Raw genomic sequence first — 113785 nt, forward strand, 5'->3', positions numbered from 1 at the left:
CGAGCCGGATCGGTTGTCCGCAACGGCGGCCGCGGCCAAGGCGACAGGAAAACCGCATGCGGCGGATGTACTGGCCGATCTGGTCGAGGCGATTGCGAGCGGAAAGTCCGTACAGGAATTCAAGAAGAACATTGAAGGAGTTGAGGCATGAAGATGCCGAAAGCCATAGGCCTTGTCCATTTCATCGGCATAGGCGGGATCGGCATGAGCGGCATTGCCGAAGTGCTTCACAATCTCGGTCATCGCGTTCAGGGCTCCGACCAGGCCGACAGCGCCAATGTGCAGCGCCTGCGCGACAAGGGCATCGAGGTCTTCGTCGGCCACACGGCGGATAATCTAGGTGATGCCGAGGTCGTGGTCGTTTCCACCGCGATCAAGAAGAACAATCCGGAGCTGATCGCCGCGCGGGAAAAACACCTGCCGATCGTTCGCCGTGCCGAAATGCTGGCTGAACTCATGCGTTTCCGCAACGCCATTGCCATCGGTGGCACGCACGGCAAGACCACGACGACCTCGATGGTCGCGACCCTGCTGGAAGCCGGCAATCTCGACCCGACCGTGATCAACGGCGGTATCATCAACGCCTATGGCACCAACGCCCGCATGGGCGAGGGCGAGTGGATGGTGGTGGAGGCCGATGAATCCGATGGCACATTCCTGAAGCTTCCGGCCGATGTGGCCGTGATCACCAATATCGACCCGGAACATCTTGACCACTACGGCAATTTCGATGCCGTGCGCGCTGCTTTCCGGCAATTCGTGGAGAATGTTCCGTTCTACGGCTTTGGCGTCATGTGTCTCGACCATCCCGAGGTGCAGGCTCTGGTTGGGCGTATCGAAGACCGCAAGGTCATCACCTATGGAGAGAACCCACAGGCCGACGTGCGGTTTTCGAATGTGCGCATCGACGGCACGCGGTCTATCTTCGATGTGGAAATTCGCCGTCGCCGCACCGGCAAGATATTCTCCTTCACCGATCTCGTCCTGCCGATGCCCGGTCGCCACAATGTTTCGAACGCAACGGCTGCGATTGCCGTCGCCAATCGTCTCGGTATTTCGGAAGCGGACATCAAGAAGGGCCTCGCCTCCTTTGCCGGCGTCAAGCGTCGTTTCACGCTAACGGGCGAAGCCAATGGCGTGCAGGTCTTCGACGATTACGGCCACCATCCGGTTGAGATCAAGGCTGTGCTCGCGGCTGCGCGCGAAGCCTGCAAGGGCCGCATCATCGCCGTGCACCAGCCGCACCGCTACAGCCGCCTTTCCAGCCTGTTCGATGATTTCGCGCATTGTTTTAACGATGCCGATACGATTATTCTTGCTCCGGTCTATGCAGCGGGCGAAGATCCGATCGAGGGCGCAAGCTCGGAAGCGCTGGTCTCCGCAATCAAGGCTGCCGGCCATCGCGATGCCCGTTTTCTCGAAAAACGGGAAGATCTCGCGTCAGTGGTTGCAGGCATTGCGAATCCGGGCGATTTCGTGGTTCTCTTGGGGGCCGGAAATATCACGCAATGGGCGGCAGTGCTGCCTTCGGAATTGAAGAGCATATCAGGAAAGTCTGAATGAGACAGGTCGATGGGGTTAAATTGCTGGGGAGGCTCGGCGACGGGGTAAAGGAATTGCGGGGACGTCTGACACCGGATGCGCCCATGGACCGCGTGACGTGGTTCAGAGCCGGCGGTCTTGCGGAAGTCATGTTCCAGCCGCACGATACCGACGATCTGGTTACATTCCTGAAAATCCTTCCGGAGGACGTGCCGTTGACCGTGGTCGGTGTCGGCTCGAACCTTCTGGTGCGCGATGGCGGCATTCCAGGTGTCGTCGTCCGTCTTTCCGCCAAAGGTTTCGGCTCGGTGGAGCTTTCGGGTGAAAACCGCATCAAGGCAGGCGCGATCTGCCCGGACAAGCATATTGCCGCGATGGCCATGGATAATGGCATTGGCGGTTTCCATTTCTATTACGGTATTCCCGGCTCCATCGGCGGCGCTCTGCGCATGAATGCGGGCGCCAACGGCGGTGAAACGCGTGAGCGTGTCGTGGAGGTTTATGCGGTGGACCGTCAGGGCAACCAGCATGTGCTCTCCAATGCGGATATGGATTACAGCTATCGCCACTCCGGCGCCGATGCTGGTCTGATCTTCACCGGCGCCCTGTTTGAGGGTTATCCGGAAGACCGCGCGAAGATCCGCGCCGATATGGACGCCGTGCGTCACCACCGCGAAACCGTGCAGCCGATCCGTGAACAGACCGGTGGATCAACCTTCAAGAACCCCGAAGGTCATTCCGCCTGGGAGCTGATCGACGAAGCGGGCGGTCGCGGTCTGGTCATCGGCGGTGCGCAGATGTCATCGCTGCATTGCAATTTCATGATCAATACCGGCCATGCGACCGGTTACGATCTGGAATATCTGGGCGAGACCATTCGCAAGCGCGTGTTCGAGAAGTCGGGCATTCGGCTGGAGTGGGAAATCAAACGGCTTGGCCTATTCATGCCGGGTCGTGAAGTGGAGCCCTTCCTCGGCGCCTGAAAATTGCGATGCCTCGCGATTGCCATGAGCAACTGCGTTAGCCGTTTCATATCTCTCCTGGCAGCACCAAGCGGCCAGGAGTTTTTGTTTCATATCATCCTTGGCGAAGGGTAACGGTCGATCAATAGTTTTTATCTATAAGCAGTATTTAGATTACGGGAGAGGCAGCGTTGCGCCGCTCTACTGCTTGGGTGATATTTATGAGCATTTTCATTGCCGATCGCGTAAGCGGACAGCTGTCACGTTTTTTAAGCGAACTCGTCGCGATAACGACATTCACCGTGGCGACACCGGATGGATGGCGTCGGCTTGACCCGGTACAGTCATCATTTCGATTGGCTTGCCTGATCGCTTCCATAGCCGCCGTTATCTGTGTCGTTGCGATCCTGACGATGGCGCAGTTGGACCTAGTCTCGGACTTGAGCAATGGGCTCACAATCGGCCTGGTCCTTAGTACGACAATCTCTTTCACCGTCGGTTTTTTAATTTGCTGGCTCAATGCGAGGCAGATGCAGTTACTGATCCAGTCACACGAGCGTTTTGCGCAGCTCAGCCAGACTGATGCTCTGACAGGTCTTCACAACCGGCTAGGTCTTTATTCGAATTGCGTTCATCTGAGCACGCCGTATTGCGTCGCATTTATCGACATTGATCATTTTAAGTCCGTGAATGACAGGTACGGCCATTTGGCTGGTGACATGGTTATCTCCAGTGTTGCCAAGACAATTCGGGAAGGTTTCGATGAAGCCGCTCATGTGGCGCGGATGGGCGGTGAAGAGTTTGTCGTCGTCCACACCCTTGCCCCGGACCGGTTCCTGGAACAGTGCGAAGGCGTCCGTGAGAAGATCGCGACGACAACGGTTCATTTTCAGGATTTGCAGATCAGTACCACCATCTCGATAGGTGTGGCCTTGCGCGGGAACAGGGAGATTTTCGAGAAGGTCATGCACAGTGCGGATATGGCGCTCTACGAGGCGAAACGTGGCGGGCGTAATCGCATCTGTTCGTCGGGCGCGAAAGGTGGCCGTCAAATTATCGCTTGAGGATCATCACAGACGAAAAAAGGCCGCGAAAGGTGATTTCGCGGCCTCGATCTTTTAGTGGCCTGACGCTCAGACTTCATCCTTGCGGGACAGAAGAATGCAGGCGAGCGTGATGAGGGCGGATACGCAGAGGTAATATCCGACATATCCCATGCCGTAATTCACCTGCAGCCATGTGGCGATGTAGGGTGCCAGCGATGCGCCGAAGATGCCGGCCATGTTGAAGGTGATGGACGAGCCGGTGTAGCGCACCCTTGTCGGGAAGGGGGCGGCAAGCGCCGTTCCAATCAGGCCGTAGGTCATGCCCATCAGCGTCATCGCAAGGGCCGCGAAGATGAAGATCGAGCCTTCGCCGCCTGTCATCAGGGTAGGAAGCAGGAACGAGAACAGGCCGATCAGCACCGTCGTCAGGATCAGTATTTCGCGACGGCCGAAGCGCTCAGCGAGCTTGCCGGCAATCGGGATGAAGATGCCGAAAACGATGGAGCCCATGATTTGCACTTCGAGTGCGTCCAGGAACGGGATTTTCAGAACCTTGACGTTGTAGGACAGCAGATAGGCGGTACCGATATAGAACAGCACGAAGGTAGCCAGCGCCACGAAAGTGCCGAGCGCGAGGCTGCGCTTGTGGTTGCGGAACAGTTCCACGACCGGCACGGCAACACGTTCTTCCTTTTCGATTGCCTTCTGGAAGGCAGGCGTTTCGGTGATCGACAGACGAACCCACATGCCAACCGCGATCAGGATGATCGAAGCGACGAAGGGAATGCGCCAGCCCCAGCTCAGAAGCGCTTCCTGCGACATGAAGTGCAGCAAGATCCAGAAGACGCCGGAGGAGAGGAACAGACCGACGGGCGCGCCGAGCTGCGGAAACATCCCGTACCAGCTGCGCTTGCCGGGAGGAGCGTTTTCCGTGGCCAGCAGGACCGCGCCACCCCATTCTCCGCCAAGACCGAAGCCCTGACCGAAGCGGCAAAGCGCCAGCAACAGAGGTGCCAGAACACCGGCTGTCTCATAGGACGGCAGAAGGCCGATCACGACCGTCGATACGCCCATGGTCAGCAGAGCGGCGACAAGCGTAGCTTTACGGCCGACGCGGTCACCATAATGGCCGAAAACGACGGCGCCGAGCGGGCGGGCGAAAAAGGCGATGGAGAAGGTGGCGAAGGATGCCAGAAGTGCCGTCATCGGATCATTGTTCGGGAAGAACAATGTCGGAAACACGAGCACTGCGGCCGTGGCGTAAACGTAAAAATCGAAAAACTCGATGGTCGTGCCGACCAGGCTGGCAGTGAGAACTCGTGCAGGCGAATTTGTCTTTACAACGTTCGAATTGCCAGCTGTCGGCGATACCGGAGATATCGCGTCAGTCATGGTTTTGGTCCCATTTTTGGATGATTGCATGTCATGCCTTGGGAGGCATTGACTGCGTTAACGCAATTTTTGTTCTTTTGGAATGCTAAAAAAGAAATAATGCGGACAATGTGATCGGCTGGTGCGACAGGGACCGCAGCGTGTGCGAGGACGTAGTCTCAAGATTGAGAGACTGATTCAGGCGACGGATTTAAAACGCTGAAACGTCAGATAATTTTCGCTGGGGAAAAGCGTCATCTGTTAACGTTTTCGCCTTGTCTTTATCAGGGATAGAAGTGTGCGGCACCCTCGTTCTATTTCCGATCATTGAAAACCTGCATGTTGCAATCCGTCCAACTCTCTGATTCCAAGGAGGTAATTCGGATCGATGCTGATTCTTTAATGGAACTGGCATGTTGGGCGCGGCGGTTAACGAAAGTAAACGATTCATTAACCTTAATGGCGTTTAACTGATCTCAAGGATCATGTGCCAGAATCACCGTTCGTCAAATTCGGTTGGTTCCGGTGCGGATCGTAGCGGAGATTTGGTGTCAGAGGTATCGATGGGCGGCAAGCACGTAGCTGTTCTTTTGGGTGGGTTTTCGTCGGAGCGGCCGGTCAGCCTCTCGTCCGGGAACGCTTGCGCGCTCGCCCTTGAGGGCGAGGGGTACAAGGTCACCCGGGTCGATGTGGGGCGCGATATCGCCGCCGTACTCGGCGAGCTGCGCCCGGATGTCGCCTTCAATGCGCTGCATGGCCCCTTCGGTGAAGACGGCACCATTCAAGGCATTCTCGAATATCTCGCCATTCCCTATACCCATTCCGGCGTGCTCGCTTCTGCACTTGCCATGGACAAGGCGCAGGCCAAGAAAGTGGCTGCGGCTGCTGGCATTCCGGTGGCTGACGAACGCGTCATGAACCGGTTTGAATTCACCAGCGAACATCCGCTTGCGCCGCCCTACGTCGTGAAGCCGGTGCGCGAAGGCTCGAGCTTCGGTGTGGTGATCGTCAAGGAAGACCAGTCGCATCCGCCGCAAATCCTTACCTCGTCCGAATGGCGTTACGGCGATCACGTCATGGTCGAGCGTTACATCCATGGTCGCGAACTGACCTGCGGCGTGCTCGACGGCGAGGCGCTAGGAGTGACGGAAGTGGTGCCGCTGGGTCACAATTTCTATGATTATGACGCTAAATACGCAGCCGGTGGCTCAAAGCATGTCATTCCGGCAGAAATTTCACCAAAAATTTACCAAAAAATTCAAACACTGGCGGTTATGGCGCATCGGGCGATCGGGTGCCGTGGCGTAAGCCGTTCAGACTTTCGTTACGACGACCGCTTCTCAGAAGATGGCGAAGTTATCTGGCTTGAAGTGAATACGCAGCCGGGCATGACGCCGACCTCCCTGGTGCCGGAAATGGCGGCCCATGCTGGCCGCTCCTTTGGTAACCTTGTCAGCTGGATGGTGGAGGACGCTTCGTGTTTGCGGTGACCGGCAAAAAGTCGACGGCAAAAAAGCGCGAGCAATTCGTGGCGACGGCAAATGCCGACGATCGCAGGGTGCTGCCGCGTCCGCTGCGTCGTTTCGTGCGTTTCGGTGTCAGCCTTGCGACCGGACGCATCCACATTCCCGCCCATACCGGCACGATTTCGGCTGTTGCCTTTTACGCGGTGATCGGGCTTTACGGCATGTCGCTTGGCGGACATACGAATATCGTCACCCAGACCACGACCTCGGCCGCCGGTTTTGCGGTTGAGGACGTCAAGGTATCCGGCAATTTGCAGACATCGGAAATCGAAGTCTTCCAGCTTCTCGGCCTTGACGGCAGCACCTCCCTGATTGCGCTTGATATCGATGCGGCACGCCGCAAGCTCGTCCAGCTTCCCTGGGTCGAAGATGTTGATATCCGCAAGGTCTACCCGAAGACGGTTGAGGTTCGCCTGAAGGAGCGTGAAGCTTTCGGCATCTGGCAGCATGGCACGGAACTGTCGCTGATCGAAAAAAGCGGCAGCGTGATCGCGCCGCTGCGTGACAATAAATTTGCCGCCCTGCCGCTGTTCGTCGGACGCGACGCGGAAACGGGTGCTGCCGGTTTCGTAGCGCAACTGGCCGATTGGCCGGAAATTCGCAATCGCGTTCGCGCCTATGTTCGCATTGCCGGCCGCCGCTGGGATCTGCATCTCGACAACGGCATCGTCGTCAAGCTGCCGGAAGAGAACCTGCCGCAGGCACTGCAATTGCTGGCACGGCTCGATCTCGAGGAAAAGGTTCTGTCGCGTGATGTCGCTGCCGTCGATCTGCGTCTGACGGACCGCACCACGATCCAGTTGACCGAAGGTGCAGCAGAGCGCCGCCAGACGGCGGTAGATGCACGCACGAAGGCACTCAAGAAAGCGGAGAAGAACACATGAGCTTTTTTGGTTCTTCCCATTTCGGTCTGCCTCGCCTGAAGCCGCTGTCTTCCAAGCGCAGCCACATCGTCTCGGTGCTCGACATCGGCTCGACTAAGGTCGTTTGCATGATCGGACGGCTGACGCCGCGCCAGGAAAGCGAAATCCTGCCGGGTCGCACCCACAAAGTGGAAATCATCGGCATTGGTCACCAGCGCTCGCGCGGTGTGAAATCCGGCGTGATCGCCGATCTTGACGCGCTCGAAGGCGTGATCCGTCTTTCGGTGGATGCGGCCGAGCGCATGGCAGGCCTGACCGTCGACAGCCTGATCGTCAATGTCTCCGCCGGCCGGCTGGCAAGCGACATCTATACCGCGAGCATCGATCTCGGCGGACAGGAAGTGGAAGCAAGCGACCTGCGCAAGGTTCTGGTGGCGGCGAGCCAGCAGTCCATGCGTCAGGACCGGGCGATCCTGCATTCGCTGCCAACAGGCTATTCGCTGGATGGCGAGCGCGGCATTCGTGATCCGCTGTCGATGTATGGCGATCTTCTCGGTGTCGACATGCATGTGGTGACTGTCGAACGCACGGCGCTGAAGAACCTCGAGCTTTGCGTCAATCGTGCGCATCTTTCGGTCGAGGGCATGGTGGCGACGCCCTATGCCAGCGGTCTTGCGGCACTGGTCGATGACGAGGTCGAGCTTGGCTGTGCCGCCATCGACATGGGCGGCGGCACCACGACGATCTCGGTTTTCGCCGAAGGCCGTCTCATTCATACCGACGCGATCGGCCTTGGCGGTCATCACGTTACGACAGATCTTGCACGAGGCCTCTCGACACGAATCGAAGATGCGGAGAGACTGAAGGTGGTGCATGGTTCGGCTTTGCTGAATGGCGCGGATGAGCGCGACATGATTTCGATCCCGCCGATTGGCGAAGATGATCGCGATCAACCATCGCAAGTTTCAAGGGCACTTGTTACCCGCATCGTGCGGGCGCGTATCGAAGAGACGCTGGAATTGATCCGTGATCGTATCCAGAAGTCCGGCTTCAGCCCCATCGTCGGCAAACGTGTTGTCCTGACGGGCGGCGCGAGCCAGCTGACGGGGCTGCCGGAAACGGCACGGCGCATTCTTGCCCGCAACGTTCGTATCGGCCGCCCCATGGGGGTTGCGGGTCTTCCGGTTGCGGCAAAGGGACCGGCATTTTCAACCGCATGCGGACTGATGATCTATCCGCAGGTGGCGGACATCGAAATTCATGCGGCGCAAGGCGGAATGTTCTCGCCGTTTGGTACGGGTAGCGGCCGGATAGCCCGGGTAGGGCAATGGCTGAAAGAGAGTTTCTGAGTAGCCTCGTGGCGTGAGCCTGAGGTTTCCAAGTTGAGTTTTCAAGAATCGGCCAGCGGGGCGATGCGGCCAGAGAAAGAAGGAATGGTAAAATGACGATACAGCTGCAAAAGCCTGATATCACCGAGCTGAAGCCACGCATCACTGTTTTCGGTGTGGGCGGCGGTGGCGGTAACGCTGTCAACAACATGATCACGGCTGGCCTCCAGGGTGTCGATTTCGTCGTCGCCAACACGGATGCACAGGCTCTGACCATGACGAAGGCAGACCGGGTCATCCAGCTCGGCGTCAACGTCACCGAGGGTCTCGGTGCCGGTTCCCAGCCAGAAGTCGGACGCGCCGCCGCTGAAGAATGCATCGATGAGATCATCGATCACCTGAACGGCACCCACATGTGCTTCGTCACTGCCGGCATGGGTGGTGGTACCGGCACGGGTGCTGCACCTGTCGTTGCACAGGCTGCCCGCAACAAGGGTATCCTGACGGTCGGCGTCGTTACCAAGCCTTTCCATTTCGAAGGCGGTCGCCGCATGCGTCTTGCCGAACAGGGCATCGAGGAACTGCAGAAGTCCGTCGATACGCTGATCGTCATTCCGAACCAGAACCTCTTCCGCATTGCCAACGACAAGACGACCTTTGCCGATGCCTTCGCCATGGCTGACCAGGTTCTCTATTCCGGCGTTGCCTGCATTACCGATCTGATGGTGAAGGAAGGTCTCATCAACCTCGACTTCGCCGACGTTCGCTCGGTCATGCGTGAAATGGGCCGCGCAATGATGGGTACTGGCGAAGCTTCCGGTCCGGGCCGTGCGATGCAGGCTGCGGAAGCGGCAATCGCCAACCCGCTGCTCGACGAAACCTCGATGAAGGGCGCACAGGGCCTCCTGATCTCCATCACCGGCGGTCGCGATCTTACCCTGTTCGAAGTCGACGAAGCGGCTACCCGTATTCGCGAAGAAGTCGATCCGGATGCCAACATCATCCTCGGCGCAACCTTCGACGAGGCACTTGAAGGTCTCATCCGCGTCTCCGTCGTCGCGACCGGCATCGACCGCGTTGCAGGCGTTGGCGAACAGAACATTGCCGATATGCGCGCCGCAGCCGCCAAGCCGCTTATCCGTCCTTCCGCGGCCGTTGCTCCCGCTCCGGCCGCAGTTCAGCCTGCACAAGCAGTATCGCAGGCACCAAAGACCGTAGACCAGATCGCCCAGACCATCCGTTCGGCGGAAGCCGAAATGGAACGTGAACTTGGTTTCGCAGCACACCAGCAGCCCTCTCAGGATTTCCGTCCGCAGAGCAAGCTGTTTGCATCCGCTCCGGCTGAAGCACCGGCAGCTCTCCGTCCGGCACAGCCGGTTCAGCAGGCTGCTCCGGCACCTGTTGCCCCGGCACCGGTCTATCACGCGCCGGAACAGGTTGCCGCTCCGCGTCTGCAGCAGCCGCAGGCTCCGGTCTATCAGGAGCAGGCTCCTGTTGCCCGCCAGCCCGAGCCTGTCCGCATGCCGAAGGTCGAGGACTTTCCGCCGGTCGTGAAGGCCGAGATGGATCACCGTGCCCACGCAGCTCCTGCAGCCCAGGAAGAGCGTGGCCCGATGGGTCTTCTGAAGCGCATCACCAACTCGCTTGGCCGACGCGAAGAGGAAGAAGTTCCTTCCGAAATGATGGATGCGCCGAGCATGGCGCCGCAGCAGCGCCGCGCACTTTCGCCGGAAGCCAGCCTCTACGCTCCGCGTCGTGGCCAGCTTGACGATCACGGTCGTGCGACGCCTTCTTCGGCAAGCCACCATGACGACGACCAGCTGGAAATTCCGGCGTTCCTGCGTCGCCAGTCCAACTAACAGCGATTCCGTTCGCCTCTCCAAACGCCCGGGTCACACGACCCGGGCGTTTTGTTTTATTGTGCGTTATTAACAGTAAATTAATTCATCTTTTCAATGGCTTGTGCGTGTAACAATCCGAAACGAACAGTGATTTGTCCTGGCACTTTCATGTGCGTATGTATGAGGCTGGGTAAGGGAAAACATTGACCTCGCCGGTTGTTGAAACCGGCTTGAAAAACTTGAACGGCGCTGAATATACGGCGCGGTTTTCAAAACAAGGCATATACGCATGACTATCGGACTGCTCGGATTTCAGACGACTATCGCAAATGCTGTTCAGCTCAAGGGCATTGGCGTGCATTCCGGCAATCCGGCTTCGATGACGTTCCAGCCCGCAGAAGCAGGAACGGGCATCGTGTTTCAGCGCCTTCATGAAAATGGCAGCGTAACCGAGTTGAAGGCGGTGTCTTCCAATGTCGGCAATACCGATCTGTGCACCGTGCTCGGCCGCTCGCTATCCCAGTCAGTGGCAACGGTCGAGCACGTCATGGCCGCCATCTACGCCATGGGCCTCGATAACCTCGTCGTTGAGGTCGACGGTCCGGAAGTGCCGATCATGGACGGCAGCTCTGCGCCATTTATCGATGCGATCGAATCGGCTGGCATCAAGAACCTTGGTGTGAAGCGCCGCTATATCCGCGTCATCAAGCCGGTGCGCATCGATTCGGGTGCGTCCTGGGCGGAGTTCCGCCCTTACGACGGCACGCGGTTCGAGGTCGATATCGATTTCGACACGCCACTGATCGGCAAGCAGTCCTGGAAGGGCGACCTGACGGCGGATACGTTCAAGAACGAGCTTTCGCGCGCCCGCACCTTCGGCTTCATGCGTGACGTGGAGCGCCTGTGGGCTGCCGGTTACGCACTCGGCTCCTCGCTTGAAAACTCTGTTGTCATTTCCGACGACAACAGCGTCATCAACATGGAAGGCCTGCGTTATGCCAAGGACGAATTCGTTCGCCATAAGACGCTGGACGCCGTGGGCGACCTGGCACTTGCCGGTGCGCAGTTCATCGGTTGCTATCGCTCCTATCGCGGCGGCCACAAGGTCAATGCCAACGCGCTGAAGGCTTTGCTGAGCGACCGCTCGGCCTATGAGATCGTGGAGGCTCCTGCCGCCAGCAACCAGGTACGTGCCCGCGAATTCGTTCCGGTCAACATGCCGGAATTTGCACCCTGGTCCGCTTGAGTTTGTTTGCAGGCTATTGATTGACAGGAAAAGCCGCTCCGTTTCGGGGCGGCTTTTTCACGATGAGGGGCGGGATGTTTTGTCATGCCGCCTGATATTCATGCGATTGCATGGGCCGATGCCATAAAAATGCGTTAATGCATCATCATTGCGTTGCCCTGCAGATGCTTTTATGGCTAGAAACGCCAGTGCAAAGCCGATGCTTATGTATTTGCGCGGGAAGTGGGAACTGTCGAATGAAGCATGTAGGGTCTGGTGCAATGAAGGGTACGATGCGGGGGATCGCCGTTTCGTTGATGTTGGTCGGTGCGAGTGTTGCCGTCACGGCCTGCCAGTCTGATCCGGATATCGACATTACCAAGCTCGGCGTCGAGACCGATCCGCCAGACGTTCTGTACAAGCAGGGGCTTGCAAACATGAACGCCGGCAACATGACGGAGGCCTCGCGCAAGTTCGAGGCGATCGACAAGCAATATCCCTTCACCGAATGGGGCCAGAAGGCGCTTGTGATGCAGACCTTCATCGCAACGCGCACCAACAAGAACGACGTGGCCATCGCGTCCGGCAGCCGCTTCCTGCGCCAATATCCGCGCTCCAAGGATGCCGCCTACGTTCAGTACATGATCGGTCTTGCCTATTCGAAGCAGATTTCCGACGTGACGCAGGACCAGCGCGCCGCGCAGCGCACGGTCGAGGCGATGAGCAAGGTGGTCAACGACTACCCTGATTCGGAATATGTCGCTGACGCGCAGGCCAAGATCCGTTTCGCCCGCGACCAGCTCGCCGGCCGCGAAATGCAGGTCGGCCGTTATTACCTTGAGCGCAAGGAATATCTCGCCGCCGTTTCGCGTTTCCGTATCGTCGTCGAGCAATACCAGAACACCAACCAGATCGAGGAAGCGCTGGCCCGTTTGACGGAATCCTATTATGCCATGGGTCTTTCCGACGAGGCGCAGACTGCTGCCGCCGTTCTCGGCAACAACTATCCCGACAGCCAATGGTATGCGGATTCCTACAAGCTGCTGAAGGGCGGTGGGTTGGAGCCGCGTGAAAACAAGGGGTCCTGGATTTCGCGCGCCGGCAAGAAGCTTATCGGCGCCTGAGACAGGGCATAGGCCATGCTGGTCCAGCTCTCGATTCGTGACATCGTTCTGATTGAAAGGCTCGACCTCGGCTTTGAGGCGGGCCTTTCCGTGTTGACGGGTGAGACGGGCGCGGGCAAATCCATTCTGCTTGACAGCCTGTCGCTGGCCCTCGGGGGCCGCGGCGATGGCGGTCTGGTGCGCCACGGGGAAGAGAAGGGGCAGGTTACTGCCACTTTCGAAGTTCCGAACAGCCACCCCACACGGCATCTCCTGCGCGAAAACGGCCTGGATGACGATGGCGACCTGATTTTCCGCCGCGTGCAATCCGCAGACGGACGCACCAAGGCCTATATCAACGATCAGGCCATCAGCGTGCAGATGATGCGTCAGCTGGGGCAGCTATTGGTCGAAATTCACGGCCAGCACGACGACCGCGCTCTTGTCGATACCGATGCCCACCGCACGCTGCTGGATGCTTTTGCCGGGCTGAGCGACGATGCCCGTGCCGTTCAGGGTTTCTACCGCACATGGAAAGACGCCGAGCGGGCGTTGAAAACCCATCGTGCCAAGGTTGAGGCTGCTGCCCGAGAGGCGGACTATCTGCGTTCCTCCGTCGAGGAGCTTGAGGTGCTCTCGCCGCGCGACGGCGAGGAGGAGGAGCTTGCCGAACGTCGGGCGGTGATGCAGAAATCCGAACGTATTGCCGGTGATATCGCCGAAGCGAGCGAGTTCCTGAACGGCAACGCCTCGCCAGTGCCCATGATCGCATCCATGATGCGGCGCCTGGAACGCAAGAGCCACGAGGCGCCGGGATTGCTGGAAGACACCGTGCAATTGCTGGATGCCGCGCTCGACAGCCTTTCCAACGCGCAGATGGAAGTGGAGGCCGCACTTCGCCGCACCGAGTTCGATCCACGCGAGCTGGAGCGGGTGGAGGAACGGCTGTTTGCGCTACGCGCCGCCGGACGCAAATATAATGTCGCGGTGCCTGATCTACCGGCGCTCGCGGAAAAAATGGTCGCGGATCTCGCCGACCTCGATGCGGGCGAAGAAAAGCTCGGCAAACTTGAAGCCAACCTCGGCGTTGTGAAAGCCGATTTCGACCACGCGGCCAAATCGCTTTCCGAAAAACGCCACAATGCGGCGAATGCGCTTTCCGAAGCTGTCATGGCGGAGCTTCCGGCGCTCAAGCTGGAGCGGGCACGTTTTACCGTCGAAGTCAGCTCCGACCCGGAGCAAGCGACGGCTGACGGTATCGACATCGTGGAATTCCACGTTCAGACCAATCCTGGAACGCGGCCCGGCCCGATCATGAAAGTCGCTTCTGGCGGCGAATTGTCCCGTTTCCTGCTGGCGCTTAAAGTCGCGCTGGCTGATCGTGGTTCGGCACCGACACTGGTGTTCGACGAAATCGACACGGGCGTTGGCGGCGCTGTGGCAGATGCCATTGGCCAGAGGCTGCGTCGTCTGTCGAAAACCGTGCAGGTTCTGTCCGTCACCCACGCGCCCCAGGTGGCCGCGCGGGCGGCCACACATCTTCTCATTTCCAAAGGCCCCTCCGGCGACGGCACCGAGCGCATCGCCACGCGTGTCGCTACCATGGAGCCGAAACATCGCACCGAAGAAATCGCCCGCATGCTTGCCGGTGCCTCGGTGACAGATGAGGCGAGGGCTGCCGCCGCCCGCCTGCTTGCCGCCAAGGATTAACGGCTGACGGCCACCGCCACGCCGGAGCCGATCATGACGCCGCCCGCCGCCCGGTTCACCCTGCGGACAATTCTTGGCTCACGCAGCAGCTTTCTTGCCCGCACAGCCAGAACCACATGAGCGCCGATCACAACCGCCTCTACCACGACGATGACGGATGTCAGCGCCAGAAGGTGATCGACCGTCAGCGAGGCGCCGACAACGTTCGGTAACAACGCCACGTAAAAGAGCGGCATTTTCGGATTTCCGAGATTGAGCGCGGTTCCGGTGGCGAATATCGAAAGAAGGCTACGGTGGCCATTCACGGGTTGCAGATCGGGAACCACAGGTTCCGCTGTCCAGAGTTTGAAGCCCATCCAGATGAGATAGGCCGCGCCGCCATAGCGCAGCACCGCCATCACCGTTCCCATTTCGGCTGCGAGGATCGACAGGCCGAAGGCTGCAAGCGTGAGGAATATCAATATTCCTGCCACGGTTCCGGCCCCATAGGCGAGGCCGGAGGCGGCACCATGGGTGATGGTGCGGGCGACGATCGTCATATTGTCCGGGCCGGGGCTGGCCGCGAACACGAAGAAGGCTGCTGCAAAGGCGATGAGGGTGGTGAGTTCCATGGGGGCTCCGGCTTCCGTTTCATCCGGATGCTCAGAATAGCGGATTCCCGCCTGTTGAAAAGCGAGGATGGTTTTGCGTTTGCCAATAATTCGCTAAAAGCATTGCAGATTCATCCGTGAGGCTTCTTCCATGTCGAAAGACCAGATTCCCGTCGAAAACCTGACCGAGCTTGAGGCCTCTTCCGAGCTGGCATTTCTGGCAGCCGAGCTTTCCCGCCACGATGCGCTTTATCATGGCAAGGACGCGCCGGAAATTTCGGACGCGGACTACGATGCGCTGAAGCGGCGCAACGATGCCATAGAGGCGGCTTTCCCGGCGCTGGTGCGGGCAGACAGCCCTTCGAAGAAAGTCGGCTTCACGCCGCTTCCCACCTTCGCGCCCATCGTGCATGCGCGGCCGATGCTGTCACTCGACAATACGTTTTCTGAAGGTGATCTGCGCGATTTCGTCAGTTCGGTTTACCGCTTCCTCGGGCACCTGCCGGATGATTCGATTGCCTTTACCGCCGAGCCGAAGATCGACGGACTTTCCATGTCCATCCGCTACGAGAGCGGCAGGCTGAAGACGGCGGCAACACGTGGCGACGGCACGACGGGCGAGAACGTCACCGCCAATATCAAGACCATCAAGGAAATTCCGAACGAGCTGCCTGCCGATGTACCCGATGTGGTGGAGGTGCGCGGCGAGGTCTATATGGCCAAGAGCGACTTCATGGCGCTCAATGCCCAGATGGAGGCCGATGGCAAGCAGACCTATGTGAACCCGCGCAACACGGCCTCCGGTTCGCTGCGCCAGCTTGACGCCAATGTGACGGCGAAACGCAAGCTGCGGTTCTTTGCCTATGCGCTTGGCGAGGTCTCCAATGGCGGCCAGCCGACGCGGATTGCCGACACGCAATATGGTATCGTCGAGAAATTCCGGGAATGGGGTTTCCCGGTCAATCCGCTGATGAAGCGATTCACCTCTGCCGAACAATTGCTTGAACATTATAATGAAATCGGCGTCGCGCGACCCGATCTCGATTACGATATCGACGGCGTGGTCTACAAGGTCGACCGGCTTGACCTTCAGGAACGGCTGGGTTTCCGTTCGCGCAGTCCGCGCTGGGCCACCGCACACAAGTTCCCGGCCGAACAGGCCTTCACCACGGTCGAGAACATTGAAATCCAGGTAGGGCGCACCGGCGCGCTGACACCGGTTGCGCGTCTCACCCCGATTACCGTCGGCGGCGTCGTCGTCACCAATGCGACGCTACACAATGCCGATTACATCGAGGGTATCGGCAATAGCGGCGAGCGCATTCGGCCCGAGGATCATGATATCCGCATTGGCGATACTGTCATCGTGCAGCGTGCAGGCGATGTCATTCCGCAGGTGCTGGATGTTCTTCTGGAGAAGCGACCGGCTGAGGCGGTGAAATATGCGTTTCCGGAGAAATGTCCTGTGTGCGGCAGCCATGCGGTGCGGGAGCGCAATGAAAAGACCGGCAAGCTCGATTCGGTCACGCGCTGCACCGGCGGTTTCGTCTGCCGGGCGCAGGCGGTCGAGCATCTGAAACATTTCGTCTCACGCAATGCTTTCGATATCGAGGGGTTGGGTACCAAGCAGATCGATTTCTTCTTCGAAAGCGAGGATCCGGCCCTCTCCATCAAGACCGCGCCTGATATTTTCACGCTGAAGGCGCGTCAGGAGGCATCGCATCTTACCAAGCTCGAAAACATAGATGGCTTCGGCAAAATCAGCGTCAAGAAACTGTTCGATGCCATCGATGCCCGCCGCGAGATCGATCTGCATCGGCTTATCTTCGCTCTCGGCATTCGTCATGTCGGTGAAACCACGGCGAAGCTTCTGGCGCGTTCCTATGGCACCTATGAGCATTTCGAGGAAGCCATGAAGGCGGCAGCCGACCCGGCGAGCGATGCCTGGGCCGAACTCAACAGTATCGATGGCATCGGCGAGGTCGTGGCGCGCGCCATCATCGAATTCTACAAGGAACCGCGCAATCTCGATGTCATCGACCGGCTGATACGGGAGCTGCGGCCAAAGGAGGCCGAGAAGCCCTCGACCGAAGGCAGCCCGGTGGCGGGCAAGACGGTGGTCTTTACCGGGTCTCTGGAAAAATTCACGCGCGACGAGGCCAAGGCCCGTGCGGAAAGTCTGGGCGCCAAGGTGGCCGGTTCCGTATCGAAGAAGACGGATATTCTGGTGGCCGGGCCGGGGGCAGGTTCCAAGCTTGCCAAGGCGGCGGAGCTGGGCGTTCAGACCATGGACGAGGACGAGTGGCTGGCGCTGATCGGTGGCTGAAGCACCGTCATCGCCTCGCTGTTTTGCGCCGCTATGGGTCTTATCCTGAAACGGGGAACGGGACATGGATGACCGCATCGTCATCTCTAGGCAGCAGGTTCGAGCGCTGATCGCAAGCCAGTTTCCGCAATGGGCGGGGCTTGATGTCAGGCCGGTGGAACTGAGCGGCTGGGATAATCGCAGCTTCCGCCTTGGTGATGATATGCTCGTTCGCCTGCCGAGCGCTGGCCGCTATGTGGCACAGGTGGAGAAGGAGCATCGCTTGCTGCCGAAGCTTGCGCCTCTTTTGCCTCTTCAGATCCCAAAGCCATTGGCGATTGGTGAGCCGGGACAAGATTATCCGTTTCCATGGTCCGTTTATGGCTGGCTTGAAGGCGAGCCTCTCGCCCGGCATCTTGGGCATATAGATCTCGCAACAATAGCCGTCGACGTAGCAGCGTTTTTGAAATCCCTACAGGGCATCGATGCGACGGATGGTCCGCTTGCGGGCGAGCACAATTTCCACCGCGGTGGGTCGCTTGCGGTCTATGACGGCGAGGCGAGGGCGGCGACGTTGCGCCTTGCCGATGAGGTCGATCAGAGGCTGGCCATGGAAATATGGCAGCTTGCTCTTTCGAGCAGCTGGCAGGGCCAGGGCGTTTGGGTGCATGGCGATATTGCCGAAGGCAATCTGCTGGTGAGAGATGGCCGCCTCTCAGCCGTCATAGACTTCGGCAGTTCCGGCGTCGGAGACCCATCTTCCGATCTCATTCTGGCATGGAACGTGCTCGACGCCGAAAGCCGGAACGTCTTTCACCTGGCGATGAATCTCGACAATGCCACATGGCAGCGCGGGCGCGGCTGGGCGCTGTGGAAGGCGTTGATCACGCTTAAGGCTCAACGTGGACGTGATGAGAAACTGGCCGAATGGTCACGTCGGACCATTCGGGAAGTGATGGCCGATCATTTGTCCGCCTGAAACATCAGCGCAGACGCGCCATGACGTAGGCGTCGACATATTTGCCGTCGCGATAGGCGTCGTTGCGCAAGGTGCCCTCGCGTTCGAAACCGAGTTTCTCATAGAGCCGGAGGGCGGCGAGATTGTCGGTGAAGACATTCAGTTCGATGCGGCGGATATCATGCCAGTTATCGGCCGCGTCGATGAGCGCCGTCAGAAGCCTTGAACCGACGCCCTTTCCGGCAAAATCGTCGTGAACGGACATCGCAAGATCGGCGACATGGTACTGTCTGCCCGCTCTGCGGTATAATCCGGCGTTACCAACGAGTTTTCCGTGCCACTCCGCGACGATGACGATGTCGGTAGGGGCTCGGTTTTCTATCGATTTCCTCGTCTTTTCAATCGTCTGGAAAGGCTGCCGAAGGGTGCCGTGCCGGACGCCGGGAAGGTTGAGCATTTCCGTCAAGGCTTCGACGTCTTCAAGCCGGGTGGCGCGCAGGACAACGTCCTTCAGATCAAATGGCTTGTTTGTAATATCCGCTGGTTTCATGTTCATGCCTGTCTCCTTGTGGCGCGTTCGGAGCAGGCGTGACACCCCTGCTCTTATCGGCAGGGGTGGATGTTGATCGCTCAGTGCGCGGACATGCCTTTCCCTGCCGGTTGACCGGTCATCGTCATATGGCGGGTGGTCGTCGTTTTGATAGCGATCATGATGGCGAGAATGCTTTTACGAACTGTCACTGTCAAGCGGGTGCCTTGCGCAGGAAATCTCTTAGTTTTGCCGGCAGCCTGCCGTCAATCGCGGCAAGGCCGGCGGCAATCATCGCCATTCCAGCGAAGTGCTTGATTTCCAGCTGTTCTCCGAGAATGAGCGAACCGAGAAGGATGGCGCTGACGGGAATGAGGAAGGTGACGAGCGCGAGATTGGTGGCGCCGGCAGTTGCAAGGATGCGAAAGAAGATGAGGTAGGCCAGGGCCGTGGACAAGAGCGCGATACCGATGAGTGCGCCCCAGGTGCCGAGGCTCGGCATCGCAAGCGTCCAAGGCTTGTCAATGAGGAGCGCGGCGGGGATCAGCATCAGTGTCGACGACGATATCTGGCCAGTGGCGGTCATCAGTGGCGGCACGCCCATGGCCTTGAAGCGGCGGCCGAATATGCCCGCGAAAGAATAGGAGATAGCTGCGCCGAGAATGGCAATCTGACCCCAGAGGCCGGAGATCGCACCGCCAAAGGCTGCCGGGCCGATCATCGTCGCCACGCCGGCAAAACCGATGAGAACACCCGCCAGCTTGTTGCCGGTCATCTTCTCGTCGGCTGTGAGGAAATGGGCGACGATGACGGTAAAGAGCGGCGTCGTCGCATTGAGGATCGAGGCCAACCCGCTGGCAATATGGGTCTGGCCCCAGACGATCAGGCAGAAGGGAATGATGTTGTTGAGCAGGCCCATGCCGAAAAAGGCGCGCCATACGGCCCATTGCCGTGGCAGATGAAGGCCCATGATGCGGCAGACGATCAGCAGTGCCGTGGCAGCGAGGCTGACACGTAGCGTGACGATGGTGACCGGCGGCAGTTCCTTGACGGCAATACCGATGAAAAAGAACGATCCGCCCCACAGCAGCGAGAGCGCCACAAGCATCCCCCATTCGCTGGCATCCATCTGTTTTTGTATTGCCACCTTCGTCTCTCCCACCGCTGGAAAATTGAAATAGTCACAGAGAACGCCACGTTCAGCCACCCGATATCGGTTGAGTTTAGCTCAATCAGTCGTCTGGCAATCTTGGTTACGTCCGTGCCCGTTGCATCTATTTACTCCTCATATTATGCTGTTTTCAAACGATAGTTTCTCGTCGGATAATTGAGCTCAGCTAAACCATGGTTGCAGAACTCCCTTCCTTGAAAGGATTGCAGGCCTTTGAGGCTGCGGCGCGCTACCGCAGTGTCACGCTTGCCTCCAACGAGTTGAACGTCACCCCCGGCGCGGTCAGCCTGCAAATCCGGGAGCTGGAAGCCCGCCTTGGCGTGCAGCTGTTTGTCCGCAAGCCGCGCAGCATCCAGCTGACGAGGGAAGGGGAGCGTATTACGGTTCCCTTCGCACCGCATTCCGGATGATGCGCGAGGCGACGGCGGAACTGACGGCGCGATCAGAGATTACGGTCTTAACGTTAAGTTGCACGCCAACTTTTGCGGTGCAATGGCTGATGCCGAGATTGCCCGGCTTTCAGCAACAACATCCGCAAGTCGATGTTCGTATCAGCGTGACGAACCGGCTGGTGGATTTCTCAAGGGACGATGTCGATCTGGCCGTGCGTCACGGTTTTGGTCGCTATGAAGGGCTGGAAAGCATCCGATTCATAGACGACAGCACCTTGCCGGTCTGCTCGCCACAACTTTTTGAAAAATATGGCCCGCTTCGGGTGGCCGGTGATCTGAAATGCGTGCCGCTTCTACACGATGAAAACCGCAACGAGTGGCGGCGCTGGCTGGAAACGGCGGGCGCTACAGAGGTCGATGCTTCCGGGGGCACCGTATTCATCGACAGCAACGGCGCGCTGGATGCGGCCAAGGCCGGGCATGGTGTTGCGCTGACGCGACGCTCGCTTGTTTCCCGCGAACTTGCCGAGGGAGCGCTGATAGCTCCCTTCGGCACGGACATTGCCAGCACGCTTGCCTATTTCCTGGTTTATCCGCGGCGCATGCTTGATAATCCCGATCTTGTGAGGCTGCTTGACTGGATGCTTGCGGAAGCGGGGTCTACCGAAGCCGGTTCTCTTTGACGCCAATCCGGTCTATGCCGGAATGAAACAACGGGAATCACTCTTGAAAACCATCGCCATCGATTTCGAGACCGCCAATGAGGAACGGGGTAGCGCCTGCTCCATCGGGCTTGCGTGGATAGAAGACGGTGAGATCGTTCGCGTCGAGGAACGGCTCATCCGGCCGAAGGACATGCGGTTCTCGCCCTTCAATATTGCCGTGCACGGTATTCGCCCTGCCGATGTAGAGGATGCGCCGGAATTCCCTGATGTGATGGAGGAATTCATCGACGATTTCCACGGCGCCACGATGATTGCCCACAATGCCGCCTTCGATTTCAGCGTCATGCGGGCTTCCTTCGATAAATACCGGCAGTCCTATCCTGATCTTTCCTATCTGTGCAGCGTCAAGATTGCTCGTCATGTCTGGCCGCAGCTGGCGTCGCACAAGCTGAATGTGATTGCCCATCACCTTCAGTTGCGTTTCGTGCACCATAACGCCGCCGAAGATGCTGTCGTCTGCGCTGCGGCATCGATTGCGGCGGCCAGGGCGTTGCGCGTTGACCATATCCGCGACCTGCCGGAAAAGATCGGCATGGTTGCCGGCCGTCTCACTTCCACGGGCTATCAGCCGTGCAGCATGAAAAAACGTGTTGTCTCGCGGGTTGCGTAACCGTTCCCGGCACTTATGTTTGAAGTAGCATAACGGAGAACATGCGATGACGATGAAAACGCTCTCGGGTTTATTTGCAGGCTTTCTGGTGTTGTTTCCGGTGACGGTTGCGCATTCGGAGGTCGTCGGTAAGGTCGGTGTCGATTGGATCGGCAACGATATCGTCATCGAGGCTATTGCCGATCCCAAGATCAAGGGCGTGACCTGCCATGTCACTTATTTCGATCGTGGCGTTATCGACCGGCTGAAGAATGGCAATTGGTTTGAGGACCCTTCCAACAACGCCATTTCGTGCAGCCAGACGGGTCCGGTCGAAATCGGTGATATCGATCTGTCGAAGGGCGGCGAAGAGGTGTTCCGGCAGGGCATGTCGCTGGTGTGGAAGAAGCTGGTCGTCAGTCGCGTTTACGACAAGGCGAATGACACGCTGATCTATCTGGTCCATGCGCGCGAGCTGAAGGATGGCTCGGCCAAGATGGCGATTTCGACGGTGCCTCTCTATAACCAACAGGTGACGTGGGAAAAGGGCAAGCCTTGAGGCTTTGCCCTTGGTACTGCTGACACCATAATTCACCCGCGACGTCATCCTCGGGCCGTCCCGAGGATTCAATCACGTATCGTAAAATCGACAGGTTGTAGATGCTCGGGACAGGCCCGAGCATGACGGAGGAGAGGTTTCCGACCCTGCCGTGCCCCTCAGGGCAAGCTGTGGAACCTGCGCGTTATATTATCAAAACCCCACCGGCTCTATTAAGCCGCTTCGCGCGCCAGCTCGTCGGCAATCACGGTGTCGAGGTTGAGGAAGCACACCATGCTCTTTTCCAGCGCCACGATGCCGCGGCAGAAGTTGCGCTGTTCTTCGGGAATGATGTCGGGCGCGGGCTGCAGGTCTTCGGAGCGGATGGTCATCATGTCGGAGACCTGTTCCACCAGAAGTCCGACCAGCTTGCCGCCGATATCGGTGACGATGATGGCGGAGCGCTCGGAGGGTTCGGTCATTTTCATGCCGAGGCGGCCTGCCATGTCGATGACGGGGATGACGGCGCCGCGCAGGTTGATGAGGCCGAGAACATAAGGTGGCGTGTGCGGCATCGGGGTAACCGGCGCCCAGCCGCGGATTTCGCGGATCGCCATGATGTCAATGCAGAATTCCTGACCGCCGAGATGGAAGGAAACGATTTCGAGATATGCGCCGGATTGCTTGATGGCGTTGGACATGACGGCAGGTTTCCTCTGGCGGCTCTTAGGCAGGCCCATGCATGATTGAGCTTTATGCGGTGGCCGGAGTGGACCGGGAGACATCATGTCGGAACTTAAAAACCGCTATGGCCATATTGCACAGCAAGATTTTAAACTTTCCCTAACAATTGGCGGTGCCGCGCTCGCAAAACCCAGTATTTTGGCGGTTTTCCTGCTGGTGCAAACAGGTTATAACAGACGCATGAATACACTCGTTGCCAATCCGCTGAAGTTTATTCTTGCAAGCCTTGCGGTAGCGGCCTCGCTTGCCGTCGTGCTTCTTGCCTTCGATGGCTGGGTGCGACACGGCACGGATATTTTCCTCTCCGCCGTGCAAAGCGGCATCGCCTGGTGTCTGTAATCTGCCGTCCCGTCCCGGCTTTGTGACAAATCAGCGCGGTTTAGGCAAATACGCCCAGTTGATTTGCCGTCGCCACCGCTGTTCGTTATCAGACGATGGAGGCCCACGTCATGCGGCCGGCCTTCGGGGGTAGGATTAGGACAATGAGAAATATTCGCATCGTATTGTGGGCCGTGGTGGTCGTTCTTGTCGGTGTCGTCAGCTGGTTGACGCTCGAAATGACGAAGACCCGTGAGGAAATGGTGGAAACGGCCTATGGCGTGCCGTTCGAACTCACGGCGCAGAACGGTCAGCCGATCACCGAAAAGGCGTTTCAGGGCAAGCCCACGGCGCTCTTTTTCGGTTTCACCCATTGCCCGGAAGTCTGCCCAACGACGTTGTTCGAGCTGAACGGCTGGATGGAGAAGGTTGACCCAGCCGGCGACAAGCTGCAGGCCTATTTCGTATCCGTAGACCCCGAGCGCGATACGCCTGAACTCATGCAGCAATATGTCTCCAACGTCTCGAAGCGGATCACCGGCATCACCGGTCCGGCCGACAAGATTGCCGAAACGCTGAAAGGCTATCGCATCTATGCCAAGAAGGTGCCGGTCGATGACAAGGATCCGAATGGTGACTACACCATGGATCACACGGCTTCCGTCATCCTGCTTGACGCCAATGGTCGTTTTTCCGGCACCATCGCCTATGGCGAGAACCCGGATGTTGCCGAGCAGAAGCTCCAGAATCTGCTGAAGGGCTGAACGAGACGGCATAATTGTGCCTGGCTTATTGGACTGGCGGAGGTTTTGTGGCAAAGGCAAGCCTTAAGAACCTTAGCTAGAGAAAGCAGCCTGCCGTGAGCGAAATCCGACTTTACGTCACCACAACCGAAATCAAGGCCGGTGAAATCCTCGATCTCATGTCGGACTATTTCGGCGAGGAGGATGTCGCGATCGCCACCACCGAGGTGGATGAGAAACGCGACATCTGGGAAGCTTCGGTTTACCTGATGGCCGAGCAGGAAGACGAATTCCGCGAGCGCATCGACACCTTGCTGGCTCCCGCCTTTCCCGGCCTCGCCATCGAAAAGGAGATCGTTCCCGACATCGACTGGATCGCCAAATCGCTCGAGGGGCTAAAACCGGTACGGGCAGGGCGCTTCATCGTTCACGGCGCGCATGATCGCGATAAGATCAAGCCCAACGATCTGGCCATCGAGATCGAGGCCGGTCAGGCTTTCGGCACCGGCCATCATGGCACGACAGCGGGCTGCCTTGAGATGATCGAGGATGTTCTGCGGGCGCGGACCGTGCGCAATGCGCTCGATCTCGGCACCGGCAGCGGTGTATTGGCAATCGCCGTGCGCAAGATGCGCCATATTCCGGTACTCGCAACGGACATTGATCCTATCGCGGTGCGCGTGGCCAGAGAGAATGTGCGGCTGAACGGCATCGTCTCCGGGCTGGCGCTTGAAACCGCTCCGGGTTTCCACTCCGACGCTTTCCGCAAATACGGCCCGTTCGATCTCATCATCGCCAATATTCTGGCGCGGCCGCTCATCAAGATGGCGCCGCAGCTTGTCACGCATCTGGCGCCCGGCGGCACCGTCATCCTGTCGGGAATTCTCGCATCGCAGCGCTGGAAGGTGCTTGCGGCCTATAATGGCGCGCGGCTCTCCCAAGTCCGCACCATCTGGCGCAATGGCTGGGTCACGCTGCATCTGCGCAAGGACTGACGCTGTAGCAGCATCCGTTACCGGACAAAGAAAAGGCGGCGCTTTCGCGCCGCCTGAAAACCCGCGAGCATATTGGAGGAGAATCGCTCAAGCGGGTCGACGTATTCCTGTTCCTGCGCGGTGGAGGGAGGATCGCCGCGCCCGAAGTGATCAGAATACGTAGCTGGACTTTGCGGTGCGGCGAAGTTCGGCGCGGTTCATGCCGAGCGCTTCGAGCGACTTGTCGTCGAGGTTGAGCAGGGCTGCGTTGACATGACGGCTGACCTGACGCTCGCGTGCTTCAATGACGCGATCGAAAGCGGTGCGGAGGAAAGATTTTGCCATTGCTTCAAATCCTTGTTTGCCAGGAGAGTGTGTCTCTCGCTGTGTTGGCTTGAAGATAAGCGATGTGTTTTTGTTTGGTTAGGGGTCTTGCTTCAAGGTAGATATGCGTTTTTCGCATGTCTGCGGCTTTTCAATATTACTTATTTAAGGGAAATTGCTCAATTTAGCGGCGTCTTTTCTCGGCCTTTGGGGTAAATGGCAGCGCGCGCGCCTGTCGTAATGGTTGATGGCACATATGGCTTGAAACCGGGTTTGTCGGCATGGCATTGTCGTTGCGCGCCAATGATTTGACGGCGTTACCGACCGCTTTCCTCATGACAGTTCCCGAAAGATGCCCATGTTCCAGACCTTCGAAAACAAATCCGCGCCGCAATTCGGCAAGGCCCGCGTCGAGGCGCTGCGTGCCAGTTTCGACGCCCTTGGTATCGATGGTTTCCTGGTGCCGCGTGCCGATGAATATCAGGGCGAATATGTACCTGAATCATCTGAGCGTCTCTCATGGCTGACCGGATTTACCGGCTCTGCCGGCATTGCGCTGGTAACGCGCGCAGAGGCGGTGGTGTTTGTCGATGGTCGCTATACCACGCAGTTGAAGTCGCAGGTCGATCAATCGGTGTTCAGCGGTGGTGATTTGGTCGGTGCCCCGCCTTCCGTCTGGTTGTCGGAGCACGGGGCTACGGGCTTTCGGCTCGGGATCGATCCGTGGCTGCATACCGGCGCTGAATTGAAGCGGTTGGAAAAGGCGCTTGCGGGGAAGGGCGGTTCCGTCGTCCTGCTCGAAAACAACCCACTCGATGCGCTGTGGCACGACCGCCCGTCAGAACCGCTGGAGCCTGTCGTCATTCAGCCGGAAGCCTTCACCGGCAAGCTGGCGAAGGAAAAGATCGCCTCGCTGGCAGAGACGGTGTCGGCAAAGGGAGCCGATGCACTGCTGGTGACAGATCCGTCTTCCATTGCCTGGATTTTCAATATTCGCGGCAACGATGTGCCGCACACGCCGCATCCGCTTGCCCGCGCCATCATCTATGCGGATGGCAAGGCTGATATTTTTCTCGACAAACGCAAGACCGGTATCGAGGCCGAGGCCTATCTGGCACAGCTGGCGACGCAATTGCCGCCATCGAATATCGCCGATCGTCTGCACGCCATTGCCAGCGCCAAGGGCCGCGTCATGGTGGACGCCGATCTGACGCCTGTGGCGCTGACAGGGGCGATTACGGCGGCGGGTGGCACCTTGATCGAGGAGGCCGATCCCGTCCGCTTGCCGCGCGCGTGCAAGAACGCGGCGGAGCTTGCCGGCTCGGCAGCGGCACATGTGCAGGACGGCGCGGCTATGGTTGAATATCTGTGCTGGTTGGATCGTCAGCAACCGGGCAGCGTTACCGAAATTGCGGCCGTGAAGGCGCTGGAGGCTGCGCGCGCCAAGGTGGGGCAGTCTCTCCAGAATCCTCTGAAGGACGTGTCTTTCGATACGATTTCGGGCGCGGGCGAACATGCCGCCATCATCCATTATCGCGTCACCACCGATACGGACCGGACACTTGGCGATGGTGAGATGTTCCTCGTCGATTCCGGCGCGCAATATGTCAACGGCACCACTGACATCACCCGCACCGTGGCAATCGGCAATGTCCCGGAAGATCAGCGGCGTTTCTTCACGCTGGTGCTGAAGGGCGTGATCGCCATCAGCGACGCACGGTTTCCCAAGGGAACGCGCGGTTGCGATCTCGATCCCCTGGCACGTATCGCGCTGTGGAAGGCCGGTGCGGATTATGCTCATGGCACCGGCCACGGCATCGGCTCCTATCTTTCGGTGCATGAGGGGCCGCAGCGTATCTCTCGGCTTTCGACGCAGGAACTTCTGCCGGGCATGATTCTGTCGAATGAGCCCGGTTATTACCGCCCCGGCGCTTTTGGCATCCGCATCGAAAACCTGATCTATGTGCGCGAGGCGGCGGAAGTCGCGGGCGGCGATCAGCCGATGTTGTCCTTTGAGACCCTGACCTGGTGCCCTATCGATCGCAGGCTGGTCATCACGGCACTTTTGACCGACGACGAACTGGACTGGCTGAATGCCTATCACGTCGGCGTTCTGGAAAAGCTCTCGCCTTTGATCGCGGATGAAGAGGTGAAGGTGTGGCTTGTTGCGGCCACGCAGCCTCTGGCGCGGAACGCTTAAAGGATAGAAAAGTGCCTGATGGCGACGACGATGGCCCAGCCAATGGCCAGCATCGTCAGGCCGGGGAAACGCAGGCAGACCAGAAGAGCGGCCACCATGGCGATCTTCACCTCGTATCCGCCTTCAAAAAAGGCGGGTGCGACAAGGGTCGTCAAAACCGCCACGGGAACGGCGTTCAATCCCGCCTCCATGCGCGGCGGGATGGATTTCATCCGCGTCATCAGAACATAACCGCCGATGCGGGTAAGATAGGTGGCGACGGTGGCGAGCGCGATCAGGATCAGCGTGTCGGCGTGCAGCAGATCGCTCATGGCGTTTCCACCTTGCTTTCAGAATTGGCCTCGCCGGTTGGTTTCGGCGGATAGACGACTGCGACGAAAATGCCGGCAAGCGCGCCGAGGCTGACATGCCAGGGCGAGCCGACGATGTGATAGGCAACGGTTGCGCCAAGAGCGCTTGCCAGCATCACCGGGTAAAAATTCTCCCGCTGGCGGAAGCTCAAAACCATGCCCATGAAATAGATCGGCAACAGCACATCAAGGCCGATGGCTTTCGGGTCGCCGACGAGATTGCCGAGCGATGCGCCGACAATGGTCATCACCAGCCACAGAATATAGATCGGCGTGGCGAAGCCCATGTACCAGGCGAAACCGACCACGCCGGTGTTTTCGTATTTCCTGACCGACTCGGCGAATTGTGGATCCACCAGCACGAAGAACCCGATGGCCTTTTGCAGGAAAGTCCAGTTGGTTATCATTCTGGCAATGGCGGCCGAATAGAGAATATGGCGAAAATTGACGGCAAAGACCGATAGAACGATCAGCCAGGGGGCAACCTTCTGGCCGAATAATTCGATGCCGACCAGCTGGCTGGCACCGGCATAGACGGTGCCGCTCATGATCGTCGCTTCGGCGACGCTCAGCCCGTTATCGACCGCGACCGCGCCGAACAGCGCGCCAAAGGGAGCGGCGGAAAGGGCGATCGGAAAGCCGCTTTTGAGGCCTTCGCGGAAATCTGCATTGGACATTGTTCAGGAACTCCTTGCCCGCCGCTCTATCGCCGTCCCGGCCGGCTGGCAAACAAATTGCATGAATGGATCGATTGATTCCCTTGAAGCTTCCGTTACGGTAACGCCGATACGCGACGTCGGACGGAAGGCCTCACCCGGTTTTTGCTCCCCGCCCAAACGATTGAATAATGGAGGATCAATGCTGGAGAAGCAGGATAGGGCAGTGCTGGCCGCGCGTGTTCGGGAGTATCTGGCCCGGGAGACCGAAACCGAGATCGGCTTGCTGCAGGCGGAAATCTTCGTCGACTTTCTGGCCGAAGAAGTCGGATATGTCTTCTACAATCAGGGGCTCAAGGATGCGCATGCCGCGATCCTGCGGCGTCTGGAGGATGCGGCAGGCGATATCGACGTGCTGGAGAAGCCGAGGCTGCGATGACCGGCCCTCAGTCGCGCAAAATGTCGCGGCTTTTGAGGATGGTCGCGCCTTTTTCCCGCATGGCCGCAATCGACGCCTGTATACCTTGGGGATCGATGCCGCGGCTGGCGTCCTCGATGAAACGAACCTTGACGCCAGGCAGCATGTCGAGGGCATCGAGCACCGAGAAACTGACGCAATAATCGGTGGCGAGCCCGCATATGTCGATCTGGGTTACGCCTTGGCGCGTCAGATAATCGGCAAGACCTGTCGTTGCCCCCTGATCGTTGTCGCGAAAGGCGGAATAGCTGTCGACGGCGGGATTTTCGCCTTTCTGCTGGATATAGTCGAAAGCCTCCGTCTTGAGGTCGGGATGGAATTCCGCATCCGGCGTGCCCTGCACGCAATGGTCCGGCCACATCATCTGCGGTTTGCCGGAGAGTTCACCCATATCGAACGGCTTCTTGCCGACATGCTGCGAGGCAAAGCTGCCGTGATTTTCCGGGTGCCAATCCTGCGAGGCGACGATCAGATCGTAACCGCCATTGTCGATCAGGGCATTGGCGACGGGCACGATCCGGTCGCCATCGGCGACAGCCAGATTACCGCCCGGACAAAAGCCGTTCTGGATATCGATGAGCAGCAGCGCCTTCATGATTTGCCTCCCTTATTTCCGGCAGGATGCCAAGCCGGCAGCAACGGATCAAGTGCCCTTACCAGCTTTGTATGTGCTTGACGGCTGATGGCATAGATTTGCTCCGTCGCAGTCCTGCCGCATTTACAGCAAATTTCCGGCAAAGTCGGAATTTACCTGACGATGCGGCGACGTAAACTTTAAAGGCCGATGACGCCCTGCGGGGCATTTTCCGGGAAAAGGCGATGCAGATGCATGCCCAGCCCGCGCAAGTCATTGTTTTGCCTTCGCCCGATAATGCGCAGACCTTAACGAATTATTTTTGCAGGGACTCGTAAACACTTTGGTTACCATAATTCGTCATGCTTCGAACCAGTCAGTTCCGAAATCGGCCGGGTGTCCACCCGCTGTTCGGATGCCCCAAAATCCCTCCGGCTTTGCCCGGGTGTGCGTGAACGGTTCGAGTAACGAGTATCATGGCGTATTCTGCTGCGGCTTATAATGGCGCCGGTCTTGCCGGTTCGTCTTGCCTCAAGAGAGGCAAATCCTTTTCTCTTGGCCGAATGTCCGCTCTGCTTGGCGGTGGTGCCTTTGCCGGTCTGTTCGCCTTCGCTGCCTTCGCCTCGCTTCACACGATGGCGGCCGCATCGCATGGTGTCGGGCAATTTGAGAAGACGCTGGTAGCGAGGCTGGAGTCTGGCGAGGCTGCGATTTCCGGCGCAGCCGCACGCGATATCCACGTCCGCAAATTTTCCCGTCTGAGCGACCACAGCCATGGCCCGCAGAAGGCGGTTCGCCTTGCCGGCATCATGCCCGAAATCGGCGAGAAAGAGTTCCGCGAGCGTTTTGGCGCGGCTGCGAACGCGAAGGGGCAGGCGACAGTCAAGGAACTTGCAGCGCTGCGGCCCTCCGCCATCGTCGATTCGGCGCTTGGACGCACCACAGAAGTCGCCTATCAGAGCGCCGCATCGCAACATCCGGCATTTGAAGTGGCATTAGGGCGCCCGCAGATCGAGGAAGAGGCGAGCAGCCTTCTTCCGGACGACGTCCCTTTGCCAAGCTTCCGGCCCGAGGTTGCGGCTGCCGAAACGGTGGAGCCATCACCCCGCCCCGCCGTTCTAGCGAAGACCGATGAACACCCGGCAGCCGTTGCTTCCGCACCTGCTTTCGATGCGCCGGTGCCTGCGCGTGCACCCCAGCAGCCGCGGCAGGGCACGGCCGGCATGCTCGCCTTTGCAAAACCTGATAATCCGGTGCGCGAGCCGAGCAAGATGGATGCGGTTCCGTGGCCGGATCGCGGCAACGGCACGGCGATCTACGATATTTCCTCCGGCCTGGTTCATATGCCGAACGGCGAGAAGCTCGAGGCACATTCTGGCATCGGCAAGATGCGCGACAACCCGGACTATGTTCATGTGAGAATGCGCGGCTCGACGCCGCCCTCCAGCTATCGTCTGACGATGCGCGAGGCGCGGTTCCATGGCGTCGAAGCAATCCGTCTGACGCCGGAAAATGGCGTCAATCCGCATGGCCGCGACGGTCTTCTCGCCCACACCTACATGCTGGCGAAACGTGGTGAATCGAATGGCTGCGTTGTGTTCCGCGATTACTCCCGGTTCCTTGCGGCCTTCAAACGTGGCGAAGTCAAACGCATGGTCGTGGTGCCGAAGCTGAATGGTGGTCGCCCGACGCTCGCAAGCAGCGGTGGCAAGAGTGGCGGCAAGACCCTGCTCAGCATGTTCTCACGCGACAGCGATACCTGATTTACGCTTTCCCGGACGTAAAACCGCTGCACATTTTTACCGGAGAAATGCCCTAGCGGCCGCGTCGCTGGGTCAGCACCATGCCGGCGAGAATCAGCAGAATGCCGAGTGCGCTCGCCCAGAGTTTCGGCGGCTGATCGCTGAAAAAGTCGAGCACGACGCTTGAGACCATCTGGCCGCTGATGACGAGAAGTGCGGTATTGACCGCGCCGATGCGGGGGATGAGCCAGCTTCCCGAAGCGATGAAGACAACACCGATGGGGCCACCGATAAAGGCAAGCCACGGCGCGTCGGCCGCGCCCGGCGGAATGAGGCCGCCGACGATGAGGCCGATGACGGTCAATACCCCGAAACCGACGATATGGTTCCAGAACGAGGCGATCAGCGGTGAGTTCGACAGGCTGAGGCGACCGTTGACCTGACGGCTTAGTGCCACAAAGACGCCGCCGGTAAACGCCATGGCTATCCAGACGATCATGCCGTTCTCCCGACAAGGATAATAAGTGCGCTGCCACAGAGAATCAGTGCCACCGCCGCCATGTCACGCAAATCCGGCCGCCGTTTGGGCAGGCCAAACAGGCCGAAGAAATCGGCCAGAAGGCTGAAGATCACCTGTCCGCCCAACCCGAGCGCGATGGTGCCGGAGAGGGCAAGCGGCGAATTGACGGCGGTGGAGGTGAGGATGACGATGGCCGCACCAATCACCCCACCGCAATAGGCCCAGAGCGGCGCCTTCGGTTTGTTCAGCGAACCCGCCTCCGTCTTCGGGCGCATGATCGCGAGATAGATCAGCGCCGCCACCGTGCCGGTGCCGTGTGCAGTCCAGGAGGAGAAAAGTGCGTTACCGTAGTGCGCAAGCTGGCCGTTGAAATGCACCATCAATGTCAGAAGACAGCCGCTTGCGAAGGCGGCGGCAAGGTGCAAAGGGTTCAGGCGGGGATGGGTCGTTTCTGTCATGGCCAGCCAAAATATGATTATTCAGCGAAGCGTTACAACATCGGCACCTGAATCGAAATCGATTTGTCAGTTGTTTCCAGAAACATGTGCAACCAGCGCACTCCACTCCCTTACCTAGCGCAGTCGGTCATCACATCCGCGAAAAAATCGGCGATCAGCGTGGATACGCCCTTCGGGTTTTCCCAATGCGGATTGTGGCCATGCCCATCGAGCGTAACGGTTTGAGCCTCGGGAAAGGCGGCGGCCAATTTTCGACGATGCGACGCGCCGAAAAGGGGGTCTTCGAAACCGGCGAGGCACAGTACCGGTTTTTTTATTCTGGACGCGCTGTGATGCAGGTTTGTATCCGCAAAGCGCTCAACGACGCCATGCCAGATGGCAGCCGGCATGTTGGCGGCATCCTGTTTCATTTTCGACAAAAAATCATCGTCGACTGGCTGACTGCACGAATACCAGCCGCGCAGAAAGCCGCTATTGGGTCCGATCGGGTCCCGAAGTGCGAGAATATCTCTGGTCAACTGGCTTTCCGCGCCAAAATCCGGCTCAAGCGTTGCCGAGATGAGGGCAAGAGCCCGGATCGTGTCGCCTCGCCGGGCGGCAAGTTCGATAGTGGTCATCGCACCCATGGAGTGGCCGAGCAGAAACAGCCGTGAAATACCCAGGAGCGTTAGAAACCGATCGACCGTTTCGGCGAAATCAGCGACATGCAGGCTCTGTCCCGCCGAGGAAACACCGTGTCCGGGCAGGTCAGGGACGATGAGCCTGTATTCGCTGAAAAAAGGCTCAAGCATGGAGAAGCTGCGGCTGGTGTCCGAAAAACCATGCAGCATCAGCAGGACTGGGCCCGGACCGCCGGTGTCGATGAAAGCCAGCTGGCGACCGCGGGGCAATTCTACATATTGCTTCCGCTTCTCCCAATCATCCTGCAATATTGCCGTCACAGGCCGATCCCCGCCTTCACGGCAGTGAGACCATCCTGCCCGTCGAACGTCGATACGCCCTTCAGCCAGGCGTCCAGTCTTTGCGGCTCATCCTTGATCGCCTGCCTTGCCGCGTCTTCCGGGGACATTCCACCGTTCATGATATAGTCCATGCCCTTGTTTTCGTACTCCACGTCGAATGCTAGATTGTCGAGCAGCTTCGCCACATTCGGGCATTCCTGTAGGTAGCCTTTGCGTACCTGCGTATCGACTGTTGCAGCGCCGAAGTCGGGCCCGTAAAATTTATCGCCGCCCGTCAGGTACTTGATGTCGAATTTGCTGTTCATCGGGTGCGGCGCCCACCCCTGGAAAACAATGAAGGACTTGTTGCGGGCGAAACGGGTTACCTGCGAAAGCATGCCCTGTTCGCTGGACTCGACCACTTCCCAATTGTGCAGTCCCAGTGCCGGATCGTTGACGGCATCCAGCATCAACTGGTTGGAGCCCGGTTCGATGCCGTAGAGCTTGCTGTCGAACTTGTCCGCGAATTTTTGCAGGTCGGAGAAATCCCTGACGCCGGCATCCCAGACGTAAGTCGGAACCGCGAAAGTGTATTTGGCGCCCACCAGATTGGTTCGGACTTTTTCGACCGATCCGTCTTCCTTGTAGGGCTTGTAGTAGTTCACCATTGCCGGGTTCCAATAGCCCAGAAAGACGTCGAGATCCTTGCTCTTCAGGCTCGTGTAGATGACGTCGATCCCAAGAAGCTGGCTTTGCGGCTCATATCCCAGTGATTTCAACAGCGACATGGCGATGCCGGTGGTGAAAGCAAGATCGTTCCAGCCGGGCTCGGCCAGTCGCACAACCTTGCAAGTTTCAGCATCCGATGCGAGCGCGGAAGTGCCGACGGTCGTCAAAACCATCGCGGCCGAAAAAACACCTGCCCATTTTTTCATTGTTCCACCTTTTTTTGTCTATTGGGTCATTAAATTGACCGGTGGGACAATAATTGATCTTCACGGAAAATTTGTCAATATTGCTCATGCAAGGAGACAAAGATGCGACTGACCAAGATAAGCGATATTCGCCGGGCGGAGCTGAGGCGGGCTGCATTCGAAGTCCTTCAACGTGAGGGAATGGCGGGTGCCACGCTTGAAAGGGTGGCGGCGCAGGCAGGCGCCTCAAAAGGCATCGTGCTGCATTATTTCGCCAACAAGCAGGAACTGTTCGAGCACGCGATGCGCGAAGCCAATGTGAAGCTGAAGGAGGCCGTGGTGGCGCGCCTCAATCGGGCGGTCAGTCCGCGTGAACGACTCGATGCGATTATCGAGGCGAATTTCGACGAGAGCTTCTTTCAGCCCTCGATCTGCCACGCCTGGCTGTCGCTTTGCGCCGAGGTTCCGCGCGAGCCGCAGCTCGCCAGGATTCAGAAGGTGATCCATGCGCGGATGCGCTCCAATCTTTTGTCGGCTTTGGTGCATCTCGTGCCGAGGCAAGACTGCGCAACTGTCGCGCTCGGGATCACTTCGCTTATCGACGGCCTCTGGTTGCGCTCAGGATTGCAGTCCGGCGGTTTGACGCGCGAGGAGGCAATGGAGCAGATGCGGGATTACCTGTCTCACAGGTTACCGCGGGCAAAAGCTGACAATCCGTAGGGAACCAGTACGCGCGCTTCGCATTATTCCACCATGAAGAAAACGACGCGCAAACCCTTGAACCGGATGACGATTTTCGTCATTTCGATTTTCACTCTCGCAGCTGTGATCGCGGCGGTCTATCTGGTTGGGTTCACGCCCGGCGAAGTGTAGGCCAGCGCAGTCAATTGCCGGTGGGAACGGTCTTGCCCTTGCCGCGCTCCAGCGCAACGGTCAGCTTGGCAACGGCAAACCGGAGGCTGCGCATGAGGAAACGGCTGGTTTCCAGAAAAGTGCGGTAGGGCAGCACGCTGAAGTAGCGCCAACCGGGCAGACGGTATATCCGCAGATTGTTCTGGATCTGGCTTTCCCCGTCCGCATCCTGCGTGGCGCAGAGTGGGTAAATGAAGGCTGCCCTCAGGCCAGCGAGATATTCCAGGTCGAAGGCAATATCGTAGGCAAGCCGCATGGGGATCAGCTTCGAGATCCATTTCCCGGCGCGGCGGTTGACGAGATATGCGCCCGAACCCTTTTCCCGCGTCAACGCAATTGCGAGTGAGCGCCCGCCAACGAGCTTGCGGAACGGAAACTTGCGACCGTTGCTGACCGTGGTCAGCCGAAGCAGATCCCAGTCGCTTCCATTAACTATCGCCTCGTCGATTGCTTCCAGGAAATCCTTTTCGAAGATGACATCGTCTTCAAGAATGAGCGCGATATCGGCATCGCTGCCCATGAACCTGTTGGCACAGGCGACATGGCTGAGATAGCAGCCGATTTCCGGTGGCGAGGTGCGGCGGCCATGCATGAGCATGTAGGAAAGCTCGCTGAATTCCGGGATAGGATAATTCAGTTCACGGCCATTGACGCCTGGGACCCGCTCTGCCTTCAGCCCGATGGCGTCGAGGCGTGCGTTCATGTCCTCGAGGCGCTTGGTGGCGCTGTCCATATTGATCAGGAAAACGGCAAGCTTGCGCCCGCTTTTCGGTAAAATATGCAAAGCAGTCCTCGCCCGGTTTCTGCACCCTGTTGCAACTCCTTTATTGCAACGGCGTGACGGGGGCTATGGAAAAAACTGCATTCGCACACTCATAGTTGTCGAATCAAACCTTTTCCACAAATCCATCCAGCACACGCTTTTGTCCGGCGCGGTCAAAATCGATGGTCAGTTTGTTACCCTCGATGGCGGAGATGTTGCCATTGCCGAATTTGATATGGAAAACGCGGTCTCCGACCACGAATTTCGACGGTGTGTCGGCAACCGATTTGGCCACCAGTTCGCCGTCGATCGTGCGGGCGCGGGGCCCGCTTTCGCCATAACCAATCCGCTCGACCGCATGGCCGGAGCGTGTGCCCCAGTTATCGCGGGTCGCGTCGGACTTGTTGGCCTGGGCACGTTTCCAGCCGGGGGTGGAGTAGTTGTTAGCGAAGGGCTCCGCCTTGTCGAAACGGGACTGGCCATAACCGCCGCGTCCGCCGTAACCACCGTAATTGCTGTCGGATGCCGCGACATCCACGTGCGCTGGCGGCAGTTCATCGAGAAAACGCGAGGGCAGGGTGGATTGCCACAGACCATGGATACGCCGGTTCGATACGAACCAGATATGGCATAGCTTCTTGGCGCGGGTGATGCCGACGTAGGCTAGACGACGTTCTTCCTCCAGACCGGAGCGGCCGCCTTCGTCCAGCGCCCGCTGGTGCGGGAACAGACCTTCTTCCCAACCGGGAAGGAAGACGGTGTCGAATTCCAGCCCCTTGGCGGAATGCAGCGTCATGATGGAGACGGCATCGAGATTTTCGTTCTGCTCGGCATCCATGACGAGCGCGACATGCTCGAGGAAACCGCGCAGGCTTTCGAAGGCCTCCATCGAGCGAATGAGTTCCTTCAGGTTTTCCAGTCGGCCGGGCGCTTCCGCCGTCTTGTCGGCCTGCCACATGGCCGTATAGCCGCTTTCGTCAAGGATCTGCTCGGCAAGCGTGGTGTGTTCGGTGTTTTCCAGAAGCCCCTGCCAGCGGCGGAAATCCTGCACCACGTCGAACAGCGCCTTGCGCGCCTTCGGTTTCAGCTCGTCGGTCTCGATGATGTCGGTCGCTGCCGCCAGCATCGGAATGTCGCGGGCGCGGGCGTAATCATGCAGATTGCGGATGGTCGTGTCGCCCAGGCCGCGCTTGGGGGTGTTGACGATTCGCTCGAAGGCCAGATCGTCGGCCGGCTGGCAGACAAGGCGGAAATAGGCCATGGCATCGCGGATTTCGAGACGCTCGTAGAAGCGCGGACCGCCGATCACGCGGTAATTGAGGCCAAGCGTGACGAAACGGTCTTCGAACTCGCGCATCTGGAAGGAGGCGCGAACGAGAATGGCCATGTCGTTCAGCTTATGGTTCTTGCGCTGAAGCTGCTCGATTTCTTCACCGACGGCGCGGGCTTCCTCTTCGGAATCCCAGGCCGCATGCACCACGACCTTCTCATCGTCGGGGCTGCTGCGCTCGGTGAACAGGGTCTTGCCGAGACGCCCTTCATTATGGGCGATCAGATGGCCGGCGGCGCCCAGAATATGCTCGGTGGAGCGGTAGTTGCGCTCCAGCTTGATGACCTTGGCACCGGGAAAATCCTTGTCGAAGCGCAGGATGTTGTCCACTTCGGCGCCGCGCCAGCCATAGATCGACTGGTCATCGTCGCCGACGCAGCAGACGTTTTGCGGCTCGCCTTTGGGGCGCTGGGCAAGAAGCCTGAGCCACATATATTGCGCCGTATTGGTGTCCTGATACTCGTCCACCAGAATGTAGCGGAATTTCTGGTGGTACTCCTTCAGAATATCGGGATTGCGGCGGAAGATGCTGATGGGGTGCAGCAGAAGATCGCCGAAATCGCAGGCGTTCAGCGTTTTCAGCCGGTTCTGATAGGCCGTGTAAAGTTCGCGGCCCTTGCCATTGGCAAAGGCGCGGGAATCGCCTTCGGGAATATCCGGCGGCGTCAGCCCCTTGTTCTTCCAGCCGTCAATCATGCCGGCGAATTGTTTGGCCGGCCAGCGCTTGTCATCAAGACCTTCGGCCTGGATAAGCTGTTTGATCAGCCGCACCACATCGTCGGTGTCGAGAATGGTGAAATCAGACTTCAGGCCGATGAGTTCGGCATGGCGACGCAAGAGCTTTACACCGATGGAGTGGAAAGTGCCGAGCCAGGGCATGCCCTCAACCGCGCCGCCAACCAGAACGCCAATACGTTCCTTCATCTCGCGGGCGGCCTTGTTGGTGAAGGTCACGGCCAGAATCTGGCTGGGATAGGCGCGTCCGGTCGCCAGAATATGGGCGATGCGGGTGGTGAGAACGCGGGTCTTGCCGGTGCCGGCGCCCGCAAGCACCAGAACCGCGCCGTCCAGTGTCTCCACGGCTTCGCGCTGCTCCGGGTTGAGGCCGGAAAGATAGTCGGGCGTGGGCCGGGCCTGATCGCGTGCCGCCATGGCGCGCGCGGCAATGCCAAGCCCGCCGGCGTTGCCTGCATCGGCATTGTTCGTCGCCTTGCGCGGCACCTCAGGTTCTTCGTCGAAGAACGGCATATCGTCAAAACTGTTGCTCATGCGGCCCAATGTAGTGATTCGGGATATAAAGGCTAGAACCGTGTTCTGCTTTTATTCCGGTATCATCCGTCAAAACGCCTATTCCAAGACGTTTTTTCGTCTCAGGCCCGCCTGTCGGCATCAAAAGCCGTGTCCACCGGCAATTGCAGCGCCACGGCCAGTTGGTTGGTCTTGGCGGCAAGGGCGATGACGCGCATGAGATCGGCATGCTGTTCGCCCGTCATGCCCTTGGCTTTTGCAGCCGCGGTATGAGAGTGGGCGCAGTAGGAGCAGCCATTGGTGACGGAAACGGCGATATAAAGCATTTCCTTCACCAGCGGATCGAGCGCTGAAGGTGTGGCCATCACCGCCTTGACCTCGGCCCAGGTCTTTTCCAGAAGATCGGGGTCGAAGGCGAGGTAGAGCCACATATTGTTGATGAAATCCGATTTCCGCGTTGTGCGGATATCGTCGAACACAGCCTTGACGCGCGGGTTGGCTTCAGGATTTTCGGCTTTCGTTACGGTGCTCATGCATTCCTCCGGTCATGGCTATTTCAGCTGCAGATTACCGGATTGGCGAATGTTTGCGACAGAAATGGCCGTCAGTGCGCTTTCGACGATAATTCATCACAAATTACAATTATGTAAGGAACGGATTTGTGCGTTGCCTTCGTTAAGGCATGCGGGAATACTTCTACCGTTCCGAAAAGCTCTTTTCGGGGCGGGTTTATGCTGTGCGGATAATCGGAGAATTGTATGCGGGTGTGGAAACAGGTGGGTGTCTGTCTTGCTGTGGCGGGAGCAGGACTCTGTCTTTGGGGGTTTTATTCACCCGAAGCGCGGAATCTGCTCGCGGGTATCGGCATCGGCAAAACACCTGTTGGCGCGGTCGAGGTTGCCGCATCCGGTGCCAGAACACCTGGTTCGTCATCCGGCCAAAATGCCGGCGCCGCACGCCGCGATGGCAATGCGACCCTGGTGGCGATGGCCCCGGTCAAGCAGGGCACGGTCAATGACAGGCTGAACGCCATCGGCAGTGGCGAGGCCATCCAGTCGGTCGTCGTCATGCCGCAGACATCAGGCACGCTTTCGGAAATCCGCATTTCATCCGGCGCCCGCGTCGTAAAGGGGCAGGTGCTCGCGCGGCTCGATGACGAGGAGCAGGTGATCGAGCGGGACAAGGCGCAGGTTGCGCTACGCAGCGCCGTCGAAAAATCGAGTTCCTACAGTAACCTGAAATCCGTATCCCGCCTTGATGTGCTGGATGCGCAGATTGCCGAGGAAGCCGCCAAGCTTGCACTGAGCACCGCCGAGCTGAACCTCAGGCGCCGCGACATCGTCGCACCGATTGAGGGTGTTGTCGGGATCGTGGCCGCCAATATCGGCGACAATGTCACCACGCAATCTACGATCGTCGGCATTGATGACCGTTCTCAAATTCTGGTCAATTTCTGGGCGCCGGAACGGTTCGTAACTGCAATTACCGTCGGAATGCCTGTAGAGGCCACCTCGATTTCACGCCCCGGCGAGACGTTCAAGGGTGAGGTCGAGGCCGTCGACAACCGTGTCGACGCCGCAAGCCGTACCATCCGCATCCGGGCACGGTTTGCTAACGACAAGGATGAGCTTCGGGCCGGTATGTCCTTCGGTGTTACCATGCGTTTTGCCGGAGAGACCTATGCATCCGTCGATCCGCTGGCCGTGCAGTGGGATGCCGAAGGTTCCTATGTCTGGCGCGTGACCGACAATAAATCGGCCAAGGTGCGGGTGCAGATCGTGCAGCGTAACCCCGATGCCGTTCTCGTGAAAGCGGAACTGGCGGAAGGCGATCAGGTCGTGACCGAAGGATTGCAGCGGGTGCGGGAGGGTGGTGCCGTCCGTGTCGCAAGCCAGCCGAAGCCCGAGGAGGTTGCCAGCCAATGACGACTCAGTCGCCTTCGGGTCAGGATTCCAAGCTCGCCTTCACCGCACTGTTCGTTCGCCGGCCCATTCTGGCAGCGGTTCTCAATACGTTGCTTGTGGTTGCCGGCCTTGCCGCGCTGGTTGGCGTTGAGGTGCGCGAGTTGCCGGATGTGGACCGGCCGTCCATCAGCGTCAGGACGACCTATGAAGGTGCGGCGCCCGAAACCATCGATCAGGAAGTGACGCAGACCATCGAGGGAGCTGTTGCGCGCGTCAGCGGCGTCAAAACCATCTCCTCCAATTCGCAATTCGGCACCAGCCGCGTAACGATGGAATTCGGCGACAATGTCGATATGGCCGTTGCCGCAAACGATGTGCGCGATGCCATTGGCCGCGTAACCAACCAGTTGCCTGATGATGCTGACGAGCCGCAGATCATCAAGGCGGATTCCGACAGCCAGCCGATCATGCGTCTTGCCGTCACTTCGTCCACGCTCAGCATGGAAGATCTGACCAAGCTGGTGGATGACGAGGTCATCGACCGCCTTGCCGCCGTCGACGGCGTGGCGGATGTGGAGCTTTACGGCGATCAGGAAAAAGTCTTCCGCGTCGATCTCAATCAGGCCGCACTTGCCAGCCGTGGTCTGACGGTGACGGATATTTCGACCGCGCTGGCCAGTGCCGCGCTTGATGTGCCGGCGGGATCGCTGAAAAGTTCGACGCAGGACATCGTCGTGCGCGCGACCGCGAGCCTCACGAAGCCTGAGGATTTTTCCAACCTTCTGATCAAGGACAATATCCGCCTGCGCGATGTGGCAACCGTGATGCTGGGTGCGGATGACGAATCCACCTCGCTGCGGTCCAATGGTGTGCAGGGCGTGGGTCTCGGCGTCATCCGGCAGGCGCAGTCCAATACGCTGAATATCTCCACCGGCGTGAAGGCTGCCGTCGAGGCCATGTCGGTCAACCTGCCGCAGGGTACGCGCATCGTGGTGACCAGTGACGACGCCGTCTTCATCGAAGGCGCGTTGCACGAGGTGGAACTGGCGCTTGGTCTTTCCGCGCTGATCGTGGTTGTGGTGCTCTACCTGTTCCTGCGTGACTGGCGGGCAACCCTCATTCCGGCGATCACCATGCCGGTGGCTTTGATCGGCACGATCATCGCCATCTACATGGTCGGATTCTCGATTAACATCCTTACGCTGCTCGCCATCGTTCTGGCGACGGGTCTGGTGGTCGATGATGCGATCGTGGTGCTGGAAAATATCGTGCGCCGCCGTGCGGAGGGCATGGGGCCGCGCGCTGCCGCTGTTCTCGGCACGCAGGAAGTGTTCTTCGCGGTGATTGCGACGACGGCGACACTTGCCGCAGTGTTCATTCCGCTCTCCTTCCTGCCGGGCCAGCTGGGTGGCCTTTTCCGTGAATTCGGTTTCGTTCTCGCCTTCGCTGTCGGTCTTTCCTCCATCGTGGCCCTGACGCTTTGTCCGATGCTCGCTTCGCGGATGCTGAAAGACGGATTGAAGGAACCCACGGGACCGCTGGCGTGGTTCGGCAATGTCTTTGCCTCCACCTACGAGAAGACGCTTTCCGCCTGCCTCAACAACCCGCTCATCGTCATCATCGTTGCGCTCGTCTTTTCGGGCCTGTCTTGGATTGCCTTCGGCATGATCCAGAACGAACTGACGCCGCGCGAGGACCGCGCCTCGGTGATGATGCGTGTGACAGCGCCGCAGGGTGTCAGCCTCGACTATACGCGCGACCAGTTGCAGCGGATCGAGGAAAATCTCCAGCCGCTGCGCGACAGTGGCGAAATCCGCAATATTTACTCCATCACCGGTATGAACGGTTCCTCCAACACCGGTTTTCTGGTGCTGACGCTGGCGCCGTGGGCTGATCGCGACCGCACGCAGAACCAGATTGCCGCCGATGTTACCGCTGCCGCCAACAAGGTGCCGGCGCTGCGCGGCAACGCCATGCAGCCGAACAGCCTGCGCATTCGCGGTGCGGGCAACGGCCTGCAGATGGCAATGGTCGGCAGCAATTATCAGGCACTGACGGCTGCGACGCAGAAACTACTGCTTTCCATGGAGGAAAGCGGCCTGTTCGAAACGCCGCGTTTGGACAACGAGCCCAACCAGGCGCAGCTATCCGTCTCCATCGACCGTGAGCGCGCCTCCGATCTCGGCATTGATATCACCGGCCTGTCACGCGCCATGCAATCGCTGCTGGAAGGACGTTCGGTTGTCGACGTCTTCGTGGATGGGGATGCAATCCCGGTCCGGCTGCTGTCCTCCACCCGGCCGATCAACGACCCGACCGATCTCGAAAACGTCTTCCTGAAAACAGGTGACGGCAAGATCGTGCCGATGTCGGTCATTGCCACCCTGAAGGAAAATGCGGTGGCGCCGCAGCTGAACCGCGAGCAGCAGCTTCCCTCCGTCGGCTTTACCGCCAATCTCAAGGACGGCGTTTCGCTCGGTCAGGCTCTGGAAAAGGTGAACGAACTCTCACAATCCCTCCTGCCGCCCGGCGCCCGCCTTCTGCCGCTCGGCGAGGCGGCGACGCTTGAGGAGAATTCGAGCGGCATGCTGCTGACCTTCGGTTTCGCCATCGCCATCATCTTCCTGGTCCTGGCCGCGCAGTTCGAAAGTGTCCTGAGTTCGATCATCATCATGTCGACGGTGCCGCTCGGTCTTGCCTGCGCGGTTATCGCGTTGCTAGTCACCGGATCCAGCCTCAACGTTTATAGCCAGATCGGGCTTGTGCTTCTGGTGGGCGTGATGGCGAAGAACGGCATTCTCATCGTGGAATTCGCCAACCATCTGCGTGACCAGGGCGCCACCGTGCGCGAAGCCATCGAAAAAGCCACCAGCATCCGCCTGCGCCCGGTGATGATGACAATGATCGCGACCATTTTGGGCGGCGTGCCGCTGGTGCTGGCGCAGGGAGCAGGGGCTGAAGCACGCATCGCGCTCGGCTGGGTCATCGTCGGCGGTCTGGGTTTTGCGACGCTGGTGACGCTTTACATCACCCCGGTTTCCTACCTGCTGATTGCCCGTTTCGCCAAACCGCAAGCCGATGAGGAAATCCGCCTCCACCGCGAACTGGAACTTGCCGCGCGTCGGAAGGCGCTTGAGGAGGACAAGCAGCTGCTTGCGGCGGAATAAACGGTCCTCGCCAAATGTGTCCCGCGCAATCGCGATGCTGGACAAAGCCTTAACCTTATCCCATACCACCCAACGGAATTTCGTAACGGATCGAGTCCGTTACGGCGGTATCTTGCGGTGGAGATGGACGATGGCGCTGAAAGATGTGGTCGCGGGAAAACGCAATGAGGAAGGCATCGCGTCGGTGCTTGCAGCGCTGAAGCAGCAGCTGGGTGACAAGCTCCAGACTGGGCAGGCGTTTCGCGAGCAGCATGGCCATACCACCACCTATCTGACCTTGCAGGCGCCCGACGGTGTCGTTTTTGCCGAGAGCGCCGATGACGTGAAGGCCGTGGTGAAAGCCTGCGCGCTCTATAAGGTGCCGGTCATTCCCTTCGGAACTGGCTCTTCACTGGAAGGACAGGTCAATGCGCCTGATGGCGGAATATGCATCGATTTCAGCCGGATGAATCGCATCATTGAGGTAAACGCCGAAGATCTTGACGTGACGGTGGAGCCGGGTGTGACGCGCGAGGACCTTAACGTCTATCTGCGTGATACCGGCCTGTTCTTTCCGATCGATCCGGGTGCCAATGCCTCTATCGGCGGCATGGCCTCCACGCGAGCTTCCGGCACCAATGCCGTGCGTTACGGCACGATGAAGGACAATGTTCTGGCCGTTACCGCCGTCGTCGCCAATGGTGAAGAAATCCGCACTGCTCGCCGCGCCCGCAAGTCGTCGGCCGGTTACGATCTGACGCGGCTTTTCGTCGGCGCCGAGGGCACGCTTGGGGTTCTGACCTCGGTTACGCTGCGGTTGCAGGGCATCCCGGAAAAGATCGCCGGTGGCGTCTGCACCTTTGACAGTATTCAGGCGGCCTGTGACGCCGTTATCATGACGATCCAGATGGGTGTTCCGGTTGCGCGCATCGAACTGCTTGATGAAGTGCAGGTGCGGGCCTGCAATGCCTATTCCGGCCTGAACTACGCGGAAAAACCGACGCTGTTCGTGGAGTTCCACGGCACCGAAGAGACGGCGGCCCTGCAATCGCAGCAATTTGCAGAGATCGCGGCGGAATGCGGCAGCGTCGATTTCCGCTGGACCAGCGATGCGGCCGAGCGCAACAAGCTGTGGAAGGCCCGGCATGACGCTTATTGGGCCTCGCGGGCGCTTGCGCCGCATCTCGACGGTTTGTCCACCGATGTCTGCGTGCCGATTTCGCGGCTGGCGGACTGCGTGGTGGAAACGCAGCGGGATATCAAGGAAAACGGCTTTCTGGCGCCGATCGTCGGTCATGCCGGCGACGGCAATTTCCATGTACTCATCCTGTTCGATGGCAAGGATGCCGAAAGTGTCGCCAAAACCGAAGCTTTCGTTGCGCGTCTCAATCGCCGGGCCATCGCCATGGACGGCACCTGCACCGGAGAACACGGCATCGGCCAGGGCAAGATGAGTTTTCTGGCCGAAGAAGCGGGAAATGCGCTGGATGTGATGCGCGCCATCAAAACGTCGCTCGACCCCGATAACATCTTCAATCCAGGCAAACTGTTCCGTCTTGTCTGATCATTCTCACAATTGATTGGTACAAAAGGCTGCTTGCCGTTAAGGCAAATAAGAATAGGTTTGCAGCGTTCGCGAAGGGAGAAGCAGTTCAGTGCTCGGGCGTATTCTGGTTTTTCTGGGCGGACTGCTGGCCGTGGTGCTGTTTTCAGCGCTGCTCATTCCCTATTTCGTTGACTGGACGGATTTCCGCCGCGATTTCGAAGATCAGGCAAGCCGCATTCTGGGCAAGAAGGTGGTGGTGCACGGTCGCGTCGAAGCCCGGCTTCTCCCTTTCCCTTCGGTGACGCTGCATGACGTGCGCGCAGGAACGGATGCGGACGGATCGCCGCTCATTCAGGTGGCGCGTTTTTCCATGGATGCCGAGTTGGCGCCTTTCCTTTCCGGTGAAGCGCGTATCTTCGACATGCGCATCGAGGAACCCAAGGCCAAGATCCGGCTTTTGAAGGACGGCACTCTGGACTGGATGCGCGGCAGCCGGGCGGAAATTCCAGCCCGCACCGTGGTTCTGGAAAGTGTGCAGATCGAAGGCGGGCAGATCGAATTCATCGATGAGCAATCCGGCCGCAACCGTGTTGTGACGGGTCTTAACGCCGACATGTCCGCCAATTCGCTGGCCGGACCATGGAAGGCGGAAGGGCGCGCCGCCGTTGACGGGCATCCAGGCTCATTCTCGCTGTCCAGCAGTGAGCCGGATTATACCAATGGGCGCATGGGCCTGCGGATTCGCGTGGTGCCGGATGAACATCCGGTTGAGGTCGATCTGGACGGTGCGATTGCCGCGACTGCGGGAAAACCCGCCTATAGCGGTTCCTTCGCCTTCAGTTTCCGTGAAGGCCAAAAACAGAAGCAGCAGGGCGGGCAATCGCTGTTCTCGTCGCCGCGCACCCGCGGCAGCTTCGAACTGACGAATGAAAGCGTGCGCATACCGAGCTACCGCATGGAGCTCGGCGGCAACGAAAATCCTTACGTCGTGACCGGCGAGGCAACGCTGGATACCGGGGCCAAGCCGGAATTCCTGCTGACGGCGGATGGCCAGCAGATTGACGTCAATCGTTTCGCACCGCCCGTCGTGCAGACCGGCAAGACCTCGCGCCAGCCCACCGCCTCCGTGCGCCAGCGCATCGAGGCATTTGCCGCCATGGTCGCCCGCATTCCGGTTCCGCCGGTCCCGGGCAAGGCCAGCATCAGCCTACCGGCGCTGGTTTCCGACGACACGACCATTCGTGACATCCGGCTGGACGTGCGCCCTGATGGCAGCGGCTGGCAGGTGGTTAACGCCGTGGCAACGCTGCCCGGCAGGACGCAGCTGGAAGCCAAAGGTTCCCTGACGCTGCTGGATGGTCCCGCTTTCAACGGCAATCTGCTCGTTGCCTCCAACCAGCCATCCGGGCTGGCAAACTGGCTTTCCGGTTCTGTCGATCCGGCGATCCGCCAGCTCAATGCAGCCGGTTTTTCCGCCGACGTCTCGCTGACGACGCTGAACCAGCGTTTCGACAATCTCGAGCTTGCCATTGGCGACGCCTCTCTGAAGGGTAAGCTGGAACGGCGCTCTGACGGCAAGGCTTCCAATCTTTCGATCGATCTTGCCGGTAACGAGATTGATCTCGACGCCCTGAAGGCGCTTGGCAGCCTGGCGCTCGGCGATCAGGTCGGAAGTTCTGTTCTCGACCATCGCATTGACGCCAAGTTCAAGGCCGACCGGTTCAACATGGCCGGTGTAACTGCAAATCATGTGGAAACTGCCTTCACCATGGCGGGCGGCGTTCTCTCGCTTGAAAAGATGACGGCTGGCGATATCGCCGGTGCCGAAGTCAAGGCGAAAGGGCAGTTGCAGGGGTCGTTGCTGAAATATGCGGGCAAGGGCACGGTGAACCTGCATGCGACAGACATGCAGCCGTTCTTCGCCATGCTGCAGCAGAAATTGCCTGGTCATCCGTTCCTCAGCCGTCTGGCGGCGAGTTCGCCGTGGTACGCCAATTCCGACCTTGCCATGGATGTTTCGGTCAACAGCGAAAATGGCGGCGCCAATGTCGCCGTTTCCGGCACAGTCAACGGCAGCCGTCTGTCGGCCGTGGCCAAGATGCCGGATTTCCTGTCCATCACCGATGATACGGCGATGTCGCTGGAAGGGGTTTTGAAAAACCAGTCGACGGCGATCCTGTTCGGGCAGGCAGGGCTTGATCCCCTGCCGTTCGATGCCGACGGCGAAGGGCTGCTTTCCGTCAAGCTCAACGGCACGCTCGGTTCTCCCGTCCAGACCGATATCCGTTTCTCGACGGAGCGCACGCATTTCTCGATGATCGGGTCCTTTGCCGTTGCCGCCGCCAATTTCGGCGAGGGTAGTGCGGATCTGGCGCTCGAAAGCGCTGATATAGAGCCCTATCTCATCATGAACGCCGTTGGCCTGCCGCAGCTTGGTGGTGGCATGGCGCTGAAGGCGAACGGAAAAATGGCGGTGGATGCGCAGAAGATTGCGTTTTCCGCCCTCGGCGGGCAGGCGGGCGGCAACCCCTTCTCGGGCAGTCTGGCGTTCCAGCGCGCGGCCCCGCATTCCGTCACCGGTGATCTTGCCCTTCGGACCGTCGATCTTGCGTGGCTCGGAGATGCGATCTACGGACCGGTGATCGACCCGGAGACGGGCACGCTCAACGCCAAGCCGCTGGCCATGCCGGCTTTCCCGCAACTCAAGGCCACGCTGTCGCTGAAAGCGGAAAGTTTCGAGGCCGGTCCCTTCGGAACGGTCACGGGTCTGTCGACCAAGGTCACGCATGATGATGGCAATCTCGCGCTTGACGATATCGCCGGCACCTTCATGGGCGGAAAGCTGACCGGGCGGCTTGCCATGTCCACAGGCGAGGGAGCGGGCATTTTCCGCACCAAGATTGCGGTGAACGACGCCAATCCCGAGTCGATATTGTGGGCGAATGCCAACGGCCCGGTCGCGACGGGCCGGGTGGCGATCGATCTGACCGCCGAATCGACGGGCAAAAGCGTTGGTGAAATTTTGAAATCGGCAGGTGGCTCGGGGGAAGTGCGCGCCAGCGGGCTTGTGCTCAAAGGGCTTAATCCCGGCGCCTTTCCGCCGATCCTGCAGGCGGCGGAAGGCTTGCAGCAGCCGATCGACGCGCCAAAGGTTCGGCCGCTGGTGGATCAGAGCCTGTGGCAGGGCGAAATACCGCTCGGCAACGTAGCCCTGCCATTCACCCTGAATGGCGGCGCGCTGCACTTCCAGAATTTGCGCGCCGGGATCGATCCGGTGACGCTTACCGGAGATGCAACGGTCGATATTGCAGCATCGACCGTGAATGGCGATCTCGATCTTATCTTCAATCCCGGCACCGAAGTGGTTGCTGGCGCCGAACCGTCGCTGCGTCTCAACTATAACGGTCCGCTCGCCGCACCGGCTTTGACGACCGATGTTTCGGCGCTCGGCAATTATCTGTCACTCCGGGCTTTTGAAAAGGAACGCCGTCGCGTCGAGGCCATGCAGGCCAGCGTTCTCGAAAAGCAGCGCCTGCGTCGTGAAACGGCGCTTTATCGTTCTCAGGCGGCTGAACGTCAGGCTGAAAAGGAACGGGTGGAGGCGGAAGCCAAGGCCAAGGCCGAAGAGGAGGCGCGCCTCAAGGCGGCGGCAGAGGAGCGTCTGCGGCAGGAAAAGGAACAGCAGGAGCGGTTGCAACAGCAACAGCAACAGCAGCAACCTGTTCCCGAGCGGCAATCAACGCCGGCCCTGACGGTGCCTCCAACTGAAGATGCGATCAGGCAACTGGCGCCCGAAAACGCGCCGGCCAATCCGTAAGTTTGCCGCGACGACGGCGCGTTTTGGGGAGAGGTTAGAGCCCGTGTCTCAGGGCGAATTTTGACGCGGTCCGGACAGCTACCGCTTCGACCACTTTGCCAAAATTATCCGTTAGCCTGTTAAATCCAGGCTTCACGCTCGCCGAAGGGCGTGTCGGCATCAAAATTCTTGGTGCCGATCCTGCTGCTTTCCCCCGACAGGCTGGGCTTGTCCGCGCTGTTGCTTGAGGAAGCCGATTTGTCGGAGCTGTTTTCGAGTGCCTCGAGCTGCGCTTGCAGTGATGCAATAGTACTCTTCAGTTCTTCCTGTGCTTTCGCTTCGGAGGTCTGGGCGAGTTCTGACTGCTTTTCGGCAATCTGCGATTTCAGTTCGGCAACGCTTGAAGACGAGGTGGATGAAGAGGAGAGGACGGAAACAGCGATGCTCGTTCCCGAAGCGGCGGAAACCATGGGTCGCCTCGTGGCGTGCGGTCGGAAAGGAAAAGCTTGAAATACAAATCTGAAAGCAAGGCTACGCAGTACTGAAGCGCCTTGCAGTACAAATTAGCGCGCTAATGTTTAATGAATGCTTTCACGGCATTATGAGTTTTCGGCAAGAATGTTTGTAGTCGGAGAATGGCTGGATATGAGCCGGCGCATATGCGCGCCGCTGCAGTGTCATCTTTCGATGCCACCTTGCAGCAAGCTCACTTGCTCTTCAGCCAATTCAGTACATGGACCCGAAGGGATGAGGACAGATTGCTGTCGGCTGGCCGGTTGTCGTCTATTTCCGCAAGCAGGGCGGCGAAACTGATCTTGCGCTTTTCGGCGATGATTTTCAGCTCGTCCCAGAAGGCATCCTCGAGTGAAATGCTGGTGCGGTGGCCGTGCAATGTCGTGGAGTGCTTGCGGATCATCAGATCAATCTCTCCGGCTGGTCCGGTTGGGAATCTGAATCATGTCGTGCCTGCAAGCCTCTGTTTAGCGGTGTTTTTTCCGGTCTTCCGAAAGCTTGCCCGGGCAGGCCGGCTCTTCAATCCCTGTCGGTCCTGTCATCGTCCTTTTCAAGCCGCCCCTGATCGAGCGCCTTTGCGGCTTTTTCGTTAAGGGCCGATGTGAGGTTTTTTTCCGCTTTGGTGCGACCGAAGGACAGGCGGTTCTGATCCGCCTGTTTTTCTTTTTCGCTACGGGCTTTCTGCTTCCGGAACTGACGCAGATTGACGATATCGGCGGCCATGCGGATATGTCTCCTTGAGCTTCGCGCGGTCGGGCAAAAAGCCGTTATTGCTTCTTGCGGAAGGCGTCCAGAGAAACGACAGAGCCTTCCTTCTTTTCCTCACCGGACTTGGGCGTCTCGGACGTTGTAGCCGGCTTTGCCTCATGGGAAACGGGATAGGCGGTGATTTCGGCCTCTTCCAGCTCTTCCTCGTCTGCCAGGGGTACATCGAACTCAAGCTCGAAATTGACGGAAGGATCGTAGAAACCTCTGATGGCGTTATAGGGAACAACCAGCTTTTCCGGCGTATCCGAGAAGGACAGGCCGATTTCAAAGCCGATCTCCGTCACTTTCAGGTCCCAGAACTGATGCTGGATGACGATGGTCATCTGCTCGGCATATTTGGACTTGAGGTGCTGCGAAATCCGCACACCGGGCGCGCCGGTCAGAAATGTTATGAAGAAATGGTGGTCGCCGGGCAGGCGGCCGGTTGCGGCCACTTCACCCAAAACTTTGCGAATAACGCCGCGAAGGGCATCCTGTGCGAGAATGTCGTAACGGATATGATCCTGCCCCATGCGGTCCTGTCTTTCCCTTATTCGAACGTCTTTTAAAGCGCTGCGCACCAAGTGCGCCAAGGACGCTGTAACACTTTGAATCTTTGCGTAATCCGCAAGCCGGGATCAATTTCGATCCTGGCGGCTACGCATTACCCAAGTATACGCAATGTACTGAACGGCAGCAACGGAAAAGCCGATGCTGTGTGCAAGTCAGCTATCATATAACCAATTCAGGCAAAATGGAGAAGGTGGAGGTTTCTGTTGCCAGGTACCTCCGAACCCCGCCTCACGGGGCTAACCGTGAGGACTTTAGAGCGGAATTCCCGCACCGCCATTAGGCAGCGAGAGCGTATTCCTTAGCGTTGTTGTCATTTGCAACTACACTTGTGACCCGATAACGGCGGTATCATGCCGAGCAAAAGTTCGATCTTTACGCCCTTGTCGATCCTATTTCGCCCCCATCAAAAGCCGGCCTTCATCTTGAAAAGCCGCCGGTTTTTGGTGGAGGCGCCGGGTACCGCCCCCGGGTCCAATAGGTTTATTACACCGACCGTTTATCGCCATAGCCGGGTTGCCCCGGCAAGGTTCATATAGGCGTTTCCCTTGGCCGAGAAAAGGGGCCGATGACAATTCCATGAAAAGATTTCGTGTTTGCCGCCCACAATTTAGACAATTCTTGACGACGAGGGATTGCTGACACATTCTCCCTACAACCGGTCACCACAAGCAACACCGGGCCGGGGACACACGAAGGAGTGGACATGACTGACTATCTCGCAGATGTGAAGAAATACGACGCAGCAGCCGACGAAGCGATTGTCGGCAAGATCGTCAAACATCTCGGCATTGCCCTGCGCAACCGGGATTCATCGCTGGTGTCCGCTTCCGATCCGGAAGAGCTTGCACGTGTGAAGGCGAACTGGTGCGGCAAGAAGCTTGGCGTGACCGATGACAGCGCCGACAAGGCGATCGATGCAACCGCCAAGGCCATGGCCGCAGACCGCTCCAAGTCGCGTGTGACCTTTTATTATCTGGTGGCCAAGGAACTGGGCAAACTCCAGTCGCTCTGATTTTTTCGCGGGGATAAGCGACCTGCTGGTGATTGGTTCTGTCGCCCTGTGTTATTATATTCCCTTGATATCAGGGAATCGGCGGCAGAACACATGAAACAATATCTCGATCTTCTCCGGCATGTGATGGATACCGGCTCCGACCGCGGAGATCGCACCGGCACGGGTACGCGTTCGGTCTTCGGTTACCAGATGCGTTTCGATCTTGCGGAAGGTTTTCCGGTTCTCACCACCAAGAAGCTGCATCTGCGCTCGATCATCCATGAACTCCTGTGGTTCCTGAAGGGCGATACCAATATCGCCTATCTTAAGGAAAACGGCGTTTCCATATGGGATGAATGGGCCGATGAAAATGGTGATCTGGGTCCGGTTTACGGAGCACAGTGGCGTTCCTGGCCGGCGCCCGACGGCCGCCACATCGACCAGATCGCGCTTTTGATCGAGGCCCTCAAAACCAATCCCAATTCCCGCCGCCACATCGTTTCGGCCTGGAACCCGGCGCTGGTGGACGAGATGGCGCTGCCGCCCTGCCATTGCCTGTTCCAGTTCTATGTTTCGGATGGAAAGCTGTCCTGCCAGCTTTACCAGCGCTCGGCCGATATTTTCCTCGGCGTGCCTTTCAATATTGCTTCCTACGCACTTCTGACGCTGATGGTGGCGCAGGTCACGGGGCTGAAGCCCGGCGATTTCGTCCATACGCTTGGTGACGCGCATATCTACGCCAACCATTTCGAGCAGGCGAAATTGCAGATGACGCGGACCCCCAAGGCCCTGCCGACGATGCGCCTCAACCCGGATGTGCGAGATCTCTTCTCCTTTAAGTTCGAAGACTTTACGCTGGAAAACTACGAGGCGGATTCAACCATCAAGGCACCGATCGCGGTATAAAATGGGGTGACTGGCCTTGTTTTGTATGGTGGTAAGGTGAGAGTTGTCATGTGACGCCAATTCTGACAAACAGACGCCGTTGGTATGAATGAAGTACCAGACGTGAGAAGTCAGAAGGTAAATTCGTGTCGAATAAAAAAAGAGCGAAGATGCCATCCGCGGTTTCCGTGGTGGCTAGAAGCTATCCTGATCGAATTATCGGTATAGAAAATAGACTGCCTTGGCGGCTTGGTACTGACTTGAAGAACTTCAAGGCTTTGACCTTGGATCATGCTATTATAATGGGAAGAAAAACCTTTGAATCCCTAGGCCGTCCGTTGCCGCGCCGAATAAATATTGTTCTTTCTCGCGACCATGTTCCTGATACTGAGAATGTAAAATGGGCTCAAAATCCTGAAACTGCGCTTTTGCTTGCTGATTTTTACTCAATATGCATGTGTAAAAAGCAGTTTTTTGTGATTGGCGGCGAAAATATATATGGTATTTTTGATAAATACATCAATAAAATATTTTTGACTGACGTCAATACTGGATCAATAAATGGGGATGCCAAGTTTGACTATGATTTTGATCCAGCGGAGTGGATATTCAAATACGAAAAGGAATTCCCTGAATCTGAGGTCGATGACTACTCTTTTCGCATATCCTATTTGGTAAGGCGTAGGCATGAGCATCGCCAACGCTTCATTGAGGAATTCAAAAAAAGTAACTCGATGTTTAACCGCCATTGGGACGACTATGCATCTGACGATTTGGTAAAAGAGGAGCGCAATATCGAACAAGCGCAACTCGATCTTATTGATCGATTGAAGGCGTAGTTCTGGAATTTCGTGGCCGGTGGCGGGGAAATCTACCGTCAGGCCATGCCGTTTGCCGATCAACTTTCCGTCACCCATGTGGCCGTAAAGCTTGATGGCGACACTTTTTTTCCGGAAATCGATCCCGCCGTGTTTGAAAAAATCGAGGAAAATGCCGTTCCCGCCGGGGAAAAGGACAATTATCCGGTTCTGTTCACCACTTATTTGCGCAGAGCCGCGTCAAAGTGAACTATTTACCCTGATTGGGTATTTAGTTACCACCTCTGCGTTGAAACACACGCTTCTCCTTCTTATAACGGGTCCATATTCCCGCCGCACGCGAGCAATCGCTTTCGAACGGGATCGGGAGAGGCTTTTATAAAGAGGTATTGATGCCCTGGAGCAATCAGAATGGCGGCGGCGGCCCTTGGGGCGGCGGCGGTGGTGGCGGAAACAACCAGGGTGGCGGTGGCGGCCCATGGGGGCAGGGACCTAACCGGCCTCGCGGCGGTGGCGGCGGCAATGGCGGCCCGCCCGATCTGGAAGAGATCATCCGGCGCAGCCAGGACCGCTTCAAGAATGTCCTGCCGGGCGGGTTCAATGGCGGCGCGATTGCGATCGTCGCTCTCGTCGTTCTGGTTTTCCTCGGCATTCAGTCCATCTACACCGTCCAGCCGGACGAGCGCGGCGTGGAGCTGCGTTTTGGTCGTCCGAAGGATGAGATTTCGATGCCCGGCCTGCATTTCCATCTGTGGCCGATCGAGACGGTTGAAATCGTCAAGGTGACCGAACAGCAGCAGAATATCGGTTCGCGCGCTTCGTCTTCTTCCGCGAACGGCGTGATGCTGACCGGTGACCAGAACATCGTCAACGTGCAGTTCTCGGTGCTCTATACGGTTTCCGATCCGAAATCCTACTTGTTCAATGTCGACAGCCCGGCTGAGACCTTGCAGCAGGTTTCCGAAAGCGCGATGCGCGAAATCGTCGGCCGTCGTCCCGCACAGGACATTTTCCGTGATAACCGTCAGGCGATCGCGGCGGATGTGCGCACCATCATCCAGTCCACCATGGACGGATACGGGGCCGGCATCTCCATCAATGCTGTCGCCATCGAAGACGCGGCGCCGCCGCGCGAAGTGGCCGACGCCTTCGACGAAGTGCAGCGTGCCGAGCAGGACGAGGACCGCTTCGTGCAGGAAGCCAACCAGTACGCCAACCAGAAGCTGGGTGCCGCACGTGGTCAGGCAGCACAGATCATCGAAGAGGCGAACGCTTACAAATCTCGTGTCGTCAACGAGGCAGAGGGTGAGGCACAGCGCTTCATTTCCATCTACGATCAATATCGCACGGCACCTGACGTGACCCGCCAGCGCATGTTCCTGGAAACGATGGAACAGGTCCTGAAGGGTTCCAACAAGGTCATCATCGACGAAAAACAGGGTGTGGTGCCTTATCTGCCTCTGAACGAGATCATGCGCGGCAATCCGGGCGCGGCACAGCAGGGAGGCAACTGATATGAGCAACCGTCTTACTGCCGTTCTCGTCGGTCTCGCCGCCGTGCTTTTCCTGGCCTATTCGTCGATCTTCGTCGTCACCGAGCGCCAGCAGGCCATCGTTGTACGCTTCGGTCAGATCCAGGACGTAAAAACGGCGCCGGGCCTCTATTTCAAGCTGCCCTTCGCCTTCATGGATGCCGATCGGGTGCAATATATCGAGAACCGGGCGCTGCGCTTCGATCACGACAACATCCGTGTTCAGGTTTCCGGCGGCAAGTTCTACGAGGTTGATGCCTTTGTGGTCTATCGCATCACGGATGCCCGCCGCTTCCGGCAGACGGTCTCCGGTGACCAGATGTCGGCGGAATCGCGTCTACGCACTCGTCTCGACGCATCGTTGCGCCGGGTCTACGGTCTTCGCGGCTTCGAATCGGCGCTTTCGGATGCGCGTGCATCGATGATGCAGGAAGTACGTGACGATCTGCGTCCCGATGCGGAATCGCTTGGCGTCAGCATCGTTGATGTCCGTATCCGCCGCACCGATCTCACGCAGGAAGTCTCGCAGCAGACCTTCGAGCGTATGAAGTCGGAACGACTGGCCGAAGCCGAACTGATCCGCGCCCGCGGTAACGAGGCGGCACAGCGTCGTCGCGCTATTGCCGACCGTCAGGTCGTGGAATTCGAATCCGACGCCCAGCGTCAGTCCGAAGTCCTGCGCGGTGAAGGCGATGCGGAGCGTAACCGGGTCTTCGGTGAAGCTTTCCAGCGCGACCCGAGCTTCTTCGAGTTCTATCGTTCCATGGCGGCCTATTCCAGCGCGCTGTCTGGAACCGGCACGACGCTGGTCCTGTCTCCCGACTCGACCTTCTTCCGTTATTTCAACGACATCAACGGTGCTCCATCCACGGCTCCGGCCGCACCTGCCGCACCGCCGGCAAATTGATAACGGATCGAATGATTTTGGAGGGGCCGGTTTTAACCGGCCCTTTCTTTTTGAGTGAATGGCTGGGTGGCAGCAAAGCGGAAAGGGGCAAAATCCTGTTGTCTCGCGCCCGGAAAGGGATATCCGTTTTCGCGCCGATGCTGTAGGCAGTGAGCAAGGCAGCCGGTGCTGTTCACGAAAAGGTATTTTTACACTTCATCATTCCGCCTTATGCTTTGACGATATATGCAGGGAATGACGATTTGAAACGCGAGGACGCTTATGGCCGTGACCCTTCTTTCGCCTTTTCGCAGCAGCATTGCCGCAGTCGCGGGCTTCGCACTTGTGGCGGGTAGCCTTTCGGCACCGGTTGCGGCATGGGCGCAGAGCCATGGGCCGGCATCGGTCGCCGATCTTGCCGCACCGCTTCTTGATGCGGTGGTGAATATTTCGACGTCGCAGAACGTCAAGACCGAGGGCAAAGGGCCTGTGCCGCCGAAACTGCCGGAAGGTTCGCCTTTCCAGGAGTTCTTCAAGGATTATTTCGACAACCAGAAACCGGAAGGCGGCGACAAGGTCAGTTCGCTGGGATCCGGCTTCGTTATCGATCCGGCTGGCTACATCGTCACCAACAATCACGTCATTGAGGGCGCAGACGCCATCGAGGTGATTTTCCCGAATGGTTCGAAGCTGAAGGCAACGCTGGTCGGCACTGATACCAAGACCGATCTTTCCGTTTTGAAGGTAGAGCCGAAGGCTCCGCTGAAGGCAGTCAAGTTCGGCGATTCGCGCAGCATGCGCATCGGTGACTGGGTCATGGCCGTTGGCAATCCCTTCGGCCTCGGTGGATCGCTGACTGTCGGCGTCGTTTCCGCGCGCGGGCGCAATATCAATGCCGGCCCCTATGACAACTTCATCCAGACGGATGCGGCAATCAACAAGGGTAATTCCGGCGGTCCGCTCTTCAACATGAAGGGTGAGGTGATCGGCATCAATACGGCGATCATTTCGCCGAGCGGCGGTTCGATCGGTATCGGTTTCGCGGTTCCGACGGAACTCGCCCAGAATATCGTTGAGCAGCTCATCCAATTCGGCGAAACCCGCCGTGGCTGGCTCGGCGTGCGCGTCCAGCCGGTTACCGACGACGTGGCCGCAAGCCTTGGCATGGAAGCGGCAAAGGGTGCCTTGATTTCCGGCGTGGCCAAGGGTGGCCCGGTAGAAAACGGCCCGATCCAGGCCGGCGATATCGTGCTGAAATTCGACGGCAAGGATATTCACGAGATGCGTGACCTCTTGAGGATCGTGGCGGAAAGCCCGGTCGGCAAGGAAGTCGATGTCGTGGTCTTCCGTGACGGCAAGGAAGAGACCGTCAAGGTAAAGCTTGGCCAGTTGCAGGATGCGCCCGATGAAAAGGCCGCAACCGACGATCCGCAGGCCGAGGACGGTGACGGCGGCATGGTCGTGCCTGATGACAAGGGCGGTTCCGACGATCAGGCGCAGGACCAGACGCCGGAGGTGCGCGAAGCGCCGCAGCGCGTGCTCGGCATGAACCTCGTAGTGCTGAGCAACGAGTTGCGGACGGAGAAGGGCATTGCCGAAAGCGTCGAAGGCGTGCTTGTCGCCAGCGTCGATCAGGGTTCGCCGGCCGAACAGAAGGGCATGAAGGCGGGTGATGTCATCGTCGAGGTTGGACAGGACTTCATGGAGGTTCCGGGCGACGTGCTTGTGCGTGTCAACGGCCTGAAATCCGAGGGTCGCAAGAATGCGCATATGATGGTTGCCGATGCACAGGGCAATCTGCGCGTCGTGGCGCTGCCGCTGGAGTAAAGCTTCTTTCGCCCGGTTCGGCAGGAATCGGGTGGCCGTGGTTCGGCTTGCTCTCTATTCCTCGGTCTCCGCCAAAGGAGGCCAAGGATATGAAATTATTAGACAACAAGGTTGCGATCATCACTGGCGCGTCATCCGGCATCGGCCGGGCGACGGCAAGGCTGTTTGCCGAACAGGGCGCGGCCGTCATTATCAACGCGCGTGGTGCCGAGGCACTCGAGGACGTGGCTTCCGCCATTCGCCAGGCCGGCGGTCGTGTTCACCCCGTGGCGGGTGACGTCACAGTTGCGGAAACCCATGCCCGTCTGACGGATGCGGCCATGACCGTCTTTGGCGGTCTCGATATCGCCGTCAACAATGCCGGTGCCGTTGGGGCAACAAAACCGCTTGCGGAGATTTCGGTAGAGGAATGGGATCACGTGATCACCGCCAACCTCACTTCCGCATTTCTCGGCGTGCGCAGCCAGATCCCTGCGATGTTGAAGCGGGGAGGAGGTTCGGTCGTCTTCATCTCCAGCTTCGTCGGCACCAGCGCCGGCATACCCGGCATGGCAGCCTATGGCACCTCCAAGGCGGCGCTGATGGGGCTGGTGAAGGGCATTACTGCCGACTACGCCTTCAAGGGAATTCGCGCCAATGCGCTGCTTCCCGGCGGAGTCGATACGCCGATGGCGGGAGATGCGGCCCAGAAGGAGTGGGCTGCAGGGCTGCATGCGATGAAGCGCATTGCGGAACCGGAGGAACTGGCGCAGGCCGCCCTTTTCCTCTCCAGCCCGATGTCGAGCTTTGTTGCCGGATCGGCCCTGTTTGCCGGCGGCGGAAATGCGGCTGTGAAATAATTGCCGAACTGGCGGGCGAGGGCGCTACTGCGCCCGTCGTTCCCGCCACTCCGCGAGCGTCAGCGCATAGGTCACATGCGGGCGCAGATCCGGATGGGTGTCTTCCGGGACGCGCGGGTGGTCGAAGTCTCGTGACGGGTCACGCTTGAGGCCGATACGTTCCATCACCCGCGTCGAACGCTGGTTGTCATGGACGGCAAAGGAGACGATTTCCGGCGTTTCCTTTTCGTCAAAAGCCATGACGAGCAGCGATTGCGCGGCCTCGGTGACATAGCCGTGACCCCAGAAACGGGTGGCGAGCCGCCAGCCGATTTCCATGGTTCCGAGCGGGAAGGGCGGATCGAGGTTCATGACCGGCGATATGCCGCAAAATCCCATAACCTCGCCGGTTTCGCGCTGTTCCATGGCGTAGAAGCCGTAACCGCTGCCGCGGATCATGCCATTGATGGTTTCGAGAACCGCATCCGCTTCCGCATGGCTGCGGCGGAAGGGAAAAAATTCCATGACCTTTTCGTCGGCGTTGATTTCGCGGAACAGATTGCGGTCGCTCTCCTTCCACTCGCGCAGAATGAGCCTTGATGTTTCACGGATGATCATGGAACGACAAAATCCGTCTTGCGGTAACCCTGAATGTAAAGGAGTGCGGTCAGGTCGCCATGGTCGATGCGCATCTGCGCCTCGGCGGCGACGGCGGGCTTGGCGTGCAGGGCAACGCCCGCGCCGGCCAGATGCAGCATGCCGAGATCGTTGGCGCCATCGCCGACCGCCATTGCCTCGTCCGGCGAGATGCCGAGCTTTGCGGCGATATCGTTCAGCGCATCCACCTTGGCCTGTTTGCCGAGGATCGGTTCGGCAACGGTGCCATCCAACTGGCCATCGGCCTCGCCGAGAAGATTGGCGCGGTTCTCGTCAAACCCCAGCATCGCCGCCACCCGGCCGGTGAAGACCGTGAAACCGCCAGAAACGAGGGCGGTATAGTAGCCTTTCGCCTTCATGGTGGCGATCAGCTCCTTGCCGCCTGATGTCAGCGTGATGCGCTTTTCGATAACGTCATCGATGACGGAGACTGGCAGGCCCTTCAGCAGCGCCACGCGCTCGCGGAGCGCCGGCTCAAAAGCGATTTCGCCATTCATGGCGCGAGCGGTAATCGTGGAAACCTTGTCCTTCAATCCCACTTCGGCGGCCAGCTCGTCGATGCATTCCTGACCGATCATGGTCGAATCCATATCGGCGATCAGAAGCTTCTTGCGGCGCTTGTCCTGTTCCTGAACGACGATATCGATCGGCTGGCCCGAAAGCACGTCGGCAATCGCGTCACGTGCCTGTTCGGCATCGGTGCCAGAGGGCAGGGCAATATCGCAGGCGATGCCATCGGCCAGCCAGTAGAGACCGGATGCGTTTACGGCATTGGCGGCCGCTTCGCCGAGGGCCGGTGTCAGAACAGGATTTGACGGATTGGCGATAAGCGTGGCAACGAAAGCCATGATGAAAAACCTTGATGAGAATTTTGATGCGATCCTGATAACCGGCCCGACGGCAAGCGGCAAGTCCGCGCTTGCGCTTCGAATGGCGCGGGAGCGGAACGGTGTCGTGATCAATGCCGACAGCATGCAGGTTTATGACACGCTGCGGGTGCTGACCGCTCGGCCATCCGAGGAAGAAATGGCAGGCGTGCCACATCTGCTATACGGCCATGTGCCGGCAAGCAGTTCCTATTCAACGGGTGAATGGCTGCGGGACATTTCCGCCCTGCTTGGGGATTTGCGCAGGCAGCAGCGTTTTCCGGTCATCGTTGGCGGTACGGGGCTTTATTTCAAGGCACTGACGGGCGGCTTGTCCGATATGCCAGCCATTCCTGACGACATACGCGAGAGGCTGCGCGCCCGGCTGATCGAAGAGGGGTCAACGGTCCTGCACGCGGAACTGTCGCGGTGCGATCCCTTGATGGCACAGGGGCTTCAGCCGGGAGACGGCCAGCGGATCGTTCGGGCGCTGGAAGTCATGGAGGCGACCGGAAAGTCGATCATGGAGTTCCAAAAAGCCAGTGGTCCGATGATAGTTGATCCGGACCGAGCGGAGAAATTCGTGGTCCTGCCGGAACGGCCCGTGCTGCACGACCGCATCAATCGGCGGTTCGAAACCATGATGGAGAGTGGTGCTGTGGAAGAGGTGAGGGCTCTTCTCGCCCTGAACCTTGCGCCTGATGCCACAGCGATGAAGGCGATCGGCGTTTCCCAGATCGCCGATATGCTGGCTGGCGGTATGAGTGAGGCAGAGGTCATCGAAAAATCGGCGGCCGCGACCCGCCAATATGCCAAGCGGCAGATGACCTGGTTCCGCAACCAGATGGGGCCGGACTGGGCACGTATCCAGCCGTAGGGGCCGCGCTCAGTCCTTGCGGTAAAGGCTGCCTAGCGGCTTTTTCATCAGGCTCTCCCGCAGCGAAGGACGTGTCTCTGATGGAGGCGGGCCACTTTGTGCCTGCATCTGGAAGCCGACTTTGCGCAATTCGTTGACAGCGCTGGTATCCGTTGCCGTTGCGGGCGACAGTTGCGTTAGGGTTGTGCGTCCGGGCAGCATGTCGGGGCGGTAAGGTTCGTATCCCTCTATCGCCGCCGTCCCCAGTTCGCGTTTCCAGCGATCGACGTCGTCCGCTTCTCTAGGGGCTGACATCGGTTCCTGCATATCGGAGAAGGCCGCTTCGACGCTTTGCTGGAAGCCGGTGATGACCGGTTTGGCTACCGCGCGCATGCGGCTGACGATGGTGTTCAGATCGACTGTATCGGGCGTTTCGTGGGGCGTATGGCTGACTGCGCCGTTCGCCTTCGGCAATTTTGCCGTGGAGACGCGGTCGAAGCGCATGCGCATCGGTACGCCCACCGCCTCGCCAAAGGCGATTGCCTCGCCATTGCCGATGGACGAGAGGAAACTGGTGGTCGAGGTTGAGGCGTTCGGTACGGCGGACAGAATGATCTTCTGGTCGATCTCGTTCGTCAGCCGCATGGCAAAAACGGTCGAGCATTGTGACAGGATGGTCTGGTCCAGCTCACTCGGACGCTGGCTGATGACGCCAAGCGAAATACCGTATTTGCGGCCTTCCTTGGCGATCTGCGCGATCGCCTGCCGGGTCGGGAAAAATCCGCGCTCAGGGTCTGCCGGAACATAACGGTGCGCTTCTTCGCAGACGACAAGCATATGCAGCGAGCCGCGCGCCAGCACCGCGAGTTCGAAGGACATGCGGCAAAGGACGGAGACGACCGAGTTCACTACTTCCGAGGGGATACCGGACAGCTGGAAAACCGAAATCGGCTTGCCTTCTCCTGGAATACGGAAGATATGCGCCACCGTTTCCAGAATGGTGTCGCTGATCGTATTGCTGGAGAACATGAAGTTATAGCGCGTATCGTTGATGGCCGAGAGGATGCGGCCCTTGAGGGATCGCAGGGTCGGCTTTTCGCCGCGCCCTTCCAGCCGCCCGATGCGCTCGTCGATGAGGGCGAGAATATCGGCCATGCGGTAAGGCACCGGCGTATCGGGCGTGATCGCGCTCTTGTCGGACGTGCGGCGAACGGCGGAGCCATCTGTGCCGCGAAATGCCTTTTTCGCCTCCGGAATGATGTCGCGAAGGACATCCATCTCTTCCGGTACGGGCTTGCGTCCGCGGAAAATCACTTCCGCGAATTCTTCAAGGCGCATCAGCCAGAAGGGAAGGTCGAGCGTGTCGGTGTCGATGACGACAGAATGATCGGGAAAGGCGGCCGCAAATTCATTGTGCGGATCGAGAATGAGGACACGCAGCTTCGGGTCCGTCTCGATCGCCTTGTTCAGAAGAAGGGAGACGGCGGTGGTTTTGCCCACGCCCGTCGAGCCGACGACGGCGAAATGTTTCGCCAGCATCTGCTGGATGTTGATGGCCGCGCCAATCGTGTCGTCCTGCGTCAGCTTACCAATGACGCATGTGTCTCGCTTGCCGCTGTCATAGATCTTGGAAAGGTCTCCCGTGCGGATGCGATGCGCGACCGCGCCCAGGTAGGGGTAACGGGAAATGCCGGTGGAAAAACGTTCGCTGCCATCTTCGGTGCGGTAGACTTCGCCAACGAGTTCCACGTCGATCAGCAGCCGGTTCGGCTTGTCCGACGACCAGTGTTCTTCGCCCGTGCGCATGGCATATACCAGTGCGGCGACACGGCTCGTTCCCATTTCGATCGAGATCAGGCGTCCGACGGACCAGAGCTGCGCGACATCGGTTGAGCCGATTTCCGTTTCTGCGGCGATTGTCGCATGGGCGCCATCACAGGCGATGACGCGGCCGAGCATGCGGTTAGCCGGCTGCTGGCCGGATCGCCGTTCGTTTTCGTCCATGCGGGACGCTCTATGAAACTCGTCACTATTCACGTCTTATCCCGGTACATGCGGATGATCGCGGTGGTTCGGGCATTATCTGCATCTTTGATTGTAAAAGATTATATTTAACAACCTGTGTATCTGTTGCGTTCGAAAATTTCGTCCGTGGTGCCTTACGGGTAATAAAAGAAGCCGACGCCGATTTTTTCCGCAATATGCGTTGACGACTGGCGCTTTTCTGGCTAACACTCCGGCCCATGAAAAATCTTAACGTACTTATCGTGGTGGGACGGCGCATGGGCAGGATGGTGTAACCATCCGGCGAAAGCACCCATGCGCTGAACGAGGCTCCTCTAGGGGCCTTTTTTTATGTCTTCAAACAGGCCCTCGGGCTCCTCGATATCCAAAGCCAAAGCGGGATGGAAACAGGCAATGACGGATAAGGATAATACGGAAAACAGCAATAGCATGACAGGTGCGGAGATTGTTCTGAAGGCGCTGAAGGACAACGGCGTCGAGCACATCTTCGGTTATCCTGGTGGTGCCGTGCTTCCGATCTACGACGAGATTTTCCAGCAGGAAGACATTCAGCATATTCTCGTACGTCACGAGCAGGGTGCCGGCCATGCTGCCGAAGGTTATGCCCGCTCCACCGGCAAGGTCGGTGTCATGCTCGTTACCTCCGGTCCCGGCGCCACCAATGCGGTCACCCCGCTGCAGGATGCGCTGATGGATTCCATTCCGCTCGTCTGCCTCTCCGGCCAGGTTCCGACATCGCTGATCGGCTCCGACGCATTTCAGGAATGCGATACCGTCGGCATTACGCGCCCCTGCACCAAGCACAACTGGCTGGTAAAGGACGTCAACGAACTGGCGGGCATCATCCATGAGGCCTTCCGCATCGCACAGACTGGTCGTCCCGGCCCCGTCGTTGTCGATATTCCGAAGGACATCCAGTTCGCCACCGGCACCTATACGCCGCCTTCCGCCGCCATTCAGCAGAAGAGCTACAAGCCGAAGGTTCAGGGCGATCTCAACGCCATTCACGCGGCCATCGAATTGATGTCTAAGGCAAAGAAGCCGGTTTTCTACACCGGTGGTGGCGTCATCAACTCCGGCCCGGAAGCGACACGGCTGCTGCGCGAACTGGTAGAGCTGACCGGTTTCCCGATCACCTCGACGCTGATGGGTCTCGGCGCCTATCCGGCTTCCGGCAAGAACTGGCTCGGCATGCTGGGCATGCACGGTTCGTACGAAGCCAATATGACAATGCATGATTGCGACGTGCTGGTCTGCATCGGCGCACGTTTCGACGACCGTATTACCGGGCGCCTGAATGCGTTTTCGCCGAATTCCAAGAAGATTCACGTCGATATCGATCCGTCTTCGATCAACAAGACCGTGCGCGTCGACGTTCCGATCATTGGCGACGTCAGCCATGTTCTGGAAGATATGGTTCGCCTGTGGCGCGCTTTGCCGAAGAAGCCGGAAAAAGCGCAGACCGCGGACTGGTGGCTGCAGATCGAGCGCTGGCGCGCCCGCAACTCCTTCGCCTACAAGAATTCCAACGATGTCATCATGCCGCAATATGCATTGCAGCGTCTTTACGAGGCATCGAAGGGGCGCGAGACTTTCATCACCACCGAAGTTGGCCAGCACCAGATGTGGGCGGCGCAGTTCTTCGGCTTCGAGGAGCCGAACCACTGGATGACCTCGGGCGGTCTCGGTACCATGGGATACGGCCTGCCGGCAGCTATCGGCGTGCAGGTCGCGCATCCGGAAGCGCTGGTTATCGACATTGCCGGTGATGCCTCGATCCAGATGTGCATTCAGGAAATGTCCTGCGCCATCCAGTACGGTCTGCCGGTGAAGATTTTCATCCTCAACAACCAGTATATGGGCATGGTGCGGCAGTGGCAGCAGTTGCTGCACGGCAACCGCCTGTCCAACTCCTATACCGAAGCCATGCCTGACTTCGTCAAACTGGCGGAAGCCTATGGCGCGGTTGGCATGTATTGCGACGATCCGAAGGAACTGGACGACAAGATCGCCGAGATGATTGCGGTCAACAGGCCGGTCATCTTCGATTGCCGCGTTGCCAATCTCGCCAATTGCTTCCCGATGATCCCATCTGGTAAAGCCCATAACGAGATGCTGTTGCCGGATGAGGCGACGGATGAAGCTGTTGCCAACGCCATCGATGCCAAGGGCCGTCAGCTAGTCTGAGCCGGGAGAGGAAAAGGATATGAACGCACACCTACAACCCACCGGCTCCGCCTATTTCATCCAGAAGGAAACGGCTGCCGTCGAAAATCACACGCTGTCGGTTCTCGTCAGCAACGAGCCGGGCGTTCTCGCCCGGGTCATCGGCCTGTTTTCCGGCCGGGGTTACAACATCGAAAGCCTGACGGTTTCGGAAACCGAGCATGAGGCGCATCTGTCGCGCATCACGATCGTAACGCGCGGCACGCCGATCGTGCTGGAGCAGATCAAGGCGCAGCTGGAACGCATCGTTCCTGTGCACCGGGTGCTCGATCTCACCGTTCGCGCCCGCGAACTCGGGCAGGAACGGCCGATCGAGCGTGAAGTAGCGCTGATCAAGGTCGCCGGTTCGGGTGAAGCCCGCGCCGAGACGCTTCGTCTTGCGGATGCGTTTCAGGCCAAGGTGGTGGACGCGACAGTCGAGCATTTCATCTTCGAAATCACCGGCAAGTCGTCCAAGATCGACCAGTTCGTGGCCATCATCAAACCGCTCGGCCTGATCGAGATCTGCCGCACGGGTATCGCAGCCATGAACCGCGGTTCGCAGGGGATGTGATCCTCCGCCTTTCGAATATCCTTGTAATACCAAGCCCGCGGTTCGCCGCGGGTTTTTTTATGGGCTGCGCTCCGGCGAATTGATATTCAACCATATGGTTGACTTTTTAATCTGGTGGCCTATATTCAACAACATGGTTGAATTATCTGTTCCACATCTCGACACTGTCTTTCATGCCCTTGGCGATGCGACGCGGCGCACGATGCTGCGCGATCTATCCCGTGGCGAGCGAACGGTGAGCCAGCTGGCCGAGCCGTTCGACATATCGCTGGCTGCGGCATCCAAGCACATCAAGGCGCTGGAAAACGCCGGGCTTATCCGCCGTGAGGTAAGGGGGCGTACCCATGTCTGCCGCCTTGCGCCGGAACGGTTGGCAGAGGCGCATGAATGGCTGGATTTCTACCGGCAGTTCTGGAACAGCCGCCTCGATATTCTTGAGCAGATGCTCAGGGAGGATGATCAGGGAAAATCCCCTGCAGATGGAGGAAATGACAATGGCTGATATTGCAATGCCTGACGCCTATGGCCGGCTCGTCGAGCCGACAACACTGAAGATAGAACGGCTCCTGCCGGGACCAATCGAGCGGGTCTGGGCCTATCTGACACAGAGCGAACTTCGCCGCCGGTGGCTGGCGTCCGGCGAGATGCGGCTCGCGCCCGACGCACCATTTGAACTCGTCTGGCGCAACGACGAGCTTTCCGACCCGCCGGGCAGCCGCCCGGAAGGTTTTTCCGAAGAGAACAGGATGACCTCACGCATCATCACCGTCGTTGCGCCGCACCGCCTTGTCTTCACCTGGGGTGAGAGCGCAGAGGTGTCGATCGAGCTTCAGGCTCTGGGGAAGGATGTGCTTCTGACACTCGTTCACCGCCGGCTTGCGGATCGCACGACCAAGCTCAATGTCAGCGCCGGCTGGCATGCGCATCTCGACATTCTCGCCGCCCGTCTTCAGGAAAAGGAACCGGGGCCTTTCTGGGATAGCTGGCTGGGGCTGAAAGAGGAATATGAGCGCCGCATACCGTAACTGGGTGCAGCATGTCTGGGAGACTGACGGCGCGGTTCGCTGCGCCGTTATTGAATTGAAATGGTGCAGCCCAAAGCATCAGTTCGCAGGGCTCACACTTCGATTCAATTGCTTGAGTGCCTGATTCCGAAAAACATTTTAATGCTTTGTTAAATCACAGCATTTCCAGCGCCGTCTTGCGTGTCGGTGGTGGGAAGGCGGCATCCAGTGCGGCCCAGTCCTCATCGGTGATTTCGAGATCGGTGGCACCTCGGTTCTCCTCCACCCGTGCGGCGCTGGCGGATTTTGGAATGGCGATGACGCCTTCTCTTTCCAGAAGAAAGGCCAGTGCCAGTTGCGCAGGCGTAGCCTGATAGGCCTTGGCGATGCGGATGAGTTCGTGGTTGTTGAGGATGCGCCCCTGTTCGATTGGCGAATAGGCCATCAGCGGCACGCTGTGCCACTGACACCAGGGCAGAAGCGAAAATTCCGGTCCACGCCGGGAGAGATTGTAGAGCACCTGATTGACGGCGCAATTCTTACCGTCGGGAACAGCGAAAAGCTCCTCCATGTCGTCGGTGTCGAAATTCGAGACGCCCCAGTCGCCGATCTTGCCGGCTTTTTTCAGCTTTTCGAAAGCGGCCACCGTTTCTTCCAGCGGGTGATCACCACGCCAATGCAGCAGATAGAGATCGAGCCGGTCGGTGCCGAGCCTTGCGAGGCTGCGCTCGCAGGCCTCAATCGTGCCTCGGGCGCTGGCGTTCCAGGGATAGACCTTGCTGACCAGAAACACCTCGTCGCGCCGGCCGGCAATCGCCGTGCCCACCACCTCTTCGGATCGGCCGTCTGCATACATTTCGGCCGTGTCGATCAGCGTCATGCCGAGATCGATCGCCTTGCGAATGCTCTCGACTTCCTGCGGAGCCGATGATCTCATCTCGCCCATGTTCCAGGTGCCGAGGCCAAGGGCTGGTATCTCTTTTCCGGATGGCAGGGTGACGGAAGGAATGTCGTCATACATCGGTTCGCTCCAGCGGTTGTTGACGGAGAATAGCCCTTTGTTCCGACTTCTCAAACCCGGCATGGAAAGGATCGATCCATCAAAAAATTTGACTACGCCTATCGGTTGATCGGACTGGTTTGATGGTGGTTCGGCGGATAGTGTCTTTTCACAGGAGAGATCATGACTGTCGAAACCCTCGTTGCGCTGGTGCTGTTTGCCTTCACAACCTCCATTACGCCCGGCCCGAACAATATGATGCTTTTTGCCTCCGGCGTGAATTTCGGTTTCCGCCGCACGATCCCGCATATGCTGGGCATCGGGGCGGGGTTCCTGTCATTGCTGATCGGCGTCGGATTTGGGCTTGGCGCGCTGCTACACTCCGTGCCCTTGCTCTATACCGCGCTGAAATTCGCGGGCGGACTTTATCTCGTCTGGATCGCGTGGAAGATCGGCACGTCCCGCAGCCTGAACGAGGGTGCTGCCGCATCGGTGCCGATGAGCTTTCTTGCCGCCGCAGCCTTTCAGTGGGTCAATCCCAAGGCTTGGGTAATGGCCGTGACCGCGATGGCGACCTATACGGATGAGGGGCAATATCTCGTCACCGTTTTGATCGTCGGCGTGGTTTTCGCCGCCGTCAATCTTCCCAGCGTTTCGACCTGGGCGGGCTTCGGTTCGGCCCTGCGTGACTGGCTTTCCGTTCCTGTGCGGCTCAAATGGTTCAACATCACCATGGCCGTCCTTCTCGTCGTCAGCCTCTGGCCGATGTTGAAATAGGTGTTCTCCCTTCGTCATCCCTGTGCCTGTCGCATGGATGTGGGGTGGGGGTATGGGTTATTCTACGCAGGGAACTGGCGGTAACATTCCTCCGCGATCTTCTGCACCTCGGCGCGCGTCAGCTCGGCAGAAACCGCATAGCCCAGTTCGTTGTCGATCCAGTAAAAGGTCTCGACGCCATCGGCGCTCGCCATGCGGAAGCTGGTGGTGCGGTTTTCCTCGTTGTGGCCGACCAGCACCGTTACCCGGCGGCCGGTCTTGTCCTGATACATCAGCATCGCCCCTGGCTTGCCGCTGACGGGGATCAGGCGCCCGCCGACGAGATCATATCCGATCTTGGAAAGATCGGGGATGGCGAAGGGATAACCGAGCCTTTTGCCGAGCCATGTTGCAAGGTGCTGCTGCTGTTCGGCTCCAACTTCAACGGGGTGGCGCACCTCGCTTGCATAGATGAGATAGGCCGATTTCGCCTGCGCGGGAATGTCAGTCGTCAACGACGCCAGAACCACGTCCTGCGGCGTGGCGAGCGGCGGCGGCACAAGCCTTCCGGCTGCCGCACCCGCCGCGAAGATCAGCAACACAGCTGCCGTTCGCAGAAGAACCGGTTTCAGCCGCCACGCGGGCGCGTGTTTTCTTTCGGCAAGCATCGCGGTGTCGTGCGGATGTTCGGCGGCATAGGCGGCGAATGCGGCTCGCAGGGTTTCAGCCTGTTTTTTCCAGTCTTCCACACGCTCCCGCTCCTGCGGCCTTTCGGTCAGCCAGGCCTCGACAGCCGCGCGGTCGTCGTCGGACAAAAGCCCGTCGACATAAGCGTGCAGATCGTCTTCGGTAATGGCATCGGGCCTTTTCATCGTGGTCTCCGCAGGGGAATGATATTGTCCGCCGCCAGGTGCTGGCGCAGGGTTTCGCGGGCGCGGGAAAGTCTGGACATGACGGTACCCACCGGGATCGACAATGTCTCGGCTGCCTCCTGATAGCTATAGCCTTCCACCGTCACCAGCATCAGCACCGCCCGCATCTCTGGCGAAAGCAGCCCGAGCGCGACGTGCAGCCTATCGTTTTCCAGCGTGTCGCCGAGTGTGTCGGCAACGGCCAGGCTCTCATGGCCGTCGAGACTTTCGGACGGGTGACGTTTCGCGGCGCGGTGGCGGTTGCGATAAAGATTCGTCATTATCGCATAAGCCCATGATTTCAAAGCCGTTCCGTGCCATTGCCTCTTGTTGGTCAGCGCCTTTTCCACGCAGTCCTGCAAAAGGTCCTCGCCATCGGCGTCGGAGCGGGAAAGGCTGCGGGAATAACGCCGCAGCATGGGTATCAGCGCCAGCATCTCCGCCTCGAAGGAGCCGGCTGCGGGGGAGAGGCTCCCCCGCGTCTTGCCATTCATGCCATCATGGTTTTGCGGCATCCCATACACCGTTCATACCGTCGCCGGTTGCATCGCCTTTTTTCATGTCCTTGGCCCAGTAGTAGAGCGGCATGCCGTCCTTTGCCCACTGCATCTTGCCGTCCTTGCGCGTCACAAGAGAATAGGCGCCTTCGGCCTTGTCGCCAGTGGCCGCGAAGAACGGCGGCCAGTTGGTGGCGCACTTGTCATAACAATTGGATACGCCCTTCTTGTCGTTCTTGAAAGTGTAGAGCGTCATGCCTTTTTCGCCCGCGAGCACATTGCCTTTGGCGGTCTTGACCGTCTCGACCGCGGGTGCCGCATAGGCCGTTCCGGCAAAAGCCAGAACGAGGGCGGGAACGATAAAGCGGATTTTCATGGACATATCCTCCTTGGTTCGGGCGGCTTCTGCCGCCAGCACATCAAAAGACACCGCAGGTCACTGCTTTATTCCCTCCGCCGGTGCGATTTTTAAACTTATCCGTTGAGCTAAGTTTTTCGCTGTGATAGTTAGTCTTATGGATAACTATTCAGTGCCACTTGACGATATCTTCCAGTCCCTTGCCGATCCGACACGACGGGCCGTGCTTTTGCGGTTGGGCAGCGGGGATGCGAGCGTCGGCACGCTTGCCGAACCTTTCGCCATGGCCCTGCCGTCGTTCATGAAACATATCCGCCAGCTGGAAGGAGCGGGGTTGATCGTGACGCGCAAGCAGGGCCGGGTGCGGTTCTGCTCGCTGGAGAAACAACGGTTTTCAATGATCGAGGTCTGGCTTTCGCAACAGCATGCCATCTGGGAAGGCCGGACGGACCGGCTTGAACAGTTCGTCATGGCGCAACAGGACAGAACCTCCGATAAAGGGGAGAATGACAAATGACCGACACTTTCAATCCCGATCTCGATCTGAAGATTTCAAGGATCATCAGGGCGCCGCGCCATCTGGTCTGGAACGCCTGGGTCGACAAAAACAGCCTCGAACAGTGGTGGGTGCCGCATCCCGGCAAATGCCGTGTCGAGAAAATGGAGCTTTTCCCCGGCGGCGCTTTCGAGACCCGCTACAGCGAAGACGGGAAGGCATTTGGCGATCACATAAGCGGTTGTTTCCTGGCGGTGGATCATGAGGAGCGTCTGGTCTTCACCGACGCGTTGACGGCAGGCTTTCGCCCGTCCGCGCGCCCATTCCTCACCGCGGTGATGAGTTTTCGCGATCATCCTGAAGGCATGGAGTATGTGGCCTATGCCATGCATAGAAACCCTGGGGATCGCGACAAGCACGCGGAGATGGGATTTTTCGACGGCTGGAACACGGTTGCCGAGCAACTGGCGCAGCTTGTCGAAAGACAGGCGGTCAATTGAGGCGCATCAACCGAACAGGGCAATATCCGGCTTGGTCAACATCAGCCAGATGATGCCGAGCACTGCGAAGAAAGCCGGAAAACCGCAGGCAAACCAGATGCGGTAGAGACGGAACCATTGCTGCGGCAGGGCCTCTCCGGTTGCGGCGCAATCGCGGGCGATATCGCGTAGCTTGATCTGGATCCACACCACCGGCAGCCAGAAAATGCCGGTGAAGACATAAAGGCAGAGCGAAAGGGCGATCCAGCCTTCGCTCAGCGGCCAGCCGATGATGCGCGCCAGAAAATAACCGGTGACCGGCTGGATGATCGCCGCCGTGGCGGTAAAGATGGTGTCGGCGATGACGACCGTGCCCGAAACATGGGCGATCAGCGCCGGGTTTGCCGTCCGCCGCGCCATCACCATAAAAAACGCTATGCCAGCCCCGGTGCCGAACAACACGGTTGCGCCGATGACATGGGCGAGCCGCAGAAGGTCTTCAGGTGTCATCAGCGTTCATCCAGTGTGGCAAGGGTGACAAGTGTCAGGGCGATGGAGGGCAGGACCTTGACGAGGGGGCCGAGCGGATCGAGCCACAGACCCGGCTCCAGCAGACTGCCACCAGTCAGATAGGCGGCGGTGACCAGGAGCATGGCGATGAGCGCTTTTCTGGCAAGTGGTCTTATCACGACGGTGATGCCCAGGGCGATATCGATGAGGCAGGATGCGAGTGTGAGGGTGACGGCCGGCACTTGCGGCATGAAGGGCAGGAAATGCGCCGCCGAGCTGTTGATATCAAGCAGCGGGACGAGGCCGGACAATAGCCAGAACAGCGACAGGCAGAGAATGAGGACGGGTTTGAGCAGATATGATCTGGCAAACCACAGGTCCTGCACGCCGGAAGGGTAAGCTGCCAGCGTGTCCCTCAAGCTCTTGAGCGATGTCGTCGCTTTTGGCGCGCTGTTCTCCGTCACGATACCTTCCGACATCACTGTCATGGCGGTTGAGCGCAACGGCGACCGCCAGCCGAGCTTTCCCGCAATATCCGCCGTGAGGGCGACGGGGCGCATGAAGGCAGCCGGAAGATTTAGCGCGGGAGCAGGGGCGAGGCCGAGCCATTGCCGGTGCGCAGCGACCACGCCTTGCAATGTCAGCGTTTCGTTTGCTGCCAGCTCGATATCGCTACCTGACGGGATTTCGCCATCTATTGCTGCGCTGACTGCCAACGCGACATCTTCGACTGCGACGGTCTGTACTGGCATATTGCCGTTTACGAGCGGTACAGCGAAGGGGAAGCTTGCAAGCGCGCGCACGAGTGCTGTGCCGCCATGGGCGTTGCGCCCGACAACCAGTGCGGGGCGGAGAATGACAAAGCGCAGACCGCTTGCGGCAAGTGCTATATCGGCTCGGCGTTTGGTGGCGAGGAAGGGCAGTTGGGAAGCGGCTCCGGAAGTGCGGGCCGATATCTGGATCACAAGCTTGCCGCCCGCATTTACCGCTGCCCGGTAGAGCGCCAGCATCGCTTTTTCCTGCGTCGCGGCAAGATCATCCGACAGGCCGTCCTGAAGCGCACCTGCGCAATTGACGATGGCGTCATGGTCGCTAACGAGTGCCGCCCAGTCGGCAGCGCTGGTCATACGCGAGAGATCGGCGGGAACCCAGCTGGCGAAAGGCCATTTATCTTTAGCTCGCGCAATGATGCGAGCCAGCCCAGTAACGGTATGACCTTTGCCGTGAAGGCTGCGGATCACTTCGGAACCGATGAAACCCGTTGCGCCCAGAATCAATATCTTCATGCGCCGCATGATACCCGCCATGGTTTAAAAACCAGCCGTGTTTTATTGCCGCATTCTGATGGTGTGATTCATCTTTCGTTCTTTTTCTGTTGCGCACGGTGCTCGAATCCTGCGATGAGGGCGCATGTTATTTTCACCGCAACAGGACGAAGCGCTCAAGGCTGTTTCCCGCTGGCTGAAGGAAGGCCGGACGCCGGTTTTTCGGTTGTTCGGTTATGCCGGAACCGGAAAGACAACGCTTGCCAAACATTTCGCGGAAAATGTCGATGGCGAAGTGCTGTTTGCGGCCTTCACCGGCAAGGCGGCGCAGGTGCTGCGCTCGCGCGGGGCGACCAATGCCCGCACCATCCATTCGCTGATCTACCGCCCGCGCGGCGAAGAGACCGTGGAAGACGAGGAGACCGGCAAGACCTCGGTCGCGCCAATGTTTTCCATCAACCGCCAGAGCCCGCTCGCCAAGGCGGCACTCATCATCATCGATGAATGTTCGATGGTGGATGAGCAGCTCGGCAAGGATCTGATGAGCTTCGGCACGCCTATCCTGGTGCTCGGCGATCCCGGGCAGTTGCCGCCGGTTTCAGGCGGTGGCTTCTTCACGGAGCAGGAGCCGGATTACCTGCTCTCCGAAATTCATCGGCAGGCCAAGGACAATCCCATCATCCATCTTGCCATGGATGTGCGGGAAGGCCGCGAGATCATGCGTGGCGATTACGGTGCCGCGCAGGTGATTTCCAAGTCCGAGGTGACACAGTCGCTCGTGCTCGATGCCGATCAGGTGCTCGTCGGCACAAATCGCACGCGCCGCCGCTATAACCAGCGGCTTCGCGAGCTGAAGGGATTTACGGCCGATTATCCGCAATCCGGCGACAAGCTGGTTTGCTTGAGGAACGATCCCGCCAAGGGCCTGCTGAACGGCTCTCTCTGGCAGGTCATGAGTTCGTCGCGCGAGACGGTGAAACCCGGCATCAACCTGATGATCCGGCCTGAAGACGACGATATGGATCGCGGCGCGGCCAAGATCAAATTGCTGAAGGCGGCTTTCGAGGATGTGGAAACGGAAATTCCGTGGACCACTCGCAAGCGTTATGACGAGTTCGATTTCGGCTATGCGCTGACCGTGCACAAGGCGCAGGGTTCGCAGTGGAACAATGTGGTTCTCTTTGACGAGAGCTATGCCTTCCGCGATTCGCGCGAGCGGTGGCTTTACACCGCCATCACCCGCGCCGCAGAAACACTCACAATCGTTCGCTGAGATAGAGCATTTCCGGTGAATAGCGGGACACCTTCAATGCTCCAATTCTTTTGTCTGTGCATTGTCCGGACGGAAAACCGCTGTGCAGTTTTCGTGGAAATGCTTTGTCAGGCGCGGATGACGCCCAGCAGAACCGCTTTGGCAACCGCCTGAAAGCGGTTGCTGGCACTGAACTTGCCGATGATCTTCGCCTCCAGTTCGTTGAGGTCGTTACCTGAAAGGCCGAGAGCGCGCGCGAGCCTTACCGGTGCGTACCCCTCCGCCATCAGTTCCAGGCATTTTCGCTCGTTGTCTGTCAGCGCGATATCCTTGCCCGGTCCCCGCTCAGCGGCGTCGAGGCCATCAGTATCGTTATCGGTGGCGAGCAGTTCCTCGATCTGCTGGGCCTGGCGCTGAAGCGTGGAGCGTTCTGCGGTCAGTTCTCTTTTTCGCTGCCGCAGCGCGGAGTGGAATATCTCGTCCGCTTCTTCCTGCGAGAGAGAGCGGGCAAGTTTTTCCATGATGTCTGTAATGGCTGCGACGGAAATGCCGACTTCGCGACAGACATTTATCACCGCCATGCGTTGCACGTTGCGGTGGGAATAAACCCGCATCTGGCCGATGCGTTTTGAGGTCAGCAGCGCCTTTTCTTCGTAAAAATGCAGGGTCCGGTGCGTTACGCCGAAAATGTTGGCCATGTCGGCGATGGGAACCGGTTCGGCGGGCAGGGAGGAGGGCAGGCTTATATCCGGTAAAAAGCTGCTGATCCTTAGATTGGGTTTGTCCTCGTCGCCGTGTTCAAACGGCATCCTGCCATTCTGCATCGTTTCCCCCTTCGCGCGTTTTGACAGTGTGCCTGCTTTTTATGGCATTCGTTACTTGTTCCCCACCGCAGACCTGTCTTCTGATCAAGACATTTTGCCGATGCTGCATGAGAACCGTAACCTGTATTGCCTGCTTTCGTTCCCGTATCCTTAAAAAATTTTATCGGCCTCCTTGCGGTCGGCGTCAACCTGCGTGAAACAGGATGTCAATTCCGAACCGGAGCCTCGATGTCATGCCCGCAAAACTTTCCGTCAATCTGAACGCAATTGCCATGCTGCGCAACCGTCGCGATCTCCCATGGCCGGATGTCGCGCATTTCGGGCATATTGCACTCGCTGCGGGTGCTAGCGGGCTGACTGTACACCCTCGACCGGACCAGCGCCATATCCGCTTTTCGGACCTGCCGGTGCTGCGTGCGCTCATCGATGACAGTTTCCCAAGTGCGGAATTCAACATCGAAGGTTATCCGACGGAGGATTTTCTAGTTCTGTGCGAACAGACCCAGCCTGAGCAGGTGACGCTGGTGCCCGACGATCCGTCGCAGGCGACATCAGACCATGGCTGGGATTTCCGCAAGCACGCGGTTTTCCTGAGAGAAGCCGTTGGGCGCCTGAAGGCTGGCGGTATGCGGGTTTCGCTTTTTGCCGATGGTGACGGCGAGCGCGAAGCGGTGGAGCTGGCGGCTGAGACGGGTGCTACCCGCATCGAGCTCTATACCGGTCCCTATGGCGGCTGTTTTGACGATCCGCAAAAGGGTGACGCGCTTCTGGAAAAACTCGGACAGACGGCGGACTACGCCGCAGCGCTCGGGCTTGCCGTCAATGCCGGGCACGACCTGACTGTAGCAAACCTGCCCAAGCTTATGAAACGTATACCTTATCTTGCAGAGGTCTCCATCGGTCACGGGTTGACGGCGGATGCGCTGGAATATGGCATGGCTGAAACAGTCCGGCGTTTTTGTCGCGCCTGCGGTCAGGCTATTTCATAACCAAAGTCAATTTTTTTGCCTATAATCTGCTTGCGCATGCTCCGTGCGCGAGCTTTTAAAGGCAGAGACACATGCAAGAACATCACGTTGTCGTCGTGGGTGGAGGCTTCGGCGGCTTACAAATGGTACACGGGCTGGAGGGGGCCCCTGTCCGCATCACATTGATTGACCGCCGCAACCATCATCTATTTCAGCCATTGCTTTATCAGGTTGCGACGACGGCTCTTGCGACATCCGAAATCGCCTGGCCGATCCGCCATCTTTACCGCGACCGCAAGGAAGTGACGACGCTGCTTGCGGAAGTGAACGGCGTAGACCGTGACGCCCGCACCGTGCATCTGAGTTCCGGTCAGGTCATCGGCTTCGATACGCTGGTGCTGGCCACCGGCGCCCGTCATGCCTATTTCGGCCGTGACGAATGGGAGCGTGCCGCTCCCGGCCTCAAGACGCTCGAGGATGCAACGACGATCCGCCGCCGCCTGCTTCTGGCTTTCGAGCGTGCGGAACTTGCCAGCAGCGAAGACGAACGGCAGGCGCAACTGACCTTCGTCATCATCGGGGCAGGCCCGACGGGCGTGGAAATGGCGGGCATGATCGCCGAGCTTGCCCACAAGGCGCTGCCGCCGGAATTCCGCAATGTGGATACCAGAAAGAGCCGCGTGCTGCTTGTCGAGGCAGGTCCGCGCGTTCTGCCGGTTTTCACGGACGATCTTTCGGCCTATGCCAAGCAGGCGCTTGAAAAGCTCGGCGTCGAGGTTCTGCTCGGCACACCGGTGACGGCCTGCACCGATGAGGGCGTGACGGTGGGTGAGACCTTTTATCCGTGCCGCACGGTGGTCTGGGCTGCTGGCGTGCAGGCGTCTCCCGCTGCAAAGTGGCTGAATGCTGCTGCCGACAGGGCGGGACGCGCTATCGTCGGGCCGCATCTGAATCTGGAAGACGACCCCAATATCTTCGTCATCGGCGATACGGCCGCCGTCAATCAGGAAAACGGCAAACCGGTGCCGGGCATTGCGCCTGCAGCCAAGCAGCAGGGCGCCCATGTGGCAAAGGTCATCAATGCGCGGCTATCCGGAGAGCCGGAGCCCGCGCCGTTCCGCTACAGCCATCAGGGTAATCTGGCGACAATCGGCAAACGCGCGGCGGTGATCGATTTCGGCAGGTTCAAGCTCAAGGGCGTGCTTGCATGGTGGATCTGGGGGCTTGCCCATATCTATTTCCTGATCGGAACGCGCTCGCGGCTGGCCGTGGCGTGGAGCTGGCTGTGGATTTACCTCAGCGGCCAGCACAGCGCGCGGCTGATCACCCAGAAAGAGACGTTGAAGGACGAGGCCTGAGGGCAGGGCGGGTAAAGGAAAGCGCGGGAAGCATTGGCTTCCCGCGCTTGCTTATGGTCAGTGCGCCAAACCATTCCTCCGTCACGCCGTATTAAGTGCGGGGTTACGGAGTGCGGATGTGGCGAGCTTGTGCCAATCCAAGGCTCAAGCGTCGAGCGATGCCATGTCGATGACGAAGCGGTAGCGAACGTCGCTCTTCAGCACCCGCTCATAGGCTTCGTTGACATCCTGGATGTTGATCGTTTCGATCTCCGAGACGATGTCATGCTCACCGCAGAAATCCAGCATTTCCTGGGTTTCCTTGATCGAGCCGATCATCGAGCCGGAGAGGCTCTTCGCACCGATGATGAGCGAGAAGGCGTGGACCGGGATCGCATGTTCCGGTGCACCGACCACGACCATGCTGCCCTTGGGCTTCAGGAGGCCGAGATAGGCGTTCCAGTCGATTGCGACACCTGCCGTGCAGATGATCAGGTCGAAGGTGCCGGCCAGCTTTTCGAAGGTCGAGGCGTCGCTGGTGGCGTAATATTCCTTCGCGCCGAGCTTCAGTCCGTCTTCCTTCTTCGACAGGGTCTGGGAAAGAACTGTGACATCCGCGCCCATGGCAGCGCCGAGCTTGACGCCCATGTGGCCAAGACCACCCATGCCGACGATTGCGACCTTCTGACCGGGACCGGCGTTCCAGCGGCGCAGCGGCGAGTAGAGCGTGATGCCTGCGCATAGAAGCGGCGCGGAAGCGTCGAGCGGCAGGTTGTCCGGGATCGACAGGACATAACCTTCCTTGACGACGATCGAGTCGGAATAACCGCCATGGGTGGCTGTCTTCGTATTTGGATCGACATCGTTGTAGGTCTGGACGAGGCCGGGCATGTAGTGTTCGTTGTCGAGGTCGCGGGTGGCGCAGCCGACGCAGGAATCGACGAAACAGCCAACGCCGACATGATCGCCGACCTTGAATTTCGTGACCTTGGAGCCGACGGCCTTCACGACACCGGCAATCTCATGGCCGGGAACGATCGGGAAGACGGCATTCTTCCATTCGTTGCGGACGGTGTGGATGTCCGAGTGGCAGATGCCGGCATATTTGATATCGATGACAACGTCGTCATCGTTAGGCTCGCGGCGTTCGAAGGTGAACGGGGTAAGCGGCTTCGACGCATCGGTCGCAGCATAACCTCTTGCAATGGCCATCTGAATATCCTTTCGGGAGTTGGGGACGGCGGAATATGCAATGGAAGGGTGCCGGGGCGTTAGAGCGATCCTCCGAGCTTCTTGCACGATCCTGCAAAAAATTGCGGTGGGCTATTTGCGGAAACTGGCCCGGCTTTCTAGATAATGCAAACAGACACGCTGCTTCCTTCCCTAAAGGGTTTCCCAGATGACCATGCCGTTCAATCTCTATCAGGAGATCGCCTCCATCGCCGCACGGCATGCCACCCGGGATGGCGAGGTCCAGACGGCAATCGAAACCCTCGGCATCAGCCGCCGGTCCACACCCAGCGCGCCGTGCCACGGCAGCTATCGTCCCTGCTTGGCAATGGTGATCCAGGGGTCGAAAAGCGTTCAGCTGGGAACGGACACCATCAATTACGGGGCCGGCGACTATCTTCTGACCTCGCTCGACCTGCCGGTTGCCTGGCGTGTGGTGGAAGCGAGCGAGGAAGTACCGCATTTTTGCATCGGGCTTGCGATCGATAGCGAAAAGCTGCTCGACCTTATGAGCCGCATGCCGATCGAGCGGCCTCAGGAGCCGGTGAGCGGCCAGCGCGGCATCGTGGTGAACGCCGCCACACCGGAGCTGCTTGATGCGGCCATCCGGCTGATGCGCCTGCTTGACCGCCCGGCGGACATTGCGGCCATGGCGCCGCTGATCGAGCAGGAAATCCTCTATCGAATCCTGACCGGACCAGCGGGTGGGCAGCTGATGAACATCGTCGCTGCCGGAAGCCACGGCAATCGGATTGCCCGCGCCATCGCCTGGCTGCGCGAGAATTTCGCGCGCCAGCTGCGTATCGAGGAACTTGCGGAGCATATCGGCATGAGCGTGTCGTCTTTCCATCACCATTTCAAGACGATCACGGCCATGACCCCCATTCAGTACCAGAAGCAGTTGCGGCTGCATGAGGCGCGCCGGCTGATGCTGCTGGAGCGCCTGGATGCAGGCACGGCCGGCCATCGTGTCGGTTACCAGAGCCCTTCGCAGTTCAGCCGGGAATACAGCCGCTTTTACGGGATGTCGCCCTCACGCGACGTCGACGCCTCGCGTGAGATAAGCGCGGCCGGATAAAGCGGCATTATGGTGCGGCGCATTCTGCTTCCGCATCGCGTCAATTCGTACATCACTGCGAAGAAAGCGCTTGACGGGCAAGCTGCCTCCGCTTAAATGGCGCTCGAACCGTACCGTACGGTACATTAATCGAGCCTCTGGAGTGGAAATAAGTGGCCTCCGACCCGATCACAGCGCAGGAATTTTCGCCGCGCCAGAACGCCGTTCTGGATCAGGCATTGCGTCTTCTGGTCGAGGGTGGCGAGAAAGCGCTGACGACCTCTGGTCTTGCGCGTGCGGCCAACTGTTCCAAGGAAAGCCTCTACAAATGGTTTGGCGACCGGGACGGCCTGCTGGCTGCGATGATCACCTTCCAGCAAAGCAAGGTTCGCACCTTCGAGAAGGCGGGCGACCGCGTGTCTGCGCCGCAGCTTGCCGATCATCTCGAGGTTTTCGCACATGATCTGCTTGATGTGCTGGCGGGCGATGTGTCGCTGGCGCTCAACCGTCTGGCGATAGGGCAGGCGAGCCGTGATGGTTCCAAGCTTGGCGATCTTCTTCTGGAACGTGGCCGTCGCCAGATCGACCGCCGCGCCCGCGGGTTGATCGAGGCGGGTCGCCGTTCGGGTTACCTGCGTTTCGATGACGCCGAAGAGGCGTATCGCAGTTTTTACGGCCTCATCGTTTCGGATCTGCATGTGCGCATGCTGCTGGGCGAGGCGCCTGACAAGGATTTTTCCGCCCGGGCAAAGAAGGCGGTGGTCGCCTTTCTAACACTCTACGGCACGGAAAAGGTACATTCGGAACTGGGCGGCAAGGTCGCCTGAGGTTCCGGTTCACACAGAGACAAGCATTAGGGAAGGACCATAAAATGCGCGTTTATTATGATCGTGATGCGGATCTCAATCTCATCAAGTCCAAGAATGTCGTCATCGTCGGCTACGGTTCCCAGGGCCGCGCCCATGCGCTGAACCTCAAGGATTCCGGCGCCAAGAACGTCGTCATTGCTCTGAAGGCCGGTTCGCCGACCGTCAAGAAGGCGGAAGCCGACGGCTTCAAGGTCATGACCGTTGCCGAAGCCGCCAAGTGGGGCGACCTTTTGATGATGGCGACGCCTGACGAATTGCAGGCCGACATCTACAAGGCTGACATTGCCGGCAACATCCGTGACGGTGCGGCGATTGCTTTCGCACACGGCCTCAACGTTCACTTCGGCCTCATCGAGCCGAAGGCTTCGCTCGACGTCGTCATGATCGCACCGAAGGGCCCCGGCCACACGGTTCGCGGCGAATACCAGAAGGGCGGCGGCGTTCCCTGCCTCGTTGCCGTTCACCAGAACGCTTCCGGCAACGCACTTGAACTCGCTCTCTCCTACGCCTGCGGCGTTGGCGGCGGCCGTTCTGGCATCATCGAAACCAACTTCAAGGAAGAGTGCGAAACCGACCTCTTCGGCGAACAGGTCGTTCTGTGCGGCGGTCTCGTAGAACTCATCCGCGCCGGTTTCGAAACCCTGGTCGAAGCCGGTTACGCACCGGAAATGGCCTATTTCGAATGCCTGCACGAAGTGAAGCTGATCGTTGACCTGATCTATGAAGGCGGCATCGCCAACATGAACTACTCGATCTCCAACACGGCCGAGTGGGGCGAATACGTCACCGGTCCTCGCATCATCACCGCTGACACCAAGGCTGAAATGAAGCGCGTTCTTCACGACATCCAGACCGGCAAGTTCACGACCGAGTGGATGCAGGAATGGAAGGCTGGCGGCGCACGCTTCAAGGGCATCCGTCGCAACAACGACGCCCACCAGATCGAAGAAGTCGGCGCAAAGCTGCGCGGCATGATGCCCTGGATCGGCAAGAACAAGCTGGTCGACAAGGCTGTCAACTAAGCTTCATTGCTTTACAGAATATTGGAAGGCCGGGGCGAGAGCTCCGGCCTTTCTGCATTGGGCTTGGCTAGGATCACACGATGGCGTCGGCTTCCTCGATAATGACCGATACGGGAAAGTGATCGGAGAAACCACCGAGATTGACGTTTTTGACTGCATCGCCTTTCGACAGGCCGAAGCGGATCGGCCCCTCATTCTTGCTGTGGCTGACCATGGCGGCAATGGCTTCAATTTTCGCGGTTTCCTCGCGCACCGCGAAGCCGCTGCTCCCGGTCAGAAGCGATCTTGAGACGAGGATCTGGTCGAAGATATTGGCGTCGCCGTTGAAATAGAGCGTGCCATAGATCGTTCTTGCCGTACCGACTGAATCCACTACCTGCTGGCGCAGGTAGTTCCAGGTGAGATTGTAGAACATTGCCGATTGCGAGCTTTCGACATCGTCGCGCTCGCGGGTGGAATTGGCGTGATAGCGCAGCGATGCATCGGAAGGGTCGTCGTTGAAATCGCCGAAGGCGACGACGGCGATGTCGTTACCTTTCTCTTCCCTGATCCGCTGGTGCCAGTAGCCAAGCGTCTCACCGGCGGTCATGCGAAAACCGGCGCTTTCCACCGCGCCGCCGGAGCGCGACGGCCAGTGATTGGAAAGGGCGATAAGCTGGCGTCCGCCCTTGGTGATGAAGGTGCATTGGGTAATGTCGCGCGTACCGGTGCGGCGCATCACGAAATGGCTGAAAATCTCGGTTTCGTTGATCAGTAGCTTCTTGCTGTCATAGATGAAGGCCGTATCGATGCCGCGCTGGTCCTTGCTGGAATCTGCATGCACCACACGGTAGGCGCGCTCGGGCATGAGGTCGTTCAGATGTTCCGCAAGCGTCTCCAGAACGAAACGGTTCTCGACTTCGCACACGCCGAGCAGATCCGGCCCGGCGCCGCCGATCTGTCTTATGATCAAACCGAGTTGCCTGAGCTTGGTCTTGAACAGATCTTCGGTCCAGCCTTTGAGATCGTTCTTCAGCCGCTCGGCAATCCAAGGTTCGCGCGCTGGATAACCCTCCGGCGCAAACAGGTTTTCGACATTCCAGAACGCCAGGACATATTGGGTCATGATACCTCACACCTCCGGTTGGTTTTACAAAACCTAGTGGAAGTTTTTGCCACAACAACTTGAAATTGTTATGACGGGTTTAGCACACGACCCAGTCTGCCGTTGGATCTTATTTGCCCGGAGGGATGACGCCCTTCGTCAGCAGGAAGCAGCCGTAAAAACGGGTCTCGCCTGTTGTGATGACGCAATATGCGTTTTTAGCCTGTTCATAGAAGGCGAAGCGTTCGATACCGTACATGGGGGCGGATTTTCCCTCCGCCGCGTCTATTTCCTTCTGCACTTCGACCTGTACGGGTTCCAGCTGGTCCGGCGCGCCCATCACTTCCATGCGTCCGACCGAAGGCTGCAGCGGCGTGTCGAGTGGCAGCACCGAGAGGATCGCCTGCATGGCGCGGGCGGCGGAAATGTTGTCCATGCGCAGCACCTTGCCGACCGTTGTCTGGCGAGCCACCGAATCGGAAGGGAAGTTGGTGTCGGAAATCACCAGCGTATCGCCGTGACCCATGGCGCGTAGGGCGTGAAGAACATCGGCATTCAGCGCCGGGTCGATATTTTTCAGCATGTCGTCAAACTCCCATGATGCTTTCGCCGTGTCGCGGCGCGTGGCCGCAATCCAGCCGGAAAACCTTGCCGCGTCAATCGCAAACGGAAGATTGTGAAGCTTTGCGCAAGGGTGTATTTGGCTTTGTCCGCCAAAGGCGGGCCCAAATGCGGGTAACGTGCAGGGAGGCAGAAATAATTCGAAAAACTGATAAGTCAGTATTGCTGACGTATCGACATTTCTGTAAAGATGCACGCATAAAAACGACACAAGAGGAAACGTACCCATGCTTGATTGGGAACAAATTTTCGCCACGCGCTCGTCGCGCATGAAAGCGTCTGAAATCCGCGAGCTGCTGAAGCTGCTCGAGCAGCCCGATATCATTTCCTTTGCCGGCGGTATTCCGGACCCGGCTCTTTTCCCCGCAGAGGAGTTCCAGCAGGCTTATGCGGAAATTTTTTCGGGTTCGCAGGTCAACTCGGCGCTGCAATATTCGGTGAGCGAAGGTTACAAGCCGCTGCGCGAATGGCTGGCGGGCGAAATGGCCGAGATCGGCATTGAATGCACTGCCGACAACGTCTTCATCGTTTCGGGTTCGCAGCAGGGTCTCGACTACCTCGGCAAGCTGTTCCTGTCGCCGAAGGATACCGCGCTGGTAACCTGGCCGACCTATCTCGGCGCACTTTCCGCCTTCAACGCCTATGAGCCGAATTACGACCAGCTCAATCCCGGCGGCAACCGCACGCCCGAAGCTTACCGCGAAACCGCGGCCAAGCTCGGCGGCGCGGTGAAGTTCGCTTATCTCTCTGCCGATTTCTCCAATCCGACCGGGGAAACCGTTGATCTTGCCGGCCGCGAAAAGGTTCTGGCGCTGGCTGACGAGCTGGATATCGCCGTCATCGAAGACGCCGCCTATCAGTCGCTGCGTTATGATGGTGAAGCGGTTCCGCCGATCATGGCGCTGGACATTGCCCGCTCGGGCGGCATCGAGAACACCCGCACCATCTATTGCGGCAGCTTTTCCAAGACGCTCGCACCCGGCCTTCGCGTCGGTTACATCGTCGCGTCTGCGCCAGTTATCCGCAAGCTGGTGCTGATGAAGCAGGCCGCAGACCTGCATTCCTCGACGATCAACCAGATCGCCATCGAACGTGTCGCTTCGCGCGGCTTCGACAAGCAGGTCGCCAAGATCAAGGCTGCCTACAGCGCCCGCCGCGATGCGATGCTGGCTGCGCTCGACAGATACATGCCGAAGGGCACGCGCTGGACCAAGCCGGAAGGCGGCATGTTCATCTGGGTCACCCTGCCGGAAGGCATGGATGGCGCCGCATTGCTGGCAAAATCCATCGCAACGGAAAAGGTCGCCTTCGTTCCGGGTCGCGCCTTCTTTGCGGATGGCTCGGGTACGAACACGCTGCGCATCAGCTTCTCCTGCGCCAATGAGGCGATGATCGAGGAAGGCATGAAGCGGCTTGGCCGGTTGATCGCGACGGCGCAGGCGGAGACGACCGAAGTGGTTCCGGCGATTTGAGGGTTGCCAGGTTTTCGGCAGCGACGGGGAGGCGGCTTACCCCCCCTCTGTCCTGCCGGACATCTCCCCCACAGGTGGGGAGATCGACCCGTGGTGAGGTTTCGCCCATCTCAACGTTCGAAAATTAAGTGACGAAAGAGCGTCTTGCCGATCTCCCTCCTTGTGGGGGAGATGCCCGGCAGGGCAGAGGGGGGTAGGCCCCGGTCTCCACCTTGGCTACCGAGATCACACCCCTAAAATCCTGCCTGTCACATACATGTTATGCAATCATGTTTTAGCGGTCCCACGAAACAACAGGGACTGGACCTATGAAAACGCTGCTTTCCGCTTTTACCGCCATCGTATCGCTCGGCTTCATCGCCACCGCTGCCAATGCTGCCGATCTGGTGCTTTATACCAGCCAGCCGAACGAGGACGCGCAGGCGACCGTTGATGGTTTCAAGGCCGCCAATCCCGGTATCGAAGTCGAATGGGTGCGTGACGGAACGCCGAAGATCATGGCCAAGCTGATGGCTGAGATCAGCGCCGGCAATCCGGTTGCCGATGTGCTCTTGATCGCCGACACCGTCACACTCGAACGCATGAAGCAGGCTGGCCAGCTTATGGCCCACAAGTCGCCGGAAGCGAAGAACATCGACGCCTCGCTCTACGATGCGGACGGCTATTATTATTCCACCAAGCTCATCACCACCGGCATCATGTATAACACTGCCGCTGCGATGAAGCCGACGAGCTGGAAGGATCTTGCCAAGGCGGAAGCCAAGGGTCTGGTGACCATGCCGAGCCCGCTGACCTCTGGTGCAGCGTTGATCCACGCGCAGACGCTGGCCGCTGCCAACGGCCTCGGCTGGGACTATTACAAGCAGCTGAAGGCCAATGAAGCCATTTCCGGCGGCGGTAACGGCGCGGTGCTGAAGTCGGTTGCATCAGGTGAGAAGGCTTACGGCGTTGTCGTCGACTACATGCCGATCCGCGAAAAGGCCAAGGGCGCACCGGTGGAGTTCGTCTTCCCGGAAGAGGGCGTTTCGGCCGTGACCGAACCGGTCGCGATCCTCAAGGGTACCAAGCATGAGGAAGCCGCTAAGAAGTTCGTCGACTACGTGCTTTCGGAAAAGGGACAGCAGGGCTTCGTCACGCTCGGCTACATCCCCGCGCGCGCTGACGCTGGCATGCCGGAAGGTTTCCCCGCCCGCGACAAGCTCAAGGTCCTGCCGCTCAACGCCGCGGACGCGCTGAAGAATTCCGAGCAGGATCTGAAGATCTTCTCCGATATTTTCGGCTCCAAGGGCTGATATAGCGGCATGTCCCGATCAAGTGCCTATGGAAACAGCCAGCCGCGCTGGCTGTTTCCTTTTGTGGTGAGCGTCGTTTTTGCGCTCAGCGCCCTACCGCTCGGGCGGCTCGCCTATACCGGCATTGTTTCGTCACTCAACGGTGACATATGGCGATTGCTGGCTGATCCCGCCCTTTGGGATGCGGCGCTGAACACGCTCTCGACCTCGTTTTTCGGCATGCTGATTTCACTCATGATCGGCGGGGGCTTCGCGCTAGCGCTGACGCTCTGCGACATACGCGGCAAGTCGATCTTAAGCTTCCTCTTCATGCTGCCTATGATGATCCCGCCGCAGGTGACGGCGCTGTCGTGGATCGGCATGACCGGCCCGTCGAGCACGCTTTTAAAGGCCATCGGCCTTGCGCCGCCCATGGGGTCGCCACAGCCGCTCTATTCCATTGCCGGTATCGCGCTTTTGCTCGGCGTGCAGCATGCGCCGCTCGTCTATCTGTCGCTGCGCGCTGGTTTGCTGGCCTTGCCGCAAGATGGCATCGAGGCGGCCAAGCTTTCCGGTGCTTCGCCTCGCCGCGTGCTGTTCGATATCATCCTGCCGCTTTCGACGCCGGGATTGATCGCCGGGGCGGCGATCTCGTTTGTGTCCAATGTCGGCAATTTCGGTATTCCGGCGATCCTCGGTATTCCGGCCTCGATCTTCACCCTGCCGACGCTGATCTACAGCCGCTTCGCCAGTTTTGGCGCGAGCACCTTCGGCGATATCGCCATTCTCTCGACCATGATCGCCATCATCTCCGTGGCCGGTCTTGCGCTGCAAGAGCGGGCAATGAAGGGCAGGGACTATCGCATCATCGGTCTTTCCGGCAAGGCCGCGACTTTCAAGCTGTCGCGCTGGCGTGTAGTTGCTGAGCTTGTCTTTTGGCTCCTGCTGTTCTTCATGCTGGTTGCACCACTTGCTGCGCTGGTGGCAAGCTCGCTTGCCCCCGCCTATGGCGTGCCGCTCAGTCTCAAGACCGTGACGATGCACGCCTATGAGGAGCTGCTCTACCGGCAGAGCGTGACCCGCACAGCCTTCCGCAACTCGCTGTTTCTGGCGACGGTCACATCCCTTTGCCTGCTTGCGGTGACGGTGTTGACCGCCTATTTCCTGGTGCGCGGCAAAAGCCGCTTCATGTTCCTGCTGTCGGCGCTGGTGGATATTCCCTATGCGCTGCCGGGTGTGGTGATTTCCGTATCCTTCGTCCTGTTGTTCGCGGCCCCCATTCCGCTGCTCGGTATCACGCTTTACGGCACGATCTGGATCATTCTGCTCGCCTATTTTTCCTCCTTTTTCGCCGTCAGCCTCAAACCGATGGTCAGCGCCTTCCTGCAATTCGATCCGTCGCTGGAAGAGGCGGCAAGGCTTTCGGGCGCCGGTTTCTGGCGGCGATTGAAGGACATCATCCTGCCGCTGGTCGGGCCTGCGGCTGGCGCTTCCGTCATCCTCGTTTTCCTGATCGCCTGCAATGAACTGACGGTTTCGGCGCTCCTTTGGTCCGCCGGCACGCAGACGCTCGGTGTGCTCATCTATAACCTCGATGACAGCGGCAGCTTCGATCTTGCCTCCGCACTTTCGGTGCTTGTCGTCATCATGGTGATTTTCCTCATGCTGCTGCTCGAAATTCTGGGGCGCTATCTGCCGAAAGGAGTCGTCCCTTGGCGAAACTGATCCTCAATCGTCTGACGAAAAGCTTTGGAGCCGGGTCGAAACCCGCCGTTGACGACGTCTCGCTCACGGTGCGTGAGGGAGGTTTCCTCGCGTTGCTCGGGCCGTCCGGCTGCGGCAAGACGACGGTGCTGCGCATGATCGCCGGTTTCGAGCAACCGACTGATGGCTCCATCCTGCTCGGCGAGCGGGTGCTGGCCGATGCAGGCAGCATGGTGCCGCCGGAACGGCGCAACATGGCGATGGTGTTCCAGTCCTATGCGCTCTGGCCGCACATGTCGGTTGCCGACAATGCCGGCTATCCCCTGAAAGTTCGCGGCATTTCCGGAGAGAAATATCGCGAGAAGGTGGCCCAAGCGCTGGCAGCCGTACGCCTTGAAGGCTTTGCGGACCGCCGTCCCGCCGAGCTTTCCGGTGGCCAGCGGCAGCGCGTGGCGCTGGCTCGCTGCCTCGTCACCGAACCTGATGTGGTGCTGCTCGACGAGCCGCTCGCCAATCTCGACCGGCATTTGCGGCAGGAGATGGAGGAGACCTTTCGCGAGTTCCACATCCGCTCCGGCGCGACGATGATCTATGTTACCCACGATCAGGCGGAAGCCATGGCGCTGGCAACCGATGTCGCCGTGATGTCTCAGGGCAAGCTGCTTCAGGTCGCGCCGCCCGCCGAGCTTTATGCACGACCCGAGGGGCGTCTTGTCGGCTCGCTGGTGGGGCAGGGCGCCATTCTCTCCGTGCCGGTGCCGGAAGGTTCTTCGCGGGATATTGACTGGGACGCGCTCCGCACAGCGATGGATAACGGTGGGCAATTACCACGGGCGGATATTCTCGTGCGGCCGCAGGACGTGGTGCGGGATGCGGATGGAATCACCTGCACCGTGACCTCGGTTCTCTACGAGGGCGAGCGTTATGCCTTGCGTCTCGACCTGCCGGACGGGCAGGCGCTTCGGGCTTATTCTCGAGAATCGGTTGCGGTCGGTGACCGGTTGCCGGTTGCGATTCGTGCGGCGTGGCGTCTTTAGCATTTGCTTGCTCCCTCATCCCTGGGCTCGTCACAGGAATGAGGGTGGGGAATATCCCGGCACATAAAATCCGACATCGTGAATAGGGAATCTGATCGACGCGACTGGCCACTGGCGAGACCGAACGGGAGCGGCTAAGCTTCCATTCCAGCAACAGGAATGAAACATGTCGCTTCGGCTCGCCACCTTCAATATCGAAAATCTTCTCACTCGTTTCGACTTTACCGGTTTTCGCAACCAGACGCGGCGCGACAGGGCGATCCAGCTTTTCGATATCAGGGACGAGGCGACCTATCAGGCGCTGGAAAGTGCGCGGGCAGTCTCTTCCACAGACGATACGCGGCAACTTTCAGCGCTGGCCATTGCGGATGCGGATGCCGATATTCTCTGCCTGCAGGAAGTCGACAACATGGCGGCCCTGCAGGCTTTCGAATATGGCTATCTCTACCGCATGGTCGGCAACGGCTATCTGCAGAAATATCTGGTCGAGGGCAATGACAGCCGCGGCATCGATGTCGCGGTCGTCATGCGCGAGCAGACCCGAGACGGCGACAAGATCGAGGTCATCGACATCAAGAGCCACGCTGCGCTAACCTACCGCAATCTCGATCTCTTCAATCCCGCACTTGCCGCGACCAACCAGATAGACGACAAGATTTTCAAACGCGATTGTCTGGAAATCGATCTGAGGATCGGCGGCAAACCGCTGACGCTTTACGTCACGCATTTCAAATCCATGACCAATGCCCGTGACGCCATAGATGCCCGGCTCGCCACCATGCCGATTCGCGAGGCGGAAGCCATGGCCGTTCGCCGCATCATCGAAAACCGCTGGGGCGCAAACAATACCCGCAACAAGAATTTTGCCATCTGCGGCGACATGAATGATTATCAGGAACGCATTTCGATTTCCGGCGACCGGCGCAGCGGCTACAGCTTTACGCCGGTGGAAGAGGAGCGGAGCGCGCTCGATATCTTCACGGCGGATGATTTTGTGACCAATCCGATGTCGCGCCGTGACGTCATGGATCGCTGGACGCTCTATCATTCGCGCGGGCCACAGGAACAGCATCTCTGCCAGCTCGATTATATCTGGCTTTCCCCACATCTTGCGCAGATCAATGCGACAAGGGTTCCCGAAATCATCCGCGCTGGCCAGCCTTACAGGACGGTCTTTCCGCCGGGGCAGGAGGTGGATCGTTATCCGCGCACCGGCTGGGACCGCCCCAAGGCTTCCGACCATTGCCCTGTCGTTATGACGCTCGATCTGATCTGACCTGCCGCTCCGGGCCGCCTAGCCGTTGGCTACCTTGGGGAAATAGGTCGCCCACACCCGGTTGCGGCCCGCACGCTTGGCCTCATAAAGCCGGTCGTCGGCAATTGCGATCAGTTCGTCCCAGCTGTTGATCGCCCGTGCCTCCTGCCAGACCACGCCGAAACTTGCCGTCAGTGACAGCCCGCTTTGTTCATCAATGACCTGGGCTTCAATCAGCCGGCGCAGGCGGTCGGCGGTGGCGGTCGCCGTCGCGTGGCTGACATCCTGCAACACGACCACGAATTCCTCGCCGCCATAGCGCGCCAGAATATCGTTTTTACGGAGGGCGCCTCTTAAAAGAGTCGCTGTCTTCTGTAGCGCGAGGTCGCCCATGGCATGGCCATAGCGGTCGTTGATGGATTTGAAGTGGTCGATGTCGACAATCATCACGCCAAGCGTCTGCAACTGCTCCTCGCCACTCAATATGGCACGAACGGTCTTTTCCAGCGCACGGCGATTGGACACACCGGTCAAGGCATCTGTTTCTGAAAGCGTGCGTAATTGTTCGGCCAGCGCAGACTGCTGCTTTTCCATTTCTTCCTTCTGGCGAAGCTGCTCGCGCAGGAAATCCAGTTCCTTGAACATTTTCTTCACTTCCGGAGCAGCCTTGTCCTGATACAGGGCTCCTGAAAGATCACCAGCAGCGATTGCGGCGATCTGCGTCTGGACGGATTGCATGGGGCGGAACAGTGCCGTTCTGTAAACCGATGCAAGCCGCAGCAATACCAGAACCGCGATGAGAGCGAGGAGGAGAGACGTTCCACCATAGATCAACGCCTGTTCCTTGTTTCTTTCTATCCTTGCCCGTGTTTCGGCGAGAATAAGGTCGCGCAACGTGCTCGAGGACCGCATGCCCTTGATGTAGTTTTCGGAGAATTCGCGAATGCTTGGCTGCGCGGACGGCACCACCATCGCAATCGTATTCTGCGCATAGGGAAGCGCCTGGCCGAAATAGAAGATTTCAATATCGCGAAACGCTGCATCGACGCGTGGTGTGGACAGGTAAGCGGCGGTGTAGTTCGTCAGCGACGATTTCAGCAGTGTGAGGCTCTGTATTTCCGTGTCGAATTTGGCGCGGAGGCTCAGCCTGTCCTGCCTGTTCGCCCGCAGGCTCATGACCACGTAGGAACCGAGGCGACCGATCCGGTCCCGCATCACTCCGGCCGTGCCGGTCATGGCGATGTCGATCGCTACATTGGGCGTTACCTTGATAATCGCGCGAGCGGTCTTGCCACGCAGCATGTTGACGCTGTCCGCCGCCTTGAACATCGCAAAAATTGCGTTGGACATCGCCGTGTAGCTGCGCGCGGATTCCGGAAGTGCAGCAACCTGATCGACCGCTTCTCGGGATTGCGCCAGTTTTCGGCGTGTATCGACCAGCGATTTTGCCAATTCTGGCTGCGCCCTGATTTCCGCGGCAAAAGAGTTTTCGAGTTCCACCAGCTTGTCGTCCGTCGCCTTGCGCGCTGCGGCCAGCTCCTGGACCAGTTTTGCATCGGGGGAAGACGCGCCCATCAAATTATTGGCAGGACCACGCTCGGCCGATACCAGCCATGCGGACTGGAGGGCTGTTTCGAAGCGGCTGAGTTGCTGCGCATTGGTCCGGTAGCGTAAGTAACTGGAAACGCTCGGCAGGGCGGCAAGGGTTGCCAACAAGATGGAACTTACCGCTATGACGATCGTACCGGTTAGTTGGATTTTCTGTATGCTTGCGCGCATGCGATGCGTTATTCCCGGTGGGATGGTTATGAATTATCGCCATTTTAGCTACATCGCGTAAATACTTCGCTTATTTTGCAGGCCTTTTGCCGCGACCTGGTGATTGAAACCCACAGGTACGGTGTGGAAAAGAGGTCTCCCAACGGCGCGCAATCAATTTTTGCTTTACACGAAGTGAGAATCTGATAGTTGGCAAGGCACTGGATTGCCCTTGTAGCTCAGTTGGTAGAGCACCTGATTTGTAATCAGGGGGTCACGAGTTCGAACCTTGTCGGGGGCACCAGTTTTCTCTTTAAAATCAACTATTTAGTGATTTTGTGTAGATGTGCGGACGCAAGACGTAAATCTGTGTCCGCTCCAAGTCCGTAAAATCAGTGTGCGAGAGATCGCGCCTTTTCGAACTCCGCTTTGGCTGATGTGAGGTGCTTATCCAGACCGCTTATTCCGAACTGAAGCGCATTGACCTCCGTTCGCAAGTTTTCATCTCCACTCATCGAGTCCAATGCATAGTTGATCAGGTCAACGATCGACCGTCCCGCGTCGAGATTGTCGATGCCCGCAATGAGGGCAGATGATAACGTGGACTGTCCCACCCCGATGTTTGCTTCGTAGCGTGGCTCAAGGCGTGTCGATTCCTGGAAGATCATCAAGGTCGCAGGCTTTGTGGTCTTGTCCATGAGCTGCGCGATCTCTTTTGCCAGTTCGGCGATCCTCTTTTCAGCGTGGAATCCAGTCATACCTTCGGCGGCGGCCGGAATCGATGTGTTCGGCATTTCGATCTCCACTTCTTGCTTTAATCAATACTTAAGGTATTATCTGATACGTGAGGAATCGTCAATACCTGAGGTATTATTTTAGCGAGGATCGATGATCACCAGTGAGCAGGTTCGAGCGGCGCGCGCGCTGTTGCGGTGGGAACAAAAGGATCTGGCAGAAGCCTCTAAGGTTTCGCTGCCATCGATAAAGCGCTTGGAGGGTCAACCTGGCATTCTGGCCGCGCAGGACAGGACAGTGACAGCGATTGTTGAAGCTTTCATACATGCTGGTGTGGTTTTTCTCGGAAGCGGTGCCATGATCGATGGCGGCCCGGGAGTGAGGCTGAAATCGTGAACGCTTGGGCCACCACAGTCATAAGCGGACTGGTGTTCGTCGTCGCTTTCATGCAATGGCGAACAGCGCATCAAAAAATCGTACTTGATCTCTTTGATCGAAGGCTCGCAGTCTATGGCACGATCAGGCAAGCCTTGTCAGGAGTTAACGCGACAGGATTGGTGACGGATGACACGCAACGCTTACTACTTGAAGCGGAGAGCGAAGCAGCATTTCTTTTCGGCCCAGATATCCAGCAATACATCCAAGACCTGTGGTTGCTGTGTACCAAGTACCGCGCCCAATTTCCAAGGAAGGGAAATCCAGGTCCCGAATTCGCAAACGCCCATACGGCATTGATGGCTGAAATCGGACTTTTCTACCAAACGGGTGTAGATAGATTTGCGCCATATATGAAGATGGATCACAGGCGAGTTCCTACCCCAGCGGAGTGGTTGGCTGAGAGGAATCGCATTCGCCTCAGCTACGCCGACGAAAAGCAGAAATGACTGAGCTGGATCATTTCCAGACTTCTTTCCCATCAGGCGGATATGGAGCGTGTGAATTCTCACTGTTCAGGCCATAGCGATTGTCGAGCCACGCTCTTACGGCAGGCCAGTAGCGCCGACTTCCAAAGAGTTCGTCCTTTTTCGGGAAGCCTTCTATTTCGGCCGAGATGATTGCAGTTTTGAATTGATCAAGACTGAGGCCCAAGCGCTCGGCGCACTGAGCCTCAGTTACAAACAATGCGTCTGATTTTGCCATGTGAATCCTCCTGCTGTGGCAGGAGGATCATTCACGCGGCCTCGACACCGTCAATGCTGGAGCATGCGGCCTTCAAGCTTTTTCGTCGCCAAGCTCTGGGAGTTTGACTAGAACGCGGTCGATTCCGCGCAAGAAAACACCAGTGAACAACCCTGATACTGTATTGGTTTCGGTCTCATTCCACGAGCCACCGATACCAGGATTCGAATGCCAAGTGACTTGACCAAGATTGTTGTGGTTGAGGCCCAAACTCTCAAAAGCTGAACTGATATAGAGGCTCAAGCGATTATGTACGTTACCGACACCGAGCTCCGAGAATTCCTGTGATGGTTCAGCATAACGTTCAAAGATGGGCTGGGCGTGCTGCATCATTTTCGCGAGATCGGCGTTAGCCTTAAGAAAACGCCTGACGGCACCCAATGTCTGATACATTGCTGTCTCCGCTTCAACAAGCGCTTCGACGCGCTTTTCCATAATCGCACGGGACTTACTCTTGATCTGCTCAAGACGCCGGCGCTCCAAGTCGCGAATCCGTTGCTCGCGAGCATCTTCCTCTCGCTTTTCTGCCCGCTCTACGGCCTTCGTCAGGGCGTCAATCCGCTCTGATACTAAAAGGATTTCGCTGTTGTGTTCGAAATCGCGGCCTTCTTCCAATGCCTCCACCTGCGCTTGTCGCAATTCATCCAGGCGTTCTCGGGCATCCGCTTTATGCTGTTTCAGATCATCGGAAGACAGCTTCTTTTGTATGGGCATCTATTTTACTCCATCTGGAATTTTTCAGGCCTGCGGCCCGCGTCTTCTCGTCTTTTGCACTGGAATTTTGCGAGCAGGTTTTCGCTCGCCACTTCCGCCGAACATGTCTCGGTTTAGGGGGGCCGGCTTCACGACCGGCACAAATGGGCGATCGTCATGCTCCGCATCAACCCATCTTTGTCCATCATGACGCATGCCTTTAAGCTCGGGCAGCAACTGAGGATTGACTATCGTCAGCACCAATTCTTGCGTCGAAGGCAGGTTATCTTCCGTTTCGAGATCCACGATCATGCCTCGACACTCCGTGCAGTAGAGGCTCGCTTACGTTTCGCGTGCGGGCGCCTTGGTAACGCTACAAGGACGATACCGACGCGCATACCGCCCAGCCAGCGCGGAAAGGTTTCGACACCCATGCCGCGGCCGTACGGCTTCCCGTAGTTCTCCAGCTTGTTCGTATAACCTTCTTCCATGCCTCCGAGTGCGTCAGCCTCGTTGGCTGGGAGATCGAGCGCATTGCGACGGTTGCGCATCGCCTTTACGAAATCCTCGTAGGTCCGGATAACATCCGAGACGATGGGCATTCCCAGCGCTTCGGGAACAATCTCTACCGCATCTCCGAACTGAAGCCGATCCCAAGCTTCGACCTCTAACGCCTTGAAATACCGCCGGCGCCTTGAAAATTGGGTGGGCTTTGGAAAGCCCTTCTCTTTGATCATTTTTTGCAGCGTCCATCTCGAAATACGGTACCGAGCAAGGACATCGTCTACGTTCAGATAAGGCTCTGCGGTTCTCATCGGGAGGCTTCCTCCGCCTCTGCAAGTTCATAAGCTTCGGTGATCGCAGCATGAATGGCGAGGATGTCGTATTCCAGTTGCGCGATCTCGCTGTGACGTGAAAATTCCCGCTGGTCGATAATTGCCGCAGAGCGTTCTTCAATCAAAGTGACGATTAGTGCGGTCTTCTCTTTCACCTCTGCATCAAGCTCATGGACCCGCGCGCGCATCTTGGACATAAAATAATCTCCCGAATGAAAAATTCTTGATCAGGAGTGATGGTGAAGTATGTAGCTTTGCGGCGCAAAGCACAGGGTACGAACGTTGATTTTTTTACAGAAAACAGCGTTTGAGGGACGCTACGGCATCCCTCGATTTGATGCCGGATATTCCGCTTTCAGGTCAGCCCGCGCAAAGCACTGCTAACGACTAGATAGCTCTCTGCGCATCCAGGCTGCTTCGATTGCGAAGGCCTCAGTGTATCTGAGGCCATATCGAAACTCTCCAGTTTCTCGCTCGACTGGACGCTGAACTATAACCCTCTCCGTTACCGGGACCTTTGCTATGAGAGGTAAGAGTGCCGTGAGGGGTTCCCCTTCTTCATCCTCGCCTACAACTTGGCGCTCAAGAACTGGATCTCCGTTCTGATCTACAACGGGCGCAGAGATGGTTTTAGGCTCGCGTACCGTTCTGAACACAATCTTTCGCACAACATTCATCCCGTCAAAATGGTCCTCAGGGACTTCAATTTGCACGTCCTCGAATACGGGTTGTTCTTCCTCAACCTCTTCGATCACTGTTTCCGTGATAGGGTCTCGGCAGAGAAGCCCGATAGCGAAAGCATCAATATTGTGGGCAGCGAAGGCACGCTCAACCTGTTGCGCCATTAGGCCGAGATGCCAGCGCGCATCATCGCCCTTCGCTTCAACAGCATCCTTCCATCGGAAACGCCTCCACTCAACCTCACCCCAGGCATCAAGCCATGCATCCGGGATAGCTTCGATGTCCTGCTTATCGCGCTCGTCAGAAGTATTAATCGTTGCTGTCGCTGCATACACTTGCGTCCATCGGGCTGAGGCTGTCCCCAGAGAACGAACGTTATCCACAGTAGGGTAGACATTGCCGCCGAAAGCATTGTTGACGGCCAAGTGTCGAACCGTTGCACCGCCAGGAGAACCCGCCGCGCCGCCTCCACTAACCTCGATGCGATAATCATAGGAGTTTCCATTGCCGCTCGTACGGAAGTCAACAAGCTTCGTACTAGATGCCGCCGAGGCACCAATCTGAATATTCCCTACACTGGAAACCGTGAACGTCTCGTCCCACGTAAGATTCATGCCGACAAAGGCACGAGACCCGCCTTTGTAAGTAAATCCATCACCGGTCGAGAGGGTGGTTTGGTAATGAAACCCAGCCTCAACGCCTGTAAGGCCGCGAACCGCGTAACCATATTTCCACGGCCCAGCCACGACGTAGCCAGCGGCTCCAATTTTGTATGATCCGCCACCCGCGAGTGACATAAGTTCGCCCCAGAAACTGTTCCCAGCTGCTTCGAGGTTCCGATCGTTGAAGTCCCTCCGGGTATTATAAAGGCTATATTCATGCCCAATGAGAGCATCCTCAGACCCTTCCGGGGTGAGGTGAGCCGTGCTGTTTTGTGCCCACAGCTTTGTGAACGCGTTGAGAAGAAAGCCCGTTCCATCGGGGGGAGTGCCCGCCGGCAACGGACTATTCATGGTTCCACCAGCAGGTCTCCACTCCAAGACGGTCAGTACTGAGCCATCACTATTCCAGCTATCGAGAAAACCACTCCACCTCGTCGCATGCTTCGTGTCGATGATCATGCCTCTCCGCAGCTTCTTCATTTGGCTTGCGGAGAGAGGGTTACTAGTCACGGCGCTCGATGTGTAGGTTGCCGACGACGCATCCACCAGCGCTGGATTTGGCCGCGCACTTACGAACAGTGCAACCTTGTCTCTGTTTGGATACGAAGCCAACTGACCTGTATCAGCAACACCTGTGACACCTGCCGACCTGTCTACAATGTCACCGCCAGCAACAACTGACCATCCCACGGCATAATCAGCTGTCCCATGGGGCTCAGAGTTCGTGGTTCTGTTCTCCGGCCGAATGACTTTGCCGTTTATGTAATTGATGCCAACCACGATAGCCGCGTTATCAACGACCCAATGAACATGCCTATTGCCGACATCGAGCAGTTGCGTCAGCGTGTAATCGCCTGGGGGCACACCAACAAGACACATGTCGGCTCTAGGCACGCCGGAGTAGGCCTGTGAAACAGTGTTTACTCTCGCCTTGGCTGCTTTAGCCGCCCTCTCAAAGAGCGCTGTGTCATCGCCACCCGCGCCAGCACCGGCCATGCGCACGTTGATCTCGCGCTCCGCGATTTCCCACCATCCTCCGTTCGCCGCATCAACAGAACCGTCCGGAAGAAAGCGGTCCACGGATCGAACCTTCAAACCATGAGCAGGCTCCGATGCAACGCGCACGTACTGCGCATCGCCGCCGTCGCCCATGATCGCATAACCACGGGTTTCCAGCGAGTTCATGCCGGCAGGGAATTCAATCGACTCCATCCCGTTGCGGGTGCCAGTGATCGGCACTTCCTTTTCCGACACGATATCGTTGACGTAGCCGGCGGCTCGGTCAGCTTCCGCATCTGCACGATCAGCCTCACGGTCAGACCTGTCAGCTTCTTCCTGCGCTCGGTTCGCCTGGGCGGTGGCGGCGGCAATAAGAGAGGATGCGAGGTCAGGAAGGTTCGGGCCGGGGACAAACTGTAGCCCCTGCTTCATTGGCACATCGCCGTCCGCGAGATCGGGGGAAAGGATATATCCAGGCTCGCCGATCTCGCTGCGAACAGAACGTTCGATATCGCGGCGAGCTTCCTGCATCTCGCCCTCGATCGCGTCAAAGGCGAGATTAAGATCACGAGAAGGGATAGGGCCATTGACGAACCGGTTCTGACGGCGCGGATCGCGCTCACCAGCAATGATCACGCTGCCAGTGACGCCGGTATTCATGATCACCTTGGCGTTATCGGACACGCCCTCGACATATGAAGCCATGACGGTGAAGTCGAAACGCTCCACGCCATCCACATAGACGGACAGATCATTGTTCGCGAAAATGGGGAAAAGGGCCGGAAACTCAGTCGTCGGCACCACCGGAGTGTAAGTTGTAATGCGTTCGTCCGGCGCGGTCGTAGACATGAGAAAAGCCACCAAATCTTCGTTGATCTGGTGGCAGATTGCCCATGCTGAAGGGTTGCCCGCAAAGCACCGACTTACCACACACGCTAAGTGTTAACGAAATGCAACGCACTGCGACCTTCTGGCGCAACGAGCACGACATTAATGTGAGTTAACTTGACGATACCGTCATCTTGGCGCAAGGATGTGTTGTGAAAATAACCTACGAAGCGGAACCAGAGAGTCGTAGGGGCGTTTGCAAGTTGAAATGAGCATTAACAAAAAAAACAACATATGTAGCTAACATGCTACGAACCGTATTGCCGTATGGCAATGCGGCGTTGACGATTTATCGCCACGGGAGAGTGTAAAATGGTAAAATCCGGATCGGCTTCTGTTACCAAAACAGCAGCGTCGAAAACCGATAACAATCCCATGTACCGCGTTGTTGCGCGCGAGTTGCGCCCCTTGCAGGAAGCTGCTGAAAATATGCATTCCAGCCGGTGGACCGTCATCAAGGAACGTGCCGAGCGTTCTGGGGTTTTTACGACGAAGAAGTGACCATTATACGTGCCTCCTATGTATTCTGACGATGATGTTGCACGCGTAGCGGGGCACGTAAAAGAGAGCATTTCCGAAGACTATCGAACGCCTTGGAGGCGGGACTATGCCCGCCTCATTCACAGTGCGTGCTTCCGCCGCCTCCAAGGGAAAACGCAGGTGTTTCCCGGGCACGAGAGCGACTTTTTCAGAAATCGGCTCACGCACTCGATGGAAGTCGCACAAATTGCTAAGGCAATCGCGGTCAAGCTGAATGCGCTACATCCTGCATTTAGCGGAGAAAACGCTATCGAGCCGGATATCGTCGAATTCGCAGGTTTAGCACACGATCTCGGCCATCCTCCTTTTGGCCATAATGGCGAAGAAGCGCTCGACGAGTGCATGAGGAATCATGGCGGTTTCGAAGGGAACGCGCAGACACTGCGAATCCTGTCGACGCTAGAGAAGAAAGTCATGATTACACCGAATTCGGGCTTCAAACCGTTTGGATCTGGTGGGATAGACGAGAGATGCGGACTGGATTTAACGATGCGTTCGTTGGCCGCAATTATCAAATACGACAACATCATCCCAGAACGGGCGGCCGACCGGCCATCCGCTAACGAACTTGTGAAGGGCTACTATAAGACCGACGTCGATTTGGTTCAGAAGATCAAAGACGCCGTCGTTGGCCCCGGTTTCCCAGGCAAGTTCAAGACGGTGGAGTGCACCATCATGGATGTTGCTGACGACATCGCCTATTCGACTTATGATCTCGAAGATGTATTCAAGAGTGGCTTCTTTAAGCCTATGGACTTATTCGCTCTTGACCCATCGATTTACGAGGCGGTTGTTGAAACGATAAACAAGCGCTTAGCCAAACAGTACAGTGACCAAAGGTACACCGCTATCACTGAGAGAGATGTCAGGGACATCCTTCATTACGTATTTTTTGAGTTGTTCGAAGTTGGGACCGAGCAACTTGAGATGATCGAAGATGACAACGTCACCTTTGAAGCCAAAAAAATGTACCTATCCGCTGAAGCGCAAAGATTATCACAACAGATGGCAGAGGATGGATACAGACGTACCTCTCTTTCATCGGGTTTGGTCCAACTATTTCTTGATTCTATCGAGGTGATAGAGCACCCTGAATTTCCTCAACTCCACAATGTACGCTTGGATCTCGATACCTTCGTAATCGTGGAAGTATTGAAGAACATTACCTTCGAAGCTGTTATTAGAGCTCCGGCGCTTCAGGTCGTGGAGTTCAGAGGCAAAGATATCATCACGAAGATATTCAAGGCTATTCAAGCTGAGGGTGGGGATCGGCTTCTCCCGAAGGACTACCGCGAGATTTACCGGAGCGGAGACGAAGTCTTCAAAAAGCGAACGATCTGTGACTTTATCGCGGGCATGACGGACCGATATGCGATGGAGTTCTACAGCCGCTTGTTCGGCGCTAACGGAATGACGATGCACAAGCCTCTGTGAAGGCTTCTGCTCGACATTATGGTAGGCGTGGCCCGCGCTCCGGTGCGCTATCCCCCGGCCCCCACCAGAATGTTTGCCCGAAATCCTTTTTCATTCGGCGCTCATAGCGGGAGAACGAGGAACGGTAATCGGAATCGATCATCATTTGGATTCTGTCGAAGATGAGCCGATCCGTTGCCAGTTTCGAGTACCAGAGGGAAGAGCCAGGCGTCCAAGCCTTTAGGTGAGCCGCGAGGTCTTTGCCGCTCAGGGAAGGGGATTTGTCTTCCTTGACACCCAACAACTGGCGAGTGCGATAATAAGCCTCTTGGCCAAGATCGCCCAGCAGATCTATTGAGGCGGTGGGGCCGGGGCCTTTCAGCATGTCGGTGATGCCGTCTCCACCGCGTGTTGTCATCGAGTACGCAAGATCGCCTACCATGCCGAGACCGCCGCCACGTAACGCAGCCTCTCCCCAAAAGCGTGGATCGCTCATATCGTTCGGATCGCGGCCGGCGATGAGACTTTGCATCTGCACCAGCACCGCCCCCGCGATTGTCGTAAGCAGGAAAAGCTGCGCCGTTCGATAGGCACGGGTTCCCATGTCGTCTTGCGTCATGGCGCGCATCAGGTGCGTCATCATGAACGTCATCGGGAACGATTTGAACTGTGTGGCCGAGCGCACCGCCTCGCCGATGATGGTACCGCGCTGCAGGCCCGCCGCCATTGCGCCACGGATTCGGGAATCCGGCTCGACGACAGCGAAATGACGCTCGTCGATGACAGCCGACATCAGCCGGTCAGCCAGCCGCTCATCCTCAACACCGTTCACATCGAAATAACGGGAGCCTTCGGCCTCGAGCTGGGGAGCCGCGCGCAGCTTGTCCCAATCATCAGGCGTAAAGCCGTAGCGATCAAGGAATCTGCGGAACATCGGATCGAGATCACCGTGCTTCAGATCGGCCTGCCGCGCGATCAGCCCCATGAATTCCATCGAGAACGCGCGCTTCAGGCCTTCAGTCCAGCCGTTGATACCGGACAGGCGCATGACAGCATCCGCCGCGCGTCCGGTGATCCCCTGCCCAATTATCTCATCGTCGAAACGCTTGGTGCCGATGGCCGTGTCGAGAACGGTTGCCGCTGTCAGGTTCAACTGCTTCGCCAGTTCTTCCGCTCCCTCCCGGTTCGTGGTGAGATCGCGCATCAGGCGAGACAGCACGTTCGCCGCCGGGATCGCATTGTAATTCGAGGCAAGCATCGTTGTGACGGAATCGCCGGGGAGCGCGGCAATGGCAGCGGAGCCGAGGCGGGAAGCCGTCTGAAGATTGCGAATGCCGCCGCCGATACCCGCGATCAGCTCGGACTGCGCCACGCCGAGACGGCCAGACAGCGAATCGAACGTTCGTTGCACATGGCCTGGGCTGTTCATTGTCAGCCGACTAGTGATCTTCTGGCCCTTCGTTCCTATAGCGTCATCATCGCGAGCGAGGCCCAAAAGCTTGGGGAAGGTGAGTTCGTAGTTTGGCCCAAGCACCTCGACGAAAGCGATTTCCTTGCCCATGCCCTGGATGTGGCCCATCATCGTGTTGAACAGGCCACCGTCACCGACGCCGTATTTCTTCATCAGCCGCTTATAGGTTTCCGGGTTCTCGAACCTGAACACGCGGAGCTGGTTGGAGAAGCCGCCCGCGCCGCTGCCCTGACCCTTTCCGAGCGTGATATCCTTGAACGAGTTCTGGATAATGCCGGGAACAGCGCCGCGCGGTGCTTCACCCTGCCCTGCCTTGTCTATCACCTTCAGGTTCCCGGCCTCGTATTCCTTCCAGAGATCGTCAAGGAACGCGCGTTCGCCTCCCTTCTTGACCTGCTTCGCGTCCCACATCTGCGGGAGCCGCCAGTCTTCGAGGACAGACAGAGGTTTACCGCCCTTCTTCACGCGGTCGACGGCGTATTTCGTGGCATCGGTGAAGCCCTTGGCCGCAGCCTTGGCGTTGATATCGCCGGTATCGACGCCATAAATCTCGTCGACCACATTCCAAATCGTTTCCGTGTCCTGGCGAAGACCGGCCATTGTCGAGCGATATGGTTCGAACGCGCCGTCAACCATCTTGAGCAGACGTTTCGTGACACCTTCCGCATGAGACTCGATGTTGATCGCATCGCCCATCTGGGAACCGCCCTCCCAATTGTCACGCACCAGCGTTGACATCAGGCCCGACGTTTTGCCTTTCGGGTGACGCTCCATACGCTGCATGACTTCCGCCTGCCGGATCGCCTGTTTGGCGGCCATCAGCTTGCGTTCCTGCGCCGCCTGCGCCATGACGCGGGCAGCTTCAAGCGCGCTGGCAGCTTCCGCCGACGCTGCCCCCATCTCGGGATAAAGACGGCCCTGAATGCCTTCATGCAGCGCGAGAGCATCGTCGGCCTGTTTCTGGCTGATCCGCTTGGCTTCAACGAGCCGTGTCAAACAGTTTGCAATGCTCATTTGTCGGTGCTCCTGTCCATCTCATAGACCTTGATCAAAGCGTTTGCCGCCTCGATCTCCGCTTCTGCTTCCTCGATGATCAATGAAATCGGCAGCGGCCCGGGACCGTCTTCAAGATCCAGCGTGAGAGCAGGGCCGCCCGGACAGACTGCGAGGCCCGAGACGTCAATTGCCTCAAACTCAGCCATGACTATGTGTTCTCCACGATGGTGACTTTTGCTGGCGGATTATCTTCGGTCAGATCAATGGCGTAACCAGGGGTGACGTTGACCTGAGTGTTGACGTGCAAATTGATGGATGAAGCGGGGGTGTCGATCAGAACAGTCTTTGCGGCATCGAGGCGCACCCGCGCTCCGGCAGCGGTCGTTTTCAGCATTGGATCGGTCATCACGTCTCCTATGGTGCGAACCGCCGCCGCCTTGAGGCCCTCGCGATAAATCTCGATTTGCTCATTCATGAAACGTCGAACAGAAGGCTTCTGCAATGCAGCCTTGAGAGCGCGGCCTGAAATGCCGGCGCGCTCTGCCGCGTCATCGTTCATGCTCTGCGGATTGAGATCGTCGGCCGAGATTAGGATCTCGATCGCTTTCCTCACCTTCGGCGTTAGACCCGAGCCGCGGCCGTACGTTTTTTGCCGCCCAGGCTTCACCGCCTCCCGCTGCCGAGCGGCGATCAAGGCGTCCGGTGAAGCGTCATGCCGTGCGGCCATGGAAATGTTCTCCGAGTGTGAAAAAAACAGACCCCCGATGTCATGGGGTGCGCCTGCATTGTGTGAGGGTGGAACTGGAAGACTCACGCCCAATTTTGCCCCCACCCCCCTGGCTTGCGACGGCCCGGCAGAAATGGAGGGGGAGGGGGCAAAGCCGAGCACGATGCCGGCCATCCGCAGCGCGATGGATGCCTAAGCGTCGATCGCGTCGATATCGGCCTTCAGCGCCTTTTCCAGCGCTGCCTGCCGCTGCATCTGCGTCCACGGCGTCAGCGCCCACTCGTCAGGATGGTTCGAGACAGCCTCATGAGCATCAAAAGACGCGACTTCGATCTCGTCCCCGGTGATGCGGTAAATCTTCACTTTCGTAAGCATGCTTGGCCTCCTTTGACCGTGTTCCATCGCGGCTTGTGGAGATACGACGCGAAAAACGTCGCTGAAATCCGGACATCATGCGGACATGATATGCGAATCTCTTGCTTCCATACCTTATTAGGCGCTGATTTCATTGATGATTACAACGAAAATCGATTGTGTACCCTCTGATTATTTATCAGGTGATAGATCGATGAGCCTCGGAGAATGCTGGTGGGCTATCCCGCGTGCGATCAAGACACCTCAATGCATCAACATCGCACATCTCTTAGTTACCCCCCGTAACCCTGATAACTCTGGTAACTCTGATTACGCCGGTAACTGTGATAACCCCTCCTTGTCCTTCAGGTTACTGAGTTATCGTGGTTACTGGGGGTGCCAGCAGATGCGAGGCTGGCGGCATACTTGGGATGAATATACCGGCCCTTGCCATCAGCCTTATGGACCTCGCCTACCTGAAACATCTTATGAAGCAACGTCTTAACGTTGTTGTGGGGAAGTCCCATCAGTTCTGCGAGGTCTTTAGGAGTTATCGGCTCCGGGTTATCACTCAACGCCTTTAGGATAACCGAGCGCTCTTCGGATCGGCGGACTTCAGCGGCCTCCCCAACGAGATCCCACATACCACCGTTGAACTTGAGAGCGCTTTCCTTCTCCTGAACGTCACGGCCACGAACGTATAGCGTCACCCCGTTTCCGTCTTTGTCGAGCACAAGGGTGGTGTCGGCTACAGCACTGAGACCGTTGGAGCCGGAAAGCGCCTCAAGCGGATCATCAGCGCCGCCTTTCTTTGTGTGATGTAGTCCGATGACGGCTATCCCGTTGCGTGTCGCCCACTGCTGAAGAGGCGCCCAGATCGAATAGTCATTCTCGTATGCATTGCGTGATGCGATGCCTGCTGGCTTGATGCGTTGTAGTACATCGATGACGACGAGCCTTGGGTTCGGCATCGCCATCCGCCACGACTCCAAGGCATCGATGAAACCCTTGTTGAGTGGCGCAGCATCGATCACCCAATTCAGGTGCCTCAGATCGGGGCGGTTTCGCTCGGAAGGGAAGAGCGTTGCGATGCGGCCGTTTATTCGGCGCTCGCCGTTTTCAAGGTCGATATAGAGAACGTCGCCCTGGGCACAGGCAATGGATCCCATTGCATAACCACCGGTCGCGACGGCGATTGCAAAATCCAGAGCCAACCACGTCTTGCCGAGCTTCTGGCGCCCAGCAAGGACGGAGAATCCTTCAGCCACATAATCCTTGACGATCCACCTGACCGCAGGGAACTGCTTCCTCATCAAGTCCATGGTGTTTGTCAGCACGAACTCGTAACGCGGCGCTTTTCGGCCTTTGGTATCGTCAGTATGATTCATAACTTTACCATCCAAGCGAGTTGCGCACAGCGGGCATGCGCCTGGGCCGCATCGCCCGATCATATGTCGATCGGATGCTTTCATCGATTTCGAGCCGAGGGCAGGTTTGCAGCATTGTGAACGCTCTGCTCCAGTCCAAGATGAATAGAGCCCTACCACCGCACTCAAGCCAGCGCTCAACGGACGAGACAATCTTCAAGCTGCTGTCTAATGAAAAGGTGGTAGCGTACCCAATCATTTCGGTACCGAGCGCGAATGCGCGACCATTCCAGAGGGCAATCTCTCCGGTGTCGGGTCGGAAGTAGACTAAGTCATCCAGCTCCATAAACAGAAACCAGCGTGGGCCGGTACGCTCACGTTCAAACCGACCATCGTGGCCCCGAAATCCTCGAGCTTCACCGGCAGATAGGTGCCGTGCGGTGTCGATCAGTTCCGGTCTCATGACGACACCCCACACACCACGCACCGGAAAGGACCATCAGCCTTCGCAAGAGGAATGCGAACTTTCCCCCGGTGACCGCAGCGGCATTCGATCATCTTCGTGATCATCGTATTCGGTGTGGTCAAACCTTTAGCCTCGGCGCGAAGCTGCGCCTTGCTTTTTCTTTTCCTGTTTTTGCCTGGGATAAGGTTCATGCCGTCACGCGGTTCGTACCCGAGCCGGGATATGGCCTGCTCCTTGCGGAGCTTCTCGAAGTTGCGCCCCGTCATATTAGGCGCTCCGGCGACCGCGAACATTCGTCGGGTTGGGCTGCTTCTCGCGGGACTCCAGCCACTTCTTTACCGAACTAATACGGTAATGCACGCGTCCGCCTATCATCGCATATGGCAAGCCGTTAGGCATCTGACTGTAGCGGTAAATAGTGCGCGGACTGATCGAGAGAATTTTTGAAAGCTCTTCCCGAGTAACAAAATCTGACAGGAGATCGATGTTTGACATCAGTGGTCGCCTTCGCTGTTTAAGTTGACAGCAAAGACACTATTCCTGACACGCCTGCTCGGCGAAATACCGAATAATTCAGGGCTTTATTCGGTATGCCGGAAATTATTATGTTTTATTCGGTAGACCTATTTTGATCTAATTAAACTCTTCAATCTCTGGATTGCCCTCGTAAGATTCCGCAAACTCCGACCACAGGTCGGGCTGACTTTCATCGAGACCAAGTGCGATTAACATCTGCGAAAAAGGCATCTTGCGAGCTTCGTTGTAACGGTTCTGCAAAGAAGCGGGGTTTTCGTTGAGATATGGCGCCGCTTTACAAAGCTCTCTGCATGCCCCAATGACAGACCGGCCGGCGTCGAGACGTAGACGGGCAACATCGCTGATCAGCCTCAATTTGTCGCTCACGGTGTCTTTCGGTTTTCCGCGCTTTCTTTTTTTTGCGTCCTTGACGCTAAAACCGGGAACGTGATCATCGATCAGAGCCCAGAGCAGCTTTCCCTGCAGCTGGGGATCATTTTTCGAAATGCCATAATGCGCGAGGAGAAGCTCCAGTTTAGATCTGCGTTCGTGTTCGCGTTTCTCAAGCTCGGTTTTGATGAATTCCTTGGCGTCTACAGCCAATGATGGTCGCCGCATCGGATCAAAAGGAGTCAGCAGCTCGGGCGGATAGTTTTTGCTCACTTCACATCTTTCCGAAGTTCAATGACGTTATCGGGGCTGGACTGGCCGCTTACGATTGTTCCGACCCGTTCGGCGGCCGCGCGCAACGGATCGAGCGCCAAATGCGCATACCTGTGAGTGGTAGCAGCTTGAGTATGCCCTAGCAGGCGGCCGATAAGCGGGAGTGACATGCCCTCGGCGACCAGGAAACTCGCGAACGAGTGCCGCAGATCATGAATATGAAGGTCTTTCAGCTTTGCTGATTTCAGGACCTGCGCCCACTGATTTTTCACGTTCACGCGATAACCGGCATGTTTTCTCGTCGTTTCCTTTGTTGACTGGAATTTCGCAGGAAAGACAAAATCGGAATCTTTTGTTTCCGCGTCTGCCTTTATTTCAGATAGGAGCTGGCGAGCAGGGGCCGACAGCGGGACCTTGTGAACCTTCTTCTGTTTCGTATGATGGCTCGGTTTCGTCCAAGTGCCCTCCGACAAATCAAACATGGACCACGTTGCCGCGAGAGCTTCCGTCTTTCGACATCCGGTGAGCAGGATGAGCCGGAAGATGTCGGCCGCCTGGCGATCTTCAAGGGAAGCCAGGGCGTCAATAAGGCGGGTCACTTCTTTGGCGTCAAGGAAGCGTTCCCGTTTAACCTCGTCGTTTTTCTCGACCCCTTTGGTAGGGTTCACTGTCGTCAGCCTGAGTTTCTGTGCTTCAGTGAACATCTTCGACATCACTGCCATGACCCGGTTCGCGGTGGTCTTTTTTCCTGATTTGCTGACCTTCCTGAAAATCTTGTTGGCGTGCACAAAGTCAACATTGGCGACGGGTTCATGCTTGAGGTCAGGTCGAATATAGGTATCGATTATCTGCTTGTAATCCCGCTGGGTCGTGACCGCCTTCTTCGGAAGGTGCTGTTCGATGAAGATATCGCAGAGCTGATCGACAGTGACCGCATCGCGCTGCTGCTCTCGTTCAGCAAGAGGGTCCGCTCCTGCATCGATTTTTTGCTTAAGGTCTTTTGCAGCCTTCGCAGCGCTCGAAAGTGACCAGTCTGGGAAGCTTCCGATTGTCAGTCGACGCTCACGTCTGCCAATTCGATAATTCAGGATGAACGCGCGCGCACCGGCTGCGGTGACGCGGACACCAAACCCTTTTATCTGATCGTCGTAGTAGATCTTGTTGCCGCTCTCAGGAGCAGGCAGCGATAAGATATCCTTGCTGGTCGAGAACGCAGCCTTCTTTTTATCCATAGAGTAACCCCATGTCCGCATCGTGTCCGCGTATTGTACGGCAGTTGATGCGTCATCATTGTCTACTCTTGTCGAGGATTGTCAAATCATATATCACTGTTTTCACTGTGAAATTCTGAATTTAGGAATGTCTTTCAATTGAACCAATCACTTAAGAGAGCCGCTAGCCCCTAATTTGTAATCAGGGGGTCACGAGTTCGAACCTTGTCGGGGGCACCAGTATTTTCAATGGCTTGGCCATTTCCCCGCTATTATTCCTGCATTCGCACAACGCCTATGGCTTGATGTGATATAGCTTGTGCACGATTGCCCAGTTGCCGTCGCGCTCCAGCAAGGACAAGTATTCGCTAAAATCCATGCCGTCGAAACTCGTCGTCAGCTTCACGGACGCGCTGTCGCCTTCCTTGTCGATGCCGAGGATTTCGAAGACGGGGTCGTGATCGGGCAGGCCGCGTTCGCTTTTCCGTATCTGCTCGGCGAAGTCCTCCAGTGAAAGCCATTCCGTTTCACCCTGGAACGTCCCGACGATGCTGGCGCGCGGATCGAAAACATCACGCATCAGGCCCTCATCCGCATAGGCCATGGCGTGCACATAATCCGTCACTGTCTGGGTAATGGTTTGCGGCATCGGATCGTCCCTCCCTTCAGATCCAAAAGCCAAGCTTACACCCGTTGGAGCCGTTCCACCATAAGCACCGTAAAACCTGCGGGTTGCACGGTTTTCCGCATGGGTAGGCAGCTTGGCCCGGCGTGTTTTGCCATGACTTTCCACAATTTTGTCCCGCCCGTGATTATAGTCGCCATGGGTCCGACAAATTTGAGGATCAAGGGCTTTTGCGCCGGCGCGGGGGTGCCGCGCGGGCGGAATTCGCTTATGATCTGTGCGCGAGCCGCACGGGGGTGGCGTATGGCATGCGGTAACAGTTTGCGTTTGAAGGTGTTTTAGTGATCGATCCCTATGTTTTGCTTGGCGTGGAGCGTGATGCCGACGAGGCGGCGATCAAGTCCGCTTACCGGAAGGTGGCGAAAGCCGCCCATCCCGACAGCGGGGGCGATACCGACCAATTCGCACGCCTGCAAACCGCTTACGAGCTTTTGAAGGATCCGGTGCGCCGCAAGGTGTTCGACGATACCGGTTACGATCCGCAGCTTGCCGATGCCAAGGACCTCAAAGGCCTGCTGATGCTGGAAACTCTGGTCAACGAATTCATTCTGGACGAGCGCGAGCCCGGCAGCTTCGACCCAGTGGCCGCCATGCGCCGCAAGCTGACCGACGATATCCTGAAAAGCCGCTTTCACATTCTGGAACTGGAGCGTCACCGCACGCGGGTGCGCAAACATATGGACCGGCTGGGCAGAAAGCCGGAGACCGATGTTTTGAGTTCCATGTTGCGTGCGCGCAGCCAGTCCATCGCCGAAGCCATCCGCAATGCGGAAGCGCAGATAGAGGCGATCGAGCAGGCCTATACGATGCTGGAAGGCTATTCCTACGAGCTGGAGAGCATACCGCTCTCCGAACCGCTGCTGAAAGGCGAGGCGGCGGAATAGCCGTTTCTCCCTGGAGTTCTCAGGGACCGTTGACGAGCGCCAGAATGAGCTGATGCACGCGGCCACCGGGCGAAAGCTCGTCCCGGTCGAAATCGCGTCCGCGTTGGCGCTGCTCGTTGGATAGCTCACCAAGCCGTTGTTGAAGGACAACGCGCACTTTCTGGCATTTCGGATCGTTTTCCGCTCTCAGACCGGTGCTGAATGCCTCGATCTTCTGCACCATGTCGAGAATGTGCTCGCCGTGAACGCGCTCATGGGTTTCCACACCGGAAATGAAGGTTTTCCAGCTGGCGGCGACCGCGGGAGGCAATCTGGCCGGCGCTTTCGGCCAGGTATAGATGATTGTGAGATTGGGCTTGGCGGTGGCCAGTACGCAGGCACCGTCCGGTTGCGGACGATAATCGCGCCGCCATGTCAGCTTGAAGGTGGTGTGGGCGATGGCCTGCACACCGGCGGTCGGGCCGCGCTCGCCTATGGACTGGTAAAGCGCTCCGCCCGTATCACCGCTGATCGCATAGGTTTTTATCTGCTCGGCTGGTTTCCAGCCGGCTGACTGTGCTGACAGCGGAAGGGTGCTCAGCAATATCGTCACAGCGCTTATGGTGAGGGAAGAGAGAGTTTTGGTGGGCACGCATCGATCCTTGGTGTCTTGCGCGCCGAAGATAGGCGAGAGCCGGGCTGCTAGGCAAGCGCCGTGAGAGAGGGATTGTCGGATACTGCGCCGAAATTCCACACACGAAAAACCCCAGCGACAGATCGCGGGGGTCAAGCTTGCGACTGCAGGGGAATCAGTCGTCCAGCTTGTCGTAGTCGAGCTTCGGTGCGTTCTGCAGCGCTTCCTTGGTGGTATCGACATAGGCCTTCCAGGTGCCGTTGTCGTTGTGGACTGCAACCGAGGCCGGGTCGAGCACCACATAGCTCTTGTCGATGCCGAGGAAACCGCCGACGCTGGCAACGAGGCCGATCACCGATTTGCCATCGCCGATGACGACATCCTCGATTTCGCCGATGTTTTCGTTCTGGGCGTTATAGATATCCAGACCGTCGAGCTGGGAGGCGGTGAGGTCGGTTTTCTGGACATTGACGAACTTCAGCGGGCCGTTAGCCTTGGTGCCCATGGTGATGCCGGGACCGGACAAAGTCGCATCGGCGCCAACAGCAGGCGCAGTCGCAGCCGTCTGGGCAAAAGCCACGGAAGAGGAGAGGGCTGCTGCGGCAGCGAGAGCGATGACGTTGATTTTCATGATGTTTCTTCCCTTTGTATGCTGAACGTTTCGTTCGGGGAAGAAACGGTGAAGGCCGGATTTGGTTCCGCGTGGGAGCGCAGGAAATTTTGGTTTATGCTGGTAGCGGGAGCACTGGCACGCAAAATCGGGAGGACATTATGGCAAGAAACACTGACAGCAAGGAAGCGGAGGAGAATGCACCGTCGGCTCTCATCGATCAAAAGATCGCGGAGCTTGGCGACTGGCGTGGCGAGACGCTTGCGCGCATCCGGGCGCTGATAAGGAAGGCCGATCCGGATGTGAAGGAGGAGGTTAAATGGCGCGGCGTGCCCGTCTGGGAACATGCCGGTATCATCTGCACGGGCGAAACCTACAAGACAGCCGTGAAGATGACGTTTGCGAAGGGCGCATCGCTTGAAGGCCCGGCCGGCCTGTTCAATTCGAGCCTTGAGGGCAATACGCGGCGCGCCATCGACTTTCACGAGGGAGATGAGATCGACGAGGAGGCACTGGTAGCGCTGATCCGCGCGGCGGTGGCGTTAAATGTGGCGGGGAAGGCTGGAAAGAAACGCACGGGGAATAAGGCTGGGTAATCGAGTAGGCAGTCAATCTTTCCCAACGTCCGTTGCCTTGTCCCATTCCCCATCGATGAACTTCAGCGCGTCGATAATTGACACTTTCCACACTGACCAGACGTGATCGCCATCGGTGATCCGCAATTCGGATTTACGATTGTCGGCCTGAAGCGTTTCGTGCAGGGCGATCGCGCCGCGCCAAAGGAAGAAGCCGTCGTCGTCGCCAACTGTCAGATAGGTGGCGGGCAATTCTTGGCTTTCGGCGACGTGCTGTGCAACAAGGGTGAAGACGTTCTTCTCATTGAAAAGTCTGGCATCGAAGGGCGTGCCGAAGGCGCCGGAGAAGTGATCGCCGGTGGAGGGCAGCACGATGCCGCTGGTGACGGTAGTGCGGTCGACGCGGTGGAAGAAGGCGCTGTCCTGAATGAGCTTGAGTTCCGCGGGCGTTTTGTCGAGATCGGAGGCGGGCACGTTCTGCCAGATCGCGCCGGACAGGCTGGCGACTGCGCCATAGAGGTCTTCGTGGCCATAAGCCAGATGCAATGCGCCGAAACCGCCCATGGACAGCCCGGCGATGGCACGCCCTTCGCGATCTTTTCGCACCGGCAGCGTTTTTTCCACTTGATGGCGCAGATCGCCCGTCAGGGCCGTCTCGTAATCGCCGGGACCACCGACAGCGGCCGAATCCACATACCAACTGTTTTTAACGCCTGGCATGACGACAACCAGCGGGCGGATGGCGCCAGCCGCAATCAGCGTGTCCAGCGTCTTTTCGATATTGCCGAGATCCCGCCAGCTGTTCTGGTCACCATCATGGCCGTGCAGGAGATAAAGCACCGGCCAGCCGTTTTCCGGCGGCGTGCCATCCGGTCGGTAGATGTTGACGGGCAGCGGTGCGTTCAGTGCGGCGCTGTGGAAGGTGGCGTCCTCAATCTGCCCGGCAAGGACTGGGCTTGAGAAAAAGACGAGGCATAAGGCCGCCAGATTTTTTCGATGCATGCGGTGTCTATCCAGATTGCGCCGTTGCGCGTCAGCGACCGGGACGGCCGGTCTTCCCCTTCGTCCGGCTTTTGCGCTTCTGTTCGCCGGCATCCTCATAGGAACCCGCTCCGATCTTGCCGCGCACGAGGGGGCGGGGATCGTCCTTGGTTCGCTCAGGCTGGCCTTCCATGAGCGGTGAGAAACGTTTGCCGGTTTCCGTCTCGGGTTTGCCGGGAACTTCGCCACGCACCGGCTTCTCGGTGCGGCCAACGGTCATCTCGTCCAGCGTGTTCCTGCGGAACAGCGGCTTGCCCGTGTCCGAGCCGGGACCCATTTCGTCCAGCGAAGGTTTGGCGAAGAGAGATTTTCCACTTTCGTTTGCGGAAGCGGCACCGTCCTCTGTCCCGCCGGATATATCTTCCGCAAGAGGGGAGATCGACCCGTTGCGGGCGCTCGTTTCTTTTTTCTTGCTTCTGCCGCCACCCTCAAGCGATTTCGCCTCTTCCTTCGCCATAGGGTCGTCCATGACGGCGAGTTCGGTGGCCTTGAGGCGCTTGATTTCGTCTCGCAGGCGGGCGGCTTTTTCGAAGTCCAGATCGGCTGCGGCATCGCGCATGGATTTTTCCAGCGCGTTGAGATGGGACTGCAGATTGTTGCCGACCAGATGGCCGCCATCGGCGAAGCCTTTGCCGGAAACGCCTGAAATATCGGCCCTTACGTGATCACGCTCATAAACTGAATCAAGAATATCGGAGATCTTCGCCTTGACCGATTCCGGCGTGATGCCGTGTTCGGCGTTATAGGCCATCTGCTTTTCGCGGCGGCGGGAGGTTTCCTCCATCGCCCGCTTCATCGAGCCGGTGATGTTGTCGGCATATAGGATGACCTTGCCGTCGACGTTACGGGCGGCGCGGCCGATGGTCTGGATCAGCGAAGTTTCCGAACGCAGGAAGCCTTCCTTGTCGGCATCGAGGATCGCGACGAACCCGCATTCTGGAATATCGAGGCCTTCGCGCAGAAGGTTGATACCGACAAGCACGTCGAAGGCACCAAGGCGCAGGTCGCGGATGATCTCGATGCGTTCCAGCGTGTCGATATCCGAGTGCATGTAACGCACGCGAACGCCCTGTTCGTGCAAATATTCGGTCAGGTCTTCAGCCATGCGCTTGGTCAGCACGGTGCAGAGCGTGCGGTAACCCTTAGCGGCGGTCTCGCGAATTTCGCCGAGGACATCGTCCACCTGGCTGCGGGCGGAGCGCACCTCGACCGGTGGATCGATGAGTCCTGTCGGGCGGATGACCTGTTCGGCGAAGACGCCGCCGGCCTGTT

At 58.2% G+C, this 113785-nt stretch carries 113 protein-coding genes, 1 tRNA gene, 1 other RNA gene and 2 pseudogenes (2 of these 117 cut by a window edge); 61 read left to right on the top strand and 56 right to left on the bottom strand.

Annotation, left to right across the window (positions count from 1 at the left end; all coding sequences use genetic code 11):
* The 4 genes from murG to GH784_RS12670 all read left to right on the top strand — a co-directional run.
* Positions 1-151 carry the 3' end of an undecaprenyldiphospho-muramoylpentapeptide beta-N-acetylglucosaminyltransferase gene (gene murG / locus GH784_RS12655; protein ID WP_065702533.1) on the top strand. 986 nt of this gene lie to the left of the window's left edge, so only the last 151 of its 1137 coding nucleotides appear in the window; its start codon lies beyond the left edge, outside the window; the stop codon is at positions 149-151.
* Complete coding sequence (murC, locus tag GH784_RS12660; protein ID WP_019565282.1) at positions 148-1563, top strand: UDP-N-acetylmuramate--L-alanine ligase; 1416 nt, start codon at positions 148-150, stop codon at positions 1561-1563. The genes murG and murC overlap by 4 nt, the downstream gene beginning before the upstream one ends.
* Positions 1560-2525 (top strand): UDP-N-acetylmuramate dehydrogenase, encoded by a 966-nt coding sequence (gene murB / locus GH784_RS12665; RefSeq protein ID WP_003513214.1) that lies wholly within the window; start codon positions 1560-1562, stop codon positions 2523-2525. The genes murC and murB overlap by 4 nt, the downstream gene beginning before the upstream one ends.
* A 200-nt stretch (positions 2526-2725) precedes the next feature.
* Positions 2726-3568 (top strand): GGDEF domain-containing protein, encoded by an 843-nt coding sequence (locus GH784_RS12670; protein WP_236768928.1) that lies wholly within the window; start codon positions 2726-2728, stop codon positions 3566-3568.
* Between the two features lie 69 nt (positions 3569-3637).
* On the opposite strand, the gene GH784_RS12675 is transcribed toward GH784_RS12670, so the two are convergent.
* Positions 3638-4942, bottom strand: a complete 1305-nt coding sequence (locus GH784_RS12675) for an MFS transporter (RefSeq protein ID WP_003513212.1) — start codon at positions 4940-4942, stop codon at positions 3638-3640.
* Between the two features lie 542 nt (positions 4943-5484).
* Here GH784_RS12675 and GH784_RS12680 point away from each other — a divergent pair.
* From GH784_RS12680 to recN, 7 genes are all read left to right on the top strand, one after another.
* Entirely contained in the window at positions 5485-6411 is a 927-nt protein-coding gene (locus tag GH784_RS12680) for a D-alanine--D-alanine ligase (RefSeq protein WP_003513211.1), read from the top strand.
* Positions 6399-7331, top strand: a complete 933-nt coding sequence (locus GH784_RS12685) for a cell division protein FtsQ/DivIB (RefSeq protein WP_003513210.1) — start codon at positions 6399-6401, stop codon at positions 7329-7331. Before GH784_RS12680 ends, GH784_RS12685 begins: the two co-directional genes overlap by 13 nt.
* On the top strand, positions 7328-8659 hold the full coding sequence (gene ftsA / locus GH784_RS12690) for a cell division protein FtsA (RefSeq protein ID WP_003513208.1): 1332 nt from the start codon (positions 7328-7330) through the stop codon (positions 8657-8659). The genes GH784_RS12685 and ftsA overlap by 4 nt, the downstream gene beginning before the upstream one ends.
* Before the next feature lie 92 nt (positions 8660-8751).
* A complete protein-coding gene (gene ftsZ / locus GH784_RS12695; protein WP_065659193.1) occupies positions 8752-10497 on the top strand; it encodes a cell division protein FtsZ in 1746 nt (581 codons plus the stop codon).
* Positions 10498-10768: 271 nt separating this feature from the next.
* Positions 10769-11725, top strand: a complete 957-nt coding sequence (gene lpxC, locus GH784_RS12700; RefSeq protein ID WP_065702353.1) for a UDP-3-O-acyl-N-acetylglucosamine deacetylase — start codon at positions 10769-10771, stop codon at positions 11723-11725.
* A 236-nt stretch (positions 11726-11961) separates the two neighbouring features.
* Positions 11962-12828 (top strand): outer membrane protein assembly factor BamD, encoded by an 867-nt coding sequence (locus GH784_RS12705; RefSeq protein WP_003513201.1) that lies wholly within the window; start codon positions 11962-11964, stop codon positions 12826-12828.
* Between the two features lie 15 nt (positions 12829-12843).
* On the top strand, positions 12844-14517 hold the full coding sequence (recN, locus tag GH784_RS12710; protein WP_003513199.1) for a DNA repair protein RecN: 1674 nt from the start codon (positions 12844-12846) through the stop codon (positions 14515-14517).
* Here recN and GH784_RS12715 read toward each other — a convergent pair.
* Positions 14514-15128, bottom strand: coding sequence for a LysE family translocator (locus GH784_RS12715; protein ID WP_065702354.1), 615 nt, complete (start codon positions 15126-15128; stop codon positions 14514-14516). The genes recN and GH784_RS12715 overlap by 4 nt on opposite strands.
* A gap of 130 nt (positions 15129-15258) precedes the next feature.
* Between GH784_RS12715 and ligA the strand changes: the two genes are divergently transcribed.
* The gene (gene ligA, locus GH784_RS12720; protein WP_065702355.1) at positions 15259-17433 is read left to right on the top strand and encodes an NAD-dependent DNA ligase LigA; all 2175 of its coding nucleotides are present in this window, start codon (positions 15259-15261) and stop codon (positions 17431-17433) included.
* A gap of 64 nt (positions 17434-17497) precedes the next feature.
* Positions 17498-18391: an aminoglycoside phosphotransferase family protein gene (locus GH784_RS12725; protein WP_065702356.1), complete on the top strand. Its 894-nt coding sequence runs from the start codon at positions 17498-17500 to the stop codon at positions 18389-18391.
* A 4-nt stretch (positions 18392-18395) separates the two neighbouring features.
* Here the strand turns inward: GH784_RS12725 and GH784_RS12730 are convergent, their stop codons facing one another.
* The gene (locus GH784_RS12730; RefSeq protein ID WP_013636501.1) at positions 18396-18926 is read right to left on the bottom strand and encodes a GNAT family N-acetyltransferase; all 531 of its coding nucleotides are present in this window, start codon (positions 18924-18926) and stop codon (positions 18396-18398) included.
* 187 nt (positions 18927-19113) lie between these two features.
* Complete coding sequence (locus GH784_RS12735; protein ID WP_025594031.1) at positions 19114-20046, bottom strand: DMT family transporter; 933 nt, start codon at positions 20044-20046, stop codon at positions 19114-19116.
* Positions 20047-20243: 197 nt separating this feature from the next.
* On the opposite strand from GH784_RS12735, the pseudogene gcvA reads away from it, so the two are divergent.
* The 3 genes and pseudogenes from gcvA to GH784_RS12750 all read left to right on the top strand — a co-directional run bounded on the left by gcvA (position 20244) and on the right by GH784_RS12750 (position 22335).
* A pseudogene (gcvA, locus tag GH784_RS12740) lies at positions 20244-21145 on the top strand (transcriptional regulator GcvA).
* A gap of 43 nt (positions 21146-21188) precedes the next feature.
* A complete protein-coding gene (locus GH784_RS12745) occupies positions 21189-21797 on the top strand; it encodes a 3'-5' exonuclease (RefSeq protein ID WP_013636498.1) in 609 nt (202 codons plus the stop codon).
* 46 nt (positions 21798-21843) lie between these two features.
* The gene (locus tag GH784_RS12750) at positions 21844-22335 is read left to right on the top strand and encodes a CreA family protein (RefSeq protein ID WP_003513184.1); all 492 of its coding nucleotides are present in this window, start codon (positions 21844-21846) and stop codon (positions 22333-22335) included.
* Between the two features lie 212 nt (positions 22336-22547).
* Here the strand turns inward: GH784_RS12750 and GH784_RS12755 are convergent, their stop codons facing one another.
* The gene (locus tag GH784_RS12755; RefSeq protein WP_003513183.1) at positions 22548-23015 is read right to left on the bottom strand and encodes a chemotaxis protein CheW; all 468 of its coding nucleotides are present in this window, start codon (positions 23013-23015) and stop codon (positions 22548-22550) included.
* A gap of 85 nt (positions 23016-23100) precedes the next feature.
* Here GH784_RS12755 and GH784_RS12760 point away from each other — a divergent pair, with 85 nt between their 5' ends.
* The 3 genes from GH784_RS12760 to GH784_RS12770 all read left to right on the top strand — a co-directional run bounded on the left by GH784_RS12760 (position 23101) and on the right by GH784_RS12770 (position 25114).
* Complete coding sequence (locus GH784_RS12760; protein WP_065702357.1) at positions 23101-23397, top strand: hypothetical protein; 297 nt, start codon at positions 23101-23103, stop codon at positions 23395-23397.
* A 143-nt stretch (positions 23398-23540) separates the two neighbouring features.
* Positions 23541-24140 carry a cytochrome oxidase assembly protein Sco gene (sco, locus tag GH784_RS12765; protein WP_003513179.1) on the top strand — a complete coding sequence of 200 codons (600 nt, stop codon included), beginning with the start codon at positions 23541-23543 and terminating at the stop codon, positions 24138-24140.
* A gap of 95 nt (positions 24141-24235) precedes the next feature.
* Complete coding sequence (locus GH784_RS12770; protein ID WP_065702358.1) at positions 24236-25114, top strand: 50S ribosomal protein L11 methyltransferase; 879 nt, start codon at positions 24236-24238, stop codon at positions 25112-25114.
* A gap of 150 nt (positions 25115-25264) precedes the next feature.
* Here GH784_RS12770 and GH784_RS27145 read toward each other — a convergent pair whose 3' ends face one another.
* Positions 25265-25438, bottom strand: coding sequence for a hypothetical protein (locus GH784_RS27145; RefSeq protein ID WP_003513176.1), 174 nt, complete (start codon positions 25436-25438; stop codon positions 25265-25267).
* Positions 25439-25775: 337 nt separating this feature from the next.
* On the opposite strand from GH784_RS27145, the gene GH784_RS12780 reads away from it, so the two are divergent.
* A complete protein-coding gene (locus tag GH784_RS12780; RefSeq protein WP_153793449.1) occupies positions 25776-27617 on the top strand; it encodes an aminopeptidase P family protein in 1842 nt (613 codons plus the stop codon).
* On the opposite strand, the gene GH784_RS12785 is transcribed toward GH784_RS12780, so the two are convergent.
* On the bottom strand, positions 27614-27928 hold the full coding sequence (locus GH784_RS12785; RefSeq protein ID WP_003513172.1) for an AzlD family protein: 315 nt from the start codon (positions 27926-27928) through the stop codon (positions 27614-27616). The genes GH784_RS12780 and GH784_RS12785 overlap by 4 nt on opposite strands.
* Positions 27925-28644, bottom strand: a complete 720-nt coding sequence (locus tag GH784_RS12790) for an AzlC family ABC transporter permease (RefSeq protein ID WP_065702360.1) — start codon at positions 28642-28644, stop codon at positions 27925-27927. Before GH784_RS12790 ends, GH784_RS12785 begins: the two co-directional genes overlap by 4 nt.
* A gap of 181 nt (positions 28645-28825) precedes the next feature.
* On the opposite strand from GH784_RS12790, the gene GH784_RS27675 reads away from it, so the two are divergent.
* Entirely contained in the window at positions 28826-29062 is a 237-nt protein-coding gene (locus GH784_RS27675; RefSeq protein WP_003513169.1) for a DUF2164 domain-containing protein, read from the top strand.
* Between the two features lie 7 nt (positions 29063-29069).
* Here GH784_RS27675 and pncA read toward each other — a convergent pair whose 3' ends face one another.
* Positions 29070-29696, bottom strand: a complete 627-nt coding sequence (gene pncA, locus GH784_RS12800) for a bifunctional nicotinamidase/pyrazinamidase (RefSeq protein WP_065702361.1) — start codon at positions 29694-29696, stop codon at positions 29070-29072.
* A 455-nt stretch (positions 29697-30151) separates the two neighbouring features.
* Between pncA and GH784_RS12805 the strand changes: the two genes are divergently transcribed.
* On the top strand, positions 30152-31438 hold the full coding sequence (locus GH784_RS12805) for a DUF2778 domain-containing protein (RefSeq protein ID WP_013636492.1): 1287 nt from the start codon (positions 30152-30154) through the stop codon (positions 31436-31438).
* 52 nt (positions 31439-31490) lie between these two features.
* On the opposite strand, the gene GH784_RS12810 is transcribed toward GH784_RS12805, so the two are convergent.
* The 4 genes from GH784_RS12810 to GH784_RS12825 all read right to left on the bottom strand — a co-directional run bounded on the left by GH784_RS12810 (position 31491) and on the right by GH784_RS12825 (position 34271).
* Positions 31491-31916 carry a DMT family transporter gene (locus tag GH784_RS12810; RefSeq protein WP_003513163.1) on the bottom strand — a complete coding sequence of 142 codons (426 nt, stop codon included), beginning with the start codon at positions 31914-31916 and terminating at the stop codon, positions 31491-31493.
* Positions 31913-32395, bottom strand: coding sequence for a DMT family transporter (locus tag GH784_RS12815; RefSeq protein WP_065702362.1), 483 nt, complete (start codon positions 32393-32395; stop codon positions 31913-31915). Before GH784_RS12815 ends, GH784_RS12810 begins: the two co-directional genes overlap by 4 nt.
* A gap of 110 nt (positions 32396-32505) precedes the next feature.
* A complete protein-coding gene (locus tag GH784_RS12820; RefSeq protein ID WP_065702363.1) occupies positions 32506-33336 on the bottom strand; it encodes an alpha/beta fold hydrolase in 831 nt (276 codons plus the stop codon).
* Positions 33333-34271 carry a choline ABC transporter substrate-binding protein gene (locus tag GH784_RS12825; protein WP_003513158.1) on the bottom strand — a complete coding sequence of 313 codons (939 nt, stop codon included), beginning with the start codon at positions 34269-34271 and terminating at the stop codon, positions 33333-33335. Before GH784_RS12825 ends, GH784_RS12820 begins: the two co-directional genes overlap by 4 nt.
* Before the next feature lie 102 nt (positions 34272-34373).
* On the opposite strand from GH784_RS12825, the gene betI reads away from it, so the two are divergent.
* On the top strand, positions 34374-34970 hold the full coding sequence (gene betI / locus GH784_RS12830; RefSeq protein ID WP_065702364.1) for a choline-binding transcriptional repressor BetI: 597 nt from the start codon (positions 34374-34376) through the stop codon (positions 34968-34970).
* 163 nt (positions 34971-35133) lie between these two features.
* On the opposite strand, the gene GH784_RS12835 is transcribed toward betI, so the two are convergent.
* The 3 genes from GH784_RS12835 to GH784_RS12845 all read right to left on the bottom strand — a co-directional run bounded on the left by GH784_RS12835 (position 35134) and on the right by GH784_RS12845 (position 39036).
* Positions 35134-35946, bottom strand: coding sequence for a glycosyltransferase family 25 protein (locus GH784_RS12835; protein WP_065702365.1), 813 nt, complete (start codon positions 35944-35946; stop codon positions 35134-35136).
* Between the two features lie 103 nt (positions 35947-36049).
* Positions 36050-38524: an ATP-dependent helicase gene (locus tag GH784_RS12840; protein WP_065702534.1), complete on the bottom strand. Its 2475-nt coding sequence runs from the start codon at positions 38522-38524 to the stop codon at positions 36050-36052.
* Between the two features lie 101 nt (positions 38525-38625).
* Positions 38626-39036 (bottom strand): carboxymuconolactone decarboxylase family protein, encoded by a 411-nt coding sequence (locus GH784_RS12845; protein WP_003513149.1) that lies wholly within the window; start codon positions 39034-39036, stop codon positions 38626-38628.
* 225 nt (positions 39037-39261) lie between these two features.
* Here GH784_RS12845 and GH784_RS12850 point away from each other — a divergent pair, with 225 nt between their 5' ends.
* The 4 genes from GH784_RS12850 (at position 39262) to GH784_RS12865 (ending at position 48916) form a co-directional block, all read left to right on the top strand.
* Positions 39262-40428 carry an efflux RND transporter periplasmic adaptor subunit gene (locus tag GH784_RS12850; protein ID WP_065659206.1) on the top strand — a complete coding sequence of 389 codons (1167 nt, stop codon included), beginning with the start codon at positions 39262-39264 and terminating at the stop codon, positions 40426-40428.
* Complete coding sequence (locus tag GH784_RS12855) at positions 40425-43574, top strand: efflux RND transporter permease subunit (RefSeq protein ID WP_065702366.1); 3150 nt, start codon at positions 40425-40427, stop codon at positions 43572-43574. The genes GH784_RS12850 and GH784_RS12855 overlap by 4 nt, the downstream gene beginning before the upstream one ends.
* 130 nt (positions 43575-43704) lie before the next feature.
* Positions 43705-45117 carry an FAD-binding oxidoreductase gene (locus GH784_RS12860; RefSeq protein WP_038491558.1) on the top strand — a complete coding sequence of 471 codons (1413 nt, stop codon included), beginning with the start codon at positions 43705-43707 and terminating at the stop codon, positions 45115-45117.
* Between the two features lie 91 nt (positions 45118-45208).
* Positions 45209-48916, top strand: a complete 3708-nt coding sequence (locus GH784_RS12865; protein WP_065702367.1) for an AsmA family protein — start codon at positions 45209-45211, stop codon at positions 48914-48916.
* Between the two features lie 119 nt (positions 48917-49035).
* Here GH784_RS12865 and GH784_RS12870 read toward each other — a convergent pair whose 3' ends face one another.
* The 5 genes from GH784_RS12870 to ssrA form a co-directional block, all read right to left on the bottom strand.
* A complete protein-coding gene (locus GH784_RS12870; protein WP_013636482.1) occupies positions 49036-49365 on the bottom strand; it encodes a hypothetical protein in 330 nt (109 codons plus the stop codon).
* A gap of 236 nt (positions 49366-49601) precedes the next feature.
* Positions 49602-49811 carry a ribbon-helix-helix domain-containing protein gene (locus GH784_RS12875; protein WP_013636481.1) on the bottom strand — a complete coding sequence of 70 codons (210 nt, stop codon included), beginning with the start codon at positions 49809-49811 and terminating at the stop codon, positions 49602-49604.
* Between the two features lie 116 nt (positions 49812-49927).
* Positions 49928-50131 carry a DUF4169 family protein gene (locus GH784_RS12880; protein ID WP_013636480.1) on the bottom strand — a complete coding sequence of 68 codons (204 nt, stop codon included), beginning with the start codon at positions 50129-50131 and terminating at the stop codon, positions 49928-49930.
* Between the two features lie 44 nt (positions 50132-50175).
* Positions 50176-50688, bottom strand: coding sequence for an SspB family protein (locus GH784_RS12885; RefSeq protein ID WP_003513127.1), 513 nt, complete (start codon positions 50686-50688; stop codon positions 50176-50178).
* Between the two features lie 229 nt (positions 50689-50917).
* Positions 50918-51290: a transfer-messenger RNA gene (ssrA, locus tag GH784_RS12890) on the bottom strand.
* 141 nt (positions 51291-51431) lie between these two features.
* On the opposite strand from ssrA, the gene GH784_RS12895 reads away from it, so the two are divergent.
* The 8 genes and pseudogenes from GH784_RS12895 (at position 51432) to GH784_RS12930 (ending at position 58509) form a co-directional block, all read left to right on the top strand.
* A complete protein-coding gene (locus GH784_RS12895) occupies positions 51432-51740 on the top strand; it encodes a DUF2853 family protein (protein ID WP_003513125.1) in 309 nt (102 codons plus the stop codon).
* 93 nt (positions 51741-51833) lie between these two features.
* A complete protein-coding gene (locus GH784_RS12900; protein WP_013636479.1) occupies positions 51834-52628 on the top strand; it encodes a thymidylate synthase in 795 nt (264 codons plus the stop codon).
* 125 nt (positions 52629-52753) lie between these two features.
* A complete protein-coding gene (locus GH784_RS12905) occupies positions 52754-53446 on the top strand; it encodes a dihydrofolate reductase (RefSeq protein ID WP_153793450.1) in 693 nt (230 codons plus the stop codon).
* A 9-nt stretch (positions 53447-53455) separates the two neighbouring features.
* Positions 53456-53674: pseudogene (locus tag GH784_RS12910) on the top strand (dihydrofolate reductase); the annotation flags it as partial.
* A gap of 143 nt (positions 53675-53817) precedes the next feature.
* Entirely contained in the window at positions 53818-54939 is a 1122-nt protein-coding gene (hflK, locus tag GH784_RS12915; RefSeq protein ID WP_003513120.1) for an FtsH protease activity modulator HflK, read from the top strand.
* Position 54940: 1 nt separating this feature from the next.
* Positions 54941-55864 (top strand): protease modulator HflC, encoded by a 924-nt coding sequence (gene hflC, locus GH784_RS12920; protein WP_003513118.1) that lies wholly within the window; start codon positions 54941-54943, stop codon positions 55862-55864.
* A gap of 261 nt (positions 55865-56125) precedes the next feature.
* Positions 56126-57670, top strand: a complete 1545-nt coding sequence (locus GH784_RS12925; RefSeq protein ID WP_003513113.1) for a Do family serine endopeptidase — start codon at positions 56126-56128, stop codon at positions 57668-57670.
* Positions 57671-57759: 89 nt separating this feature from the next.
* A complete protein-coding gene (locus GH784_RS12930) occupies positions 57760-58509 on the top strand; it encodes an SDR family oxidoreductase (RefSeq protein ID WP_153793451.1) in 750 nt (249 codons plus the stop codon).
* Between the two features lie 24 nt (positions 58510-58533).
* Here the strand turns inward: GH784_RS12930 and GH784_RS12935 are convergent, their stop codons facing one another.
* Positions 58534-59106: a GNAT family N-acetyltransferase gene (locus GH784_RS12935; RefSeq protein WP_153793452.1), complete on the bottom strand. Its 573-nt coding sequence runs from the start codon at positions 59104-59106 to the stop codon at positions 58534-58536.
* Positions 59103-59993, bottom strand: coding sequence for a phosphoserine phosphatase SerB (gene serB / locus GH784_RS12940; protein WP_003513107.1), 891 nt, complete (start codon positions 59991-59993; stop codon positions 59103-59105). Before serB ends, GH784_RS12935 begins: the two co-directional genes overlap by 4 nt.
* Between serB and miaA the strand changes: the two genes are divergently transcribed.
* Entirely contained in the window at positions 59992-60888 is an 897-nt protein-coding gene (miaA, locus tag GH784_RS12945) for a tRNA (adenosine(37)-N6)-dimethylallyltransferase MiaA (protein WP_065702370.1), read from the top strand. The two genes, serB and miaA, sit on opposite strands and share 2 nt — an antisense overlap.
* A 9-nt stretch (positions 60889-60897) precedes the next feature.
* Here miaA and GH784_RS12950 read toward each other — a convergent pair whose 3' ends face one another.
* Positions 60898-62904, bottom strand: a complete 2007-nt coding sequence (locus GH784_RS12950) for an ATP-binding protein (RefSeq protein WP_083211491.1) — start codon at positions 62902-62904, stop codon at positions 60898-60900.
* Between the two features lie 381 nt (positions 62905-63285).
* On the opposite strand from GH784_RS12950, the gene GH784_RS12955 reads away from it, so the two are divergent.
* From GH784_RS12955 to GH784_RS12970, 4 genes are all read left to right on the top strand, one after another.
* Positions 63286-65079: an acetolactate synthase 3 large subunit gene (locus GH784_RS12955; RefSeq protein WP_013636474.1), complete on the top strand. Its 1794-nt coding sequence runs from the start codon at positions 63286-63288 to the stop codon at positions 65077-65079.
* A 19-nt stretch (positions 65080-65098) separates the two neighbouring features.
* Complete coding sequence (gene ilvN, locus GH784_RS12960; protein ID WP_003513099.1) at positions 65099-65671, top strand: acetolactate synthase small subunit; 573 nt, start codon at positions 65099-65101, stop codon at positions 65669-65671.
* A gap of 133 nt (positions 65672-65804) precedes the next feature.
* Complete coding sequence (locus tag GH784_RS12965; RefSeq protein WP_003513097.1) at positions 65805-66173, top strand: ArsR/SmtB family transcription factor; 369 nt, start codon at positions 65805-65807, stop codon at positions 66171-66173.
* Positions 66166-66696, top strand: a complete 531-nt coding sequence (locus GH784_RS12970; RefSeq protein WP_003513094.1) for an SRPBCC family protein — start codon at positions 66166-66168, stop codon at positions 66694-66696. Before GH784_RS12965 ends, GH784_RS12970 begins: the two co-directional genes overlap by 8 nt.
* A 154-nt stretch (positions 66697-66850) precedes the next feature.
* Here the strand turns inward: GH784_RS12970 and GH784_RS12975 are convergent, their stop codons facing one another.
* Positions 66851-67696 carry an aldo/keto reductase gene (locus tag GH784_RS12975; protein ID WP_065702372.1) on the bottom strand — a complete coding sequence of 282 codons (846 nt, stop codon included), beginning with the start codon at positions 67694-67696 and terminating at the stop codon, positions 66851-66853.
* A 162-nt stretch (positions 67697-67858) separates the two neighbouring features.
* Here GH784_RS12975 and GH784_RS12980 point away from each other — a divergent pair, with 162 nt between their 5' ends.
* Entirely contained in the window at positions 67859-68452 is a 594-nt protein-coding gene (locus GH784_RS12980; RefSeq protein WP_065702373.1) for a LysE family translocator, read from the top strand.
* 62 nt (positions 68453-68514) lie between these two features.
* On the opposite strand, the gene GH784_RS12985 is transcribed toward GH784_RS12980, so the two are convergent.
* The 3 genes from GH784_RS12985 to GH784_RS12995 are packed head-to-tail and all read right to left on the bottom strand — an operon-like array spanning position 68515 to position 70221.
* The gene (locus GH784_RS12985) at positions 68515-69303 is read right to left on the bottom strand and encodes an anti-sigma factor family protein (protein ID WP_065702374.1); all 789 of its coding nucleotides are present in this window, start codon (positions 69301-69303) and stop codon (positions 68515-68517) included.
* Positions 69300-69857, bottom strand: coding sequence for an RNA polymerase sigma factor (locus GH784_RS12990; RefSeq protein WP_003513086.1), 558 nt, complete (start codon positions 69855-69857; stop codon positions 69300-69302). Before GH784_RS12990 ends, GH784_RS12985 begins: the two co-directional genes overlap by 4 nt.
* The gene (locus GH784_RS12995) at positions 69841-70221 is read right to left on the bottom strand and encodes a COG4315 family predicted lipoprotein (RefSeq protein ID WP_075807749.1); all 381 of its coding nucleotides are present in this window, start codon (positions 70219-70221) and stop codon (positions 69841-69843) included. The genes GH784_RS12990 and GH784_RS12995 overlap by 17 nt, the downstream gene beginning before the upstream one ends.
* A 133-nt stretch (positions 70222-70354) precedes the next feature.
* Here GH784_RS12995 and GH784_RS13000 point away from each other — a divergent pair, with 133 nt between their 5' ends.
* Positions 70355-70714 carry an ArsR/SmtB family transcription factor gene (locus GH784_RS13000; protein WP_153793453.1) on the top strand — a complete coding sequence of 120 codons (360 nt, stop codon included), beginning with the start codon at positions 70355-70357 and terminating at the stop codon, positions 70712-70714.
* Positions 70711-71193 (top strand): SRPBCC family protein, encoded by a 483-nt coding sequence (locus tag GH784_RS13005; RefSeq protein WP_065702376.1) that lies wholly within the window; start codon positions 70711-70713, stop codon positions 71191-71193. The genes GH784_RS13000 and GH784_RS13005 overlap by 4 nt, the downstream gene beginning before the upstream one ends.
* A gap of 6 nt (positions 71194-71199) precedes the next feature.
* Here the strand turns inward: GH784_RS13005 and GH784_RS13010 are convergent, their stop codons facing one another.
* Both GH784_RS13010 and GH784_RS13015 read right to left on the bottom strand, forming a co-directional pair.
* Complete coding sequence (locus GH784_RS13010) at positions 71200-71682, bottom strand: DUF2269 family protein (RefSeq protein ID WP_065702377.1); 483 nt, start codon at positions 71680-71682, stop codon at positions 71200-71202.
* Positions 71682-72968, bottom strand: coding sequence for an SDR family oxidoreductase (locus GH784_RS13015; RefSeq protein ID WP_065702535.1), 1287 nt, complete (start codon positions 72966-72968; stop codon positions 71682-71684). The genes GH784_RS13010 and GH784_RS13015 overlap by 1 nt, the downstream gene beginning before the upstream one ends.
* 124 nt (positions 72969-73092) lie before the next feature.
* Here GH784_RS13015 and GH784_RS13020 point away from each other — a divergent pair, with 124 nt between their 5' ends.
* The gene (locus GH784_RS13020; protein WP_003513075.1) at positions 73093-74220 is read left to right on the top strand and encodes an ATP-dependent DNA helicase; all 1128 of its coding nucleotides are present in this window, start codon (positions 73093-73095) and stop codon (positions 74218-74220) included.
* 107 nt (positions 74221-74327) lie between these two features.
* Here the strand turns inward: GH784_RS13020 and GH784_RS13025 are convergent, their stop codons facing one another.
* Entirely contained in the window at positions 74328-75023 is a 696-nt protein-coding gene (locus GH784_RS13025) for a MerR family transcriptional regulator (protein ID WP_003513073.1), read from the bottom strand.
* A gap of 233 nt (positions 75024-75256) precedes the next feature.
* Between GH784_RS13025 and GH784_RS13030 the strand changes: the two genes are divergently transcribed.
* Both GH784_RS13030 and GH784_RS13035 read left to right on the top strand, forming a co-directional pair.
* Positions 75257-76012 (top strand): pyridoxine 5'-phosphate synthase, encoded by a 756-nt coding sequence (locus tag GH784_RS13030; RefSeq protein ID WP_065702536.1) that lies wholly within the window; start codon positions 75257-75259, stop codon positions 76010-76012.
* A gap of 71 nt (positions 76013-76083) precedes the next feature.
* Complete coding sequence (locus GH784_RS13035; protein WP_065702378.1) at positions 76084-77349, top strand: NAD(P)/FAD-dependent oxidoreductase; 1266 nt, start codon at positions 76084-76086, stop codon at positions 77347-77349.
* A gap of 144 nt (positions 77350-77493) precedes the next feature.
* Here GH784_RS13035 and GH784_RS13040 read toward each other — a convergent pair whose 3' ends face one another.
* On the bottom strand, positions 77494-78540 hold the full coding sequence (locus GH784_RS13040; protein ID WP_003513067.1) for an NAD(P)-dependent alcohol dehydrogenase: 1047 nt from the start codon (positions 78538-78540) through the stop codon (positions 77494-77496).
* A gap of 187 nt (positions 78541-78727) precedes the next feature.
* On the opposite strand from GH784_RS13040, the gene GH784_RS13045 reads away from it, so the two are divergent.
* The 3 genes from GH784_RS13045 (at position 78728) to ilvC (ending at position 81506) form a co-directional block, all read left to right on the top strand.
* The gene (locus tag GH784_RS13045; protein ID WP_019565330.1) at positions 78728-79636 is read left to right on the top strand and encodes an AraC family transcriptional regulator; all 909 of its coding nucleotides are present in this window, start codon (positions 78728-78730) and stop codon (positions 79634-79636) included.
* Between the two features lie 152 nt (positions 79637-79788).
* On the top strand, positions 79789-80442 hold the full coding sequence (locus GH784_RS13050) for a TetR/AcrR family transcriptional regulator (protein ID WP_003513063.1): 654 nt from the start codon (positions 79789-79791) through the stop codon (positions 80440-80442).
* Between the two features lie 44 nt (positions 80443-80486).
* A complete protein-coding gene (ilvC, locus tag GH784_RS13055; protein ID WP_003507583.1) occupies positions 80487-81506 on the top strand; it encodes a ketol-acid reductoisomerase in 1020 nt (339 codons plus the stop codon).
* 73 nt (positions 81507-81579) lie between these two features.
* Here ilvC and GH784_RS13060 read toward each other — a convergent pair whose 3' ends face one another.
* On the bottom strand, positions 81580-82611 hold the full coding sequence (locus GH784_RS13060; protein WP_019565331.1) for an endonuclease/exonuclease/phosphatase family protein: 1032 nt from the start codon (positions 82609-82611) through the stop codon (positions 81580-81582).
* A gap of 109 nt (positions 82612-82720) precedes the next feature.
* Positions 82721-83173 (bottom strand): RbsD/FucU family protein, encoded by a 453-nt coding sequence (locus GH784_RS13065; RefSeq protein ID WP_065702379.1) that lies wholly within the window; start codon positions 83171-83173, stop codon positions 82721-82723.
* 265 nt (positions 83174-83438) lie between these two features.
* Here GH784_RS13065 and GH784_RS13070 point away from each other — a divergent pair, with 265 nt between their 5' ends.
* The 5 genes from GH784_RS13070 to GH784_RS13095 all read left to right on the top strand — a co-directional run bounded on the left by GH784_RS13070 (position 83439) and on the right by GH784_RS13095 (position 89971).
* Positions 83439-84683, top strand: coding sequence for an aminotransferase-like domain-containing protein (locus GH784_RS13070; RefSeq protein WP_025593984.1), 1245 nt, complete (start codon positions 83439-83441; stop codon positions 84681-84683).
* A gap of 308 nt (positions 84684-84991) precedes the next feature.
* Positions 84992-85975 (top strand): ABC transporter substrate-binding protein, encoded by a 984-nt coding sequence (locus GH784_RS13080; RefSeq protein WP_065702380.1) that lies wholly within the window; start codon positions 84992-84994, stop codon positions 85973-85975.
* Between the two features lie 9 nt (positions 85976-85984).
* Positions 85985-87679 carry an ABC transporter permease gene (locus tag GH784_RS13085; RefSeq protein ID WP_153793454.1) on the top strand — a complete coding sequence of 565 codons (1695 nt, stop codon included), beginning with the start codon at positions 85985-85987 and terminating at the stop codon, positions 87677-87679.
* Positions 87667-88695 (top strand): ABC transporter ATP-binding protein, encoded by a 1029-nt coding sequence (locus GH784_RS13090; protein ID WP_065702382.1) that lies wholly within the window; start codon positions 87667-87669, stop codon positions 88693-88695. The genes GH784_RS13085 and GH784_RS13090 overlap by 13 nt, the downstream gene beginning before the upstream one ends.
* A 166-nt stretch (positions 88696-88861) precedes the next feature.
* Complete coding sequence (locus GH784_RS13095; protein WP_003513055.1) at positions 88862-89971, top strand: endonuclease/exonuclease/phosphatase family protein; 1110 nt, start codon at positions 88862-88864, stop codon at positions 89969-89971.
* Positions 89972-89989: 18 nt separating this feature from the next.
* Here the strand turns inward: GH784_RS13095 and GH784_RS13100 are convergent, their stop codons facing one another.
* Complete coding sequence (locus GH784_RS13100) at positions 89990-91729, bottom strand: GGDEF domain-containing protein (protein WP_065702383.1); 1740 nt, start codon at positions 91727-91729, stop codon at positions 89990-89992.
* 207 nt (positions 91730-91936) lie between these two features.
* Between GH784_RS13100 and GH784_RS13105 the strand changes: the two genes are divergently transcribed.
* Positions 91937-92012: transfer RNA gene (locus tag GH784_RS13105), tRNA-Thr, on the top strand.
* 88 nt (positions 92013-92100) lie between these two features.
* Here GH784_RS13105 and GH784_RS13110 read toward each other — a convergent pair.
* Positions 92101-92502, bottom strand: a complete 402-nt coding sequence (locus GH784_RS13110; protein WP_153793455.1) for a hypothetical protein — start codon at positions 92500-92502, stop codon at positions 92101-92103.
* A gap of 94 nt (positions 92503-92596) precedes the next feature.
* On the opposite strand from GH784_RS13110, the gene GH784_RS13115 reads away from it, so the two are divergent.
* Positions 92597-92839, top strand: coding sequence for a helix-turn-helix domain-containing protein (locus tag GH784_RS13115; protein WP_153793456.1), 243 nt, complete (start codon positions 92597-92599; stop codon positions 92837-92839).
* Entirely contained in the window at positions 92836-93327 is a 492-nt protein-coding gene (locus GH784_RS13120) for a hypothetical protein (RefSeq protein ID WP_153793457.1), read from the top strand. The genes GH784_RS13115 and GH784_RS13120 overlap by 4 nt, the downstream gene beginning before the upstream one ends.
* Before the next feature lie 10 nt (positions 93328-93337).
* On the opposite strand, the gene GH784_RS13125 is transcribed toward GH784_RS13120, so the two are convergent.
* From GH784_RS13125 to GH784_RS13150, 6 genes are all read right to left on the bottom strand, one after another.
* Positions 93338-93583, bottom strand: a complete 246-nt coding sequence (locus GH784_RS13125; protein WP_153793458.1) for a winged helix-turn-helix domain-containing protein — start codon at positions 93581-93583, stop codon at positions 93338-93340.
* 72 nt (positions 93584-93655) lie between these two features.
* Positions 93656-94336, bottom strand: coding sequence for a hypothetical protein (locus tag GH784_RS13130; protein WP_153793459.1), 681 nt, complete (start codon positions 94334-94336; stop codon positions 93656-93658).
* A 24-nt stretch (positions 94337-94360) separates the two neighbouring features.
* Positions 94361-94627, bottom strand: a complete 267-nt coding sequence (locus tag GH784_RS13135) for a hypothetical protein (RefSeq protein ID WP_153793460.1) — start codon at positions 94625-94627, stop codon at positions 94361-94363.
* Positions 94624-95130, bottom strand: a complete 507-nt coding sequence (locus tag GH784_RS13140) for a helix-turn-helix transcriptional regulator (protein WP_153793461.1) — start codon at positions 95128-95130, stop codon at positions 94624-94626. Before GH784_RS13140 ends, GH784_RS13135 begins: the two co-directional genes overlap by 4 nt.
* Positions 95127-95348 carry a hypothetical protein gene (locus GH784_RS13145; RefSeq protein ID WP_153793462.1) on the bottom strand — a complete coding sequence of 74 codons (222 nt, stop codon included), beginning with the start codon at positions 95346-95348 and terminating at the stop codon, positions 95127-95129. Before GH784_RS13145 ends, GH784_RS13140 begins: the two co-directional genes overlap by 4 nt.
* Positions 95349-95531: 183 nt before the next feature.
* Positions 95532-98342, bottom strand: coding sequence for a tail fiber domain-containing protein (locus GH784_RS13150; protein ID WP_153793463.1), 2811 nt, complete (start codon positions 98340-98342; stop codon positions 95532-95534).
* Positions 98343-98693: 351 nt separating this feature from the next.
* On the opposite strand from GH784_RS13150, the gene GH784_RS13155 reads away from it, so the two are divergent.
* The gene (locus GH784_RS13155; RefSeq protein ID WP_153793464.1) at positions 98694-98882 is read left to right on the top strand and encodes a hypothetical protein; all 189 of its coding nucleotides are present in this window, start codon (positions 98694-98696) and stop codon (positions 98880-98882) included.
* Positions 98883-98900: 18 nt separating this feature from the next.
* A complete protein-coding gene (dgt, locus tag GH784_RS13160; RefSeq protein WP_153793465.1) occupies positions 98901-100355 on the top strand; it encodes a dGTP triphosphohydrolase in 1455 nt (484 codons plus the stop codon).
* A gap of 16 nt (positions 100356-100371) precedes the next feature.
* On the opposite strand, the gene GH784_RS13165 is transcribed toward dgt, so the two are convergent.
* From GH784_RS13165 to GH784_RS13210, 10 genes are all read right to left on the bottom strand, one after another.
* Positions 100372-102819 carry a hypothetical protein gene (locus GH784_RS13165; RefSeq protein WP_153793466.1) on the bottom strand — a complete coding sequence of 816 codons (2448 nt, stop codon included), beginning with the start codon at positions 102817-102819 and terminating at the stop codon, positions 100372-100374.
* Complete coding sequence (locus GH784_RS13170) at positions 102816-103007, bottom strand: hypothetical protein (RefSeq protein ID WP_153793467.1); 192 nt, start codon at positions 103005-103007, stop codon at positions 102816-102818. The genes GH784_RS13165 and GH784_RS13170 overlap by 4 nt, the downstream gene beginning before the upstream one ends.
* A 2-nt stretch (positions 103008-103009) precedes the next feature.
* Positions 103010-103528 (bottom strand): hypothetical protein, encoded by a 519-nt coding sequence (locus tag GH784_RS13175; protein WP_153793468.1) that lies wholly within the window; start codon positions 103526-103528, stop codon positions 103010-103012.
* A gap of 192 nt (positions 103529-103720) precedes the next feature.
* Positions 103721-103903: a hypothetical protein gene (locus GH784_RS13180; protein ID WP_153793469.1), complete on the bottom strand. Its 183-nt coding sequence runs from the start codon at positions 103901-103903 to the stop codon at positions 103721-103723.
* 344 nt (positions 103904-104247) lie between these two features.
* Positions 104248-105270 (bottom strand): AAA family ATPase, encoded by a 1023-nt coding sequence (locus GH784_RS13185; RefSeq protein WP_194842966.1) that lies wholly within the window; start codon positions 105268-105270, stop codon positions 104248-104250.
* Between the two features lie 438 nt (positions 105271-105708).
* Positions 105709-105981, bottom strand: coding sequence for a hypothetical protein (locus GH784_RS13190; RefSeq protein WP_153793471.1), 273 nt, complete (start codon positions 105979-105981; stop codon positions 105709-105711).
* A gap of 1 nt (position 105982) precedes the next feature.
* The gene (locus GH784_RS13195; protein ID WP_153793472.1) at positions 105983-106210 is read right to left on the bottom strand and encodes a helix-turn-helix domain-containing protein; all 228 of its coding nucleotides are present in this window, start codon (positions 106208-106210) and stop codon (positions 105983-105985) included.
* Between the two features lie 138 nt (positions 106211-106348).
* Positions 106349-106894, bottom strand: a complete 546-nt coding sequence (locus GH784_RS13200) for a hypothetical protein (RefSeq protein WP_153793473.1) — start codon at positions 106892-106894, stop codon at positions 106349-106351.
* Complete coding sequence (locus GH784_RS13205; RefSeq protein WP_153793474.1) at positions 106891-108126, bottom strand: tyrosine-type recombinase/integrase; 1236 nt, start codon at positions 108124-108126, stop codon at positions 106891-106893. Before GH784_RS13205 ends, GH784_RS13200 begins: the two co-directional genes overlap by 4 nt.
* Before the next feature lie 274 nt (positions 108127-108400).
* Entirely contained in the window at positions 108401-108754 is a 354-nt protein-coding gene (locus GH784_RS13210; protein WP_003513050.1) for a nuclear transport factor 2 family protein, read from the bottom strand.
* A gap of 317 nt (positions 108755-109071) precedes the next feature.
* Here GH784_RS13210 and GH784_RS13215 point away from each other — a divergent pair, with 317 nt between their 5' ends.
* Positions 109072-109674: a J domain-containing protein gene (locus GH784_RS13215; RefSeq protein WP_013636453.1), complete on the top strand. Its 603-nt coding sequence runs from the start codon at positions 109072-109074 to the stop codon at positions 109672-109674.
* 19 nt (positions 109675-109693) lie between these two features.
* Here the strand turns inward: GH784_RS13215 and GH784_RS13220 are convergent, their stop codons facing one another.
* Positions 109694-110305, bottom strand: a complete 612-nt coding sequence (locus GH784_RS13220; protein WP_065702384.1) for a DUF922 domain-containing Zn-dependent protease — start codon at positions 110303-110305, stop codon at positions 109694-109696.
* 157 nt (positions 110306-110462) lie between these two features.
* Positions 110463-110918, bottom strand: a complete 456-nt coding sequence (locus GH784_RS13225) for a PRC-barrel domain-containing protein (protein WP_003513045.1) — start codon at positions 110916-110918, stop codon at positions 110463-110465.
* 140 nt (positions 110919-111058) lie between these two features.
* Here GH784_RS13225 and GH784_RS13230 point away from each other — a divergent pair, with 140 nt between their 5' ends.
* The gene (locus GH784_RS13230; protein WP_065702385.1) at positions 111059-111493 is read left to right on the top strand and encodes a DUF1801 domain-containing protein; all 435 of its coding nucleotides are present in this window, start codon (positions 111059-111061) and stop codon (positions 111491-111493) included.
* Between the two features lie 12 nt (positions 111494-111505).
* Here the strand turns inward: GH784_RS13230 and GH784_RS13235 are convergent, their stop codons facing one another.
* Both GH784_RS13235 and uvrB read right to left on the bottom strand, forming a co-directional pair.
* Positions 111506-112474 carry an alpha/beta hydrolase gene (locus GH784_RS13235; protein ID WP_065660775.1) on the bottom strand — a complete coding sequence of 323 codons (969 nt, stop codon included), beginning with the start codon at positions 112472-112474 and terminating at the stop codon, positions 111506-111508.
* Between the two features lie 31 nt (positions 112475-112505).
* Positions 112506-113785 carry the final stretch of an excinuclease ABC subunit UvrB gene (uvrB, locus tag GH784_RS13240; protein WP_065661532.1) on the bottom strand. 1702 nt of this gene lie beyond the right edge of the window, so 1280 of the gene's 2982 nt are visible here — the last part of the coding sequence; its start codon lies off the right edge, out of view; it ends in the stop codon at positions 112506-112508.

It is taken from the genome of Agrobacterium tumefaciens (genome assembly GCF_009649785.1).
In the GTDB taxonomy this organism is placed as follows: Bacteria; Pseudomonadota; Alphaproteobacteria; order Rhizobiales; family Rhizobiaceae; genus Agrobacterium; species Agrobacterium tumefaciens.

Coding starts and splice junctions, on each gene's coding strand:
- murC (WP_019565282.1), top strand. CDS start 148: ATGAAGATGCCGAAAGCCATAGGCCTTGTCCATTTCATCGGCATAGGC.
- murB (WP_003513214.1), top strand. CDS start 1,560: ATGAGACAGGTCGATGGGGTTAAATTGCTGGGGAGGCTCGGCGACGGG.
- GH784_RS12670 (WP_236768928.1), top strand. CDS start 2,726: ATGAGCATTTTCATTGCCGATCGCGTAAGCGGACAGCTGTCACGTTTT.
- GH784_RS12675 (WP_003513212.1), bottom strand. CDS start 4,942: ATGACTGACGCGATATCTCCGGTATCGCCGACAGCTGGCAATTCGAAC.
- GH784_RS12680 (WP_003513211.1), top strand. CDS start 5,485: ATGGGCGGCAAGCACGTAGCTGTTCTTTTGGGTGGGTTTTCGTCGGAG.
- ftsA (WP_003513208.1), top strand. CDS start 7,328: ATGAGCTTTTTTGGTTCTTCCCATTTCGGTCTGCCTCGCCTGAAGCCG.
- ftsZ (WP_065659193.1), top strand. CDS start 8,752: ATGACGATACAGCTGCAAAAGCCTGATATCACCGAGCTGAAGCCACGC.
- lpxC (WP_065702353.1), top strand. CDS start 10,769: ATGACTATCGGACTGCTCGGATTTCAGACGACTATCGCAAATGCTGTT.
- GH784_RS12705 (WP_003513201.1), top strand. CDS start 11,962: ATGAAGCATGTAGGGTCTGGTGCAATGAAGGGTACGATGCGGGGGATC.
- recN (WP_003513199.1), top strand. CDS start 12,844: ATGCTGGTCCAGCTCTCGATTCGTGACATCGTTCTGATTGAAAGGCTC.
- GH784_RS12715 (WP_065702354.1), bottom strand. CDS start 15,128: ATGGAACTCACCACCCTCATCGCCTTTGCAGCAGCCTTCTTCGTGTTC.
- ligA (WP_065702355.1), top strand. CDS start 15,259: ATGTCGAAAGACCAGATTCCCGTCGAAAACCTGACCGAGCTTGAGGCC.
- GH784_RS12725 (WP_065702356.1), top strand. CDS start 17,498: ATGGATGACCGCATCGTCATCTCTAGGCAGCAGGTTCGAGCGCTGATC.
- GH784_RS12730 (WP_013636501.1), bottom strand. CDS start 18,926: ATGAACATGAAACCAGCGGATATTACAAACAAGCCATTTGATCTGAAG.
- GH784_RS12750 (WP_003513184.1), top strand. CDS start 21,844: ATGACGATGAAAACGCTCTCGGGTTTATTTGCAGGCTTTCTGGTGTTG.
- GH784_RS12755 (WP_003513183.1), bottom strand. CDS start 23,015: ATGTCCAACGCCATCAAGCAATCCGGCGCATATCTCGAAATCGTTTCC.
- GH784_RS12760 (WP_065702357.1), top strand. CDS start 23,101: ATGTCGGAACTTAAAAACCGCTATGGCCATATTGCACAGCAAGATTTT.
- sco (WP_003513179.1), top strand. CDS start 23,541: ATGAGAAATATTCGCATCGTATTGTGGGCCGTGGTGGTCGTTCTTGTC.
- GH784_RS27145 (WP_003513176.1), bottom strand. CDS start 25,438: ATGGCAAAATCTTTCCTCCGCACCGCTTTCGATCGCGTCATTGAAGCA.
- GH784_RS12780 (WP_153793449.1), top strand. CDS start 25,776: ATGTTCCAGACCTTCGAAAACAAATCCGCGCCGCAATTCGGCAAGGCC.
- GH784_RS12785 (WP_003513172.1), bottom strand. CDS start 27,928: ATGAGCGATCTGCTGCACGCCGACACGCTGATCCTGATCGCGCTCGCC.
- GH784_RS12790 (WP_065702360.1), bottom strand. CDS start 28,644: ATGTCCAATGCAGATTTCCGCGAAGGCCTCAAAAGCGGCTTTCCGATC.
- GH784_RS27675 (WP_003513169.1), top strand. CDS start 28,826: ATGCTGGAGAAGCAGGATAGGGCAGTGCTGGCCGCGCGTGTTCGGGAG.
- pncA (WP_065702361.1), bottom strand. CDS start 29,696: ATGAAGGCGCTGCTGCTCATCGATATCCAGAACGGCTTTTGTCCGGGC.
- GH784_RS12805 (WP_013636492.1), top strand. CDS start 30,152: ATGGCGTATTCTGCTGCGGCTTATAATGGCGCCGGTCTTGCCGGTTCG.
- GH784_RS12810 (WP_003513163.1), bottom strand. CDS start 31,916: ATGATCGTCTGGATAGCCATGGCGTTTACCGGCGGCGTCTTTGTGGCA.
- GH784_RS12815 (WP_065702362.1), bottom strand. CDS start 32,395: ATGACAGAAACGACCCATCCCCGCCTGAACCCTTTGCACCTTGCCGCC.
- GH784_RS12825 (WP_003513158.1), bottom strand. CDS start 34,271: ATGAAAAAATGGGCAGGTGTTTTTTCGGCCGCGATGGTTTTGACGACC.
- betI (WP_065702364.1), top strand. CDS start 34,374: ATGCGACTGACCAAGATAAGCGATATTCGCCGGGCGGAGCTGAGGCGG.
- GH784_RS12840 (WP_065702534.1), bottom strand. CDS start 38,524: ATGAGCAACAGTTTTGACGATATGCCGTTCTTCGACGAAGAACCTGAG.
- GH784_RS12845 (WP_003513149.1), bottom strand. CDS start 39,036: ATGAGCACCGTAACGAAAGCCGAAAATCCTGAAGCCAACCCGCGCGTC.
- GH784_RS12850 (WP_065659206.1), top strand. CDS start 39,262: ATGCGGGTGTGGAAACAGGTGGGTGTCTGTCTTGCTGTGGCGGGAGCA.
- GH784_RS12855 (WP_065702366.1), top strand. CDS start 40,425: ATGACGACTCAGTCGCCTTCGGGTCAGGATTCCAAGCTCGCCTTCACC.
- GH784_RS12860 (WP_038491558.1), top strand. CDS start 43,705: ATGGCGCTGAAAGATGTGGTCGCGGGAAAACGCAATGAGGAAGGCATC.
- GH784_RS12870 (WP_013636482.1), bottom strand. CDS start 49,365: ATGGTTTCCGCCGCTTCGGGAACGAGCATCGCTGTTTCCGTCCTCTCC.
- GH784_RS12875 (WP_013636481.1), bottom strand. CDS start 49,811: ATGATCCGCAAGCACTCCACGACATTGCACGGCCACCGCACCAGCATT.
- GH784_RS12880 (WP_013636480.1), bottom strand. CDS start 50,131: ATGGCCGCCGATATCGTCAATCTGCGTCAGTTCCGGAAGCAGAAAGCC.
- GH784_RS12885 (WP_003513127.1), bottom strand. CDS start 50,688: ATGGGGCAGGATCATATCCGTTACGACATTCTCGCACAGGATGCCCTT.
- GH784_RS12895 (WP_003513125.1), top strand. CDS start 51,432: ATGACTGACTATCTCGCAGATGTGAAGAAATACGACGCAGCAGCCGAC.
- GH784_RS12900 (WP_013636479.1), top strand. CDS start 51,834: ATGAAACAATATCTCGATCTTCTCCGGCATGTGATGGATACCGGCTCC.
- hflK (WP_003513120.1), top strand. CDS start 53,818: ATGCCCTGGAGCAATCAGAATGGCGGCGGCGGCCCTTGGGGCGGCGGC.
- hflC (WP_003513118.1), top strand. CDS start 54,941: ATGAGCAACCGTCTTACTGCCGTTCTCGTCGGTCTCGCCGCCGTGCTT.
- GH784_RS12925 (WP_003513113.1), top strand. CDS start 56,126: ATGGCCGTGACCCTTCTTTCGCCTTTTCGCAGCAGCATTGCCGCAGTC.
- GH784_RS12930 (WP_153793451.1), top strand. CDS start 57,760: ATGAAATTATTAGACAACAAGGTTGCGATCATCACTGGCGCGTCATCC.
- GH784_RS12935 (WP_153793452.1), bottom strand. CDS start 59,106: ATGATCATCCGTGAAACATCAAGGCTCATTCTGCGCGAGTGGAAGGAG.
- miaA (WP_065702370.1), top strand. CDS start 59,992: ATGATGAAAAACCTTGATGAGAATTTTGATGCGATCCTGATAACCGGC.
- serB (WP_003513107.1), bottom strand. CDS start 59,993: ATGGCTTTCGTTGCCACGCTTATCGCCAATCCGTCAAATCCTGTTCTG.
- GH784_RS12955 (WP_013636474.1), top strand. CDS start 63,286: ATGACGGATAAGGATAATACGGAAAACAGCAATAGCATGACAGGTGCG.
- ilvN (WP_003513099.1), top strand. CDS start 65,099: ATGAACGCACACCTACAACCCACCGGCTCCGCCTATTTCATCCAGAAG.
- GH784_RS12965 (WP_003513097.1), top strand. CDS start 65,805: ATGGTTGAATTATCTGTTCCACATCTCGACACTGTCTTTCATGCCCTT.
- GH784_RS12970 (WP_003513094.1), top strand. CDS start 66,166: ATGGCTGATATTGCAATGCCTGACGCCTATGGCCGGCTCGTCGAGCCG.
- GH784_RS12975 (WP_065702372.1), bottom strand. CDS start 67,696: ATGTATGACGACATTCCTTCCGTCACCCTGCCATCCGGAAAAGAGATA.
- GH784_RS12980 (WP_065702373.1), top strand. CDS start 67,859: ATGACTGTCGAAACCCTCGTTGCGCTGGTGCTGTTTGCCTTCACAACC.
- GH784_RS12985 (WP_065702374.1), bottom strand. CDS start 69,303: ATGAAAAGGCCCGATGCCATTACCGAAGACGATCTGCACGCTTATGTC.
- GH784_RS12990 (WP_003513086.1), bottom strand. CDS start 69,857: ATGCCGCAAAACCATGATGGCATGAATGGCAAGACGCGGGGGAGCCTC.
- GH784_RS12995 (WP_075807749.1), bottom strand. CDS start 70,221: ATGTCCATGAAAATCCGCTTTATCGTTCCCGCCCTCGTTCTGGCTTTT.
- GH784_RS13000 (WP_153793453.1), top strand. CDS start 70,355: ATGGATAACTATTCAGTGCCACTTGACGATATCTTCCAGTCCCTTGCC.
- GH784_RS13005 (WP_065702376.1), top strand. CDS start 70,711: ATGACCGACACTTTCAATCCCGATCTCGATCTGAAGATTTCAAGGATC.
- GH784_RS13010 (WP_065702377.1), bottom strand. CDS start 71,682: ATGACACCTGAAGACCTTCTGCGGCTCGCCCATGTCATCGGCGCAACC.
- GH784_RS13015 (WP_065702535.1), bottom strand. CDS start 72,968: ATGAAGATATTGATTCTGGGCGCAACGGGTTTCATCGGTTCCGAAGTG.
- GH784_RS13020 (WP_003513075.1), top strand. CDS start 73,093: ATGTTATTTTCACCGCAACAGGACGAAGCGCTCAAGGCTGTTTCCCGC.
- GH784_RS13025 (WP_003513073.1), bottom strand. CDS start 75,023: ATGCAGAATGGCAGGATGCCGTTTGAACACGGCGACGAGGACAAACCC.
- GH784_RS13030 (WP_065702536.1), top strand. CDS start 75,257: ATGCCCGCAAAACTTTCCGTCAATCTGAACGCAATTGCCATGCTGCGC.
- GH784_RS13035 (WP_065702378.1), top strand. CDS start 76,084: ATGCAAGAACATCACGTTGTCGTCGTGGGTGGAGGCTTCGGCGGCTTA.
- GH784_RS13040 (WP_003513067.1), bottom strand. CDS start 78,540: ATGGCCATTGCAAGAGGTTATGCTGCGACCGATGCGTCGAAGCCGCTT.
- GH784_RS13045 (WP_019565330.1), top strand. CDS start 78,728: ATGACCATGCCGTTCAATCTCTATCAGGAGATCGCCTCCATCGCCGCA.
- ilvC (WP_003507583.1), top strand. CDS start 80,487: ATGCGCGTTTATTATGATCGTGATGCGGATCTCAATCTCATCAAGTCC.
- GH784_RS13060 (WP_019565331.1), bottom strand. CDS start 82,611: ATGACCCAATATGTCCTGGCGTTCTGGAATGTCGAAAACCTGTTTGCG.
- GH784_RS13065 (WP_065702379.1), bottom strand. CDS start 83,173: ATGCTGAAAAATATCGACCCGGCGCTGAATGCCGATGTTCTTCACGCC.
- GH784_RS13070 (WP_025593984.1), top strand. CDS start 83,439: ATGCTTGATTGGGAACAAATTTTCGCCACGCGCTCGTCGCGCATGAAA.
- GH784_RS13080 (WP_065702380.1), top strand. CDS start 84,992: ATGAAAACGCTGCTTTCCGCTTTTACCGCCATCGTATCGCTCGGCTTC.
- GH784_RS13085 (WP_153793454.1), top strand. CDS start 85,985: ATGTCCCGATCAAGTGCCTATGGAAACAGCCAGCCGCGCTGGCTGTTT.
- GH784_RS13095 (WP_003513055.1), top strand. CDS start 88,862: ATGTCGCTTCGGCTCGCCACCTTCAATATCGAAAATCTTCTCACTCGT.
- GH784_RS13100 (WP_065702383.1), bottom strand. CDS start 91,729: ATGCGCGCAAGCATACAGAAAATCCAACTAACCGGTACGATCGTCATA.
- GH784_RS13110 (WP_153793455.1), bottom strand. CDS start 92,502: ATGCCGAACACATCGATTCCGGCCGCCGCCGAAGGTATGACTGGATTC.
- GH784_RS13115 (WP_153793456.1), top strand. CDS start 92,597: ATGATCACCAGTGAGCAGGTTCGAGCGGCGCGCGCGCTGTTGCGGTGG.
- GH784_RS13125 (WP_153793458.1), bottom strand. CDS start 93,583: ATGGCAAAATCAGACGCATTGTTTGTAACTGAGGCTCAGTGCGCCGAG.
- GH784_RS13130 (WP_153793459.1), bottom strand. CDS start 94,336: ATGCCCATACAAAAGAAGCTGTCTTCCGATGATCTGAAACAGCATAAA.
- GH784_RS13135 (WP_153793460.1), bottom strand. CDS start 94,627: ATGATCGTGGATCTCGAAACGGAAGATAACCTGCCTTCGACGCAAGAA.
- GH784_RS13140 (WP_153793461.1), bottom strand. CDS start 95,130: ATGAGAACCGCAGAGCCTTATCTGAACGTAGACGATGTCCTTGCTCGG.
- GH784_RS13145 (WP_153793462.1), bottom strand. CDS start 95,348: ATGTCCAAGATGCGCGCGCGGGTCCATGAGCTTGATGCAGAGGTGAAA.
- GH784_RS13150 (WP_153793463.1), bottom strand. CDS start 98,342: ATGTCTACGACCGCGCCGGACGAACGCATTACAACTTACACTCCGGTG.
- GH784_RS13155 (WP_153793464.1), top strand. CDS start 98,694: ATGGTAAAATCCGGATCGGCTTCTGTTACCAAAACAGCAGCGTCGAAA.
- dgt (WP_153793465.1), top strand. CDS start 98,901: ATGTATTCTGACGATGATGTTGCACGCGTAGCGGGGCACGTAAAAGAG.
- GH784_RS13165 (WP_153793466.1), bottom strand. CDS start 102,819: ATGAGCATTGCAAACTGTTTGACACGGCTCGTTGAAGCCAAGCGGATC.
- GH784_RS13170 (WP_153793467.1), bottom strand. CDS start 103,007: ATGGCTGAGTTTGAGGCAATTGACGTCTCGGGCCTCGCAGTCTGTCCG.
- GH784_RS13175 (WP_153793468.1), bottom strand. CDS start 103,528: ATGGCCGCACGGCATGACGCTTCACCGGACGCCTTGATCGCCGCTCGG.
- GH784_RS13180 (WP_153793469.1), bottom strand. CDS start 103,903: ATGCTTACGAAAGTGAAGATTTACCGCATCACCGGGGACGAGATCGAA.
- GH784_RS13185 (WP_194842966.1), bottom strand. CDS start 105,270: ATGAATCATACTGACGATACCAAAGGCCGAAAAGCGCCGCGTTACGAG.
- GH784_RS13190 (WP_153793471.1), bottom strand. CDS start 105,981: ATGACGGGGCGCAACTTCGAGAAGCTCCGCAAGGAGCAGGCCATATCC.
- GH784_RS13195 (WP_153793472.1), bottom strand. CDS start 106,210: ATGTCAAACATCGATCTCCTGTCAGATTTTGTTACTCGGGAAGAGCTT.
- GH784_RS13205 (WP_153793474.1), bottom strand. CDS start 108,126: ATGGATAAAAAGAAGGCTGCGTTCTCGACCAGCAAGGATATCTTATCG.
- GH784_RS13210 (WP_003513050.1), bottom strand. CDS start 108,754: ATGCCGCAAACCATTACCCAGACAGTGACGGATTATGTGCACGCCATG.
- GH784_RS13225 (WP_003513045.1), bottom strand. CDS start 110,918: ATGAAAATCAACGTCATCGCTCTCGCTGCCGCAGCAGCCCTCTCCTCT.
- GH784_RS13230 (WP_065702385.1), top strand. CDS start 111,059: ATGGCAAGAAACACTGACAGCAAGGAAGCGGAGGAGAATGCACCGTCG.
- GH784_RS13235 (WP_065660775.1), bottom strand. CDS start 112,474: ATGCATCGAAAAAATCTGGCGGCCTTATGCCTCGTCTTTTTCTCAAGC.